Annotated in this window: 92 protein-coding genes and 9 pseudogenes (1 of these 101 running past the window's edge); 54 read left to right on the top strand and 47 right to left on the bottom strand. The window is 67.8% G+C overall.

Annotated features, from left to right (window positions below; all coding sequences use genetic code 11):
* Positions 1 to 1075 carry the 5' portion of an NACHT domain-containing protein gene (locus ABZ783_RS24935; RefSeq protein WP_357442089.1) on the bottom strand. It extends 1010 nt beyond the left edge of the window, so 1075 of the gene's 2085 nt are visible here — the first part of the coding sequence; it begins with the start codon at positions 1073 to 1075; its stop codon lies off the left edge, out of view.
* Between the two features lie 465 nt (positions 1076 to 1540).
* Here ABZ783_RS24935 and ABZ783_RS24930 point away from each other — a divergent pair.
* A pseudogene (locus tag ABZ783_RS24930) lies at positions 1541 to 1937 on the top strand (transcriptional regulator).
* A 34-nt stretch (positions 1938 to 1971) separates the two neighbouring features.
* Here ABZ783_RS24930 and ABZ783_RS24925 read toward each other — a convergent pair.
* The 3 genes and pseudogenes from ABZ783_RS24925 to ABZ783_RS24915 all read right to left on the bottom strand — a co-directional run.
* Positions 1972 to 2283, bottom strand: coding sequence for a hypothetical protein (locus tag ABZ783_RS24925; protein ID WP_357442128.1), 312 nt, complete (start codon positions 2281 to 2283; stop codon positions 1972 to 1974).
* Positions 2283 to 2666, bottom strand: a pseudogene (locus tag ABZ783_RS24920) (transposase); the annotation flags it as partial. The pseudogene ABZ783_RS24920 and the gene ABZ783_RS24925, both read right to left, overlap by 1 nt.
* Positions 2667 to 2680: 14 nt before the next feature.
* Positions 2681 to 2986: pseudogene (locus ABZ783_RS24915) on the bottom strand (IS110 family transposase); the annotation flags it as partial.
* Here ABZ783_RS24915 and ABZ783_RS24910 point away from each other — a divergent pair.
* Positions 2980 to 3222 carry a hypothetical protein gene (locus ABZ783_RS24910; protein WP_357442088.1) on the top strand — a complete coding sequence of 81 codons (243 nt, stop codon included), beginning with the start codon at positions 2980 to 2982 and terminating at the stop codon, positions 3220 to 3222. The pseudogene ABZ783_RS24915 and the gene ABZ783_RS24910 sit on opposite strands and share 7 nt — an antisense overlap.
* A gap of 173 nt (positions 3223 to 3395) precedes the next feature.
* On the opposite strand, the gene ABZ783_RS24905 is transcribed toward ABZ783_RS24910, so the two are convergent.
* From ABZ783_RS24905 to ABZ783_RS24880, 6 genes are all read right to left on the bottom strand, one after another.
* Positions 3396 to 4391, bottom strand: coding sequence for a tetratricopeptide repeat protein (locus tag ABZ783_RS24905; RefSeq protein WP_357442087.1), 996 nt, complete (start codon positions 4389 to 4391; stop codon positions 3396 to 3398).
* A gap of 195 nt (positions 4392 to 4586) precedes the next feature.
* A complete protein-coding gene (locus ABZ783_RS24900) occupies positions 4587 to 5222 on the bottom strand; it encodes a GNAT family N-acetyltransferase (RefSeq protein ID WP_357442086.1) in 636 nt (211 codons plus the stop codon).
* 70 nt (positions 5223 to 5292) lie between these two features.
* On the bottom strand, positions 5293 to 6552 hold the full coding sequence (locus tag ABZ783_RS24895; protein WP_357442085.1) for a histidine decarboxylase: 1260 nt from the start codon (positions 6550 to 6552) through the stop codon (positions 5293 to 5295).
* Entirely contained in the window at positions 6549 to 7205 is a 657-nt protein-coding gene (locus ABZ783_RS24890; RefSeq protein WP_357442084.1) for a hypothetical protein, read from the bottom strand. The genes ABZ783_RS24895 and ABZ783_RS24890 overlap by 4 nt, the downstream gene beginning before the upstream one ends.
* Before the next feature lie 398 nt (positions 7206 to 7603).
* The gene (locus tag ABZ783_RS24885) at positions 7604 to 9046 is read right to left on the bottom strand and encodes an amino acid permease (protein ID WP_357442127.1); all 1443 of its coding nucleotides are present in this window, start codon (positions 9044 to 9046) and stop codon (positions 7604 to 7606) included.
* 11 nt (positions 9047 to 9057) lie between these two features.
* A complete protein-coding gene (locus tag ABZ783_RS24880; RefSeq protein ID WP_357442083.1) occupies positions 9058 to 9339 on the bottom strand; it encodes a hypothetical protein in 282 nt (93 codons plus the stop codon).
* A gap of 524 nt (positions 9340 to 9863) precedes the next feature.
* On the opposite strand from ABZ783_RS24880, the gene ABZ783_RS24875 reads away from it, so the two are divergent.
* Complete coding sequence (locus ABZ783_RS24875; protein ID WP_357442082.1) at positions 9864 to 10478, top strand: hypothetical protein; 615 nt, start codon at positions 9864 to 9866, stop codon at positions 10476 to 10478.
* On the opposite strand, the gene ABZ783_RS24870 is transcribed toward ABZ783_RS24875, so the two are convergent.
* Positions 10468 to 10914, bottom strand: coding sequence for a hypothetical protein (locus tag ABZ783_RS24870; protein WP_357442081.1), 447 nt, complete (start codon positions 10912 to 10914; stop codon positions 10468 to 10470). The two genes, ABZ783_RS24875 and ABZ783_RS24870, sit on opposite strands and share 11 nt — an antisense overlap.
* A gap of 36 nt (positions 10915 to 10950) precedes the next feature.
* On the opposite strand from ABZ783_RS24870, the gene ABZ783_RS24865 reads away from it, so the two are divergent.
* The 5 genes and pseudogenes from ABZ783_RS24865 to ABZ783_RS24845 all read left to right on the top strand — a co-directional run.
* Entirely contained in the window at positions 10951 to 11538 is a 588-nt protein-coding gene (locus tag ABZ783_RS24865; RefSeq protein WP_357442080.1) for a metal-dependent phosphohydrolase, read from the top strand.
* Complete coding sequence (locus ABZ783_RS24860; RefSeq protein WP_357442079.1) at positions 11535 to 12509, top strand: aminoglycoside phosphotransferase; 975 nt, start codon at positions 11535 to 11537, stop codon at positions 12507 to 12509. Before ABZ783_RS24865 ends, ABZ783_RS24860 begins: the two co-directional genes overlap by 4 nt.
* 210 nt (positions 12510 to 12719) lie before the next feature.
* On the top strand, positions 12720 to 14153 hold the full coding sequence (locus tag ABZ783_RS24855) for a helix-turn-helix transcriptional regulator (protein WP_357442078.1): 1434 nt from the start codon (positions 12720 to 12722) through the stop codon (positions 14151 to 14153).
* The gene (locus ABZ783_RS24850; RefSeq protein ID WP_357442077.1) at positions 14150 to 15043 is read left to right on the top strand and encodes a ribokinase; all 894 of its coding nucleotides are present in this window, start codon (positions 14150 to 14152) and stop codon (positions 15041 to 15043) included. The genes ABZ783_RS24855 and ABZ783_RS24850 overlap by 4 nt, the downstream gene beginning before the upstream one ends.
* 214 nt (positions 15044 to 15257) lie before the next feature.
* A pseudogene (locus ABZ783_RS24845) lies at positions 15258 to 15404 on the top strand (IS256 family transposase); the annotation flags it as partial.
* Between the two features lie 49 nt (positions 15405 to 15453).
* Here the strand turns inward: ABZ783_RS24845 and ABZ783_RS24840 are convergent.
* Both ABZ783_RS24840 and ABZ783_RS24835 read right to left on the bottom strand, forming a co-directional pair.
* The gene (locus tag ABZ783_RS24840) at positions 15454 to 16122 is read right to left on the bottom strand and encodes a 2'-5' RNA ligase family protein (RefSeq protein ID WP_357442076.1); all 669 of its coding nucleotides are present in this window, start codon (positions 16120 to 16122) and stop codon (positions 15454 to 15456) included.
* Positions 16119 to 17468, bottom strand: coding sequence for a helix-turn-helix transcriptional regulator (locus ABZ783_RS24835; protein WP_357442075.1), 1350 nt, complete (start codon positions 17466 to 17468; stop codon positions 16119 to 16121). The genes ABZ783_RS24840 and ABZ783_RS24835 overlap by 4 nt, the downstream gene beginning before the upstream one ends.
* A gap of 795 nt (positions 17469 to 18263) precedes the next feature.
* On the opposite strand from ABZ783_RS24835, the gene ABZ783_RS24830 reads away from it, so the two are divergent.
* Together ABZ783_RS24830 and ABZ783_RS24825 are read left to right on the top strand one after the other, a co-directional pair.
* Positions 18264 to 20150, top strand: coding sequence for an ATP-binding cassette domain-containing protein (locus ABZ783_RS24830; RefSeq protein ID WP_357442126.1), 1887 nt, complete (start codon positions 18264 to 18266; stop codon positions 20148 to 20150).
* 12 nt (positions 20151 to 20162) lie between these two features.
* Positions 20163 to 20458 (top strand): annotated as a pseudogene (locus tag ABZ783_RS24825) (kinase); the annotation flags it as partial.
* 107 nt (positions 20459 to 20565) lie between these two features.
* On the opposite strand, the gene ABZ783_RS24820 reads toward ABZ783_RS24825, so the two are convergent.
* The 3 genes and pseudogenes from ABZ783_RS24820 to ABZ783_RS24810 all read right to left on the bottom strand — a co-directional run bounded on the left by ABZ783_RS24820 (position 20566) and on the right by ABZ783_RS24810 (position 21738).
* Complete coding sequence (locus ABZ783_RS24820; RefSeq protein WP_357442125.1) at positions 20566 to 20703, bottom strand: integrase core domain-containing protein; 138 nt, start codon at positions 20701 to 20703, stop codon at positions 20566 to 20568.
* A 133-nt stretch (positions 20704 to 20836) separates the two neighbouring features.
* Positions 20837 to 21430, bottom strand: a pseudogene (locus ABZ783_RS24815) (IS3 family transposase); the annotation flags it as partial.
* Positions 21427 to 21738, bottom strand: coding sequence for a transposase (locus ABZ783_RS24810; RefSeq protein ID WP_357442074.1), 312 nt, complete (start codon positions 21736 to 21738; stop codon positions 21427 to 21429). The gene ABZ783_RS24810 and the pseudogene ABZ783_RS24815, both read right to left, overlap by 4 nt.
* Positions 21739 to 23270: 1532 nt before the next feature.
* On the opposite strand from ABZ783_RS24810, the gene ABZ783_RS24805 reads away from it, so the two are divergent.
* Entirely contained in the window at positions 23271 to 23525 is a 255-nt protein-coding gene (locus ABZ783_RS24805) for a hypothetical protein (RefSeq protein ID WP_357442073.1), read from the top strand.
* A 1531-nt stretch (positions 23526 to 25056) separates the two neighbouring features.
* On the opposite strand, the gene ABZ783_RS24800 is transcribed toward ABZ783_RS24805, so the two are convergent.
* From ABZ783_RS24800 to ABZ783_RS24790, 3 genes and pseudogenes are all read right to left on the bottom strand, one after another.
* The gene (locus ABZ783_RS24800) at positions 25057 to 25920 is read right to left on the bottom strand and encodes a hypothetical protein (RefSeq protein WP_357442072.1); all 864 of its coding nucleotides are present in this window, start codon (positions 25918 to 25920) and stop codon (positions 25057 to 25059) included.
* Between the two features lie 55 nt (positions 25921 to 25975).
* A complete protein-coding gene (locus ABZ783_RS24795) occupies positions 25976 to 26908 on the bottom strand; it encodes a hypothetical protein (protein ID WP_357442071.1) in 933 nt (310 codons plus the stop codon).
* Between the two features lie 506 nt (positions 26909 to 27414).
* Positions 27415 to 28061 (bottom strand): annotated as a pseudogene (locus ABZ783_RS24790) (transposase); the annotation flags it as partial.
* Between ABZ783_RS24790 and ABZ783_RS24785 the strand changes: the two are divergent.
* Positions 28024 to 28173, top strand: a pseudogene (locus ABZ783_RS24785) (hypothetical protein); the annotation flags it as partial. The pseudogenes ABZ783_RS24790 and ABZ783_RS24785 sit on opposite strands and share 38 nt — an antisense overlap.
* Here ABZ783_RS24785 and ABZ783_RS24780 read toward each other — a convergent pair.
* Positions 28114 to 28314, bottom strand: coding sequence for a hypothetical protein (locus tag ABZ783_RS24780; RefSeq protein ID WP_357442130.1), 201 nt, complete (start codon positions 28312 to 28314; stop codon positions 28114 to 28116). The pseudogene ABZ783_RS24785 and the gene ABZ783_RS24780 overlap by 60 nt on opposite strands.
* Positions 28315 to 28452: 138 nt before the next feature.
* On the opposite strand from ABZ783_RS24780, the gene ABZ783_RS24775 reads away from it, so the two are divergent.
* Positions 28453 to 30447: a hypothetical protein gene (locus tag ABZ783_RS24775; protein WP_357442129.1), complete on the top strand. Its 1995-nt coding sequence runs from the start codon at positions 28453 to 28455 to the stop codon at positions 30445 to 30447.
* Between the two features lie 89 nt (positions 30448 to 30536).
* Here the strand turns inward: ABZ783_RS24775 and ABZ783_RS24770 are convergent, their stop codons facing one another.
* From ABZ783_RS24770 to ABZ783_RS24735, 8 genes are all read right to left on the bottom strand, one after another.
* A complete protein-coding gene (locus tag ABZ783_RS24770; protein ID WP_357442070.1) occupies positions 30537 to 31223 on the bottom strand; it encodes a hypothetical protein in 687 nt (228 codons plus the stop codon).
* A gap of 418 nt (positions 31224 to 31641) precedes the next feature.
* Positions 31642 to 32145: a hypothetical protein gene (locus tag ABZ783_RS24765; protein WP_357442069.1), complete on the bottom strand. Its 504-nt coding sequence runs from the start codon at positions 32143 to 32145 to the stop codon at positions 31642 to 31644.
* A gap of 77 nt (positions 32146 to 32222) precedes the next feature.
* Entirely contained in the window at positions 32223 to 32687 is a 465-nt protein-coding gene (locus ABZ783_RS24760) for a DUF4190 domain-containing protein (protein ID WP_357442068.1), read from the bottom strand.
* Positions 32684 to 33088, bottom strand: coding sequence for a hypothetical protein (locus ABZ783_RS24755; RefSeq protein ID WP_357442067.1), 405 nt, complete (start codon positions 33086 to 33088; stop codon positions 32684 to 32686). Before ABZ783_RS24755 ends, ABZ783_RS24760 begins: the two co-directional genes overlap by 4 nt.
* A complete protein-coding gene (locus ABZ783_RS24750) occupies positions 33085 to 35550 on the bottom strand; it encodes an AAA family ATPase (RefSeq protein ID WP_357442066.1) in 2466 nt (821 codons plus the stop codon). Before ABZ783_RS24750 ends, ABZ783_RS24755 begins: the two co-directional genes overlap by 4 nt.
* 116 nt (positions 35551 to 35666) lie before the next feature.
* The gene (locus tag ABZ783_RS24745; RefSeq protein ID WP_357442065.1) at positions 35667 to 36581 is read right to left on the bottom strand and encodes a hypothetical protein; all 915 of its coding nucleotides are present in this window, start codon (positions 36579 to 36581) and stop codon (positions 35667 to 35669) included.
* Positions 36582 to 36701: 120 nt separating this feature from the next.
* Positions 36702 to 38453, bottom strand: a complete 1752-nt coding sequence (locus tag ABZ783_RS24740) for a DUF6119 family protein (protein ID WP_357442064.1) — start codon at positions 38451 to 38453, stop codon at positions 36702 to 36704.
* 96 nt (positions 38454 to 38549) lie between these two features.
* A complete protein-coding gene (locus ABZ783_RS24735; protein ID WP_357442063.1) occupies positions 38550 to 39080 on the bottom strand; it encodes a DUF4352 domain-containing protein in 531 nt (176 codons plus the stop codon).
* Between the two features lie 99 nt (positions 39081 to 39179).
* On the opposite strand from ABZ783_RS24735, the gene ABZ783_RS24730 reads away from it, so the two are divergent.
* From ABZ783_RS24730 to ABZ783_RS24700, 7 genes are all read left to right on the top strand, one after another.
* Positions 39180 to 41132, top strand: a complete 1953-nt coding sequence (locus ABZ783_RS24730; RefSeq protein ID WP_357442062.1) for an N-6 DNA methylase — start codon at positions 39180 to 39182, stop codon at positions 41130 to 41132.
* 99 nt (positions 41133 to 41231) lie between these two features.
* Entirely contained in the window at positions 41232 to 42296 is a 1065-nt protein-coding gene (locus tag ABZ783_RS24725) for a serine/threonine-protein kinase (protein ID WP_357442061.1), read from the top strand.
* Positions 42297 to 42310: 14 nt separating this feature from the next.
* On the top strand, positions 42311 to 45115 hold the full coding sequence (locus ABZ783_RS24720) for a helicase-related protein (RefSeq protein ID WP_357442060.1): 2805 nt from the start codon (positions 42311 to 42313) through the stop codon (positions 45113 to 45115).
* Complete coding sequence (locus ABZ783_RS24715) at positions 45112 to 50022, top strand: class I SAM-dependent DNA methyltransferase (protein ID WP_357442059.1); 4911 nt, start codon at positions 45112 to 45114, stop codon at positions 50020 to 50022. The genes ABZ783_RS24720 and ABZ783_RS24715 overlap by 4 nt, the downstream gene beginning before the upstream one ends.
* Complete coding sequence (locus tag ABZ783_RS24710) at positions 50019 to 56447, top strand: DEAD/DEAH box helicase (RefSeq protein WP_357442058.1); 6429 nt, start codon at positions 50019 to 50021, stop codon at positions 56445 to 56447. Before ABZ783_RS24715 ends, ABZ783_RS24710 begins: the two co-directional genes overlap by 4 nt.
* Complete coding sequence (locus tag ABZ783_RS24705; RefSeq protein ID WP_357442057.1) at positions 56447 to 58615, top strand: UvrD-helicase domain-containing protein; 2169 nt, start codon at positions 56447 to 56449, stop codon at positions 58613 to 58615. Before ABZ783_RS24710 ends, ABZ783_RS24705 begins: the two co-directional genes overlap by 1 nt.
* Positions 58616 to 58660: 45 nt before the next feature.
* On the top strand, positions 58661 to 59926 hold the full coding sequence (locus ABZ783_RS24700; RefSeq protein ID WP_357442056.1) for a protein kinase: 1266 nt from the start codon (positions 58661 to 58663) through the stop codon (positions 59924 to 59926).
* A gap of 582 nt (positions 59927 to 60508) precedes the next feature.
* Here the strand turns inward: ABZ783_RS24700 and ABZ783_RS24695 are convergent.
* Together ABZ783_RS24695 and ABZ783_RS24690 are read right to left on the bottom strand one after the other, a co-directional pair.
* Entirely contained in the window at positions 60509 to 61237 is a 729-nt protein-coding gene (locus ABZ783_RS24695; protein ID WP_357442055.1) for a GIY-YIG nuclease family protein, read from the bottom strand.
* A 411-nt stretch (positions 61238 to 61648) separates the two neighbouring features.
* Positions 61649 to 63745, bottom strand: coding sequence for an N-6 DNA methylase (locus tag ABZ783_RS24690; RefSeq protein WP_357442054.1), 2097 nt, complete (start codon positions 63743 to 63745; stop codon positions 61649 to 61651).
* Between the two features lie 96 nt (positions 63746 to 63841).
* Here ABZ783_RS24690 and ABZ783_RS24685 point away from each other — a divergent pair, with 96 nt between their 5' ends.
* A complete protein-coding gene (locus ABZ783_RS24685; protein WP_357442053.1) occupies positions 63842 to 64015 on the top strand; it encodes a hypothetical protein in 174 nt (57 codons plus the stop codon).
* A 47-nt stretch (positions 64016 to 64062) separates the two neighbouring features.
* On the top strand, positions 64063 to 64767 hold the full coding sequence (locus ABZ783_RS24680; RefSeq protein WP_357442052.1) for a hypothetical protein: 705 nt from the start codon (positions 64063 to 64065) through the stop codon (positions 64765 to 64767).
* Here the strand turns inward: ABZ783_RS24680 and ABZ783_RS24675 are convergent.
* The 4 genes from ABZ783_RS24675 to ABZ783_RS24660 all read right to left on the bottom strand — a co-directional run bounded on the left by ABZ783_RS24675 (position 64709) and on the right by ABZ783_RS24660 (position 67994).
* A complete protein-coding gene (locus ABZ783_RS24675; protein ID WP_357442051.1) occupies positions 64709 to 66001 on the bottom strand; it encodes a serine/threonine-protein kinase in 1293 nt (430 codons plus the stop codon). The two genes, ABZ783_RS24680 and ABZ783_RS24675, sit on opposite strands and share 59 nt — an antisense overlap.
* Positions 66002 to 66198: 197 nt before the next feature.
* Positions 66199 to 66372 (bottom strand): hypothetical protein, encoded by a 174-nt coding sequence (locus tag ABZ783_RS24670; RefSeq protein ID WP_357442050.1) that lies wholly within the window; start codon positions 66370 to 66372, stop codon positions 66199 to 66201.
* A 31-nt stretch (positions 66373 to 66403) separates the two neighbouring features.
* A complete protein-coding gene (locus ABZ783_RS24665) occupies positions 66404 to 67054 on the bottom strand; it encodes an HAD family hydrolase (RefSeq protein ID WP_357442049.1) in 651 nt (216 codons plus the stop codon).
* A gap of 556 nt (positions 67055 to 67610) precedes the next feature.
* Complete coding sequence (locus tag ABZ783_RS24660; protein ID WP_357442048.1) at positions 67611 to 67994, bottom strand: hypothetical protein; 384 nt, start codon at positions 67992 to 67994, stop codon at positions 67611 to 67613.
* A gap of 265 nt (positions 67995 to 68259) precedes the next feature.
* On the opposite strand from ABZ783_RS24660, the gene ABZ783_RS24655 reads away from it, so the two are divergent.
* The 3 genes from ABZ783_RS24655 (at position 68260) to ABZ783_RS24645 (ending at position 73100) form a co-directional block, all read left to right on the top strand.
* Positions 68260 to 69642: an IS1380 family transposase gene (locus tag ABZ783_RS24655; RefSeq protein WP_357442047.1), complete on the top strand. Its 1383-nt coding sequence runs from the start codon at positions 68260 to 68262 to the stop codon at positions 69640 to 69642.
* Positions 69643 to 70035: 393 nt separating this feature from the next.
* Positions 70036 to 72417, top strand: coding sequence for a hypothetical protein (locus ABZ783_RS24650; protein ID WP_357442046.1), 2382 nt, complete (start codon positions 70036 to 70038; stop codon positions 72415 to 72417).
* Positions 72418 to 72440: 23 nt separating this feature from the next.
* Entirely contained in the window at positions 72441 to 73100 is a 660-nt protein-coding gene (locus ABZ783_RS24645; RefSeq protein WP_357442045.1) for a hypothetical protein, read from the top strand.
* 156 nt (positions 73101 to 73256) lie between these two features.
* Here the strand turns inward: ABZ783_RS24645 and ABZ783_RS24640 are convergent, their stop codons facing one another.
* The gene (locus ABZ783_RS24640) at positions 73257 to 73412 is read right to left on the bottom strand and encodes a DUF397 domain-containing protein (RefSeq protein ID WP_357442044.1); all 156 of its coding nucleotides are present in this window, start codon (positions 73410 to 73412) and stop codon (positions 73257 to 73259) included.
* A 224-nt stretch (positions 73413 to 73636) separates the two neighbouring features.
* On the opposite strand from ABZ783_RS24640, the gene ABZ783_RS24635 reads away from it, so the two are divergent.
* The 7 genes and pseudogenes from ABZ783_RS24635 to ABZ783_RS24605 all read left to right on the top strand — a co-directional run bounded on the left by ABZ783_RS24635 (position 73637) and on the right by ABZ783_RS24605 (position 84029).
* Positions 73637 to 74320: a hypothetical protein gene (locus ABZ783_RS24635; RefSeq protein WP_357442043.1), complete on the top strand. Its 684-nt coding sequence runs from the start codon at positions 73637 to 73639 to the stop codon at positions 74318 to 74320.
* 226 nt (positions 74321 to 74546) lie between these two features.
* Positions 74547 to 75815: a hypothetical protein gene (locus ABZ783_RS24630; protein ID WP_357442042.1), complete on the top strand. Its 1269-nt coding sequence runs from the start codon at positions 74547 to 74549 to the stop codon at positions 75813 to 75815.
* On the top strand, positions 75812 to 77821 hold the full coding sequence (locus ABZ783_RS24625) for a hypothetical protein (protein WP_357442041.1): 2010 nt from the start codon (positions 75812 to 75814) through the stop codon (positions 77819 to 77821). Before ABZ783_RS24630 ends, ABZ783_RS24625 begins: the two co-directional genes overlap by 4 nt.
* Positions 77818 to 81258: a helicase-related protein gene (locus tag ABZ783_RS24620; protein WP_357442040.1), complete on the top strand. Its 3441-nt coding sequence runs from the start codon at positions 77818 to 77820 to the stop codon at positions 81256 to 81258. Before ABZ783_RS24625 ends, ABZ783_RS24620 begins: the two co-directional genes overlap by 4 nt.
* Positions 81239 to 81622: a hypothetical protein gene (locus tag ABZ783_RS24615; protein ID WP_073836445.1), complete on the top strand. Its 384-nt coding sequence runs from the start codon at positions 81239 to 81241 to the stop codon at positions 81620 to 81622. Before ABZ783_RS24620 ends, ABZ783_RS24615 begins: the two co-directional genes overlap by 20 nt.
* 345 nt (positions 81623 to 81967) lie before the next feature.
* A pseudogene (locus ABZ783_RS24610) lies at positions 81968 to 82451 on the top strand (DUF2716 domain-containing protein).
* Between the two features lie 291 nt (positions 82452 to 82742).
* The gene (locus tag ABZ783_RS24605; RefSeq protein WP_357442039.1) at positions 82743 to 84029 is read left to right on the top strand and encodes a HEAT repeat domain-containing protein; all 1287 of its coding nucleotides are present in this window, start codon (positions 82743 to 82745) and stop codon (positions 84027 to 84029) included.
* A 35-nt stretch (positions 84030 to 84064) separates the two neighbouring features.
* Here the strand turns inward: ABZ783_RS24605 and ABZ783_RS24600 are convergent, their stop codons facing one another.
* Complete coding sequence (locus ABZ783_RS24600) at positions 84065 to 84421, bottom strand: hypothetical protein (RefSeq protein WP_357442038.1); 357 nt, start codon at positions 84419 to 84421, stop codon at positions 84065 to 84067.
* A 346-nt stretch (positions 84422 to 84767) separates the two neighbouring features.
* Here ABZ783_RS24600 and ABZ783_RS24595 point away from each other — a divergent pair, with 346 nt between their 5' ends.
* The 3 genes from ABZ783_RS24595 (at position 84768) to ABZ783_RS24585 (ending at position 87623) form a co-directional block, all read left to right on the top strand.
* A complete protein-coding gene (locus ABZ783_RS24595) occupies positions 84768 to 85931 on the top strand; it encodes a hypothetical protein (RefSeq protein WP_357442037.1) in 1164 nt (387 codons plus the stop codon).
* Between the two features lie 107 nt (positions 85932 to 86038).
* Positions 86039 to 86974, top strand: coding sequence for a hypothetical protein (locus ABZ783_RS24590; RefSeq protein WP_357442036.1), 936 nt, complete (start codon positions 86039 to 86041; stop codon positions 86972 to 86974).
* A gap of 262 nt (positions 86975 to 87236) precedes the next feature.
* Positions 87237 to 87623, top strand: coding sequence for a hypothetical protein (locus ABZ783_RS24585; protein ID WP_357442035.1), 387 nt, complete (start codon positions 87237 to 87239; stop codon positions 87621 to 87623).
* Between the two features lie 360 nt (positions 87624 to 87983).
* Here ABZ783_RS24585 and ABZ783_RS24580 read toward each other — a convergent pair whose 3' ends face one another.
* Positions 87984 to 89723, bottom strand: a complete 1740-nt coding sequence (locus tag ABZ783_RS24580) for an AAA family ATPase (protein WP_357442034.1) — start codon at positions 89721 to 89723, stop codon at positions 87984 to 87986.
* A gap of 634 nt (positions 89724 to 90357) precedes the next feature.
* Here ABZ783_RS24580 and ABZ783_RS24575 point away from each other — a divergent pair.
* Entirely contained in the window at positions 90358 to 90942 is a 585-nt protein-coding gene (locus tag ABZ783_RS24575) for an NYN domain-containing protein (protein WP_357442033.1), read from the top strand.
* A gap of 935 nt (positions 90943 to 91877) precedes the next feature.
* Positions 91878 to 92483 (top strand): hypothetical protein, encoded by a 606-nt coding sequence (locus ABZ783_RS24570; protein WP_357442032.1) that lies wholly within the window; start codon positions 91878 to 91880, stop codon positions 92481 to 92483.
* On the opposite strand, the gene ABZ783_RS24565 is transcribed toward ABZ783_RS24570, so the two are convergent.
* From ABZ783_RS24565 to ABZ783_RS24540, 6 genes are all read right to left on the bottom strand, one after another.
* A complete protein-coding gene (locus tag ABZ783_RS24565; protein ID WP_357442031.1) occupies positions 92425 to 93018 on the bottom strand; it encodes a hypothetical protein in 594 nt (197 codons plus the stop codon). The two genes, ABZ783_RS24570 and ABZ783_RS24565, sit on opposite strands and share 59 nt — an antisense overlap.
* Positions 93019 to 93073: 55 nt before the next feature.
* Positions 93074 to 93787, bottom strand: coding sequence for a DUF2625 family protein (locus ABZ783_RS24560; RefSeq protein WP_357442030.1), 714 nt, complete (start codon positions 93785 to 93787; stop codon positions 93074 to 93076).
* 451 nt (positions 93788 to 94238) lie between these two features.
* Positions 94239 to 95462: an MFS transporter gene (locus tag ABZ783_RS24555; RefSeq protein WP_357442124.1), complete on the bottom strand. Its 1224-nt coding sequence runs from the start codon at positions 95460 to 95462 to the stop codon at positions 94239 to 94241.
* A gap of 80 nt (positions 95463 to 95542) precedes the next feature.
* Positions 95543 to 96064: a GNAT family N-acetyltransferase gene (locus ABZ783_RS24550; RefSeq protein WP_357442029.1), complete on the bottom strand. Its 522-nt coding sequence runs from the start codon at positions 96062 to 96064 to the stop codon at positions 95543 to 95545.
* A gap of 859 nt (positions 96065 to 96923) precedes the next feature.
* Entirely contained in the window at positions 96924 to 97235 is a 312-nt protein-coding gene (locus ABZ783_RS24545; RefSeq protein ID WP_357442028.1) for an FAD-binding protein, read from the bottom strand.
* A 285-nt stretch (positions 97236 to 97520) separates the two neighbouring features.
* Entirely contained in the window at positions 97521 to 97997 is a 477-nt protein-coding gene (locus ABZ783_RS24540) for a hypothetical protein (RefSeq protein WP_357442027.1), read from the bottom strand.
* Between the two features lie 326 nt (positions 97998 to 98323).
* Between ABZ783_RS24540 and ABZ783_RS24535 the strand changes: the two genes are divergently transcribed.
* The 3 genes from ABZ783_RS24535 to ABZ783_RS24525 all read left to right on the top strand — a co-directional run bounded on the left by ABZ783_RS24535 (position 98324) and on the right by ABZ783_RS24525 (position 99783).
* On the top strand, positions 98324 to 98692 hold the full coding sequence (locus ABZ783_RS24535) for a transposase (protein ID WP_357442026.1): 369 nt from the start codon (positions 98324 to 98326) through the stop codon (positions 98690 to 98692).
* 128 nt (positions 98693 to 98820) lie between these two features.
* On the top strand, positions 98821 to 99441 hold the full coding sequence (locus tag ABZ783_RS24530) for a helix-turn-helix transcriptional regulator (protein ID WP_357442025.1): 621 nt from the start codon (positions 98821 to 98823) through the stop codon (positions 99439 to 99441).
* A gap of 87 nt (positions 99442 to 99528) precedes the next feature.
* Positions 99529 to 99783 (top strand): hypothetical protein, encoded by a 255-nt coding sequence (locus ABZ783_RS24525; RefSeq protein ID WP_357442024.1) that lies wholly within the window; start codon positions 99529 to 99531, stop codon positions 99781 to 99783.
* On the opposite strand, the gene ABZ783_RS24520 is transcribed toward ABZ783_RS24525, so the two are convergent.
* On the bottom strand, positions 99738 to 100241 hold the full coding sequence (locus ABZ783_RS24520) for a hypothetical protein (RefSeq protein ID WP_357442023.1): 504 nt from the start codon (positions 100239 to 100241) through the stop codon (positions 99738 to 99740). The two genes, ABZ783_RS24525 and ABZ783_RS24520, sit on opposite strands and share 46 nt — an antisense overlap.
* A gap of 397 nt (positions 100242 to 100638) precedes the next feature.
* Entirely contained in the window at positions 100639 to 101256 is a 618-nt protein-coding gene (locus ABZ783_RS24515) for a hypothetical protein (RefSeq protein WP_357442022.1), read from the bottom strand.
* 158 nt (positions 101257 to 101414) lie between these two features.
* On the opposite strand from ABZ783_RS24515, the gene ABZ783_RS24510 reads away from it, so the two are divergent.
* The 14 genes from ABZ783_RS24510 (at position 101415) to ABZ783_RS24445 (ending at position 112041) form a co-directional block, all read left to right on the top strand.
* Positions 101415 to 101729 carry a hypothetical protein gene (locus tag ABZ783_RS24510; protein ID WP_357442021.1) on the top strand — a complete coding sequence of 105 codons (315 nt, stop codon included), beginning with the start codon at positions 101415 to 101417 and terminating at the stop codon, positions 101727 to 101729.
* A 111-nt stretch (positions 101730 to 101840) separates the two neighbouring features.
* Positions 101841 to 102017, top strand: a complete 177-nt coding sequence (locus ABZ783_RS24505) for a hypothetical protein (RefSeq protein WP_357442020.1) — start codon at positions 101841 to 101843, stop codon at positions 102015 to 102017.
* Between the two features lie 335 nt (positions 102018 to 102352).
* Positions 102353 to 102658: an HAD family hydrolase gene (locus tag ABZ783_RS24500; protein ID WP_357442019.1), complete on the top strand. Its 306-nt coding sequence runs from the start codon at positions 102353 to 102355 to the stop codon at positions 102656 to 102658.
* Between the two features lie 131 nt (positions 102659 to 102789).
* Complete coding sequence (locus tag ABZ783_RS24495; protein WP_357442018.1) at positions 102790 to 103842, top strand: LacI family DNA-binding transcriptional regulator; 1053 nt, start codon at positions 102790 to 102792, stop codon at positions 103840 to 103842.
* On the top strand, positions 103839 to 104774 hold the full coding sequence (locus ABZ783_RS24490) for a carbohydrate kinase family protein (protein ID WP_357442017.1): 936 nt from the start codon (positions 103839 to 103841) through the stop codon (positions 104772 to 104774). The genes ABZ783_RS24495 and ABZ783_RS24490 overlap by 4 nt, the downstream gene beginning before the upstream one ends.
* Positions 104775 to 104827: 53 nt before the next feature.
* On the top strand, positions 104828 to 105478 hold the full coding sequence (locus ABZ783_RS24485; protein WP_357442016.1) for an ECF transporter S component: 651 nt from the start codon (positions 104828 to 104830) through the stop codon (positions 105476 to 105478).
* Positions 105475 to 106278 carry an energy-coupling factor transporter transmembrane component T gene (locus ABZ783_RS24480; RefSeq protein WP_357442015.1) on the top strand — a complete coding sequence of 268 codons (804 nt, stop codon included), beginning with the start codon at positions 105475 to 105477 and terminating at the stop codon, positions 106276 to 106278. Before ABZ783_RS24485 ends, ABZ783_RS24480 begins: the two co-directional genes overlap by 4 nt.
* 14 nt (positions 106279 to 106292) lie before the next feature.
* Entirely contained in the window at positions 106293 to 107132 is an 840-nt protein-coding gene (locus ABZ783_RS24475; protein ID WP_357442014.1) for an ABC transporter ATP-binding protein, read from the top strand.
* Positions 107122 to 107916, top strand: a complete 795-nt coding sequence (locus tag ABZ783_RS24470) for an ABC transporter ATP-binding protein (RefSeq protein WP_357442013.1) — start codon at positions 107122 to 107124, stop codon at positions 107914 to 107916. The genes ABZ783_RS24475 and ABZ783_RS24470 overlap by 11 nt, the downstream gene beginning before the upstream one ends.
* A gap of 48 nt (positions 107917 to 107964) precedes the next feature.
* Complete coding sequence (locus ABZ783_RS24465) at positions 107965 to 108699, top strand: BtpA/SgcQ family protein (RefSeq protein ID WP_357442012.1); 735 nt, start codon at positions 107965 to 107967, stop codon at positions 108697 to 108699.
* 39 nt (positions 108700 to 108738) lie between these two features.
* Positions 108739 to 109500 carry a glutamine amidotransferase gene (locus tag ABZ783_RS24460; protein WP_073836501.1) on the top strand — a complete coding sequence of 254 codons (762 nt, stop codon included), beginning with the start codon at positions 108739 to 108741 and terminating at the stop codon, positions 109498 to 109500.
* The gene (locus ABZ783_RS24455) at positions 109497 to 110168 is read left to right on the top strand and encodes a M24 family metallopeptidase (protein ID WP_357442011.1); all 672 of its coding nucleotides are present in this window, start codon (positions 109497 to 109499) and stop codon (positions 110166 to 110168) included. Before ABZ783_RS24460 ends, ABZ783_RS24455 begins: the two co-directional genes overlap by 4 nt.
* The gene (locus tag ABZ783_RS24450; RefSeq protein ID WP_357442010.1) at positions 110165 to 111109 is read left to right on the top strand and encodes a nucleoside hydrolase; all 945 of its coding nucleotides are present in this window, start codon (positions 110165 to 110167) and stop codon (positions 111107 to 111109) included. Before ABZ783_RS24455 ends, ABZ783_RS24450 begins: the two co-directional genes overlap by 4 nt.
* Before the next feature lie 26 nt (positions 111110 to 111135).
* Positions 111136 to 112041, top strand: a complete 906-nt coding sequence (locus ABZ783_RS24445; protein ID WP_357442009.1) for a ribokinase — start codon at positions 111136 to 111138, stop codon at positions 112039 to 112041.
* 808 nt (positions 112042 to 112849) lie between these two features.
* Here ABZ783_RS24445 and ABZ783_RS24440 read toward each other — a convergent pair.
* On the bottom strand, positions 112850 to 114001 hold the full coding sequence (locus ABZ783_RS24440; protein ID WP_357442008.1) for a ThuA domain-containing protein: 1152 nt from the start codon (positions 113999 to 114001) through the stop codon (positions 112850 to 112852).
* Positions 114002 to 114018: 17 nt separating this feature from the next.
* A partial coding sequence (locus ABZ783_RS24435) for a carbohydrate-binding protein (protein ID WP_357442007.1) occupies positions 114019 to 115343 on the bottom strand: 1325 nt, incomplete at its 5' end.

Genomic DNA, 115343 nt, shown 5'->3' with positions numbered 1-115343 from the left:
CACGTGGCGTCTGATCGTCCAGGGTGAACCATTTCTCAACGTACTGCCCGACTCTGCTCTCGTCAAAATCAAGTACCTGTGCGTGTGCGAATCGCCGGGAGTTGAAGGGAGCATCGTCGTATCCGACAGATCTGGCGGTCACGAGGACGGTCGCCATTGGATAAGCGCTGATGAAACCTTCAATAAGTCTGACGACTCGCCGGCGAAGGTCCGGCTCTATCAGCTCGTCAAGTCCATCGAGGATCACAACCGCTCGACCGACGCTGACGAGATACTCGACGGCGTCTGGCGGCGGGTTGATGTTATACGGATCGGCGGCGACATATTTCAAATAGTCGATGAGGGGTCGGCCACCAGAGCTGAATGCTGTCGTGTGATTTCTTAGTATGACCAGAAATGGAACTAGTTGAGTTTCGCCCCAGGCATTGCCGGCGGCAGTGTCGTAGGCAAGCTTGGTAGCCATTGTCGACTTTCCTGCGCCGGGGTTTCCAAGCACGACTAGCCGCCCCGTCGCACTAAGCATCTCGGGAAGAGATGAGGCGGCGATGGGCATGTCTTGTATCTCCAGCGGAGGATCCACGTATAGCTGGTCATAGGGAACCGTTTTGCGACTCCCGAGGTGGGGAAGCTGTAGCTCGCCATGTAGTGCTACTACCTGCTCTCGCAGCCTTTTCGCGAAGATGTGGAAGCCGTTGAGACTTTCTGCCCTGGAAAGGACTTCTCCCTTCCGAGCGGCCAAGGATGCAAGTTGGGCTATGCCGGCAGCCGATGCAGCGTCCACAAGGGGCTTCGACGAGCGGATGCGCTGGTCCGCGACGGCGGCCAATAGCGCGCCTTCGAGGACGTTCGCGATACCAGGCCGCTGATCCGCCTTGAGGGCGACAAAGTGCCGCAAACCTTCGATAATCTCCGCTCGTACAGCAGAACGGACTTCGTCTGGATCCTGATTCGGGAGAAGTTCCGCCAATGCTGCATGCAGGGCTACCTCCTCAAAGTCTGGGGATGAGAGGTAGCGGGAAAGCCCAGCAAGCTGATCACCGGTCAGCTCTTCGAGCAGCTGCGAAGAAAGCTTCACCGAGATCGTCGTCCTTGCCGAATCTCTCATTTCATCTGACCGCCGGGCGCTTAGTGCCCTTCTTGCGAGTGCGGTAAGTGCGCGCGTTAGCGCTCGGGTCGCGGCTAGCTCAAGACTGGAGGCCAACTTGTTTCCCACTTATCGTCGCGGCTGGACTAGACGTGTAGCCAGGTTCATGTTAGAGGGGCTTGGCAATTGCGCCGTCGATCGCGGACGGTTTGTGTCTGTATCCGAGGCATATGGATGTGATGTCGGTTATCGAGGATGCTCTGCAGATGAGGTCGGGCTCCGTATATCTGCAAGTAAGGAAATAGCAGGCTAAGTGCATCTAAATCGGCAACGCCGATTGCATACGTGCGCCTCGGTCGGCTCTAACTCTTCGACAAGCTTTTGGCGGGGCAGGCGGAGCCGGATGTTGGTGGGGGTGCGCCAGGGCGACCCCGTGAACAAGTTGGAGGTTGAGCGATGGCTCTGCGAGGCGGCACGCGGTCCGCCGTGCGGTTCGAGGACGTGTTCCCGGCGGGGTGCGCGTTGGTGCCCGAGTCCCTGGGCGAGGTCGAGGACTACGACGAGAAGACCGGCCGGCGTACCCCGGCCAAGGACAAGGTGACCGGCCAGCGGGTATGGCAGGTCCGGGTGATGGACCTCGACCCTGAGCTGGGGAAGCGGTCGCGAGAGACGACGGTGAAGATCTCTGCCGACTACCAGCCGGTGCCGCCCACGGGTGCGCCGTTCGAGGCGGTGGAGTTCGACGGGATGACGGTCACGCCGTACGTGAGCAACAACGGTCGGATGGCGTACTCGCTGCGCGCGACCGGGCTGCGCGCCCCCGGCGGGCGTGACCAAGAAGGCGGCGGCGTAGCCGCTTCGGGTGGGGGGTGTCCCTATGGGTTTGGTCAAGTCCCAGAGGGAGCCGACGTTAACCGGTGGGTGAGTTCGTCGAGGCAGGCGTTGAGGTCGGTGCCGGTGGACATTTCGTAGTGGGTGCTGGTGACGGTGCCGGCGGAGATGTGGGCGATGTCGAGTTCTGCTTCGCCGCTGGTCCAGACGGTCAGCTGGGCTTCCTGGTCGGTGGTGGTGCAGACGATCCAGGCCGCTGACTTGTCGCGGGTGGGTCCGCGATGCAGTTCCCATCGCACGCCCGCGCTGGTCCATTGGCTGGCGCGGGCGGTGACGGCATCGGCGAAGTCGTCGAGGTCCAGTTCCATCACGCTGGCGATGGTAGGGCGATCACGGGCCTGTGCTGGTAGGGGATCTTGTCGCGGAGCATGGCGAACAGGACGACGCAGCGACGGCGGGCCAGGCAGATCAGGGCGGCGTTGTGTTTCTTGCCTTGGGCGCGTTTGCGGTCGTAGTAGGCGCGGCTGACCGGGTCGGCCAGGGCGGCGAACGCGGCGAGGAAGAAGGCGCGTTTGAGCTGCTTGTTGCCGCCCTTGGGTGGGTGTTCGCCGCGGATCGAGCTGCCGGAGCGGCGGGTGACCGGGGCCAGGCCGGCGTAGGCGGCCAGGTGCCCTGGGGTGGGGAAGGCGGTGCCGTCGCCGACTTCGAGCAGGATCCGGGCTGCGGTCCTGACTCCGATGCCGGGCATCGAGACCTCCGATCTTGCTAAGAGTCAAGCGGCTGCGGCGCCGACGGGTGCGGATGGTCGGCCGAAGGCCTTGACGGGTCGTAGGTTTGGCCGGTTTGCAGGCAGTGGTGGAGTTGGCCGCGCATGCGGTTGAACAGGTGGCGTAGAGCGGCGGAGTGTCGGTCTCCGCGGGCGCGGCGACGGTCGTAGTGGTCCTTGCTTGGACCGGGCCTGGGGATGGCCGCGAAGGCCCAGAGGAAGCCGACGGTGTTGAGTCGGTCGTTCTTGACGGTTCGGCGTGTGATGGCGATGCTGCGGCCGGAGGCCCTCGTCACTGGTGCACCCGTGGCCGGCGCCGCTGCCCGCGTCTTGGGCTGGGCAGCTGGAACGGCCGGAGCCGCTGCGGTACGTGCAGGTGGAGCCGACGGTGGTGGTGGAGATCGACGCGGACGTGGCGTTCGAGCACGGCAGGTGGCGGCATCGGGTGCGGTACGCGCGGGTCCGGCCGGACCTGTCGGTCTACGACGTGCCGCTGCTCCTCGGCGAGGGCGAAGACCCGTTCGGGATTGCGATTGGCTGACGGACGATGCTGCCGGTTCGCGGGGTACCGCCTGCGGGGGAGGCTGGGTAGCGAGCGGCTACGCCGCTGATGGTCCGCGCCGCACACATCCGGTCGTCGTCGCAGTTGCCGGGCTGGGATTGCTCGCACGTGGGCTCACCGTGTGGATCCTTTGTCGAGGATGAGGCGACTGGTCAGGTGTCCTGGTGTTGGTGGCCTTTGGTGGCGCAGTCGCGCCAGATGCGGGACAGGTGTTGGACCATGCGGGCGGTGGCCGGGTGGTCAGGGTGGTCGCGCCGGTGGGTAGTGATGGCGTCGGCGAGGAGAGTGCGGGCGGCTTGGCAGTGGCCGAGGGCGTGAAGGACAAGGGCGGTGCTGGCGTGGGTGGCGAGGGTCCGGTGGGCGTGCGGGCCTTCGAGGCGGGTGAGCTGGTCGGCCAGTTCCCGGTAGAGGCGATAGGCGCGCTGGTGGTGTCCGGCCCGCCGGTGGGCAACGGCGTGGAGGTGGAGCGCGTGGAGGCTACGCGGGTGGGTGGGGCCGTGGAGTTGGACGCTGCTGTAGTGGGCGTAGGTGGCCCAGGCAACGGCGTCGGACGGATGGTCGAGCCGAAGTAGCAGTTCCGCCAGCAGCGCGGCGGCGTCGGTGTAGAGCGGGTGTGCGGGCGCGGTAGCGGGATCGATGCCGGTGAGGCTGTCGTGCAGGAGTTGTCGGGCGCGGAGTGGGTCGTCGAGGGCTAGGTGGCGGGCGGTGGCGACAGCCTGCGCGCGTTCGGTGTCGACGCTGGAGCTGGGTAGGGGTGCGGCGCGCCAGGTGAGCGTGATGTCGCCGGGGGTGGCGCCGATGGTGATGCGGGCGAGGACGCGGTGGGCGTGGATGGCGGCGAGGTGCGGGGGTGTCGGCGTGCCGCTCGGGGGGATGATCCTGGGCGCGTGCCGTAGGAGCGCCCGGCCGACCGTGTCGGCGATGGCCGCGGCGTCAAGGGGTCGGGGCCGGCAGCCCGTCTGGCACTGGTAGCCCTGTACGGAATCCTGCGGCTCGGTGTGCGCCATTGGTTGGTGGCAGAACGTGCAGAGCAGCTCTGCCGCTAGGTACGCCTCCCACGAGTCGGAGGCCGGCCTGCCTGGATGGGGTGCGGGTGGTGCGGTGGCTTTGGTGACCCACTTCTGAACCAGGCGCGGGTTGAGGTTCATCTGACGGGCGACGGTGGTGACGGCGCCGTATGCCCTGACTCGGCGGGCATCCGTGACGCGCTGGACGACGGCGTCGATGAGCTCTGGCGGGTATCTGCTGGGGAAGGCCATGAGATGCGGGGTCCGTTGGGATGGTCGGGGCTCAGCTGGCAGCGGATGTCACCGGTTGAATGTTCGGTGGCGAGGGTTGTGCGACTACGTGTGCAGGTCTTGCCAGCGGTTGTCGACAGGGTGGGTGTTGATCGGCATGGCGTTGCCGTGGTGGGCGTTGCGGCGCATGGGGTGCAGGGTCGGGCCGTCGGGCAGGGTGATTGGTGGTCGGGGTGTGTAGCCGTAGCGGGCGAGCAGGTGTTCTGCGCTGGCGGGTGTGGTGGTCCAGGCGGGTAGGTCGATGCGGTTGAGGCGGCTGCGGTGGTGGGTCAGCAGCGCGGTGCCGTGGCCGGCTTTCTGGGCGTCGGGGCGGACGGCGAGGAACGCGAGGTGGTAGTGCGGTTCGGTGGGTTGTTTCGTGGATAGCAGGCTGTCCAGCAGGTCGAACCGGTTGGTGTGTGGTCCGGCGGCGTCGCCGAGGCGGATGCGGTAGTTGGCCGGTGGTGGGATCGGCCTGTAGCGGTGGAAGCCGACGGTGGCGGCGGTGAAGTTGTCGGTGAGGTAGATGTCGCCGTAGAACATGGCGTGTTCCACCCAGATCGCGAGGACATCGACCAGCACCTGGTGTCGCTGTTGCGGGTTGGGTACGAGCCATGCGGCGAGTGGGCTGGGGTGCAGGGCGTCGGCGATCAGCGCGGCGACGCCGTCCTTGTCTGCCCAGCGGGCGGCGCGGATAGCCACATCAGCCTCCAGGGACGTGATTTTCAATGGTGGGTGGGGTCGGACAGCGGAACCGGCGCTCGTGGCCCGTCTAGGCGGGCCCGGCATCGACTCCCTGGTGGACGGCGTCGCGGGCGCGGTCGTGGCCGCAACCCGACAGGGGCGTTGCACGTGGGCGGGGGATCGGTGCGGGTGGCGCGGTGTTGGCGGCGGCGATGTCGGCGACGAAGGCGTTGATCTGGCCTTCGCTGATACCGGGCATGCAGATGACGTGGCTAATGTCGCCGTCGGTGGCGATCAGCCACTTTTCCCGCACGGTGGCGGGTGGTGTGTGGAGCACGACGGTGAGGGCGTGGGGGTGCCGCCACGCGGGCCAGCCGACGGCGGTGAGCTGGTCGACGGTGTAGACGGCGAGGTGTCGTGCCTCGCTTACGCGCCATCGGTGTCCCTCTCGGCCGTGGGTGGCGATGGCGTGCCACAGCAGTGTGGCGGCGAGGCCGCATCGGGATCCGGTGATGGTGGTGTCCCGCGTGGCGGTGTACGCGATGTGGCTGCCGCGCCTGCCGGCGCTGCCGCGGATGAGGACGACTCCGCATGGTGTCGGTGTGCCGAAGAACTTGTGGCCGGAGATGGCGATGCTGCTGATGCCGCTGGCGTTGTCGAGGCGGAGCCGGCCGTCGAGGGCGAGCGGGATGCCGGACAGTGCCGCGTCGACGTGCAGGTGCCAGTCGGTGGCGTGTTCGGCAACGGTGTCGCGGATGCGGCTGGTGTCGTCGACGGCTTCGGTCATGGTCGTGCCGGCCGTGGCCACCATGATCGCCGGCCGGTTACGGCGCCTTCTCACTTGGGCGGCAAGGTCTTCGTAGTTCATCTCGCCGTCGTCGTGTGCCTTGATTACGACGGCTGGTGCGCCGATGATGCCGAGGATTTTGGGGATGGAGTAGTGCGCGGCGGTCGAGTAGTAGACGATCGCCCTGGGGTGGCGGCGGTAGGCGGTGTGGAGGGCGGCGAGGTTGCCCTCGGTGCCGCCGGTGGTCACGTATCCCCAACGGTCATCCGCGGGCATGGCGAGGGCCTCGGCGACCCAGGCGATGACGGCCCGCTCCAGGATTTTGGTGTGGGCCGCCCCGCCCGGGTCGGTGGTCGGGTCGCCGACGTTGTTCCACAGCCGCTTGCCCATGCGGGCCATGACGTCGCTGTAGTCGAGGTCCACGGCGCCGGGAAACCCGATGCTCATCGGCGCCGCGTCCTCGGCCTGGTCCACGAGTTGCTCGAGCGCGGCGGTGACGTCGATCGGCACGTCGCTGAGGTTCGCGGCCTCGGCGAGGGTGACGGTAGGGCGGTCGGTCACGCCTGCTGCTCCCCGGTCAAGAGGGCTGCGAGGGTGTGGTGCAGCACCCCGAGTTGGCGCCACATTCCCCGGGTCGCGTCGTCGCCCTGCTCGGTGAGGTTCGCGTGCGGGTTGTAGTAGGAGATCCGGTCGGGGTCGAGGGTCTTGTTGCACCGGATCCCGTCGACGCCCAGGGGCGCGTGGGGGTCGCGTTCCGCGTGCAGGACTGTGCCGTCGGTCAGCAGGGCGTAGCACTGGCCCTTGAGGTCGAACACGGAGCGGCGGCGATGGTCGATCGGCTGGTCGCGCAGGGCCCGCGCGACCTGGTACCACCTGCCCTGGTCGGTGTCGAGCGTGGTGACGCCGACCCCCACGTAGACCGCGCTGTCGGGCAGGGTCATGTCGCCGCCGTTGACCATCGACCCGTCGGGCCCGAGAGGATTCCAACGGCGCCCGGCCGCAGTCGCGCGGGCGATGTTGTCCGCCGCGACCTCGGCCAGGTCAGCGAGAAGTCGAGGCAGATTGTTCGACTCCGGCGACGCCAGCCACAGCCGGTACGCCGTGAACAGCTGGTAGCCGTGAGGCTCGGCCGGCGCCGCCGCAGTGTAGAACAGCATCACCCCGTGCGGGCCAATCGCGTCACGCTGCCCGAACCGCTCGTCGGCCGCATGCATGTGACCCATGTTGAGTCGCTTGCTCCGGAAGACGATCTGCATACGCAGGTCGGCCCAGAAACGGGCATCCGATGCCACCCCGTCGTCGATGTGCCGCGGCGGATGCGACCGCGTGGGCGGTGAGGCGACCGGTGGTGCGATCCGGGCAGGCATCGGGTCAGGCGGTCGGAGGTAGTCGCCTGGCGCTCGGGGCGCACCGTAGCCGGGCAGTGGCACGTGCGTGGCGGCCCCCGGGTAGCCGGTCCCGTAGTGGGGCGGCGGGACGTGGATTGCGGGTCCGGGGGAGCCGGCAGGAGGACCGGCCGCTGTCTGTTCCGGTCGCCAGCCGGAGTCCAATGCATCGCCGTAGTGCCGGCTGCCCGGCAGCATCGCCGCGTGGGTTCTCATCGTCGCACCCTTCAGATCGAGACGTTGATGTCGTCAGGGATGGCGTGCGTCTTCGGCGTGCCACGGCCGATGCCGTAGTAGACCTCCGGGCGGGACTGCCGCAGGTGCCCTGCCCACACGGCGCCGACAATGGCAGCGGCGACAACGATCCCCGGCAGCAGATACGGGTACAGCGACCCGCGCGCGGCACCGAGCAGGGAGCCGACGTTGAAGACCATCGCGCCCAGCACCACCACCCCGCCAAGCAGGCCCAGCAACGGTGCGACCGTCCACGACCACACCCCAGGCCGGACGCCGCGCACACCAGCCGGAGCCATCACCGCAGCCCATGACGCGCCGAGCAGCAGGCACAGCAACCCCAACGCGCCCAGCGTCGACAGCCACGTGAACAGTGCGGCGACGGGATCGGCGCCGGTGACAGCGAACCCGCCCACCACCGCCACCGCGATGCTGGTCTGCACCAGCGACCCGCCACGCGGAGCGCTGACCCGCGCAGAACTGCTAGGCGCGAGACTGGACGGCAGGACTCCCTCGCGCGCCATGGCGAACACGTACCGGGCCACGACGTTGTGGAACGCCAGCATCGAGGTGACGATCGCGAAGATCAGCATCATCTCGCCCAGCAACGCCCACACACCGCCGACGCGTTCCAGAACCGAGAACGGCAACCCCGCCGCCCGGTCAGCGGCGACCGCGGCGACCTTGTCCGGCCCGACCGCCACCCCCATCGCCCACGCGGCAGCCGAGTAGACCACCGCGAGGGCAACCACGACGCCGATCGTGGCCCGGCTGATCGCCCGCCGGTCCACAACTTCCTCGGCGAAGGAGGCCGACGCGTCGATCCCCATCAACGCGGCCATACACAGCGCGAACGCACCACCGATACCGCTGACCGCCATACCCCCCGGGACAAAACCCTCCCAGGACAGGTCACCGGCAGCGGGCTGCGCCACCGCTCCCGCCACGAACACCGCCACGATGAGCAGCGAGGCGGCCAGCACGACGGCCAGCACCCGGGTCGACAACACGATCGCCCGCACACCGAGGACCCCGACGATGGTCAGGGCGATGCCCGCCCACACCCACCAGGTGCCGCCGACCTGCGCGGCCATCGTGGCACCGACCAGCCCGTACAGGCTGATCTGGATGGCGTTGTAGGCCACCAGAGCGACCACACCAGCGGCGACACCCCACGTACGACCCAAGCCGTGCGCGAGGATCGCGTAATAGGCCGCCGCATGCCCCACCTGACGCACCATCGCCGTGTAGCCGACCGCCAACAGGCCCACGACGCCACCGACCAGCAGGAACACCAGCGGCACGCCCGTCACCTGCGTGGCCGCGTAGGTGGCGGGGATACCGCCAGCGAGCACCACCATCGGCGCCGACGCCGCCGCCCCCAATACCCACAACCCGGTCGGCGTCAACGTCCGTCGGGCCAGAGCCACCTGCACATACGCCGACCTCACCGCCGCCCACCCCGCTCCGGAGAATCCGGGCACGACACACTCCGGCAGCCGTCCACCGGGTGCTGTCGCACATCGGCGGCGTTGGCGGGCACGATGTACACCGCGACCGGCCGCACGGGGCCGGGCTGCCAGAAACGCTCGTCGCGGTCGAGCCTCCGTTGGGCGGTGGCAGCATTGGGGGTGAACCCGAACAGGTCGTGCCGACCATCAGGCCACTCACGCCGGAGTGCGTAACCCCAAATGAACTCATCGGCCATCGCGCCTTCCGCGTCAGTCACGGCGGCACCAATACCCGCGGCGCCTGCCAATGCCGTCCACCATCGCCCCAAGCTGGGGGAGGGGGGCGGGGGTGAGGCACTAAGCCTGGTCAGGGACAGCATGAGGTTCTCCTCCAAGGGGAGCCAGCAGTAACTGCGGAAGACCGTCGGGCGTGGCGTCTCAGTGCGTTCTGGTCCGCCCGGCATGGAGCGACTAAAGACGAGAGCAAACGATGTCGGCCAGCCATTCGGCCGGTTCCGACATGCCGCCGACAATCCCGCCGGCCGGAGATTGCGGATTCGACGCGGTCCGATCACCATGTCCGTGCGGTTGGGCGACCACGGCTACGGTGACCAGTGCCGACCGGGCCAAACGCGAATGTCGGGGGATTGTCGGAGGTCGTTGCGACGCCTTATCGACATAGATAGCGACAGCATTTGATGTATGCGTCACCGCCGGGCTCGGGCCCACCGGTGAGGGGCAGCAGCCGTCGCAGGATGGTTGTTGCCTCCCGATGCTCACTGTCCCGCAGGAGGGAAGTGTCATGGCAAATCCATCCATGCCGGAAGTCGGAGAGGTCGGCCGTCGAGCCGCCGAGATCCTCGACCAGATGCGGCGGCACCCGGCCTTCGACCGGTTGCACGGCTCGTCGATGAAGTACTCCAGCTGCTGGGCGACGTTCACCGGGTATCCGGCGATCAGCCGCTGGTCGTTGGAGCGGGACGCGGGGCCGCTGCTGGTGGAGGCGCTGCGGGTGCTGGCGCTGAAGGCGGCGGTGTTCGAGCTGTCCGGCGGCGACGAGGAGGCTGCGGAGCTGCTGGTGCCGACGCCGGTGGACGAGATGGTCCACGCGGTGCTGGCACAGTTCACCCTGATGTCCCGGATGCAGACCGACCTGGGGGTGGCGTTCCCGCACGCGACGGAGTTGGAGGAGTTCACCTACACCCGCGGCTGCGTCACCGACGCCTACTACGCCGCCGCCGGCTGGGGTGAGCAGCCGCTGCGGTACTGGCTGGACTCCGCCGAGGTGACACGGCGGCTGAATCAGCTCAACGCCCACTACCAGGCGGCGGGTCTCGGGCGCGACGGCCGCAGCCACGACTTCGACTTCGACCAGCCAGGCCCGGTGCCCGCCGTGCCGGTTGGGGTCAGCGGTTAGCCAGCTCCACCGACAGCACCCGCCGCATGGCCGCCACCACCTGCTTCGGGTCGAACCGTTCACCGGCGAGCCGTTCGGCGCGGGCGACGGCAGCGAAGATCCCTTCCGGCGGCGCGTCCCGCAGGACAGCGACGAGCCAGCCTTCCAGATCCACCACGTCGGCAGGAAGTTGAAGGGCCGCCGGAGTCGGTGCCGGTCGCGGCGCCTCGACGGGGACCGGTTCACCGAGTGAGGCGTACCGGCCGGGTGGAAGCCCGACCCGGTAGGGGTGAACGCAGACGGCGACGCCGTCTGCGGTGACCCGCCAGCCGATGTCCGGGTGGTAGGCGAACTCGGGTCCGGGCCGGTCGACCACGTCGAACTGGCCCGGCCCGAGCTGCTGGGCAGGACACACGACGCACGTCTGCTCACACCACTGCGGTAGCGGCCCAGGCATGGCGCCGATGCTACGGCAATCAGGAGGTATCAGGGTATGACGGTCTTATCTCCACCCCGGCCCATCATCATCGACCACGCGCTGCGGGACGCCAGACGATGGTGCACCGGGCACACCATCGACGACCACCCCGCCCTGGCCCACGCGGTGAAGGTCGCGGTGACGATCGGCGAGCATCTCCCCGACACACCACCCACCCTGGTCGCGGCGGCGTTGCTGCACGACGTCCCGGACTTCGCCCCGGCGACCCCGGACATCTACGAGGTGCTCGCCGCCGGTTACGGGTCGGAGGTGCCGCGGATCATCGCCGCCCTGCAGGCCGAGCATCACGCGCTCGACGAGCCGGACCCGCCCGTGCGGGTCGACGACCTGCCGGTGTTGCTCGTGTCCACCGCGGACAAGATCGTCGCGCTCGGGTCGTTGTTACGTCGCGCCCGCGCCAGCGGCAACGTGTCCGACTTCTTTGCCCGACGGCCGGCGTTGCGCGCGTTGCTGCCGCACTTCCGGGCATTCCAGCAGGCCGCGCACTCTCGGGTGCCGGCCAGCATGTCGGCGCGCCTCGACGTCACGCTCACTCGGCTCGAACGGATCGACACCTGCATTCGAACCGGGAGCACGCGGTGAGCACACCCGGGCTCGACCAGTGCACCGTTGACCGGCTGCGACGTGACCTGCTCGCCGGCGCCGGGCACGTCCAGACCGGGCGGCAGGTCATCCAGGCGTGGGAGCTGTCCGCCGTCGAGCGGCTGTTCCTCGCAGACGGCAGCACCATCGTGTACAAGGCCGCCGTAGCACCCTTCACCGGGGAAGCCGCCGTGCTGCGAGCACTCGGCGAGCAACACGCGGACGTACCTGTGCTCCACGGCTATGCGATACGCCGTGGGACGCTGGGCATGCTGATGGACGACCTCGGCGACCCGCTGCGACCCCCGACCGCGGCCGAAGCCGCCGCCACCGCAGCCCAGGTCCACGCCCTCCCACCTCTGAGCATGCTGCCGACGTTCGACCAGGCAGCGTTGGCGCGCCTGCCAGAACAGGCACTCGACGCGCTCGCCGCTCTTCGACAGCAGGCACGTTTCCTCAACACCAACCTTGTCGAGGAACTGCTGCAGAAGCTGGCCAAGGTCGCGCGAAGAAGGGCGGACGGTGCCGAACGGCCGCCCTTCGGGCTGTGTCACGGCGAGTTCCACCTCACCTCACTGCACGTCAGCCGAACCGGATGCCACCTCGTCGACTGGGCAAAAGCCTTCACCGGCCCCGGGCTCCTCGACCTGGCCACCTGGTTCGGCACCCGCACCCCTGCCAAACCCGCCAGTCTCGCCCGACTCATCCATAACTACATCAGCGTCGGCGGCCAACCCGACGCGGCAACCGACCGAGGCGGCCTCCCCGCAGCACAGTGGGCGCTCGGCTGGCACCGGGTATGGGCCGCCTGGTGGTATCTGACCACCGCCGCAACCGGCCACCACCGGCCCGACACCGACGAACGCCACCACCAGATCGTCCTGCGCCAGCTGTTGGGAGCCACGCAGTTGCTCGCGGCGCTACCGGCCACCACCAGCTGGCGTTCAATGGAAGCGGGCAGGCCCTCGTGAAGCGCCTCATGGTTGTCGCTCGGAAACAAGTCCGTCCCAGCCACGAATTCTGAAACGCTTCCAAGCCGGAACGGTCCCCATCTATTGGAAACGCCGCGCAGGCGATCCCGCGCCCGCGACCGCAGGGTAGGGTGACTGCCACCACACGGCATCGATGAACTCCTCGACGGTGTTCGATGCGCTGCTGCGCACCGTAGAGGTGCTCAGACGGTGAGGGAGGCGGCGATGACAGGCCCTAACGATGTGGGCGAGGCATGGCGAGCTCTCGGAAAGCAACTTTCCGAGTTCCGTAAGGCTGCTGGGTACACGCAGCACTCCCTCGCGCCGAAGACCATTTCGGCCCGCAGCACGATCGCCAATGCCGAAACCGGGCGCCAGCGCCCGGACCGCACCTTCTGGGAACGCTGTGACGAGGTCCTGCAGACCGGCGGTATCCTCGCCACCAGCTACGACCGAGTCGTCGCCCTTCAGAGGAACTACCAGCGCAAGAGCGCCATTGCGTCCACGGCATCAGTCGCCTCCGCGCAGACCGACCCCACACTTCCCGCCTGCGATGTTCAGGCCGGCGCGGCGGATGAGATTGCCTCAGCGCACAGCACTGCGGCTGACGATACGACTATCGTGACGGTGATGATCGAGGGACGACCGCAGCGCGTTCAGCTCAGCCGTCGCGCACTCTTGCACGCGGTGTCTGGCAGCCTGATGGCACCGTTTGCCGGTGTGGACGTCGCGCTCTGGGCGGACACGGTCCGCGTCGATCCTGCCCTCGTCGAGCACTTCGCGGTGCTGCGGTCCGTTCTCGTCGAGTCCGACAACCGCGTCGGCGCCGCGGCGATCCTGCCGACGGCCCGGCAGCAACTCGGCCACATCGCTGGCTTCCGCAGAGCTGCCCGGGGTGGCCTGCACGACGCGTTCCTGCGCACCGAGGCGCGGTGGGCGGAGTTCGCCGGCTGGCTCAGCGACGACCTCGGCGACCGTGCCGCTGGTGACTGGTGGCTCGCGCAGGCCTTGACCATGGCGCAGGAAGCTGGCGACGCGGAGTTCACCGCCTACGTGTTCGCCCGCATGGCGCAACGCGCTGCCGAGGCCACCGACCGGGACCGTGTGCTCGGACTCGCCCGCGCGGCCGACCGCAGCGGCAGTGCCCAGGCGCCAGTCCGGGCCTTCGCCGCGCTGCAACGCGCGCACGGCCACGTCATCGCAGGCAACACCAGCGCCTTCCAGGCCGCGATCGACGACGCGCACCACCTCGTCGCGAGTGCCCCCGCAGACGACGGCGACCTCGGCTCCTTCTGCACCGTTCCGTACGTGTGGGCGCAGGAAGGCGACGGGTGGCGTCGCCTGGGGCAACCCCACGCCGCTATCACGTGCTTCGACCGAGCCCTCGACGCGTGGCCGGAATCCTACCGACGGGAGCGCGGCCTGTACCTCGCACGAACCGCAGCCGCATACGCCGCTGCTGGCGAACCTGAGCGCGCCGCCACCACCGGCCTGACCGCACTCGAGCTGGCCCACCTCACACAATCGGCGCGCACCAGTCGTGAGGTCGCCGCCGTCGGCTGCCACCTCACGAAAACATTCCCCGCAGAGCCGGGCGTGGCGGACCTACACGCCGCGCTGGCCGCTTCCCCACACACGACATGACCGACCAAAAAAGCCCCAGAGGCAGCGTTGACGTCGCCTTCGTCGGCCGGGCCAACATCGACCTGACCGCCCAAGTGCCACGTCGAGCAACCCCGGGACGTACCACCTTCGCCACGTCCCTGACGGCCAGTCCCGGCGGCAAAAGCCTCAACCAAACCATTGCCGCAGCCCGCCGCGGAGGACGATGCTGCCTGATCGCCAACGTCGGCGCTGACAGCTGGGGCCATCAGATCGCGGCAGCCCTAGCTGACGCCGGCGTCGACACCCGCCACCTCACGCTTCTGCCTGAGGCGACCACAGGGGCGGCCATCATCGAAGTCACGCCCGATGGGGAAAGTTACATCACCCTCGCTCTCTCACCCGCGACCGAACTCACCGCCGACGACATTCAGCACGCCTCCGACGCCATCGACGCACAAGCCTTTGTTGTTCAACTCGACCTGCCACCCGAGCCGGTCACCGCGCTGCTGCGCCGCCGGCCTGCACCGATCATCATCGGCAATCTCGTCCCCCACCCGGACCTCGACAAGGCCCTGCTGCGGCACCTCGACGTCCTGGTGGTCAACCAACACGAAGCCGCCGCCATCCTGCACACAACCAACGACGACCCGCTCACCGCAGCCGCCGAGTTGCGACAACTCGGGCCCCGCATCGTCGTCATCACCGCAGGCGCGCACGGCGCCGCCTACGCTGACTCGCGCGGCTCAGGCAGAGTACCGGCACCCCCCGTGCCGGTCGTCGACACCACGGGAGCCGGCGACGCATTCCTCGGATCCCTAGCCCTCGACCTGGCACGACGTGTCCCACTGTCCGACGCCATCACCACCGCCGTTCACGTCGGATCCGCAGCGGTACAACACGCCGGAGCCCAACGCAGCACTATTGGGTGAGCGCAGCGCGCCGAAAGCAATGCGGAGCGACGTTCGATCGGCAGACGGCTGGCGCGGATGGCAGTCGGCGTCGTCCGCAAAGCTCAAGGACCCACCAAGCCCGCGGGCTGCGGGAGCTCATCCTGCGGCTGAGGGCGCTCGACCGCGGAGGATCTGCTGCGCCCAGCAGGGCTGGGGAACAACGTCATCCAGCAGCGAGATAGCGTCACGTCGCTGCCCGTCCTCCTACGGGCAGCGCAGCGAGGAGCGAGTGAAGTCCCTTAACGGTTACCGCAGCGGGTGGGACACCCGCGACGGCACATCGATCTCGAAGCTGCGGTGCGGCTCTTACTTCCCGGACTGGCTGCTGACCCACCGCCGTGCACTGCCGCGCGGGGCTGCCGGCGCTCGCTTCGATATCTCGTCCAGGGTTAACTCCCGGTCAGTCGTACCGTGGCAACCGTTGCCCAGCGGTAGGTACGGCCTTCGCGTCGTAGCGCGATCAGCGGGACTTCATTGATCCTCGCCGTGGCGGGGGGCTGGTGGCGCAGTTCGGCGAGCCGGTCCCGGATTGGGCCGGTCGGTGCCGCTGAGCCGCTGTAGGCGATGGTGACGTGCGGCCGGAATCCCTGCGCGGCTTCCGGCACGGTCTTCCACACGGCACCGATAGCTTCTCTGATGCTCGCGCGGAGTCGTTCGACCTGGTCCCAAGGTTGGATCAGGAGGCCGATTCCTTCGGCGTCGGGATCGACAGGACCAAGGGACAGTTCCAGGGGTGGCAGGCTGGCACAGCGTTCACGGGCCTCCCCGACGATGGCGTCGAGGTCTTTGTCGCTGACCTCATCGGTGAACCCGAGGCCCTGCATGGTGAGGTGCAGGCCATCGAGTGCCACCAGGTCGAGCCCGGGCAGCGACAACTGGCTCTGCAGATAGGTGACGAGCTGATGGAGCTCAGGTTGATCTTCAAAGGTGAGGTGCCAGGTGTAGAACTGGCGGTCGGCTCGCCAGCCCGGGCGCCAGTACCAGTGCTCGGTGAGTTCAGGCAGCTCCTGGTAGGCGGTCCAGCGTTGGTCTAGGCTTGCCAGCTCCCGGCTACTCATGAGGGAGATGGTAGGGCCGGCGGCGTCCGAGCGCCGATCTGAGTGCGGTTGTAGAGCAGCTCCGCGACTTGCCGCAGTTGCGGCTGCTGGGCGAACGGCCGCGCGGTGGCGAGGAACTGACGCGCCCGCTGGTTGACCGACTCGTAGCGCTGGTCTGCGGTGAGGGTGAGGGCTTCCAGCGCCAGCGAGCTGGCCTGCTCGGGTTCGGGGTTGTCGCCGCGTAGATGCGCGGTGGCCAGGTCGAGGCGACTGAGGGCTTGCGGGCCGCGGAGAGCTGCCGCGTCGAACGCGTCAATGGCGGTGGTCAGGTGTGTGGTGACGTCCGTGCCGCAGCCGAGGGCCAGGTAAGCGGTTGCTGCGTTGGCTGCTGTCCTCGCCTGACAGTACGGGCCGAGGGCGAGGCTCGCGCTGACCTGGGAGCCGGACGGATAGTCGGATAACGCGGTGAACGCCTGGTCGACGGCCTTGTCCACGCCGTACCGGTCGCCGAGACGCGCGAGGGCCCGCGCCTTGCCGTTGATCGTGAGGCGGATGCTGTGCGGGCCAGTGCCAGCGCGGCACAGGCCGTCTTGGGCGTAGGCCAGCGCGTCGTGGAAGTCGCCGGCATAGAAGGCGATAAGGCTTTGCGTGGCGCGTGCCCAGGCCTGCACATCGCGCTGTTGCGCCGCGTCGGCGAGGTCGAACGCTTCGGCGGCGTAGGCGTGCGCGACGCGGAACGCGCCGAGATCCAGCGCAAGAGTGCCGAGGAGCCCGGACATGTGGGCCGCGACGCCGTAGAGCCGGACGCGATGCGGTGGGTGCTGACGGCCACCCATGAGCTGGTCGACGTAAGGCCGCAGCGGTCGCATGCGCGCCAATAGAACAGCCGGGGTGAGCCGCTCATTGTCGGTGACCGCCCGACCAACCTCGTCTTCGAGGTACGCCAGCCGGGCATCATCGTCGTTGCAGGACTTCAGCGCCAGCCGACGGGCACCGATGCTGCCCTCGTGCTCCCAAAGGGCCGATCCGTCGTCGGCGCCGGGGGCGTCGGGGCGGGTGTGGGTGGCGGCCACCGGCCAGGGAGCGGTCCCGTGGATCGCGGATCGGCGGCGCTGCTGCCGGGCACACTCGGCGATGCGGTCGTACTCCTCGGCGAGAACGCCCCCGGTCTGCAAGATGGTGTCGCAGCGCGTCCAGAACGCACGGTCGGGGTACTGGTGGCCGGTCTCGGTGTTCGCAACGGAGCTACGGCCATACTGCACGAGCCGCGCGAAGCCGTGCTGAGTGTGACCGGCGGCCTTGCGCAGCTGCGCGAGCTGGCGGCCGAGGTCACGCCGGGCGGCCTTCACCTCGTCATTGTCGGCCATCGCTGCTCCCCCCATCGTGCAGAAGCTGTGGTCACGATGCGCCTAGACCATAGCTGCCGCCTGTGAACGTCCCGGACCGTCAGGGCCCTGCATATCGGGGTGTCGACTGCGGGCGCAGCGGGCGCTGGCGGCGGCATACACGCAGGCCACCGCCGTTGTCGCCGCGTGCGAGCTGTCGAGATCAGCGGCGGCCGGGTCAGACCGTGACGGTGTCAAAGTTTTGTCGGAGTTGGTGCCGACGTCTGCCGACAATGTCGGCGCGCGGTGTCGAGGGCGTGTGGGACCCGAGGCTCGTAGGGTCCACTCATGCCTTCCGGATGCGCCGACTTCACCGCCGGCCTGCCCCGCAAGGGGATGGCCGCCAGACTGTTTCTCACCAATCCGCAATGCGGGTTCTGCTGGTCGAGCCGGTCATGGTGTGACCAGGTGGAGGACTGCACGGCTCCTGCCTCTGCTGCTGCCTTGTCGGCTACGCCGAAGCTCTGAACAGCTGCGCGAGCCGGGACATTGAGCCCGGGTGGCCCGATCCGGCTCAGCCCGCCGCCGACGTCTGTCGCTCGTCAGGCGCCGCCCGCCACATCCATTGCAATAACTGTCAGCGCCGAGGTGGACACTGCAAGCCACTGGTGTGGATTATCGGTCGCCAATCGCCGGCGACCCCGTGCACCACTGCACGTCCGCTAACCCCCGGGAGGTATCTCCATGGCAAAAACCACGACCACGACCGTGCGAGACACCGCCGCTGAACGACCAGGCTCATCGCCGGTGGAATCAGTGCTGCCGGAGTTGCGGGCGATGTGGTGGGAGACGGGAGTGCGGGCACGGGCACAGGCCGGCTTGTTCGCCGTGTTCGCCGAACTTCCCCGGCTGGTCTGGGCCGCACTACGGGTCAGCTGGCGTGCCGACCGGGTCCGCACGCTCGTGGTGGCGGCGACCACGGTCGGGGCGGGGATGATGGCAGGATTCGGACTCCTCGCCACGCAGCGGGTGCTGGTAGAGCTTTTCGCGGGGGGACCGACAGCAGACAAGGTGGTCGCCGCGCTGCCGGCACTGACGGCGCTGGCCGCCGCGACGGCGCTACGCGCTGGCATGGCCACCGCCACGGGATACGCCCAAAACGGCCTAAACCCGAAGGTAGACCGAGACGTGGAGCGGGGGCTATTCGAGGTCACCACCGCCGTGCGACTGGAGGCGTTCGACGCCGACGCGTTCGCCGACGACATGGAACGCGCCTCCCGCGGCGCAGACTCCACGACGTCCCTGGTGCAGTCGTCGATCAACCTCCTCGCCGGGCTGGCCGGGCTGCTCGCGGTAGCCGTCGCCGTCGTGGTGATCCACCCGCTGCTTCTGGCGGCGCTGCTGGTAGCCACAGTGCCGAACGCCTGGGCGTCACTGCGGGCCGGACACCTGCGCTACCAGACCTATGCGGCCGGCTCGGTCCGCCGGCGCCGGTTGTGGCTGCTGCACCGCCTGATGGCCGAACGGGACTCCGCACCCGAGCTGCGCTCCTACGGGCTACGCCGCTTTCTGCTGGACCAGTACGACCGGGTCATGGGCGTGGAGACCGGCATCCAGCTCGCCCTTGCCAGGCGGGTCACCACGACCACCACCGTGGGGTCGATGATCGCGGGCGTGGCCACCGCCGTGGTCTACGTGCTGCTTGGGCTGCTGCTGGTCGACGGGCAGATCCCGCTCGCCGCCGCCGCGACCTGTGTGGTGGCGGTGCAGTCAGCGCAGCGTTCGCTGGCCGTTGTCACGTTCCAGGTCGATCGCGTCTACACCGAAGGCCAGCACTTCCGCGACTACACCGGGTTCATGACCCGGGCCGTCGCCTACCTGCCCGACGAGACCACCCGGGCCGCGAGCGCGGCCCCGGACCGGCTACGCGAGCTGAGCGTCGAGGAGGTGAGCTTGTGCTACCCCGACCGAGACACCCCCGCCGTCGACGAGGTGACGCTGACGATCCAGGCGGGGCAGACCGTGGCGTTCGTCGGCGAGAACGGCTCCGGCAAGTCCACGCTCGCCGCGATGATCGCCACGCTCCGGACTCCCACTGCGGGAACTATTGACTGGAACGGCCGGCGCCTGTCGGACTGGGACGCCGACGCGCTGCGAGCCCGCATCGCGGTCGTCACCCAGGAATACCACAAGTGGCCCTTCACCGCCGCGACGAACATCGCCATCGGTAACATCGGCACCGAGCCCAGCCAGGCGCGCATTGAGGCCGCTGCCGAACGGGCAGTCGCCCACAACATGATCACCGAGCTGCCGCACGGGTACGAAACACTGCTCGACCGCACCTTCGCCAACGGCCAGGATCTGTCCGGCGGACAGTGGCAACGCATCACCGCCGCTCGCGGGTTCCTCCGCGACGCTGAACTGCTCATCATGGACGAGCCGTCGTCCGCGCTCGACCCGCGCGCCGAGGATGCCCTCTTCCAAGCCATCCGCGACCGGCAAGGTCGCGCCACCACCATCCTCATCACCCACCGGCTCGCCAACGTTCGCCACGCGGACCAGATCTACGTCCTGCATCACGGCCGGCTCGTCGAGGCCGGCAGCCACGACGAGCTAATGGCCGCCGGGGGCCGGTACGCGGAGCTTTTCACCCTCCAGGCCGCTGGCTATGACACCACCACAGCGACGTCTGAGACGCTGCCCCGTCAAGCGACGTCGGCCTAAAGGACAAGAATGATGACGATCACTACGGCCGGCACGAACGAGACGATCCTGATCTGTATCAGGGGCAACTCCGGTGCGGGCAAGAGCACCATCGCCCGACACCTACGGCGCGGCCACGGCCGAGGCTGCGCCCTCGTCGAGCAAGACCACCTACGCCGCATTCTGCTTCGCGAGCGCGACAAACCCGGCGGCCTAGCGTCGAGGTTGATTGAGCAGGACGGTTCTGCCTCGACCACGGCTACCACGTCTTGCTCGAAGGCATCCTGCACACCAGCCGCTACCGCGACATGCTCTCCCGGCTTCGCGATTGGACCGCCCCGAGTCTCGTGGAGTCCTCAGACTGTGACCAGGGCTTGCTGGTCGGGCTGGTTGTAAGCGTAGAACATCGATTCGTATTCGGCCGGCGGCAGGTAGTTCATGGCGGAGTGCAAGCGCCGGTGGGGTTGTACCAGTCGACCCATTCAGCCGTGGCCAGTTCTACCTGGGCGAGGCTGTGCCACGGCCGCCTCGGTTTGATCAGTTCGGTCTTGTACAGGCCGACGGTGGATTCCATCAGCGCGTTGAGCGGTGGGTGAGGCCTTCGGCGACCCACATGTCGAGGGCGTCGCCGACGGTGCCGATGGAGGCGTCGATGCCGGCGTCGACGAGGTGGGTGGTGAACCGGAACGACGTGTACTGCCCGTCGACCCGCGGTCCGAGTGGTGGATCAGCTGTCCGTCACGCACGTCGCGTGACCAGATCCCGTACTCGAGGGCGCCCAGGACGAGGTCGGTGTTGCACCGGTCGGAGGTCTTCCAGCCCACGATGCGGTTGGCGAACGCGTCGCGGACCGCGGCCAGCCACAACACGCCGTCACCGCAGGCGATGCGGGTCGCGTCGGCCACCCACAGCCGGTTCGGTGCGTCGGCGGTGAAGTTCCGGTTGACCAGGTCCGGCGCCGGTTCGGCCTTCGGGTTCTGCTTCGTGGACCCGCCGCGCCAACCTCGGCGCAGGAACGCGCCCTGCAGGTCGTGTTTGCGCATCAGCCGCTCGACCCGTTTACGGCCGACGCGGATGCCCCGGCGGGCGAGGGTGGCGTGCACACGCGGGCTGCCATACGTCTGCCCGGACCGGTCGTGGATGTCGACGATCTCCGACAGCAGCCCGCGGTCCTCTACCTTCCGCGGGCCGGGCGTGGTCTCGCGGGCGGCCCAGCCGTAGTAGGTCGACGGCGCGATGTTCAGGACCCGGAGGACGGGCTCGACCCCGAAGCGGTCGCGCAGCTCGCTCACGAGCGTCATGACCGTCGCCGGGTCGGGTCGAGTTCCGATGCGAAAAAAGCGGACGCGGCCTTGAGGATCTCGTTGGCTCTGCGCAGCTCAGCGACCTCTTTGCGGAGCCGGCGCAGTTCCTCGGCCTCGGCGGTGGTGGGCTGGTCGAAACGCTCACCGTGATCAGCCTGGTCCTGGCGGATCCAGTTGCGCAGCGCCTCAGGATGCACTCCGAGCTGCTCGGCCAGACGCTTGATCACCGGTTTGGGGTCGGACTCCCGATAGAGCCGCACGGCACGCTGGCGCAGCTCGTCCGGGTACTTACGAGGGGAAGGCACGAAAACCTCCTGGTCAGGGCCTATCAGACCATGATTTGAAAGTCTCCGAGCTACCGGGGGAACCTCAACCCGCTCCACGGGTGTGCGGACGAAGGCCGACGGGATGGCTGGGAGGCGCAGCAGGGGAGAGTCGGCGCTGGCCGCTCGGGACGAGGAAAGTCAAGCGCCGTCGGTGAGACTGCCAACGGATCTTGACGTCCATAGCGGATGGCAAGGTCGGACAGGGTTCTCTGGTCCAGATCGCACCCGGGACCCGCCCACTGCCGTGACGGCGACCCTTCTGCCCACCGTGCAGTCCGACATGCCACCGCCGAGGCGTCAGGAAGATGGCGTTGAGCAACACCGGGGCGACAAGGAAGAGTAGGTACCGCGCCGACCGTACGACTGTCCTCAGCGTCGCCATCGGCGGGTCAATTCCGAGAATAGACGGAAACGGCGGGTCTTCTTGTCGCCCTGCTGGCGGAATAGGGCTGATTCCCTGTCCTCGTCGTAAGTTCCAGAGATCGGAGGCTCGGAGTCCGTATCCAAAGTGGGGCTCCAACTATCACTCGCTCAAAGTGTTCTTGGAACCTGTGTCTCGTAGACCGGAGGTCCGCATCATAGAAGACCTCCATAAACCACTCGCCTACCTCGCTGACATGGCCGTACGTGAATCCGCGGCGCCAAGGTTCGGCGAGGGTTGCGCCATCACTCTCGGGTCCGTGTTGGCCTTGAAAGCCGCATACATTGATTGCCTCGATAGCAAGATCGAGCGGGCTTTCGCTGCCATCGGTGGCCTTGCAGCGGTTAAGGACGAATCTAGACACTTCTGGCGCACTTGAAGAGGACCACCCCATTGCTCTAGGCGTCGAATCCGCGACTACATCAGCCAGATTGGAGAAACTTCCGAACATGCATACGGCTACTCGCGTTCCGTCCGAACTTGTCGTGGTGGTAAATGCGGTGATCATCGATGCTGACGACCCCTCCATCTGGTCGACAAAGTCGGAAAGAACCAGCGTGCCTCGTCCGCACGCAAACTGGGCGGGAGGCGGCGTCACGAAGTCGGAGACAGCCAGGGATCCGATGGCGTGCTCCAACCTGATCGCTCTATCATGGCGGCTGGAGGGTCGCGGGCGAACTTCCCGTTCGATTTGCGGCAGAAATGGCCCCTGGGGACTCTTGATTACTGTCTTCCTGAGAGGGTCGAGGTCGATGTTATTGTCCTCGGCTACTGCACTCACCCGTCGTTCCGACCAATAGAGATACTTCCGTATACTCGCCAGTTCGCCCACGTCCAGCAGCATAGTAGGCGCGGTCAATGGCGGTGAGTTGGTCGGTCCGTCCGCTCGCCGCAGACTCAACGAGCCGGGGTAGTCATCTTTGTAAGCTCCTGACTATCCACCGTGATCTCGCCCTGATAAGGCCTTGCCTGAGTGCCCTGTTGATGGTTGCCGGGCGAGTAGGTATGCGCGAGCGCAACGAGGCGGTCTGGCATGGAACCATGCAGGGGTGCAATCGCGGAGGCTGTCGACCCCATAAGGCGACCTTCGATGTCAGCCATGCCACGCCGTGAGTGGCTGGTCGGCATGGGTGAAGCGTTGGACGATCACGCTTCCCGGTCGTTCCTGGCAGCGATCCAGTTGGGTGACGTCTGCAGCGGGACCGTGATGGAGGCGACCCGCTCTCATGGGCTGGTGGTGACCCTAGACGGTTTCCGCGCGCGCCCGCTGGGCGTGGTGGGGTCGTTGGACCTGTCCTGGCGGCAACATCCTGCCATGAAGATGGGTCAGCGAATTTACCGCTGAGGTGATCGCGGTTGACCTGGATGAGGGCTATGCCCGGCTGTCAATGGCTACCACGGAGAACCCGGAACTCTGGGCGTTCCTCAATGCTCGCTGCTGCAAGGTCCTGCCCGTCGATGAGTGGGTCCGGGTCCACCCGGGTGCGGGTCGACAAGCTTGCGCCGACCATCTCCTCCGCCGCAAAAGCCGGCGGCGCGCAGGTGGCGCGTCAGCGGGCTCCAGCCGGGTGGGGCGTTTCCGAGCCGCCATGGACACTCCGGCTGGACGAGGACACCGAGGCCGCGTTCGGTGAGGTAGGGCGCGGGGGCCGTCGGCGCGTTCGAGCTGGACCCGGGAGCACAGCACCCTGCGTCGATGGCCGCGTCGGCATGTACATCGGCAGTGACCGTCGTGGCCGCCAGGACCCTATCCATGCGCCGAGGAGCAGCGACATCGCCAAGGTCGCCCCCGCCAGCAGGTGGAGTCGGCCGATGTCTGGCATCCGCAGACCAGCCGTGGCGGATTAGTTGCATTTTCTATGCACGGTAGCTGCACTTGGAAAATGGGTTCCTGAGGCTGATCACATATCGGAACGCCTGCCCAGCTAACACTTTTTTCGCGGGCCTTACTCATACGTTCCTCTGTCTTATTCCGATTTTCGACGGCAACCTGGCGCTGATTGGCAGGCGGTACGATACTGCAGAAAGTTTGGGCGCGGCATATGCGAGAGCTATGAGCGGAGGTGCCGGCATAAGTAGGGCCATAGCGCCGGTGATATAGAGCCACGCTGGTGACGGATGCTGCCAGGCATCTACATGAGTACTGGCAACCCAGCCTGCATAGATAGCTCCGATCGCGGAGTAGGCAAGTGAGCCCGCAGCTCCGATGAAGACGGCGTCCGTAGTCGCTTTCGACATGTCCTCATTGGCACCATCATGTCGCTTCTTCCAGGCCCTGCGAGTCTTCCAAATTAGCACTATCAGGGAAATCGCTGGAGGGTACAAGGAGAGGATGTAAACAGCCCAACCAGGCGGCGTGGTGTACCAACTCCTCAAATAGCCATAAACCGTTACAGACAATAGGACGGTGGTAACTCCAATTATCCCGTACACCATGAGTGACACAATTGCGCCGAGCCTCTGTAGGGCAAGTCGTGTCACCGACTTGTTTAAAGTTCGATACGCAGCCTCACCCTTGTCGACAATGAGGTAGGAAGCGAGCAGCCAGGCGATTCCACTGATTAGTGCAACCGAGCCGAGGCCCAGCAAGCCGCTGGCGATGACACTTTCTGTCCAAGCCCTCTTGCAAGCCGTTGGCTCTGTATCTCCTGTGACAAGACCAAACAGATAGCTCGATAGGCCTAGCACCATGAAGGACGCGCAAAAGAGGCCGAGGGTCCGTATCGCCATGGATCCGCGACGCCGATCGCTCAAAAGGACGACTATCCCCGCGAACACAAACCCCGCGAGAACTGCGGAAAGTTGGGAGTTTGCGGCAGCCGACTCAACCGGACTCCAGTCAGCGGTCGGGCAAGATGTGGGATTCATATGGCTACCTACAGTTCAGCTCGCTCGCCCGGTGCGTCAGGTTCCTCCGGCTGCTCGCCAGATGTTTCTTCCGGTTGCGGCTCTTCCTGTCTAGTCTCTCCATACGAAAGCATGAGACCGAGCAATAGCAGAAGTATGAAGTAGCCGACGAGGTATGCATGAACCACAGTGGTCGATGGCAGGAACTCCGGCGACCTAGTGCTTATGTCCCCTGACAGAAGCGCTGCAAATACGCTGGCTGCCAAAACAGTAAGGGGGGCCGCCAACTGGAGCTGGCTTGAGTACGTTCGCCAAGGCACCCTTCGGGCTCTTGGTGCCAGCGAGACTGAGAGGATAGCCGGTAGGGCGATGGTTAAGGCAATGCCAAGCCCCGGCAATGAGACGTCGCAAGATCCGACCACTCGAGCGCGAGCGGAGGTAATGTCAGACGCTCCAGTAACGATGTAGTAGAAGGCAAGGGTAGGGACCGCGACCACCGTTACAAAACGTGCCGCCGCAAGTACTGCTCGATCCACGACCGTTCGCTGCATCAGCACTGTTACGCCCTGGAAGAGCATAATTACAGCCAAGCCAAAAACCACACCGTCGATGATCGCTGCGGTTGCGGCCCTCGGCCTTGCTTGGCCAGCGGTCTCACCTGCCAGAACCGAGTAGAGCAACGTTGTAATGACTAATGCGACGAACGCAGCGAAGAGGGCTAGGAGCTCGCCGCCTCCCCCTCGCATCGGCCGGCTCGGCAAGTAGCTACGGGCAGGTGTCAAGAGAAAGACCATTGCCGTGAAGGCAAAACCAGCCAAGACTCCGCTCATTTGCGAGTAAAAGCCCGAGATGACAGCAATATCTATCAGGGCTGGGCACTCAGCACTGGACATAACGACACCTCAAGGCGTTAATGGCACCGAGACACGTTCCGGACAAGCGCAAACCCTAACGAGGGGCTACGACCTTCGATCTAGGTTGCTTGAGATTGCGCAGTGTAGAGAGCGATGCGGTTGTGCGGCGCCTACCCAGACGCGGTTTGCGGCGCGGGTACCGCCTAGACCGCGGGGATGCGGTGTTGGCCGGCCGCATCCTGGATCTAGGCAGCGGAGTCGCCGCGGTGGCATCACGTATTGCCCATGCGGCACAAGTTGCGAATGCAGCAAGCAGGACAAATGCAGCGATGGCAATTACATAGAGCGTCACGCGGGCCGGCTTATAGGCTTCCGGCTGTGCGGCGACGAACGAAGCCAGAAAGGCTGCGGCTACGGCGATGAGTAGCCCGGCGTGGGTGGTCGCCGCCGTGGCTATCAAAGGCTTTTGGCGATGTTGATCATCGCGGTTCGTTTTGGTAGTCAAATAAGCTACCGACGACACCATAAGCAGAGCGACCACCAGAGCTATCCCAAGTTGGTAAGGCGACGGTTGCGCCGTTGCCTTCGTCTCAAGGACGGAGAGCGCATTCATCAGCCGCAAATGAACGATGGCGGGGCCGACTATCACAACGAGAACCCGGCCGAGGCGGATCATCTCGTTGAAGTCCCGCTCAGTAGCCATAAGAGTCAAGGCGAAGAAGAGTGTCAGAACAGATAGCCCGAAGGGTAGGCCGATGATAACTATGCCCGTATTCGCCCGCGCCGTTGCATCCCCCTCTCCAGTTAATAAGGCATAAAGGACGGAGATCAGCACGAGGGCGGCGAAAGCAGAGAAGAGCGTGACCGAGATTCGTCGGCCGAGGACGTCCGCACTGCTCGTATTCGTCCTACGTCGATCGCTGCCAAGATAGTTCGCTAGGCAGACGAACGCGAACCCTGCGAGGAGGCCGGCGACCTGCGCGTACGCTCCGGCAAGAGCTTCTGTCTGCATCTTCGATGGGTCCATTTGAAGATCCCCTCCACCACACGGCAAGATGTCCAACTCAAGCGGCGTAGTACCACCGTTCGCAAAACCGAGTGAGCAGCAGAAGCAAACCGAGACATCCGGGGAGTCTTGATCTTGGGAGTCATGACAATGAATCGAGGGGTGCCTTGTGCGTACGTTACCGTCGCTTCCTCGGGCAGGCTTCGTCCAGAGCGGACAGACGCCAGGGATGATCGGGCTGCATGAATGGACGGACGTCGACGCTGACTTGACGTAGCAGACGCCCCAGGGAAGCCGTTAATACCGGCACTCTGCCAAGAAGTGCAACAGGACGGCCACCGAGGGACGGCGATTGGCTGGGTCCTCGCGTCCCCGTTGCAGTGCCCGCCCTCGTCAGGGCCCTCGCGCCAGCCGTTTGACCGGGCCGGCAGCCCTGCTATCCCCACGGACTGCTAACTTGATCTTTAACCCGTGCGGCCTGGCCGGGGAGTGGTGGAGGCCTTCGGTTTCGTTCTCGCGCGTGGGCTGATGTGCACGTCGTGGCGTGGGGCGGGCTGTTTGTTGCGTCGACCTGGTGGTCGTCCGGGGCTTGGGTGGGAAGGTTTCGGTGCGCTGGCCAGGCATGCGGTCTTGGCGCGGAGGTGCCGGAACCCTCGCCGGACGCGGGCCGGTGAGAGGCGCTCGGGTGGTGTCGGTTTCTCCCAGGGACGGCGTAGGTCAGCTGTCAGGCCGCGGGCCAGGCGTAGCTGCGCGTAGACGGCCAGAATGGGCCAGGTCCATCGGTCGGCGGCTTGTGGGGTGCGGATCTTCGGGCAGGTCCAGCCGAGGTCTGTTTGAGCAGGCGGAAGGTGTGCTCGACGGCGAAGCGGCGCAGAAACGCCTGCCAGAGCCGGTCCACGTCGACGGCGTCGCGGCCGTTTCGGACCACCACAGCCATACCGGTTTCGGGATCGCGCCGCTGGGCAGGTGATTCACCTCGAGCCGGATCACGGTGCCTTCGCTGAGCGGCAGATCCCCCGTTTGGTCGATCCAGGCGTTCCGGTGCGTCAGCCGGGGGTGCAGCCGATTCCAGGCGGGCGATGGCAACACCGTAGAGGCGGGTGTCGGTCACCGTGGTCACGTCGGGCGTGCCCCAGATGGCGAGGTCGCCGAAGATGAACTCGCCGCCGTGGCGGCGGCATTCCCGTGTCCTCTGCCTCAGGCCGGACGGGCGTGCGCAGCCGTACTCACCGCCGCAGCGCGTCGAACTCGACGTCCTCAGCATCGAGCGACTCGTGCTGCGAGTCACCGACGCCGGCAACACCAACAACAGCGATCACGCCGACTGGGCCGACGCCAAGGTCATCCGCCTTCCGGGAAAGCTGAAGATCGCCGCGCGCGGGGAGCCAATCCGGTCCTTCCCGCCCGCGGTACTGCTGCGCGTCCAACGGTTTCGCCTGCTGACCTCTGAGGTCGCCGTACGACGGTCAATCCGCCACAGTCGGTTGCCAGGACCCCTCGCTGCGAAATCCGAGATGACCGACTGGCGGCTGATCTTGTCCTACCCGCGGGATAGGTTTCCCGCCGTGTTGGACGACCTCTCGGCGGTGGACTGGGCCACGCTCACACATGCGTACGGGCCCGCTGATGACGTGCCGGACCTGCTCCGTGGCCTGGCCGGTGGCAGCGACAAGGCGCTGTCCAGCCTCTACGGCAACATCTGGCATCAGGGCACGGTTTATGAGGCGACGGCGTACGCGGTGCCGTTCCTGATTCGCATCCTGGACGCGCCAGCCGCCGGCCCGGTCGGTGTTCTAGGCTTGCTCGCCTCGATCGCCGAGGGCTCCTCGTACATGAGCGTCCATCGGGAACTCCTGCCCCGATCCGAGCGCGACACCGCCGAGGTGCACGAGCAGATGGACGCCGAACTCGGCTGGGTCGCAGCCGCCGGTCGGGCGGTCGCCGACGGGACACCCGCCTACCTGCGGCTGCTCGCCACGCATCCCAAGGAGGACGTACGCGTTGCCGCCGCACACCTGATCGGTGTCCTTGGCCCGGCCGGAGCGGACGACGAAGGGGCCGCCGGGCTGCGCCGCGCCGCCGCCGGCGACCGGAACGACCTGGTCCGGGCGGCCGCCGTGCTGTCCTTTGCCGCCTTCGCCGGACCGGTGACGGAGTCGCTCACCGACCCGCTGCCCCTTCCGCGCCTGGCCGCCGCGATCGTCACCGCCCGCCGCGCCGTCGAGGACGGTGCCGAGACTCTGCCCGAGGCGATCACTCTGCTCATCGAGCGGGATGCGCCCGACTGCCTACGGCTGGCCGAGCGGCTGCCGATCGGCGTGGACAACGCCCTCGCCTGGGTGGCCGAGGCGATCGCGCCGCACTGGGCAACGCAGATCCGGCTGCTGGCCGCTTGGCTGCGCCACCCGGACGGTACGGTCCGTGAAGCCGCTGCCCACGCCGTCGCCGTGCCACTGCACGCCTGGCGGCCTGCCGCTGGCGCGCTGGTGCCGGCGCTGATCGCCGCCCAGCAGGATCCGGCCGAAGCGGTGCGCCTACGCACGCTGCGGCACCTGGCCGGCGCGGGCCGGGCCGCCACCGGCGCCTCCGAACTGTTGTGGGCCGCCGTCGAGCGGGGCCCCGTGGGCAGCGAAGACTCGGCGTGGGCGTCCGAGCGGACTCTGGGCGCTGCCGCGCTCACCGCACTTAGCCGGCTACGAGATCCGCGCGCCGACGCGTACCTCGCCGCCCGGCTCCGCGCGCGGCCGCTGCGCCTAGCCCAACTGGCGGACGCCCTCTCGGCGCTCGGCCCGTGGGCCGAAGCGTGCCGCGCAGTGATCGTCGACGCTGTCGAGGCGGCCGATGCCGGCTACGACCGCGCCCGGCTGATCCGGGTTGCCGGCAGAGTCGGCGCCGACCCGGCCGCGCTGGTGCCGGTGCTGCAGCGGCAGGCCGCGGAGCACCCCTACTCGGCGGCGATGCTTCTCGGCGACCTCGGGCCGGCCGCCGCCGCAGCACTGCCCGAACTGACCGCCCTGCGCGCGAGCGACGACGCCGACCGGCAGCGGATCGCCGCCCGGGCATTGTGGTGGATCAGCGGCGATCCGGACGACCTGCTGGGTGTGCTGCGTAACCAGATACGCGACCGCCACTCGCTGGAAATCCTGGCCGAGGTAGGACCACACGCCGTCGAGCTCGCCGATCTGCTCCCGCCGATGTTCGACAGCGACGACGAGTGGCGGGCGATCCACGCGGCCATCGCGTACTGGCATATCACCGGCGACGCCGACCCGGTCGTGCCGACGCTGGTGCGCTACACCGAGTGCTGCCCATGGGGAGTACTGGCGGTCCGAGCGCTGGCCGACATCGGACCGGCGGCGACCGCCGCGATTCCGGTGCTGCGGGCACACGCCGAGTCACCGTACCGGCAACTGCGGTGGCGTTGGGGCGCCGAGGATAGCCTTGTCGCCGAGGACGAGGGGTGGGCTGCGGTGTGCACATACGCCCTCGCCCGGATCCAGGGCGCGGAAACCGGTGACTGGCCGGACGTGCTGCTCCCCGAGCCGGCCCATCAGCCGTGAACGCCAGCGCGGCCACCCGCAGCACCGGATGGCCACACTCAAATGCAGTCACGCGAGTTCTCGGACGTTGGCGGGGTGCTGCGCGTCAGTCATGGCCACGACGTCGGGGGTGGGCCAAATGCGCGACGACCGGCCCGCACAGCCAGAGTGGCGAGGGCAGCGTTGGCGCCACCACCAATCACAGCGCCGATACCGAACGGTGCCACTCGACCGAGAACGATGATGCCCTGCTTGGTCCCGTACTTCGTGACGAAGTGTTTCCCCAAGATCTTATTGATCTGACGCAACGTCTCGGCAGGCACCTTGGCGACAACCTGGCGTCCCCAGTGTTGCCCCGTACGCTCCGCGACCTTGGCAATGGTGGCGGAGCCGGACCCGCCGAGCATGATTCCCATCACGATCGTTCGGCGGCGCTCGATCTCGTCGATGGGGACCCCGTGGACTTCGGCGATCGAGAGCGCGAAGAGGGCGCTCAGCTCAAGAGATGAGAGAACCTCGCCAGCAGACAGTGCCAGTGCCACGCCCGTGCCGACACCGGGCGCGGCTGCAGCTCCTCCAACTGCAGCACCCGTCCCGGCCAAGGCGCTGACGTACATCCGCTCCAGATTGCGGATCACCTCTGCTGGTGTCGCCTCTGGGTTCCGCTGGCGGGCCCGGGCGATATTCTTGCGCACCAGTGGGCTCTGGATGGCGATTGCCTTATCCAGGAGGTCGAGGACACGCTGCCCACGTACGGCTGCTTCCGGAACCGGTCCGTCGAGGGCACCTGTTGCCATGCCTTGAACTCCTTACGTCATCGCGTCCCAACTGAGTCTCCAATTCGACCAGCCGAGCGGACCTTGCGCCAGATCGTCGAACGGTGGACGCCGCACTGGCGAGTTGGTTGATTGAGACGCCTGCGGCGCGGGCGGTTCGAACAGCGCCCACCTGGGACGCAGTCGACCAGGCCGCTCTGTGGCGCGGGGCCACCGCCGGACCTGAATTATGTCCATAACGTACAGACGATCACGCGGCGGCCCCGCCACGTCTATCCGCTCCAGCAGCGGAGTCTCGAACGGCGGCTGCCGAACCAACGTTCTTTCGGCGATGTCGTGGTGGCTGATTCGGGCGCTGACCCGGCAATACCAGCGTGAGGCCCTCACCGACGCCGAGTTCGCCGCCGAACTGGCGAACTCCACCACACCGATTAGGTCACTACTGTGCCCCGGACGATCTTCGCCCGTCGTGATCATTCCGCTGGCGGGCTACGTCGAGTAGCTGGTCGAGGTCGGTTCGCGGCCGCCCGGTCGCCATCGCGAGCACCCCGAGCGGGTCGGCATGTCCGCGACCGGTCAGGTCCTCGAAGACCGTGAGCAGGTCGGACTCGAAGCCGCCCGCGGTCGTACCCCGCGCTTTGGCCAGTTTGGCGAGCCGGCCTTCGATATAGCGGCGCACCATCACCTGGGACGCCCCGACACTCGGCATTTCGTGGGCCTCGGCGACCATGTCGTCGACCTGCCGGCCCATCCGGTGCAGGACCGCCGACGTGACGCCCCATTGGCGGATCTCGGGTGCCGCGTCGTAGGCCAGGCGGATGATCACCTCGTCCGGTCCGCTGATTTCGTGCGACCCGCCGTCGTTGTACCAGCGGGCCGTGATGACGTAGCCCTCGTCCTCGCGGGACAGCTCAACGGCCCGGTCGCGGTTCTCCTGGGACATGCTTTCCTGTCTTTCCGGCGCCTCGTGGGCGCCTGTTCCCCGACCGCGGTGGCGGCCAACTACCTGCGTTGCCCGAGTCAGGGCGTGGGAGTGGCCGCGCTGAGGACGCTGCCGAAGAACACCATGACGGTGAAGATGATCATCGGGCCGACGAAGACGTAGCCCAGGACGAGACCGGCGACGGCCATGCCGTGCCCCGACCGCGTGCCGTCGCGCGTTTCCCGCATGGCGACGTGGCCGAGGATGACGGCCAGGACGCAGGGCAGCCCGAACAGACACCACCCGCCGAGCACGCCCAGGATCCCGAGCACTAGCGACGCCGCGGCCATGCCCGACGCCAGCGGCGGCTGCACGGCGACCGGCCGCACAACCGGCGGAAAGGCCGGGTACGGCACCGCCGAGACCGGCGGGTACGCGCCGCCCGGTGTAGACACCGGCGGGTACGGCCCGCGAACAGCGGACACCGGCGGATACGGCCCCGGCAGAGAGGGGATCGGCGGCTGCGGGCGGGTGGGGTCGACGCCTGGCTGCGGGTAGGTCATCGTTCGGGTTCCGTTCCTTTTTCGAGTTGGGTGAGCAGGGCGCTCACCTCGTTGTGCAGGCGACGCAGCTCGGCGGCCGTGGGCGCCAGCTCGTAGCAGTGGTGGTGGGCGGCGGCCGACAGGGCCGCCCAGGTGAACGCGACCTGACGGGCGACCTGGCCGCCCGGCCCGAGCCGGCCGCGCAGCATCAGCTGCTTCGCCCGGCCTTGCCGGCACGCGGCCACGGTCGGCTTGACCCGCCGCCAGTAGGCGTCGACGCCACCCTCAAGGGCGAGCCGGATCAGGCAGGCACACGCCCGCGGCCACCAGCCGGCGGTCACCGCGGCCGCGCCGAGCCCGCCGGAGCCGCGCAGCATCTGGTCGGCCGCCGCCAGGCAGCGCTGCGGCGTCGGCGCGGTCACGACTGGACCTCCCCGCGACCCGCGCGAGGCGGCGGCAGGACCTCCGTGAGGTGGCGGACGTCCGCGACCAGGCCGGGCAGGTCAAACAGGTACGCTCCGTGCACGCCCTCCTTGCAAGCCTTGTACGCGCCCACCGCCCGGGACCCGTGCCGCCGGCTCAGATACCCGAGCACGTCGGCGCCCCGGTCGGGGTCATCGAACAGCGCCAACGCGAGCGTCGTGGTCAACCGCCGCGACGCAGCCACGACGGCCGCCTCGATGTCGTCGTGTGGCACACCCCGGGCCACCCGCCGTCGCCACACGATCTGGTGGCAGGCCGCCTCGATCGCTGAGCGGCACAGCTCGGCCACCACCGGCCCGCGTACCTCGGAGGCGATCTCCTCGTTGCGGGCCAGGGCGTGTGCGTCGTCCAGGTAGCGGCGTACCGGGTTGGAACCGGGACGCAGGGTCACCACGGACCGTTCGGCGCGGGTCACCTCGATGATGCGGGACTGACCCAGGTCGAGCCGGCCGAGGGCGTCGGGCAGCCGGGTGTCGTGGGTGAACACGACAACCTGCCGCTGGTCGGCCAGCTCGGCGAGCACTCGCGCCAGCCCGTCCACCTTGGCCGGATCCATGCTCTGCACCGGGTCGTCGACCACGATGAACCGGAACGGGCTCTCCGGCGCGCAGCCGCGCGGCAGGAACGTCGCCAGGCCGAGGGCGTGCATTTCACCCTGGCTCATCACCCCGAGCGCGGTGCCGTTGTCGGCGCCGTCCACGCTGACCGGGATCACCACCCGCCGCCGGGTGTTCGTACCCTCCAGGGTCATCGCGCCCAGCTCGACGTTGCTCTCCTGCCGCAGCTGCGCCCAGATCCGCTGCGAGTGCTCCGCGAACGGCGCCACCCGCTGGTTACGCAGCTCCGCCCCGGTCGCCTTCAGCCACGCCCGTGCGGCCTTCACCCTGGCGAGGGCGGATTCCCGCTCCGGCAGCGCCCCGGCTGCCGCGATCCAGGAGCGCAACTCGCCCGCCGCGGCCTGCCAGCCGGTGTCGCGCTGGCGGAGCAGACCCTCCGCGTACGCCTGCGCGGCCTTCGCCGCCGCGAGCAGCGCCGGGTACCGGGCGGTCAGGTGGTCGGCGAGGTCCTCCGGCCCGCCCGGCGCCAACCGCAGCGCCGCCACGGCCGCCCGCAGCTCACCGACCGGGACTCCGGCGGCGTCGCCGTCGGGTACGTCGAGGTCGTCGATGAGGTAGTGCGCCCGCTGCAGCATGGCGGTCAGCCGCGCGGCGGCCGCCTGGGCGGCCAGGGTGCGGTCGCGCAGCTCCGACAGCGACGCGTTGGCGCTGGCCCGCCAGTCGCCGTCGAGGCGGCCGGTCGCGCAGACCGGGCACAGCCCGTCACCCCGGTCGTCGTGGTGCTCGATGGCCAGCCGGAGCAGCTCGGCGCTGCGCAGCGACGCCCGCGACCGGCCGCCGTCGTGCCAGCGCGCCTCGGCGGCCGCCTCCCACAGCTCCCCGGCGAGCCGGGTCACCTCGTCGGCATCGGGCAGCTGCATCGCCACCAGCCGCCGGCACAGCAGCACCGCCTCGTCCGCGGTGGCCTCATCCGGCTCGTCGAGGATCGCCGCCAGCGCCGCCAGGTCGGGGCGCGTCACGAGCAGTGCCGCCGCCCGGCGCGCCCGCTCGTCGGGTACCTCGGCCAGGGCGGCGGCGAGGGTGGCGCGCTGTGCGCGTACCTCCTTGATGGCGGCGTCAAGGGGGCGCGCGGCGGCCATCAGCCGGCGGTCGGCGTCGGTGATCGCCTCCAGGCCGAGGATCGCGGAGATCGCGTCGAAGAGCTGGCTCTGCGTGCCGGCGGTGAGCCGGCCCAGCTCGGCGGCGGTGAGGAACGGCCGGTACAGCTCCAGCGGTCGGGTCAACCCCAGCTCGGCGAGATCCTTGTGGCTGCCGTGCCCGCTGGTGACGCTCACCTCGGCTTCGCCCAGCTCAGCTTCGGACGGCCATTCGCGGACCACGCGGGTGGGCGTGGCGACCCCGTCGACTCGCAGGTCGACGGCGATTCGGCACGGGTCGCCGGCGTGCAGGTTCCGCCACCCGGTCCTCCACACGCTGTTGCGGTCGGCCCAGCGGGCGCTGTCGCCGGTCAGGGCCAGCTCCACCGCCTCGGCGAAGCTGGACTTGCCGGAGCCGTTGCGGCCCACCACCACGGTCAGCCCAGGGCCGGGCTCGATCGCCAGGGTGCGCTCCGGGCCGACGCCGCGGAAACCGGCGACGGTGACCGACGAGAGCCAGATCCGCTCCCGCGGCTCATCCGCCGCCGTGCGCTGCGGTGCGAGGGTGGTCGGCTCGCCGCCGAGCGCGGCGGCCAGATCGGCCTCGCCGCTGAGCGCGGCGAGGACCACCTCGGCGGTGTCATCGGGTACGTGGTCGGCGGCGAGCCGGTCGAAGATCAGCTCGACCAGGGGTTCGGTGCGGTTCATCAGGACCTCCGCTGATGCGGCTGGGGAGGGCGTACGGTGCCGACGGTTCCGGCCCGGGCCGGTCCGCTGGTGGTAGTGGTGGTGCGACGAGGCTGTGGAGCTGATGCCGTGCGGCGTCAGCGGGCGGGGCGCCACTCGCCGCAGTTCTCGGAATTGAAGGCGTAGTCGGAGGAGCGGATGGTGACCTGCACGCGGCGGGCGCCATTGGTGAAGTAGTTGTCGATGATGTTTCCGGAGCTGTTCTGCCGCTCCCAGTAGCAGCCCTGGACGTCGTGGGTGACGTAGGTGCCGGGCTTGATTTCCTTGCCGACCCGGTAGGTGCCGGATCCGAACAGCCGGCCCTGAGCCTCCAGGTCGGCGTCGGCCTGACCGCGCTGCACGGCCTGCCGCCACTTCTTTGCGTGCGGGTGCTTGGGGCAGAGGATCAGCGCCGCGTTGATCTCAGGGATCTGCTCGCTGCTGGCGGCGAAGCCGGCCTCGGCGTAGACGTCCTCCGGATCGACGGCGGCGCAGATCTCGTACAGCGTCGAGATGTCCTGGTCGTCGTACTTCGAGACTTTGTAGGCCTGCTTCTCAACTGCCGTGACGATGTTCAAGCTGCCGATGATGTCGCAGGAACTCGGCTTGGCCGCCCAGACCTCAGCGAAGTCGGGCCAGCCGTCCTTACCGCCATAGACGGTGAAGAACGAGCCGCGCGACAGGCTGGCGGTGCCGCACTGCAGGTTGACCGGCGCCTGCTGGGGGATGTTCTTCGGATCGTCTGGGTAGGTGTCGCTGCTGTCGGGGATGCCGTCGCCGTCCCGGTCAGAGGGCGGAGTCGGGCTCGGAGTCGGGGAGGCGGTGACCGGCGGTGTGGGGCTGGCCGGAGGGGCAGCAGTCTTTTCCTCGGGAGCGCCGCCGCACCCCGCCAGCGCGACTGCCATCATGAGGGTGCCGAGTAGCAGAGTGCTGATGCTCGGCAGGCCGGGGCGTGCCCAGCCATGCGGCGAACGTGCCAAGGCCGCTGCCATGTGCTGATGGGTGGTGCGCATGTCATCTCCAGGCATGAGGTCTCGCAGGTCGGCATGCGACGCCGACCCGCGACGAAACTTGGTTTCACGTCGGGGAGGTAGGGCGGAGTTGATGCTGTGAAGTTGCTGTCGCGGGCGGGATCAGGCCGACGGAATACAAGTCACCTCGACCTCGACACCTTCGTTTCGGAGCGCCTTCATTGCCCGATAGAGCGCGACCTGGGCGAAGGTGAAGAGCGAGTCGACGGTGACTGCCCTTCCGCTGGCGAGGGCAATGGCGTAGATGACCTTGCGAGGACGGAAGTCCAGGTCGATGGTGCGACCCTGTTGGCGGGCCATCTCGACCAGTGCGGCTCGAGCATCCGGCTCGTATCGCAGCGCGTCGACGGACACCTCGCCTTGGGCGAACAGGTGGCTCAGTGGGGAGCTGCCCTTGGCTCGTTTGACGTGGATCAGCTCTCCGTCCGGTCCGAGCAGGTCGCAGGCCTCGATGCCGCGATGGTGCTGCGCCGTCCGCAGCAGGCGCCGATCTAGCAGAGTCAGACCACAGACCGAGGCGGCGTGGGCGTTGTAGTCCGCCTCTTCTGGCAAGGCGGCGGTCCACGCCGGCAGGGCGATGCTGGCGGGCCTAATCAACATCTGCTCTATCTCGTGGCGGAGGAACTCACGGTGCTGGTCGCCGATCTCGTACCAGCCGCCCTCATGCAGCAGGAGCTGACTCGTACCGTGTGCCAGCTGGGCGGTGATCCAACGGGACGCCGCCGTCGAGCCGAGCTCCTCCTCTCCAGCCGTGTCGGTGTAGAGAGTGATCCGACCGTTGCACAACGAAGCCCACCGCTCGCCATCGGGCACGTCGCTGGTCTGCTTGACGATGTCGGCGAGGGTGAGCTCCGACAGGCGTGCCGCTCGGAGGCCGGACTTGGGTACCCGGAGCTTGTACGACTGGATCCGCTCGATCTCGCCGAGGACCCGGCCGGGAACGCCCAGACCGATCTCATCCGGGTCGGGCAACCCGAGCAGTCGATCCAGCTGCTGCTCCAGCTCCGCCAGACGGGGATCTCGGGCTGGCACAGGACGGATCTGGGTGATGAACTCCAAATCTTCGAACGGAGGCTCCTGCCGGCAGACGCGATCGATTTCCCGCAGGTCAGCCAGAAGATTGGCCGGATCGACACCGAGGTGGATGCGTAGGGAATCGCTGCCCTCCACCGGCGTGGCCTTGCGGGTGGAATGGCAAGCGGTGAGGTTCATGTTGAAGGTCCGTCCGCAGACCTGACCGACGATCTCGCCCCACTTGTCGATCCCGTACATCCGAATGTGCTGACCGCCCGGCACCATGTTGCGGTCGACTCGACCGGACGTGCCGAACACCCGCCGGCGCACCTGCTTGATTTCGTCCGGCGCCAGCGAACGCACCGCGAAGCCGATCCCGAAACCAGGGTTGGCAAGGTCGAGGTCGATCATGTGCCGGCCGACTGTGCCGTAGGCAAGCGCGTAGACCTGATCGTCCACCGCGACGAGAAGCGCCGCACCGCCGCTGCTGAACCCTAGGTCGATCGTCTCTCCGGTCAGCGAAGCCAGCACGTCGCACCAGTCGGCCCGCTCGCGCGGCACCGTGCCGTGCACCAGCAGGGCAGACACGCCTCCCACCAGGCGTTCCTCAATGGTGAAGTCGTGCTTTTGCAGGTAGCGGCGATCCAATGCGTCGTAGAGACCCGCCACCGTCGGCGGTACCCGCTCCAGCTGATAGAGCGAGGTCGGGTAGGTGCCGGACGGCGGATCGGGCAGGTCCAGGTCGAACAGCGTCGGCGGATTGTTCGGTGGCCGAGTAGCGCCTTTGCGAGCGGTACGGTGAGTCGATCCGGTCCTGGTGGGCTGGTTCGCACTGCGCATGGCGATCCCCTCGCGTAGAGATTCGTGCTGGCGGTGATGCGGTGTGGACTGGGCCGGGGGCGGGCCTCGCGAGTCCCGCCCCCGGCGAGGCGAGGGTCAGCTCAGCGCGACCGTGACGCCGCCGGAGAACGGCGAGTCGTGCAGCTCGAGCTTGGCGAGCTTGACGTTCTTCGGGATGTCGAAAACGACCACACCGGTGACCTGGTTGCCGGGGTTGATGTCGTTGAGGAACGTCTCGGCGTTCTTGTTGGCGTAGATCGCGGCGCCGCCATCGGCCGAGTACTCGGTGCCGTCCGCGGCGTACGCCTTCTGGCTGCTGCCGTCGAACATCTGCGACTCCTTGCCGATATTCTTCACGTTGATCGTGACCAGGCAGAACTGGCCCTGCGCCTTCGCGCCGACCAGGTCGGTGCCGATCTTGGCGACGCCGCACTTCGACGACTTGACGGTGAACTCGAACTTCCCGTCCCGGGCCGGCTGGCCGATTTTCGCGGTCTTCGGCTTGTCGTCGCCCTTGCCGGCGCCGGCGTCGGCCTTGCTGCCGGTGCCCTCGTCGGTGCTGCCGGCGCCGCAGCCCAGCGCGACGAGGCCGGTAGCGATCAGAGCGAGGGTCGTGGTCTTGCGCATCGTTTTCCTCCTGCTGTGAACGTTGCGGCGTCAATGAGAGCATTATCTGTGAACACTGTCAACGCACATGATGCTTGACAGGTGTGACACACTCCGAACGTGCAGGAGACCCCGACCATCACGGCGGCGGAGATCGCCCGGCTCGCCGGGGTCGGTCGCGCCGCGGTCAGCAACTGGCGCAAACGGCACGGCGACTTCCCCGCCCCGGTGGGCGGCACCCCGGCGAGCCCCGAGTTCGACCTCATCCAGGTCGAGCAGTGGCTCCGCGACCAGGGAAAACTGCCCGAACTTGCCACCGCCGACCGGCTCTGGCAGCGCCTCGCTGCCGCGAGCCAGTCACCGGCCGCCGGCCTGGCCGCCGTCGGCGCCCTGCTCCTGGCTCGGCAACGCGGCAAACGCCCCGACCGATCAGCAGGTCCGCAGCTCACGCCGCTGCTACCCGACATCGACGCGCTCGCCGACGAACTCGGACCGCAGGGCGCCTTCGACGCGCTGTGGCAACGGTTCTCCGCCCCCGGACCCGGCCGACTCTTCGCCACCCCCGACGACCTGGCCGACCTCATGGTCGGGCTCGCCGGTGTCGGCGGCGGCTCCGTCCTCGACCCGGCCGCCGGTTCCGGCGCCGTCCTCCGCGCTGCCGCCCGCGCCGGCTGCACCTCGGCGCACGGGCAGGAGATCGACGAGGACCTTGCCAGGCTCGCCGGATTGTGGCTGGCCCTGCGCGACGTTCAAGGGGAGCTGTCCACCGGCGACTCACTACGTGCGGACGCCTTCGCCGGACGCACCTTCGACGCCGTGGTCTGCAACCCGCCCTTCGGCGCCACCAACTGGGGCGACGAGGAGCTTGGTCACGACCCACGCTGGATCGTCGGCACCACTCCGCGCACCGAACCCGAACTGGCCTGGGCCCAGCACGCCCTCGCCCACCTGCGCGCCGGTGCCCACGCTGTCCTGTTGATGCCACCCACTGTCGCCAGCCGCCGCGCCGGCCGGCGCATCCGCGCGGAACTGCTCCGTCGCGGCGCCCTACGCGCCGTTATCGCACTCCCACCTGGCGTGGCCGCGCCGCACGGCGTACCCCTGCACCTGTGGGTCTTGCGACGGCCCGCGCCTGAGGCTCCGCCACCCGCGCGAACGTTGCTGATCGACGCCGCCGCAGGCGATGTCGCCACGAACTACCCGCGGATCCTCGGCACGTGGCGGTCCTTTGCCGCCGCACCGGACGCCGACGTCGAGGAAGCCGGCTTCGCCCGGGCCGTCCCGGTGATCGAGCTGCTCGACGAAGAGGTCGACCTCACCCCCGCACGCCGCCAGCCCGCCGTCGGGGGCGAGGCCACCGGAGAGCATCTGGTACGCACCCAAGAGCGCCTGGCCGCCATCGTCGGCGACCTGCCGGCGATGATGCCGCAGGTCACGCCGGCGCCCGCCGAGCAGTCGTCCTCGCCGATCCTGACCGTCGCCGAACTCGCCAAAGTCGGCGCGTTGCAGCTGATCGGCCCGCTGCGCCCGACAACAGGCCGGCACACTGAAGACGAGCCGGAGACAGCCGACGAAACCGCAGTGCTCACCGCCCGCGACGTCGTGGAAGGAGCCGCTCCTTCCATAGGCAGAGTTGCGGGTCAACCCGTCCGGCTCGCCGAGGGTGACGTGGTGGTGCCGATACATGCCAGTCGACTCACCGCCCGAGTCATAACCGACGAGAAAGCCCTCCTGGGCCCGAACCTGTACCTCCTGCGGCCCAACCCTGCCGCGCTGGATTCGTGGTTTCTCGCCGGCCAGCTGCGCACCTCGGCGAACGAGAAGCAGACGTCGAGCCTGTCCGGGACATTGCGCTTCGACATCCGCAGAGCACAGGTCCGCCGGCTACCGCTGGACGAGCAGCGGATACACGGGGAGACGTTCCGGCGGCTGGACGCCTTTGAGTCGGCAATCCGACAGGTGGCGGAGCTCGGGGCGGAACTCGCCCAGCTGTCAACGGATGGACTGGCGCGAGGCGACCTCACGCCGGGCGCCCGGCGTCGAGACCAGCGCAAACCGCCGGACGGGCACTAGCCGCATGATCGTCCAACGTTGTACGGTCATGCGTCCGCCAGGTGTGGGGCCGTTACGGCGGGCAGCAACTGCAGACGGGTGTCATCGTGAGGGGGCGGGATGACGCTGGGCACCATTGGTGGCTTCGAGTTGATCAAGCCACTCGGGTCGGGCGGTATGGGCGACGTGTTCTTCGCCGTCTCCCCGACCGCCGACCGGGTCGCACTCAAGGTGATCAAGCAGCACCTCATCTCGGCGCCGACCGTCCGCGAACGGTTCGCCGCCGAGGTGGAAAGCCTCAAGCTGGTCTTCGGCTCCCGGGTGGCCCGCTTCGAGGACGCCGACCCCTACGCCGACCCTGCCTGGCTCGCGGTGGAGTACGTGCCTGGTGCCACCCTGCGCCAGCACGTCGACGCCCGGGGAGTGATGTCGCTGCCGGTGGCGGCCATGGCCGGCGCGATGCTCGCCGACGGGCTGGCCCGGGTGCACCAGGCCGGCATACTGCACCGCGACCTCAAGCCGCAGAACATCATCCTCAGCCCGGACGGACCGAAGCTCATCGACTTCGGCCTGGCGATCCTGATCGGACGAGACGAATACCTCACCCAGACGGGAGAGATGGTCGGCACGCCTGCCTACATGGCTCCCGAGCAGGTGCGCGGTGAGCGGGAGCTGACCGCGGCGGTGGACATCTACGGCCTCGCGGCGACCCTAGTCTTCGCCCTCACCGGGCACGGCCTCTACCCGTCGACGAACTCCTGGAACCTGCTCCTGCGCATCAGCGAGCCGACCGACTTGCCGGACCTGTCGGACGTGCCGGGCGAACTGATCGGACTGCTCGGCGCGATGCTCGCCTACGACCCGAGTGCGCGGCCCGCCCTCGACGACGTCCGCGCCCGCCTGCTTGCGGTAGCCACCACGACCAGCGGCAAGAGCATCCTCGACCTGCGGCACGAAGTCGCCGAGCTCACCTACGACGGCGGCACCGAGCTGGGCGTTCCGCCGGCCCTGCAGGATCCGAAGCAGGATCCGGAATCCGCCACCGTCGTCGAGGACGAGACCGGCCCCGAGCCGGATACCGCCCCGACCAAGGCCGACCCGGAACGAGTCGCCGACCAGCGCGTCGACGTCAGCTGGCTGGTCGACAAGATCCGCCGCCAGTACGCCCGCCGCTCGACCCTGTAGGAAGGCTCCACCAGATGACCACCTCCCAGGACGCCACCTTCGCCCCGGGCTCCCGCATCGTCGTACGGGACGAGGAGTGGCTGGTCCGCAGCGTCAAGACCGGCACGGCGGACGGCACCATGATCAAGGCCGTCGGCGTCTCCGAGTTCGTGCAGGACGTCGAGGCGACCTTCTTCACCGCCCTCGACGAAGACATCACGTCGCTGGTCCCCCAGGAGACGGAACTGGTCCCCGACCACTCGTCGCGGTTCCGGCAGAGCAGGCTCTTCCTGGAAGCGGTGCTGCGGCGCACTCCGCTACCCCGTACCGAGCGCGGTCTGGCCCTGGCCGACCGGTTCCTGCTCGACCCGCTGACCTACCAGCAGCGACCGGTCGAACTGGCACTGTCCGGCCTGCGACCGCGGATCCTGCTCGCCGACGTGGTCGGCCTGGGCAAGACCCTGGAAATCGGGCTGATCCTCGCCGAGCTGATCCGCCGGGGCCGGGGCGAACGGATCCTGGTCGTCTCCCCGCAGCAGGTGCTCGAGCAGTTCCAGCGGGAGCTGTGGACCCGCTTCGCTATCCCCCTCGTTCGGCTCGACTCGACCGGCATCCAGCGCATCCAGCAGGAGATCCCCGCCGGGCGGAACCCGTTCACCTACTTCAAGCGGGCCATCATCTCCGTCGACACCCTCAAGGACGCCGGGCAGTTCGGCCACCACCTTGACGCCACCACCTGGGACGTCGTCGTCATCGACGAGTCGCACAACCTCATCAACAAAGGCACGCAGCGCAACGAGCTGGCCCGCCGGCTCGCCGCGAAGACCGACGCGCTGCTGCTGGCCAGCGCCACCCCGCACAACGGCGACAAGGAGTCCTTCGCACAGCTGATCTCGCTGCTCGACCCGGCGGCCATCGCGAACGAGAAGGACTACGACGCCAAGGACATCGCCCACCTCTACCTGCGCCGCACGAAGATCAGCCCCGAGGTACGCGACCAGATCGGCGACCGCTGGGCCGACCGCGGCCCGTCCCAGGCGGTGCACTGCCAGGCCAGCCCGCCCGAGGAGCAGATCTTCGACGAGCTGACCGACGTGTGGCTGGCCGGCAAGTGGAGCGACGAGGCGATCACCGGCCAGCACCGGCTCTTCCCCTACACCCTGCTGAAGTCCTTCCTCTCCTCCCACCGTGCCCTGCACGAGACGGTGACCAACCGGCGCAAGAAGGCCACCGGCGCCGAGCGGGCGGCGCTGGACCGGCTCGCGGAACTCACCTCCGCGATGACCGACCGCGACTCCAGCAAGCTGCAGAAACTGGTCGAGGAGCTCAAGAAGATCGGGGTCGGTAAGGGCAGCGAAGCCCGGGCGGTGGTCTTCTCCGAGCGAGTGCCGACCATCAAGTGGCTCGCCGAGGTCGTCCCCGGCATGCTCGGCCTCAAGCCGAACGCCGTACGGGTCCTGCACGGCGGCGTCGCCGACACCGACGAGCAGAAGATCCTGCAGGAGTTCGAGCTGGCCGGCAGCGAGGTGCGGCTGCTGTTCACCGGCGACGTCGCCTCCGAGGGCGTCAACCTGCACCAGCAGTGCCACCACCTGATCCACTACGACATCCCGTGGAGCCTGATCCGCATCGAGCAGCGCAACGGCCGCATCGACCGCTACGGGCAGAAGCACCAGCCCCAGTTCCGGGCGCTCGTCCTCACCTCCGACCGCGAGGACGCCAGGGATGACCGGACGGTCTCTGAGAAACTGCTGAAGCGCGAGGAGGTCGCCCACCGCAGCCTCGGCAGCGTCGAGGCCGCCACCGGCCTCTACGACGCCAAGGCCGAGGAGGATCGGCTGGTCCGCGACCTGCTCAACGGCAAGACCGTCGACGAGTCCTACGAGGCCGTCCACGCCGAGATCGATGTGATGGCCGACCTCTTCGGCGAGGTGGGCACCGCCCCGGTCGCCGCTGATGTCGCGCGGGCCCGGGTGCCGAAGCTGTTCGACTCCACCCGCGACTTCGTCGACGCAGCCCTGTACGAGATCTACGAGGACCGGCCCGAGGACCACATCGACCTGCGCCGCGAGGACGAACTGCTGACCTTCCTCGCCCCCGACGACCTGGTCCACCGGCTCACCGACCTGCCCCGCTCCTACCTGCGCGCCCACCGCGAGGGTGAGGACCTGCGGCTGAAGGTCACCTTCGACCGCACGCTCGCCCAACGCAAGCTCGACCAGGCCCGGCAGAGCAAGACACCGATGTGGCCGGAGATCGCCTTCCTCAGCGACGTCCACCCGATGGTCGACTGGCTGGTCGACAAGGTGCTCATCCGTCTCGGCCGCCAGCAGGCCCCGGTGCTCACCGCCGACGTGACCGTCCCGACCTATTTGATCCAGGGCGTCTACGCCAACCGCCTCGGCCAGCCGACCGTGGTGCAGTGGATGGCCGTCTCCGGCCTGCCCGCGTCGCCGGAGATCCGGCCCATGGCCGAGGCACTCCGCGAGGCCAACGTCGGCCCGTCGATGGTCAACCGTGCGGAAGCGATCGCGGTCGAACCGCTCAAGCAGGTGCTGCCGCAGGCCGTTGAGGTGGCCCGGGGATACCTGGAGGGCAAGCGCGACGAGTGGGCCGCGGCCAACGCCGAGCCGTTGGAGAAGTACCGCCAGCAGCTGACCCATTTCCAGCAGGCCAGCATCTTCGACGAGTTGCCCGCGCCGCACCGCGAAAAGCGCCGCCAGCGCGTGCAGACCACCGTCCAGGAGCAGCACGACCTGCTCGACCGCCTGGAAACCGCCGGCGACCCGCTGCTGCGGGTGCTCGCCGTCCTCGTCCCGTCCCCGGAGAGTGCAGCATGAGTTTCGAGTCGCTGACCAACCGCGGCGAATACCTCTCCGCCCACTACCTCGCCGAGATCCTGCCCACCACCCTCAAGGGCGGCCTGCTCAAGCAGTGGTCCGAGGACGAGAAGGGCGGGCGTGTCACGCCCCGCGCCGGACTTCGCGGCATGCGCCGGCCCTACTTCGACGCCAAGACCGAACTGGCTGACGACGAGTTCTTCGACCCGGAGCGGCTGCGCAAGCTGCACCAGGAACTGCTCGAGGCGCTCGGCTTCGAGCCGCAGCCGCAGACAATCACCGTCGAGCGCACCGGCCAGGAACACCAGATCACCGTCGCCCACGCCGACCTGACCACCGGGCACGGCATCGTCGCACTCGACTGCGGCTGGGCCGTCGACACCGAGGCCGCCCAGGACCCGGACGACGCCGGCCGCCTCCTCGACCCGATCACCCTGCCCGGCAACGAGACCATCACCACCGGCGCGAAGCTCGCCTCCTGGCTCTTCGCCGCCGAGAACCCGCCACGGTACGTGCTCATCCTCAGCGGCGGCGTCATCACCCTCGCCGACCGCAGCGCCTGGGGCGAAGGCCGCTACCTCGCCGTCAGCCTCGACACCGCCTACGCCCGCAACGACGACAAGGAGTACGACGTCGTCGCCGCGCTCTTCGGCGCCGACTCGCTGCGGCCGCCCGCCGAGGGTGGCACCGAACCCCTCGCCGACCTGGTGGCCGGCTCCCGCCAGCACGCCGTCGGCGTCTCCAGCGAACTCCGCGAGGGCCTGAAGGTCTCCGTCGAACTCATCGCCAACGAGGTCCTCGACCGCATCCGGCAGGACGGCTACCAGCCGCAACAGGTGATGGACCTCGACGAACTGGCCAAGGAACTCGGCCGGGAGTCGCTGCGCTACCTCTACCGGATTCTCTTCCTGCTGTACGCCGAGGCCCGCCCCGAGCTGGGCGTGCTGCCGGTCAACGACCGCGAGTACGTCGAGGGCTACAGCTTGGCCCGCATCGGCGACCTCGTCTCCCGCCGGCTCGCCCCCTCCGCCGAGGGCGGCTTCCACCTGTACGAGTCGCTCGACCTGCTCTTCCGCATGGTCAACGACGGCCACCGGCCACGCGGCGGCGCGGAAGTCGACGACAAAGCCAGCGAGGGCGAGGGCCTGCGCTTCGAGCCGATGAAGTCGGACCTCTTCCTGCCGGAGAAGATCAAGCTCATCGGTCGGCTCATTCCCAAGCCCGACAGCGACGATCCGGACGCCCCTGGCGCGCCGACCATCGACACCCGGCTGCGCAACAAGGTCCTCTACCAGGTGCTGCGCCGGCTGATGCTCACCAAGGGTGCCAAGAAACGCCGCGGCGGCTTCATCTCCTACGCCCAGCTCGGCATCAACCAGCTCGGCGCAGTCTACGAGGGCTTGATGTCGTACACCGGCTTCGTCGCCACCGAGCAGCTCTACGAGGTCGCCAAGAACGGCGACCCCAAGGACGGCTCGTGGATGATCCCTGCTTCCAAGGCCGACGAGTACGAGGACGGCGTCTTCGTCTACAAGGAGGACCCGTACACGGGCGTCCGCAGCCGGGTCAGCTACGCCCCCGGCGCGTTCGTCTACCGGCTCGCCGGCCGGGACCGGCAGACGAGCGCCTCCTACTACACCCCGCAGTCGCTCACCGAGGTCACCGTCCAGCTCGCCCTGAAATACCGCCTCGACCAGGACGGCACGGAGACGAAGGCACGCGAGTTGCTGGACTGGACGATCTGCGAGCCGGCGCTCGGCTCCGGCGCGTTCCTCAACGAGGCGATCAACCAGGTCGCCGCCGAATACCTGCGCCGCCGCCAGAAGGAACTCGACGTCACCCTCGACCCCGAGCAGTACCACCTGGAACTCCAGCGGGTCAAGGCGTACATCGCCCTGCACAACTGCTACGGCGTCGACCTCAACCGAACCGCCGTCGAGCTGGCCGAGGTCTCGCTCTGGCTCAACGTCATGCACGCCGGCCTCCAAGCGCCCTGGTTCGGCCTGCACCTCCAGCCCGGCAACTCACTCATCGGCTCCGGGCGCAAGCTCTACGACCCCAAGCAGCTCGCCGACAAGTCCTGGCTCACCACCGCCCCGACCGAGAAGCCGTTCCGGGACGGGCCGATCGACGAGGGCACCATCCACCACTTCCTACTCCCCGCCGACGGGTGGGGCGCGGTCGCGGGGGAGAAGGAGGCCCGCGAGCTGGCACCGGAGGAGACCGCCAAGCTCAAGGCATGGCGTACGGCAATGAAGCGCACACCATCCGCCAAAGGAAAGAACTCACAGGTCAAACGGTTGCAGGCGCTCGCCCGGCGGGTCGAGTTCCTGTGGGGCCTGGTGCAGCAGCGGCTCGCCATCTCCGAGCGGGAGATCCGCCGCGACATCAAGGTCTGGGGCGCTGCGGACCTAGCGCCGGTGCGCGATGCGGTGGCCCGGGAGAAGATCCTCGCCGACCTGGCCGCGCCCGGCACGCCGTACTGGCGGCTCAAGACGTTGATGGACGTATGGTGCGCGCTGTGGTTCTGGCCGCTCGACAAGGTCGGCCTCCTCGACGGCTCCGACCTCTCGTACCCTGCCGAGCCCGTCCAGGTCTCGCACGTGAAGGACGTGCCGGCGTACGAGGAATCGGTAGTATACGAGGCCCCGGACATCTTCGGGAACGTGCAGCCGCAGCAGATGAAGCTGCCGACCAAGGCGCCCGGCGGGACCCGGCGGATGACCGTGGCGGAGCAGCTTCGCCAGCAGGTGCCGCTCACCAACCTCGACGACTGGCTCACCTTCGCCGAAGCCCTCATCGGCCGGAGCGACGTGGACGAGAACACCGAGCGGTTCTACGGCCGGAAGCTCACGAGCCTGAGCGAGATGAGCGACTTCGAGCAGAAGCTCGACGGGGTCATCGGCGTCGACTCGCCCTGGATGTTGTCGGACCGCTTCCCCTGGCTCCTCGCCGCCCACCAGATCACCGACCAGCAGGCCTTCTTCCACTGGGAACTTACCTTTGCCCAAGCCTTCGCAAAGGGCGGCTTCGACATCCAAGTCGGCAACCCGCCATGGGTACGCCCCGATTGGAAGGAAGACGAAGTCCTCGCTGAGAGGGATCCTTGGCCCCAGGTGGTGATGGAGGGGCCCATTGAAACGCGGCGCCAACGGCGCGAGGTAGTACTTCAGGATCAGTCGGCACGCGCTTACCTCTTACGCGAACTGGCCGCGAATGCGGGACTGGTTGCCGGCATCGGCGGCGTGACAACCTATCCGCTTCTGGCCGGTACTCGGCCCGACCTCTACCGATCGTTTATGTGCCGAATTTGGAGGCACCTCGCGTTAAGTGGTACAGCCGGTCTGATCCATCCGGACACGCACTTCAGCGGCTCGCATGAGGGATCGCTTCGCGCCGCGACGTACCGCCATCTCCGCCTACATGCACATTTCCAAAACCAGCGTCTGCTTTTCCCGGACATCGACTGGAGCCGTCAGTACTCAATCAACATCTATGGGTGTCAGCGTGAAGCCTCATTCACGCACGTTAGTTGGCTATTCGACCCTGCGGTCCTGCTCGACTCGCTCCGGCATGACGGGTCTGGCCCGCCACCAGCGATCAAGTACGGCGGTACCTGGGACCTGCGTCCGCATGCGTCGCGAGTTCTGTCAGTAGACCTTGAGCGGTTGGCTACCTGGCGGCGTATGCGGCCCGATGCCGAGGAGGCTGTGGAGCATACGCCGTTGCTCTATCCGGTAACCGTCCATGAGGAGCGTGCGATCGCGGCGATCGCTGCATTCCCGTTGCGCCTAGGATCGCTTGGGCCCTGGACCAGTCAAGGCTATAACGAGTCCACTGCGGTAAGTGAAGGCCTGATCCGCCGTGCCTTCCATCGGCCCGACGGGTGGGAGGGCGTCATCCTGCGAGGGCCGCAGTTCTCTATTGCGACGCCATTCGCAAAGCAGCCACCCAACACGGGTAGATACGATCTTCCGAGCGATCTCGACGCGCTGACTGTCGACGCAGTGCCGACTACCGACTACATCCGGGCGTGTGCCTTAGAGCGCTTCCGGTCCGCGCAGGATCTCTGGAACGGTCGCAGGTGCACGGAGTTCTACCGGCTGGCGTGGCGGGCACGGATCCCCTACAACACAGAACGATCCCTGTTCGCCGCGCTCATTCCTCCAGGGCCAGCACACATCCACGCCATCCACTCGCTGGCAATGTCGCGCGATGCCGACACAGTGCTTGCTGCTGCGTTTTGGGCAGCGCTGCCTCTCGACTATTTCCTACGCATCACGGCTCGCGCCCATCTTGGGCAGGTGGAGGCAAGGGCTCTTCCAGCTGGTTCGGAAGGACACCCTCTAGCCGGCCCGGCGCTATTGCGCACGCTCCGGCTCAACTGTGTGACCAGCGCCTATGCGGACCTATGGGCGCGGGTGTTCGAGCCAGGATGGGTTCATGAGCAATGGGCCTGTGACTGGCCCGGACTTGATCCGGTTGGCGGTTCTGGGCTGACACCCGACTGGGCCGCAAGCACGCCGCTTCGCGGTGAGCGCGCCCGCCGTGCGGCCTTGGTCGAGTTGGATGCGTTGGTTTCCGTCTGGCTTGGCATCGACGCAGACCAGCTTGTCACCATCTACCTGAGCCGGTTCCCACAGTTAGTGGACTATGAGGAGTCCACCTGGTTCGACGCTCACGGACGGAAGATTGTCGGAGATCGCAACGCGTTCGGCCGTGGGCAAACCAAGGAGCACTACCAGCAGCTGATTGGGTACGTGGAAGACCCAGAGCGGAACGAAGTGCCTGACGGCTACACGGCACCGTTCTATAAGGCGGATCGGGCGAACGAGTATCGCCAGGCGCATGCGGTGTTCAGTCGGCGGCTTCAGGATGCGATCGACGCGGGCTGGCAGCCGTCATGAGACCGACCATCGCCGCCGACACCCTGCGCCGCACCCTCACGCAGTACCTGACCACCACCTTCGGCCTGACCGAGGAGGGCGTACGCCAGGGGTTGGAGGGCTTTCTCTCCCACCCGGAGCAGGGCATCTTCCGCGGTCCGTACCTACGTATCCGCACCCCCTTCCGCCCGGCGGAGGGCGACTGGCGGGCGAGCCTCGACTGGGCCCCGGCCGACTTCACCCCCTACCTGCACCAGGCGAAGGCGTTCGCCCGGCTGTCGACCAAGTGCAAGGCGGCCGAGCCCACACTGATCACCACCGGCACCGGCTCCGGCAAGACCGAGTCGTTCCTGATCCCCGTGCTCGACCACTGCCGCCGGCAGCGGCAGCATGGGAAGGCCAGCGTCAAGGCGATCCTGCTCTACCCGATGAACGCCCTCGCGACCGACCAGACGCAGCGCATCAACGAGCTGCTCGCCGACCCGGCGCTCAGCGGGGTCACCGCCGGTCTCTACATCGGCGACGTCGCGGCCATCGAGTACCCGCATGTGATGACCAAGCGATCGGAGATGCGCCGCACCCCGCCGGACATCCTGATCACGAACTACAAGATGCTGGACCTGCTGCTCCAGCGCGCCGACGACCTGCCGCTCTGGGAGGATGCCGAGCCGGCGTACGTGGTGCTGGACGAGTTTCACACCTACGACGGCGCGCAGGGCACCGACGTGGCGATGCTGCTGCGGCGGCTCGCCGCCGCGCTCGGCCTTGACGAGCCGGACCGCCCGCTCGGGCCGATCTGCCCGGTCGCCACGTCCGCCACCCTCGGCGAGGGCGGTGGCCGGGACGGCCGGACGGCCATCCGAGAGGTCGCCGAGCAGGTCTTCGGCGTCGCCTTCGACGCCGAATCGCTGGTCGGGGAGGACCGCTACGAGCCGGGCGAGTTCATGGCCCGCCAGGACTTCAGCCTCCCGCTGCCCAGCCCCGAGCAGCTCGCCGCCGTCGACGACCGCCACCCCGAGCGGATGATGGCCGAGGTCGCCGAACTGGTGCTCGGCGAACCCTGCCTCGACGACCCGGCGCGCCTCGGTGAGCTGCTGCGCCAGCACCCGCTGACCAAGGCGGTACTTGACTCGCTGCAGGCACGGCCGTGCACCCTTGACGAGATCATCGACGTGCTGCCCCGGAAGAACGCCACCGGCTGGGGCAGCGCCATGAAGACCCGCCCCGAGGTCACCGCGAAGGCCCTCGCCCGCTTCGTCGGTCTGCTCTCGATGGCGCAGAATCCGCAGGCGCCGGGTCGCCCGCTGCTCAACATCGAGACCCACCTGTGGGTACGCGCGGTCTCGCGGCTGTTGCGCGGCGCCTCCCACCAGCCCGCCTTCGGCTGGTACGGCGAACCGCCCCGCGAGCTCGACCCGTACGCGCCCGACGCCGACGTGGTGGTCGCCGACAACCGTTACCCCCGGCTACCGGCCATCTACTGCCGGCACTGCGGCCGCTCCGGCTGGATGGCGCTATCCCCGGAAAAGGACCCGCAGGAGCTGGAAACCGACCCGGACAAGATCTACCGGGCCAGCGTCGGCCGGGACAAGCGCCGGGTCCGCGCGCTGATCGCCGCAACCGAAGACGAGATCCGGCAGCGCCCCGGCGGCCTGTTGGTCCTGGAGTACGGCCGCCGGGTGCGCCCCTTCGACCCGCAACGGGACAGCGAGCCCAGCGACGACGCGATCGTCGTGCTCGGCGACCTGTCCGCCATCGACGCGGCAGAGAAGGACCGCTGCCCGTCCTGCGAGATGGACCACGGCATCCGCTTCCTCGGTGCCGGTCTGGCCACCCTCGCCTCGGTAGCGATCACCCAGCTCTTCACCGGCGGGGAGCTGGACGAGCGCGAGAAGAAGACGCTCCTCTTCAACGACTCGGTCCAGGACGCCGCGCACCGCGCCGGTTTCGTCGCCAACCGCTCCTACGCCTTCTCCCTGCGCTCCCTGCTGGCCGACCAGCTCTCGCCCGGAGAATCCGTAGGGCTCGACGATCTTGTGGCAAAGATGGTGGAGGCGGCCGCGCAGCCGGAAATCCTCTCCACCGTCGTCCCGCCCGACCTGCACGACCAGCCGGGGGTCGACAGCCTCCTCGCCGGTGAGCACACCGGCAGCCGGGAGACCTGGTCGCTGATCAGCGAGCGACTCGTCTTCGCCGCCGTGATGGAGACCGGGCTGCGCTCCCGCCAGGGCCGCACCCTGGAGTTGACCCGCAGCGTCGCCGTCGAGGTCGCCCTCGACGATCCCGCGAAGGCCGCCGCGATCTGCCGGGACGTCCACCTCACCGGCCCCGCGCAGCTCAGTGCCGCGCCCCCGGACGACGCCCGCTACCTCGCGTTCCTTCGCGGCCTGCTGGAGCGGCTGCGGACCCGCGGCGCGGTCTACCACGAGTGGCTGGCGCCGTACCTGAAGCGGGGTGGCACCCGGTGGCAGGTCTGGGGTGGCCGCCCAGCCGGTATGCCGGCGTTCCCGAAGGGTGTGTCGGCGCCGGCGTTCCTGCTCGCGACGTCGAAGTCCCGCTCCGAGTTCGACGCGATCGCGGCCCGTGGCAACTGGTACCAGGACTGGACCTCGCGGTGCCTCGGCATGGACCTTGGCGACACCGGCACCTATCTCGCCCGGCTGCTGCCGGCCCTGGCCGCCGCCGGCATCGTCGCCGCCGGCGAGGCCGAGGACGGCAACGCGGTGTACGGGCTGATGCCCGGCCACCTGCGGGTCACCCGGCTCGCCGACGCCGACGCCGTGCGCGCGGGAGTCGGCTGCGACACCTGCCACTGGCAGCAGACCGAACACCCCGACCGGGTCGGCGACTGGCTCGGCCAGCCGTGCCGCCAGTACCGCTGCCGCGGCCGGCTCCAGGCCGCCCACGACGACACCGCGCCGGACGACTACTACCGGCGGCTCTACCTGGAAAGCTCCGTCTTCCGGGTCGTCACCGGCGAGCACACCGGCATGCTCACCCGCGCCCAGCGGGAGACCGTGGAGAAGCAGTTCCGCGAGGGCCACCGGTACACCGACCCGAACGTCCTGTCCTGCACACCCACCCTGGAAATGGGCATCGACATCGGGGCGCTCTCCGCGGTCGTGCTGGCGTCCCTCCCGCACGGACCCGCCAACTACGTGCAGCGGGCCGGCCGGGCCGGCCGTAAGAGCGGCAACGCCCTCGTGCTCACCCTTGTCGGCCGTAGCGAGCGGGACCGCTACTACCTGACCGAGCCGCGGGACATGATCGCCGGGCAGATCGTGCCACCCGGCTGCTTCCTGTCCGCCGTGGAGATCCTGCGCCGGCAGTACCTGGCGCACCTGATCGACCTGGCCGCGCGCGGCCGGCTGCCCGGGGTGCTGCCGATGCCCCGGCGGGCGCACGTCCTCTTCGGGCCGAACGGTTGGCTCACCAACCTCGCCGAAGCCGGCCGCCGCGACGGCGGCCGGCTGGTGGAGGACTTCCTGGCGCTGTTCGGCGACAAGGTCCTCCGCGCCGCCGCCGACCAGCTTCGGGAGTTCGCGGTGGACGGCATCGTGCACCGGGTGAAGGAGGCCGACGAGAACTGGGAGGAACGGCTGGCCGATCTGCGGCGCCGCCTCCAGGAGATCGCCACCGCCCGCGGCACCCTGGTGCCCAGCGACCCGGACCACGCCCGCGAGATCAAGATGCTCAAGGCCGAAGAAGCCGCGGTCCGCCGCCGCCTGCGCGAGGTCAGCGCCGCCGCCGCCCACGGCACCATGGTCGAGTTCGGGCTGCTGCCGAACTACGCGCTCATCGACAGCCGCACCGACCTCGAAGCCACCCTGACCTGGGAGGAGCAGACCGACGGCGACCGCCGGTTCCACAGCGAACTGCGCGAGTACGCCCGCCCCGCCCGCCAGGCCCTCGTCGAGATCGCCCCCGGCAACAGCTACTACATCCGCGGCTACAAGCACGAGATCTCCGGCCTCGACGTCGGCCCGGCCGACCGGCCCGCGTACGAGCAGTGGCGGGTCTGCGCCCAGTGCGGGTACGTGCGCACCCACCTGGCCAAGGAGGACACCAGCGCCTGCCCGCGCTGCCAGGACCGGGGCATCGCCGACCACGGACGGCTGTTCCAGGTGCTCCAGCCGACCCGTGTCTACAGCCGCGACAAGCGCGACGACGCCCGGATCCGGGATGACAGCGACGACCGGGACCGCCGCTTCTACGCCACCACCGTCGCGGTCGACATCGACCCCGCCAAGGTCGGGTCGTCGTGGCGGCACGCGCACGACACCTTCGGCGTCGACTACAGCCGGCACGCCATGATCCGGCACTTCAACCTCGGCGCCCAGCGGTACGACCGGGCCGCCGAGCTCTTCGCCGGTGACGAGGTGCGGATCAACCGGTTCCACACCTGCACCTCCTGCGGTGGCACCACCGTGGACGGTCTGCCGGCGGCGAGCCAGCAGCTCGCTGCGCAGGCCTCCGGTGCGGCCGTCGTGCAGGGCGCGGAGCATCACCGGCCCTGGTGTCCGTACCGGCGCTCCCCGGCGGTGCCGGAGGCGCACGTGGACCTGATCCTGGCCCACGAGCTGGAGACCGAGGCGCTGCGCATCCTCATTCCAGCGGCGACCGCACTGGTGCAGGAGCGACTGCTGTCCTTCGCCGCCGCGATCAAGCTCGGCATAGCGGCCCAGTACGGCGGCGAGCCGGCCCATCTGCAGGCCGTGTCCGCCACCATGCCGGATGGGCAAAGCGACGGCACCCGCAACTTCGTGGTCGTCTACGACACCCAGCCGCAGGGCACCGGCTACCTTCACCGCCTGGCTAAGCCGGAGGAGTTCCGCGCGGTGCTGGAGCTGGCCCGGCAGCGCATCGCCGACTGCGACTGCCGGCACGAGGCGAAGCCGGTGTGCCACCGGTGTCTCCTGCGCTACGCCCGCAACGAGCACTTCGCGCTGATGAGCCGCGACGAGGCGCTGGGCATGCTCGACAAGCTTCTCGACACCTGGGACGTCCAGGAGGGCACCCGTACCGATGAAATTTCGCTGATCCATCAGGTGGAGAGCGAACTAGAGCTGCAGTTCCTGACCAAGCTGCTCACCCTCGGCGAGACGCCAGGCTCCGGGCTGCGCATCGACCGGCGCCGCGACCACGACGGCGCGCGCATCGCCGACCTGCGATTCATCCGCGACGGCGGGCAGAGCGTCACCCACTGGCAGATGAAGCTGCAGAACACGGTCAAGGGCACCCGACCCGACGTGCACTTCAAGCGACTCGACGCGCCCTCTCCTGAGGTGGCGGTCTATCTCGACGGGTTCAAGTATCACGCCACGCCCCAGTACAACCGGCTGGCCGACGACGCCGAGAAGCGGGCCCGGCTGCGCGCCCACGGCTACCTGGTCTTCGCCGCCACCTGGGACAACGTGAAGACTTGGGACAGCGCCGAAGGGCTAGGGGAGTGGATGCCGTACGGCGGGGTCTGCAAGCAGGCGGCCCGGGACAACTATCGGAAGTTCCTCCCGGGCGCCGACCCGGACGAACTCGAAGAGACCATCTGGACCAACCCGGTCGAGCAGCTGATGCGCTTCCTTGCCGACCCTGATCTCGTGCGATGGCAGCGTCGAGCGGAAGCGACCCTGGCCGGGATGCTCAAGCAGGCCCGCGACAACAGCCCCACCGACTCCGCCGGCGTCGGTGAGCGACTGCTCGCCTCGCTGCGCGGCGAATCGCTGCCCGCGCCTTCCCCGCAACGCCACATCATCGTCGGCCGTGCTCGGGACAACGCGGATTGCGCGGTGACGGTGGTTGTCGACGGCCGCAGCAAGCCGCTGCCGACATGGTCGGCGCTCACCGTCGTCGACGACCTGCCGGCCGCGGTGGCCGACGAGGGCCACAAGGAACGCTGGGCGGCCTGGCTCGCCTGGGGCAACGTCATCCAGTTCCTCAGCAACGGCGGTGGTGATGCCGGCCAGCTCGCGGTCTCCACGCTGGACGCCTTCGATCCCGCGTCGATGGCGGTCACCGAAGGCACCGGGCTGGTGCTGGCCCAGCGCGCACTGCCACTGGACGAGGAAACCGCCACCTGGCTCGGCGTCGCGCCCCAGTCGGTGCCGGCCGAGCCGGATCCGGTCGACGACGAGTCGCCCTGGCAGGAGGTCCTGCGGTACATGGACCGCGACGAGAACACGCTGGAGCTTCTCGTACAGCAGCTCGCGCGGCAGAACCTGCCCGCGCCGGTGGTGGGCTACGAGCTTGGCGATCAGGCGTGGCCGGCCGAGCTCGCCTGGCCCGATCGGCGGATCGCCATCGTGCTCACGGGCCCGGTCGACGACCCGGAGACGGAAGACCGGGATCGCGCGTACGCCGAGGCGGGCTGGCATGCGCGGACGGCGCGGGAGTGGTCGGTTGAGGAATTGGCAGCACAGCTCACGGGGACGAGTGGGGGACAGAGCTGATGAGCACCGGAGCCACCCTGCGGATGCTGGACCGCGCCGACAAAGAGGTCATGAAGCTCACCCGCGCCGACATCGGCGCGGTCTACGAGTTCATGCACAAGTTCCGGCACAACCCGGAGAACCCGGGACTCAAGCTGAAGTCGCTCAACGGCGACTCCCGGCTGATGTCCGCCCGGGTCAACCGGGACTACCGTGCGCTGCTGCTGCACATCGCCGACCGGGACTACCTGCTCGTCGACGTCAAGCACCGGGGCGAGGTGTACGACGACCTGTCCCGGTACGCGTACCGGATCAACCGGATCACGGGTGGCATCGAGGTCGTCGACCTGGCGCCGATCGGCGACAGCATCGTCGGCCGGGTCGTGCCGCCGGACACCGAGCCGAAGCCCGCTCAGAAGCCCCTCTTCGACGTGTACACCGACGCCCAGCTGCTGGACCTGGGCGTCTCCGAGCCGCTGCTGCCGCAGATCCGTGAACTCACCACCGAGGCCGAGCTGCTGGAACTGCTCGACCGGGCGCCGCAACTCACCACCGACGTCTTGTTCGCGCTCTTCGACGGCACCCCCTATGACGAGGTGCTCAAGCAGGTCACGGACCCGGTACGCGCCGACGAACCGGTCGACCCGGAGGACTTCGAAGCGGCGGTGGAACGCCCCGCCACACAGGTCACCTCGGACGACGAGGCGCTGCAGGCGATCATCGGTGAAGCCTTCGAGCGGTGGCAGATCTTCCTGCACCCCACTCAGCGCAAGCTGGTCGAGAAGAAGTACAACGGGCCTGCCCGGGTCGGCGGCGGTCCCGGCACCGGCAAGACGATCGTCGCGCTGCACCGGGTTGCGCACCTCGCCCGGCAGCTGCCGCCCGGTACGGACAAGCCCATCCTGCTCACCACCTTCAACCGCAACCTCGCCGCCGACCTGCGGACCCGGCTGCTGGCACTCGGCGGCCAGGAACTGGTGGCGCGCGTCGACATCGTCAACATCGACCGGCTGGCCAGCCGCGTCGTGACCGAGGCGAAGGCGGGCGGGAGCCGGCGGGTCGTCGACGACAACCGGGTCCCCGAGCTGTGGAGCGAGTTCCTCCTCGAGACCGGCGAGTCCGGCTGGGATGCGGAGTTCCTCGCCGCCGAGTGGACCCAGGTGATCCTCGGCCAGGTCCTCAACTCTCGGACTGAGTACTTCAAGGCGCGTCGCCCCAACCGAGGCCGCAGCCTGACCCGCGCCGAGCGGGACCAGATCTGGCAGCTGACCGAGCGTTTCACCACGTGGCTCGAAGGCCGCGGTGTCTGGACCTGGCGCCAGGTTGCCCAGCGAGCGGCACGCCTGGAGATGGACCGCGCAGCCGCGTCCAGCGAATCGTCCGGCGGTTTCCACCGCCCCCGCTACCGCCACATCGTGGTCGACGAGGCCCAGGACCTCAGCGCCGCCCACTGGAAGATGCTGCGCGCCATGGTTGCTCCAGGCCCGGACGACATGTTCCTCACCGGCGACACCCACCAGCGCATCTACGACAACCACGTGACGCTGAGCAGCCTCGGCATCAACATCCGCGGTCGCTCGTCCCGCCTCACCCTCAGCTACCGCACCACCCGTCAGATCCTGGCCGACGCACTGCAGATCATGACCGGAGAGGTGTACGACGACCTGGACGGTGGCGAGGAGGACCTGGCGGGTTACCGCTCGCTGCTGCGGGGTGCCCGGCCGGCGTTCCGAGGCGCGGGGACCTGGGCGCAGGAACGGGATCTGATCGCCGAGCAGCTGCGGGCCTGGGGTAACCCGACCAACGGCTCGGTGGCCATCTGCCTGCCGACGAGGGAACTGGCGGCAGACGTGCTCAGCCGGTTGGAAGCCGACGAACTGCCGGCCGTGGAGATAGGGCCGGACGGCCCGAAGCAGCCGGACGGCATCCACGTCGGCACCATGCACCGGTTCAAGGGCCTTGAGTACCAGCGCATGATCATCGCCGGCGTCAGTGACGGGCTGGTGCCACGGCAGATGATCAGCCGGTACCGGGACACCGACCCCAAGCGCTACCAGCGCGAGCGCCAGCGGGACCGGTCCCTGCTCTTCGTGGCCGCCACCCGGCCCCGCGACGAGCTGGCGGTGTTCTGGCACGGCACGCCCAGCCCTTTCCTGACCGCTCGCCTCGTGCAGCGGCAGCTGACGTAACTGCCGGCCGCGGCAGGGGCCGGCACGCGAAAAGGGGAGGCAGAGGTGCAGGCGCGGGACCGCATCGCCGACCGGTATGAGCTGACATACCCGATCGGGCGTGGCGGGATGGGCCAGGTCTGGGCCGGCTACGACGAGCGGCTCGACCGGCCGGTGGCCGTCAAGTTCCTCCGGCAGATGGAAGTGCCGGAGGACGAGCGGGACGTCGCGGTCAAGCGCTTCCGGCGGGAGGCGCGTGTCACGGCACGTCTCGACCACACCGGTGTGCCGGTCATCCACGACCTCGGAGAACACGGCGAAGACCTTTACATCGTCATGCAACTCGTACGGGGCATCGAGCTCGCCGACCTCATCGCCGAACGGGAGCAGCTCAGCGTCGGCGAGTCCACCTCGATAGCCAGCCAGGTCTGCTCCGTGCTCGCCGCTGCCCACGATGCTTCCCTGGTGCACCGCGACCTCAAGCCCCAGAACCTCATGATCACTCCCACGGGAGGAGTCAAGGTCCTGGACTTCGGTGTCGCAGCCCTGCTCGGTCCCGCCGAGGCATCCCGTCTGACCGCTACCGGCCACACGCTGGGCACCCCGGCATACATCGCGCCGGAACAAGCCGCCGGAAACCCGACGGGACCTGCGGCCGACCTGTACGCGCTCGGCTGCATCCTCTTCGAGACGCTCACCGGACGCCCACCCTACGAGGCCAAGAACGCCCCGGACATGCTCCGCCGGCACATCCAGGCACCGATCCCCGTCATCACCGAATACCGGCACGACGTTCCCGACGACCTGGCACACCTGCTCTACTGCCTGCTCGCCAAGAAGCCGACCGACCGCCCCGGATCAGCAGCGGACGTCGAACAACTGCTCGCCCCCTTCCATCCGGAAACAGATCAGGCCTCAACGAAAAGAGGACGCCGGACATCGCCGGAAAGGACTGACGGGTCAAACGAGCGGGTAGGCCCGGAAGAGGCTGCTGAGCCGCAACAGCTGGAAGAACTGCTCGAGCGGGGGCGAGAGTTGACCGAGGCGGAACGCTTCGCGCAGGCTGCAGAGGTCCTGCAGCAGGCGCTGCGTTCGGCGCCAGCAGGCCACCCTGAGTCGCAGGTCATCGCTGTCCGGATGGACCTCGCCAACGTCCGCATGCTCGCCGGGGACTATCGGAACGCCCGGCGCGACTTCGACGCACTCGCACAAGACCTCGGGGGACCGGGCGGCGACCTCGATCTCGCGCAACGATGCCGGCAGCAGGCCCTCGCGTGCGACGCTGAACTGGCTTTCTCGCCGCTGCCGGCACCTGCCGATCTGGCCGGTTGACGCGGCCACCGTCACGAGTGGCGGTCCGGCTTGTCCTCAGGCCGTCAGCACGTCTCGCGGCTTGCCGTGGCCCAGGTCGCCGAATGAGCAGGACCTCCTCGCGCGCCTGGCGCGCGTTTCGAGTTGAAGCCGGCCCGGGATCCTCGTGCGGCCTTTGTCGATCTGCTCAGCTACCCCCAGCCCTTTCTTGCCAAGCTGACCGCCCTGGCCAGGTCGATCTCTTCCCTGGCACATGGATCAGGTTCCGAGCACGGCCCACGAGCGAGGGGTGCGCCGACCATCGCCAGAGGTGCCGGTGTGCTTTCCGGCCGGGAGGTGCCATTGGCTGACCGCAGGCAGCCACAGCATCGACCCGCCGGCCTACACAGCCCGAACAGGCTCTCAAGAGGGGCGTTGAGCCGCGAGTCCATCCTTGACCCTGGCAGGGCCGTCCGCTCTCTGCTTCCAGCGTCTGGGTCGCGTCGAGGGCGGTAGCGGCAGCCATGCCTCCAGACGTCCGAGCGAAGTGCCAAGGGCGCCAAGTTCTGGCCGCAGGAGGTGCAGGTTTGACATTGCCACACTCGCATCTCATGCGCCGGCGAGTTACCAGTGAGGTGTGCCGGTCGAGGCTGAGGCCAGGTGCTGCTCAATGAGCGCCCGAGCCGTGCGGAGGTCCAGCTGGAAAAACTCACGATCGGGCCGGACGCGATAGTCGGCGAGCAGCGCATGCAGGGCACCCTCCACCGCGCGGGCGCCGCGTACCGCCCACAGGGCGCGTACACCGAAGGGAATCATGACGCCGGTAGCGCGGTTGATCTCCTTAACGCGCTCCTCCACGGAGCGGTCCGTAAATCCAATCTTGAGCACCGTCGGCTGCTCACGGGTGGACAAGATGTAGATGTAACCCGTCCCTGGCCGTTCGGGCGTACGCTCCGCAGGGAATGCGGCTAGGTGCTGACGCCCGCCTGCCCCCGCAAAGTCATCGAGGGCCGCCTTGAGGGCAGCGGCATCCTGCTTCTTCGTCGCGGTCCGCACGCTGGCCAGCGCGCCCGCTGCCCGGCGGCTGTGCGCGAAGTCCGGACGACCCAGCTGCTGCCACACAGTGAACCAGTCCCATTGATCCTGCCGGTAGCACCTCGAGTACAGCCCTTTGACGACCGCCACCTGGTCGAGCGCGGCTGTCGCGCGCTCCAATTCGACTGCGTCGAGGAGAGCCAGCACGGTGGCTGCGGCACTCTTTCGTTCCTGGTGAGCGGCCGGCTTGACGGGAGCCATCCCGAAGCCCCACTTCTGCCAGACCCGAAGCTCATCCTTCACCGGTCGAGTTGTCACGCCCATCTCCCCGCTGACCTGCAACGACCCCTCCGAGTGGACCTACGCTTGCTCAAGATCGCAGCCCACACGAAGGGGTGAGCATGCCACACGAGGACAGCTCGGCGCTCGAATGCGCCCAGGTGTGGCCTCTCAGCGGCATAGCAAAGTACCTCGACTCTGCGTCCAAGATCAACCCGCACGGGCGGGGGCCGGCAGGATGACTCCCGCCTGATCTCCTGTCATAGGAGCGCGTCCGAGAGCCGGGTACCTGTCACTTGAGGAATTTATTTGGCTGTGGCGCCTCTCAAGTCGATGCGGGCGGGCGGCTCTGCCTGCCGATGACTGCTGATGGGACGGCTCGTCTCGTTGCGGCCGGCGGCGTTGTGCTGTTGGGGGGTCAAGAACAACGCTGCGTCAGCCATTTCCTGGTCAGGGCGAGATGCCGAGAACGCCGACCGTGAGACCGTCGGCGATTTCGCGGGCCAAGGCGGCCCCGGCCGCGGCGGCTTGGTCGAGCTTGGAGCGAAATGTGGCAAGTTGGCGGAAGGCTTGCCCGTATGTTCGCTGCTGGTCGAGCGGCAGCACGGGAATGGTGAGCCGTCTGACGTCGATGCGAAGAGTGCCGCTTCCGGTGCTGGAGGCGCGACCAGCGACGCGCAGGTTCTCTGTGCGGGAGATGACGCCAGCGACGAACCACGGGTCGAAGCGGGTCGTGTCGACGCGCATCAGCTGCACGCCCGGGCCCAGTTCTGCTCCGATCTGCTCCGGGGTTGCTACATGGGCGATGATCTCACGGGCGACGGTCGGGATGAGGATGTCACCGGCCTGCACACGCGGTCCCGGGTGGTCGTCTTCAGCCTGATCGGTAGAACCCGTTGCCGACGGTCCGGGCAGGATGTTGGAGGCAGTCAGCACTGCGTTGTCGGAGGCGGCGCTGATTGATCGGGTGCGTGAGGTTGCGCGTTGCACGGAAATGCTGCCGGATCGAATCAGGTCGGCAATGTCGGCTTGTGGTGCTGCGTGTAGTGCTACGGTCCGCGCCTGCTGTACGGGTGGGAGCCCGCGCCGTACCTCATTGAGGAGTTGGTCGAAGTCGCTGATCTTGGCGAGGATCTGCGCCGGGGTGGCGGCGAGCTCGTTGGCCTGCGGTAGGTAGCGTTGCGGTGTCAGGTCGACCTGATCATCGAGCACATCGATGGCCGGTACGGTGCGGTGGACGCCGGGCTCCTCGGCGATGTCATTCGACAGGTAGGCACGCCACGCTGTTCCCACGATGTCGGAGAGGCGGCGGGTCTTCGAGGCGGTTGTGGTGTCGACGACCAGTAGACCTCCTGCGGGTGGCTGCCGCGGGTTGGGCTGGGCGAGGACCCAGACGTGCAGGCCGATGCCGGCCGGTGGCATGAGGCCGGCGGGCAGGGCGATGACGGCGCGCAGCGCTCCGCGGCGTACCAGTTCGGCGCGGACGCGGCGGCCGGCCGGACGCAGCGCGGCGGCTGGGGGCATGAGTACGACGGCGGTGCCGTCGGGGGAGAGGTGGGCCAGGGCGTGCTGCACCCAGGCGAGTTCGGGTTCGGTGCGCGGGGGCAGGCCGTAGGTCCAGCGTGGGTCGTAGGCGAGGCGGTCGTGGCCCCAGTCGTGGATGCCGAACGGGAAGTTGGCCACGACGACGTCGGCCCGCAGGTCGGGCAGGGCGTCGGCGAGCAGGCTGTCGCCGACGTGTACGACGGGCGGCTCTGCGGCGTGCCCGGCGCGTCGGGCACGCAGGTGCACGAACCATAGGCGCAGCAGGGTGATCAGCGCGTACTGCGGCTTGATCTCCTGCGCGTAGCAGCGCGTCATTGTGGCGTTTCGAAGTGCCAAATCGGCGGCCATGCGCAGGATCGATCCGGTGCCACTGGTGAAGTCGAACGTGCGGGCCCCAGAGCCGGCGAGCGTCAGCATCACTTCGGCGACGCTGTCCGGTGTGCTGGCGAGGCCGGACAGTGAATTGGCCGACGTCACATACTGGTTGTGCAGGTACTCGAAGGCGAGCTCCGGGTCCTGCTCGGAGGCAAGTTGGTCGACCGTGTGCAGCAGGGTGGTGAGCTGCTGCGTCCATTGTTTCGGCAGCAGGTCGTCGACGAGTTCGGCCAGGTCGGGGTCGAGGGCGGCCAGGCTGGTGACGAGCTGTTTCGGGGCGGGCAGGGCTTCGCCGGCGGGCTCGTTCTGCTGGGAGCGGACGAGTAGGTAGGCGCCGGAGATGCTGAGGGCATCGGTTATTTGTGCTGCGGGCTGGTAGCTCTCGATGTGTCGCCAGGCCCACTGCTCGGTGCTGGCTCGGTGCAGTCGACCGTGCTGGCGGAGCCACTGCTCTACTTCGCGTGCGTCGAAGGATGGGCTGGTCGGGGTGCCGCCCACTGGTGACGGGAAGTCGGCGTAACGGCGGCGCCAGTTGCTGACCGCGGCCCGGCCGACGTTGGCCAGGCGCGCAATGCCGCTGGCGGTCAGGGTCGCGTCACCGATGACCATGTTCGGCTCTGTTGTCACACGTGAACGCTACCATGTCGCCGGCTCTTGTTTACAGGGTTCACAAGGGCTACATTGCTCCTGGTTCCGATACACAAGCCACCTTTGGGGGTCTCCATGCCTCGTCGTGGACGTAGCACCACTGTCGGCAAATTCGCCAAGTTCTATCAGGACCGTCGGGTCTCCGAGATTCGCGTGCTCGGCGAGCTGCTGCGCCGCGAGCAGCAGGCTGCGTCCGGCGACGGCGCAGAGGTGACCGACGCGCGGGAAGGCGCCGTCGCCGCCCACTGACCCGGATTCATTTCATCCCAACGATCGAAGGAGGACCATGAACACCCTTGCTCGCGTCTGCGCTGCCCACCGCCTCGACCTCATCCTTCTCGCCGGTCGCCTACCTGCTCACCGGGGCGCGGCAGTACGGCTCGGAAAACAGTTCGGCCATGCCTCCCGAGGCGTATGCGCGTGTGCGCCTTGACCCCGTGGTCGGTGCGGCCATCGCCGACGCCTACATGGCCGCACCGACCTCGGACGAGCGGGCCCACACCGCGTACGCCGCGTTCTGTCGGGAGACCGTGCGGCAGTACCACTTCCTGGTGGGCCGGGTCGAGTTCGGCGGCCTTGGCGTGACGGTGCGGATCGTCGACGAAGACCCGTACCTCGATGTGGAGTCCATGGTCGAGGATGTGCGAGTACGCCGGTTGAAGGTGTGGGCCAGCGCCGCGACCGGCAACCCGCACCCGTACCTCAGTGACGGCGAGAACGACATGTTCCGCGCCGTGCACGACGCGTTCGGTCACGCGGCCAGCGGCCGGGGCTTCGACCGACACGGCGAGGAGGCGGCCTGGTTGAAGCACAGCGCGATGTACTCGTCGCTGGCCCGGCGGGCGCTGGCGACCGAGACACGCGGTCAGAACTGCGCGCAAATCTTCCACTACGGCGGTGGCCGGTTCGCGGAGCAGAAGGCTGTGCTGTTGCCCCGGTCGTTCAGCGATCCGCGTCTGGTGCAGATCGGTGGGACGGGGATGAAGACGAGAGCTGCTTGATGATCCGCTCAATCTCCTGCCGCAGCTCCATCACCGTGGCGTGTTCGGGTCCGACCAGTCGGACACGGTCCTCTAGCAGCACGTTGAGTTGACGCAACGCCCGCTCGTGCTCGCCGAGTGGTACGTGGGCGCGGGCGGCGCGCAGCCGGAAGTCGAACACCAGCCGGTGGTCCTCGCCGTGCCGCTGCGCGAGTTCACTGGCGAGCCGCCGCCACTCTCGCGCGGCGGCTCGGAACTCGCCAGCGACGTGCAACTGCTCGGCCTGCTTCGCGGCCTGCTCGACATCCAGCTCGGCGTTCCCCGTTGCCGGCGCCACGCTGTGCGGGGTCGGCTGCGGCACCCGCCCGATGATCGCGGCGTATGCCCGCACGGGGCTCATGCCGTCGGCGACCACGCCGGGGAGGGGAGGAAGGTCCTGGGCAAGTGGCACCAGTACGTCGTACACCTCGGCAGCGTTCGCGGGCCGATCCTGCGGGCGGCTCGCCAAGAGCGCGTGGACGAGATCATCGAGCTCGGTAGGGACGTCGTCGCGCAACTCGGCGGGGCGCGGTGGGGGGTCGGCCAGCTGGTGCCGCACCGTGGTCATCGTGGTCACGCCGTCAAACGGTGCACGGCCGGTGAGCAGGTCGAACAGCGTGGCGCCCAGGCCGTACAGGTCGGTGAGGTGGTCGGTGGGCCCGCCGAGGATCTGCTCCGGTGCCATGTAGCCCACGGTGCCCAAACTCTGTCCGCTCAGAGTGATCCGCGAGTAGCGGTCATCGTCGCGCATCACGGCCAGGCCGAAGTCGAGCACCTTGACCGCGCCGCTTCTCTCCAGCATGACGTTGCTCGGCTTGATGTCTCTGTGCACCAGACCGATCTGCTGCGCGGCGAGCAGGACGCTGCTGACCTGTGCTCCAATAGCGGCTACCCAGGCGATCGGAAGCCTTCCCTGCTCGGCCACCAGATCCGAGAGCGTGATCCCGTCGACTTTCTGCAGGACCACATAGGGCAGGCCGTTATGCTCGCCCAGGTCGTAGACGGCGGGGACCCCGGGATGATCGAGCCGGGCGGTCAGGAGCGCCTCGCGTCGGAACCGACGCACCAGATCATCGCTCAGGGCACTGACGACCTTCACGATCACACCGCGGTCGAGCAAGGTGTCGTGAGCCGTCCAGACCTCACCCATTCCCTTGTGCGCCAACGGGAGCCGGCTCACGTTGTACCGGTTCTTGAGGCTCGCGCCCGCCACCACGATTGCCAGCATAACCGCCAATGACCGGCCAGGCGCGGACGGCTCGGGTGCCAAGTTGCCTAGTGAATGTCCGCAACAAGATGACGCTTGCAAGCGGCGTTCACAACATGGTTCACTGTGGTCGGTCCGGGATGCCAAGCTGCCACCGGGCGGCCGTACGTGCCGCGCGGTCGCCACCGCTCACCCCTGTCCAAGGCTCACGACAGTGCCAGCACATGGCACCTCGGTCTACCCAAGGCACCGGCGACGGGGGGAACGGTATGGCTGAGCTGGCCATCGACCGCGGATTTCTGCCCGCGTACGCCAGGCTGGACCGCCGAGTGCAGCGCGCCGTCGACGCCGCGATCGGCAAGTTCGCCGAACACGCCCATGCTGCGTTGATGCTGTGGTCGTCGCGCGTGGTCAGGCTGCGTCCAGCAGAGCCGGGAGTTTGCGCATGTCGTCGAAGACCACCGTGTCCGGGCCCTCCAGCCGGCGCGCGGGGGTCAATCCGCCCGCATAGCCGAAGCAGCGCATCCCGGCGGCGCGGGCCGCTTGGACTCCGTACTGGCTGTCCTCGACCACGACGCACGCCGCGGGAGAGACACCCATCATCGCCGCCGCGTGTAGGAACAGGTCGGGGGCGGGCTTGCCGTGGGCGACCTCGGTGGCGCTAAAGATGCGGCCCTCAAAGCGGGGGTACAGGCCGGTGCGACCCAGGGTGTGGCGCATCTTCTCGTGCGTACCGCTGGAAGCCACGCACGTTGGCAGGGTGATCTCATCGAGCGCCTCGTGGATCCCGTCAACGGGGGTCAGTCCGGCGTCCACCGCTTGGCGGTGTGCTAGGTCGAACCGGTCGGCCCAGGTGGCAGCCACGCCCTGCCCGAGGCGAGCCGCGATCTGTTCACCGATGGACGTGCTGGACCGGCCGATGAAGCGCTCGATGATCTCTGCCTCGGTCAGCGGCCAGCCCAGTTCCGCGCCAAGCGCGATGTTGACACGGACCGCGATGCGCTCGCTGTCGACCAGCACCCCGTCGCAGTCGAAGATGACAAGCCCGATCGGATTGATCATCCGGACAGGCTAGTTGAGTGGGTAGGGCGAACCTGGCGGCACCCACGTCCCCGGAGGCGCCGGATCGCCGTCACCGCCGAGGTGGCGGCGAACTCGGACAGGTCGACCACGTTGCGAGGCAGCACCGCCGGCCGGTGCACGACCGGGGACGAGAAGGACGCTTCTGCCGCATTCCGCGCGTCCCGCTGCCTGATCGACTGCCATGAGGGGCGAGGGCGTCCGGACATGCCGTTGCGACACGATGTCGCACTTTGCGAGTGGACTCGCAGTTAGCCTGGGTGATTCACCGCGATCGCCAGGATGCGCTGTTCGTCGACGTGTAGATGAGCGGAAATGCCTGCCCTGCAAGGGAAACCTGTGATTGCGACATCTACAGGTTCTCTTCGGGGGAGGCACTTCCGAGGTGCAGCTTACGGCGTGGTCGAGGGATCTGCGGGTCACCGCGGGCGGGTCGGGTGTGGTGTCGCACGCCGGTCTGGCGCTGTTGCGGTTGCTGGCTGATCGGGCCGGGTTGACCGTCGCGTTGTCAGCGGGGCTGGCCCGGACCGCCGTTCGGTCAGTACGGGAGTTCGACGCCGCGCCGCTGGGCGAGTTCCCGGTGCGCGGTGATGATCGCGTCGAGCCACCTGGCGAACACGTCGTCGGCCCGCAAGACGCGCGTCAGGCTCGCCTCGAAGAGTTCCCGATCGGCGTGGTAGGCCTCCGCCACGTCCGGCTGCGTGGCGAGCGTCTCCTCGATCAGGTCTTCGTCGACCAGCTCGCAGCCCGTGTTGACGATGAGCTTCACCTCGTCACCGAGGCTGAGATCCCACCGTAAACCGTCGCTCGTACCAAGGTAGAGAACCTCGCTGAGCGCCTCGCGGCTCAGCGCCTCCTCACCGAGGTCGGGATGAACGATGGGTAGCAGCACCTGAGGGGCGCGGTCGAGCACCGCGGCCACCGGCGCTTCGCGGGCGAGTTGGTCGCCGCGCCAGGAGATCTGACGACCGTCCGGCGACGCACGAGACGGCCGAACGCCGGGCACCGCGTATGCGGGAAGTTGCGAACTGGAACTTATGTGGCCGGTCTCCCTAGGGTGGGTGACTCACGGTGATCGCCGAGATGTGCCCTTCGTCGGCGTGTAGATGAGCGGAAGTGCCTGCCTTGCAAGGGAAACTTGTGATTGCGACATCTACAGGTTTCTCTCTGGGGGAGGCACTTCCGAGGTGCAGCTTACGGAGTGGTCGAGGGATCTGCGGGTCACCGCGGGTGGTTCGGGTGTGGTGTCGCACGTCGGTGCGGCGCTGTTGCGGTTGCTGGCTGCTCGGGCCGGGTTGACCGCAGGGTTGACGGCGGGGTTGGTCCGGGCCGGCTGGTGGCCGGTGCATGATCGGGGTCGGGTGCTGGTGGACCTTGCCGTGATGATCGCTGACGGTGGGGACGCGATCGCGGATATCGACGTGCTGCGCCATCAGCAGGAGGTGTTCGGGCCGGTGGCTTCGGACACCACGGTGTGGCGGACCCTGGACGAGGTCGGTGTGGTGCAGCTGCGGCGCATCGCCAACGCCAGGGCGAAGGTGCGGGCCCGGATGTGGCAGCTGTTCGGCGGCCCACCGGCGGCACGAGCGGCCGGTCGGGACATCGGCGCCGGGATCGTCGTGCTGGATGTGGACTCCACGATCGTGATCGCGCACAGCGACAAGGAAGGCGCCGCGGCCACCTACAAGCACAGCTACGGCTTCCATCCGATCCTGGTGACCTGCGACAACACCGCCGAACTGCTGGCCATCAAGCTACGGCCAGGCAACGCCGGGGCCAACACCGCCGCCGATCACCTCGACGTGCTCGCCCAAGCAATCGCGCAGGTCCCCACACCGCACCGGCGGCACCTGCTCATCCGCGGTGACTCCGCCGCAGCCACCCACGCCGTGCTCGACTGGCTCACGCAGCAGGACAGCAAACGCGGCCGGCGAGTGGAGTACTCCCTCGGTTGGTCGATCGGCGAGACCGAACGCGCCGCCATCACCGCCCTACCCGCCTCGGCGTGGTCGCCGGCGATCAACGCCGACGGCAGTGTGCGTGACGGCGCCGCCGTCGCCGAACTGACCGGCCTGCTGCCCCTGCCAGGCTGGCCGGCCGGGATGCGGGTCATCGTCCGGCGGGAACGCCCCCACCCCGGCGCCCAACTCACCCTGTTCGAGCACCGGGACGGCTGGCGCTACACCGCCTTCGCCACCAACACCCCGACAGGAGCCTTGCAGTGGTTGGAGGCCCGCCACCGGCCCCACACCCGGATCGAGGACCGGATCCGCTGCGCCAAGGACACCGGCCTGCGCCGGCTACCCTCCCGCGAGTTCGCCATCAACGCCGCCTGGTGCACCGCCGCAGCGATCGCCGTCGACCTCATCGCCTGGCTGCAGCTCATCGGCCTCGACGGCGACCTGGCCAAGGCCGAACCGAAACGGCTGCGCTACCGGATCCTGCACACCGCCGCCCGCCTCGTGCACGGCCAACGCCGCCGCTGGCTACGCATCCCCGCCACCTGGCCCTGGGCCGAACAGATCACCACCGCGTTCACCCGGATCACGGCCATCCCCGCCCCCGGCTGACCAGCACAACCCGCCGCCCCGACAACCCGGAGGACCCAGGAGACCACGCCCGCCGCCGCGACAGACGGCCCACCACCACGCCCGGAACCAGGCCACATCGACAGACAACGATCAGACGTGCCGGGCCGAAGGAGCCGGCGTCAGGCGCGAATCATCGAGACTAATGTCTGGTCCGATTTGCGGCTAGTTGCGACCGACGTTTCCCGGCCTGATGAGATGCCACGTGCGGCATGCACAGGCATCTCTGGAGCAGAGGCAAGGGTCTGGCGTGGCCGGCGGCTTAGCCACTTCGCACTGCACGCCGACGATAGGACCCTCTACATTGCCCGGACGGTCGACGTCGCATCGGTTCACAGGTGCATTGGGTGTGCTGCCTGGAAACAGTAGGATTGGGTGACGCGGCTTCGCCGGAAGACCTATCGCCGGAGCGTCATGGTGCGAGTCGAAGCATCGGCTTTTCAGCTGCTCAAGGTCAACGACGTCGAGCTGACCGTCGAAGGCCAAATTCCCAGTGGTAGACGACACCAGGCACTGCTATTGGTCAGGTCACCTGCCGGGAAGCAGTTGCTTGCGCGTTGCCTACGAACGTCCGACGAGCACGATATCGGCTGGGCGCAGGTGGCGGCCTCAAGTGTCTATCATGAACTCAATGCCCTCAGAGCGGTAGACAGACCCGAATTGCCTCGGGTTTACGAGGAGTGGAGTGGCCCGGCGAGGCTCTCAAACGAGGCGCGGAGCGTTGACGTGCTGGTGGTCGTACGCGACTTCATCGAAGGTCAATCGGTGGACGAGCGATTGCGCAACCTCCACACCCCGAATTTGGATCAAGTCAGGCTCGTCGTCCCCTGGCTCGAAAGTGTGCTGCGGGCGCTGATCGCTCTGCACGCCAAAAACGTGGGACACTTCGACCTGCGGGCCGCCAACGTCATCCATCCTGACGAGCAGGGTAAGCCAGTTGTCGTCATCGACCTCAACTCAAGTCAGGTCCTCAGCGTCAACGAGGCGTCACGCCACACCATCCTGCAAGTCGATCAGCGATTGGCGCCTGAGGCCTGGTACAGGGCTCGCGCCGATCGAGCAGGCCGGATCGATCTCGCCAAGCTGAGTGTGGAAGAGCCACTGGCGTGGCTGGACTGGTATCAGTTCGGCTTGCTCACCCGGGAGATGACGAGTGCGGCGACAAACCTCGACGCAACGCATCGCCGATATCTGGACGAAGTGGCTGATTACCTCACGAGCTACCCCGGGTGTATGGAGATCAAAGCCAAGGAGATTCGGCGCCTACTTGAACGAGCGAAGCCTGAATTTTTGCACCCGTACGGGGTTCCCGAACTCGTTCGGAACGCACGCAACATCGACGTCGAGGTCTTTCCCGACGGGCAAGTGTTCACCAAGGTGGGCGTCCTCGGGGAGATCGTCAAACATCCGGCCTTTACCAGACTATTCGAAGTAAAGCAACTCACGCTCCTCCGGTACGTCTTCGTCGGTGCGGAGCATAGCCGTGCGATGCACATGATGCATTGCGCCAGCCTCACGGCTGATCTCCTGAAACATCTCTTCTCCGAGCCTCGGTTTTTGCGAACCTTCGACAGCAAGGACATCCGTTTCGCCATCGTGGCTGCCCTGCTGCACGACATCAATCACTTCCCGTTCCTGCACACCTTCCAGGAGTCTGCCAAGTCGATCTTCACGAACCGAGCGCTCTTCGATGAAGTCATGGAGTCGGACTTCAGCCATTTCACGGGCGAGCAGCACATACCACTCCGCGAACTCTTGATCGGCGCAGCTATAGATCCGGAGGCGCTCTGGAGGGTCATCTTCGGGGAGCGATACCAGCTAAGGCAATACGGCCCCATTGAGCAGTTCGTCAACTCGATGATCGACTCAGGCGTCGATGTCGATAAGTTGTCCTATCTCTACCTTGACGCGTTGTGCACCGGGGTGCCTGTCGGCCAGGCCATCGACTACTCCCGGCTTATGCGGTCGGCGATCATGGTTCCCGATCTTCTCAACATGGAGTCCCTTGCCTTCGACATCGGAGCGTTGCCAGCGGTCGAGTCCGTGATCCATGCCCGCCTGGCTAACTTTCGCGCGATCTACTGGCACCAAAGGAATCGCGCTCTCATGGCGATGTTTCTTCACGTCGCCGACAACATCGACTATACCAGATTGGATGAAACAACACTGCGCCGCGAGGTTCTGGTGTCATCCGAAGCGGACGTCGTCCGCAGGATGAATGAGTTGTATGAGGAGCACACCGGGCGGCGCTCGCCGATGGCCATGTTCATTCCGCTACGAGGCGCCGGCCTGTTCGAGCAGCTCTATCAGGTTCCGGTAACCGACGACCGAGAGGAGGGGTTCGTCTTCCGCCGCCTGAGCGCCATGTCGCGCGCCGAGCGTAGCGACCGGAGCGGGGAAGCGGAGCTGCGCCGAGCCCTCGCAGACGAACTCATGTCGCGGTACCCGCGGCTCGGAGAGGTCGACATTGCCGAGATTCTTATCGATATCCCGGCGCGTCCCATGGACGGGCAACTCGTCGCGTTCTTGCGCGACGGCCGGGGCGAGCCGAAGGAGATAGACAAGATATCGAGCACGGCCGAGGCGGCGGTCAAGGACTTCCAGAAGCTCGCCAAGAGCATCCGAGTCTTCGTGTCGCCGCGGGTCGCGTCGACGATCGGCATCCGGGGTGGTGAGCCCGAACTCCGGTGGATAGGGGGCCTGCTGTACGAGATCTTGTCCGGTCTGCCGAACGGTTCGAACGGTAGGCTGTCGTAGCGGCCTGCTTCGAGGGAGGCGCGATGGTCTCAGCGAAAACCACGACGGAAGTTTTCCTCGTGATGTGGTTTTCGTTAGTCGGATTGCCTGGACTCAACGAGTTGTGGAGCGCGATGAGGGGCCATCTGCCAGATTGGCTCAATACTCCGTTCGTCGCCGCTGTGATCGCCGGCCTAGTGACGCAGTGGGCGTTTTCGATCCTTGCAGCCAGCCAGAGCCGTAGGTTGAACGCAGAAACCGGCGTCGCGCTTGATCAGGTCGAGCAACTGGTCCGCGCCGCCCAACGCCAGCTCGCCGAGATATCGGCCAACACCCTGACCTTCAAAGCCACCCTCATGGAGTTGAATCAACAGGCCCTTAGCGCATCAGCCCCTGACACCTTGTCAGAACTCCGAGAGCCCGTGCCGTCGAGCGCGCCTGCGCCTCACGGTGCCGACGGTGGTGACAGGTCGGCCGAGCCGCGGCTCGACGGCGACCTCCGTCAGGTCGTTGACGAACTGGTCGACGAAGCCGGAGGAACCTTGGTGTTGCGGACGGCATACGAACGGCTGCGCCCGACGTCCTTGCAGAACCTGCTCTACGCCATCTACTGGCTTCGCGATGTCGGGCGGATAGCTTGGGACGATGCGGTGATCGGATGGGAGACCGAACTGCGTCGGGTGCCCGACGCTGGGAACAGATAAGTACCACGCTGACGCGAGATGCCACCGCGGCCCGGCGTGGGATGGCTGCGTGGTCAGCATTTGTGTTGCCTTCACGCCGAAGAGCCGCGCCGGTCCGACCAGCCCGCTCGGCACCGCCGGGCAGTTCCCCTCGATCATCTGAACCGCTGTTGGCCGTCACACCGTCCGTGCGAGAACACCATCCGTAGCTGCGGCGGTGAATGCTGACCAGGCTGCCGGCGCAAAGGTGAGTACGGGACCAGCCTGCTCCTTGGAGTCACGTACGGCGACAATGCCGGGAAGGTTGATGGCGACCTCGATGCATCGCCCCATGCAGCGGGCAACTCGGGGACGAGTGCGGCCGCTGTTCCCGCAGCCTCATCCGATTTGAGGTAGGCCGGCGCGGACTGCCCACAATCGGCTTGGGCTGCCTGAACTGCGACAGCACGAAAAGCGGCCAGGGCCGCGATCGGGCCGCCGACGAGCGGCAGCTGATCTGGGGACGCCCCTGAGATCGACGCGACAACCCAGCACAGGGAAAGGAGTATCTGACCGGCATGGCTCACCTCACCATCGCGGAGCGCATCATCCAGGAACTGCTGCGCACCAGGCTTCCCCTCGACGACGACGAACTCGCACGGCGCCTCGACGTACAGCCACGGCAAACGATCAACCAAGCCTGCCGCAGACTGGAACAAAGCCGCCGGCTCCGCCGCTACATAGGCACCCACGGCAAGATCGTCAACGAGCTTCTGGGCGGCACGCTCCCCGCGGCTGCCATGGTGGCGCAGGAGGTCCTGCCCGAGCCGGCCGCTGGGGACAGCGCGGCGCAACGGCGGGCCGAAGGCGTCATGCTCGGCCTGTTGGGTGAACGGCTGGGCAAGACGCTGAGGCCACGCAGATTCGCCCTCCCCGACGGAGCCAGGGTCGAAGTCGACGGCGCCGATGAGGAACTCACCCTGCTCGTCGAGGCCTGGGCACATCAAGGCCCGCCGAAGTCCGCCCAGAAGCACAAGATCCTCGCCGACGCGATGCGTCTTCTCTTCGTCGCCTCGATGCTGCCAGTCCCGCCACGCTTGGTGTTGTGCCTGTCCGACGAGGAGGCCGCCCGGCACTTCACCATCGCCCGTTCCTGGGCGGCCACCGCACTGCGCACCTTCGACATCCATGTCGAGGTGGTCGAGCTGCCAGCCGAACTGCGGAACGAGATCCTATCCGCCCAGCAGCGCCAGTACCGCTGACGCCAAGGCTGGATCCACACTCCCATCGCAGGATGGAAGGTGCTGCAGGTGGGCACCAGTGAGAGGTATGTGAGTCCTCGAGCCCGACATACCGCCATCGCGCCAACCAAGCTGTCCATGAGGAGAAGACGCCTTGCACCAGGCGCCGAGGTGACGACGTGAAACGGTCAGCATCTATGACGATACGGTCGATGCCTGACGTGACCGAGTTGGCCAGGATCGAGCCGTGGCTGTCTTCCTGACCGAATTGGACCCCCGCGCACGCATCAAGGGATCACGAGACGGGCTCGGTGCCCAACCGGTGTGGTCGGCCATGGGCCGCCCACTGATCGGCAACCTGACGACGGTCACCACCGACCTCGCCGCGTTCACCACCCTGCTGGTCGGCCTGCGGCTCACCGAAATCGGCCCCGCCGAGGATGACGCGCAGCGGCAAGCGGCGTTCCTGGTCTGGGAGCAGATGGCCGGTTACGTCCGGCACGTCGTCTACGACGACCGCGGATTCTTCGGACGCCAGCGCATCGCCGCCCGCGCCGCGTCGGCCGGAAGCAACGGCGGAAAGGTACGACTGTCGGCTGACCCCGCGTATCAGATCCTGAGCAACCAGAAGACCGACGGCCTACTGGGCAACTACACCGCACCAGCGAGGGCATCGGGACTCCTCGCTCCCGGCTCCCCGGCCCGCCTCACGCCCCAAGCCGCGGCGTTCGTCGACGCCACCTACCTACCCCGCCTCGCCGCAGCCTGGGGCCGCGACGCCCAGCAGCTCACCCGGGCGCTCACCCAGGCCTCCTACGGCTTCGACCTGCGCGAAAACAGCAAACGCGCCGCCGTGGCGGCGGTGCTGGACCCAACCTTGTCGGCGAAGGAGCGGGACTTCTACCGCCGCCACCTGATCGAAGGTGGCCCACTGGACCCGACGAAGGGTCGGCAGGCCCGCTTGGCGATGCTTGTGGCGGCCCGACCGCGGCCGTCCGACGGGCCGCTGGGGATCTACGTCGCGCAGCTCGCCGAGGACGCCGAGCTTCAAGGCTGGGCGGACGTGGGCGAGCGGCTGCGCCGCATCGTCATGTGCGAGTCCGTTCTGGCACCCGCGACGGTGCTGTTCAGCTACCTCCTCGGTCGCGACGACGCCCACGTCGACACGGTGATCGAGGACCTGCACGCGGTCTGGGGCGACCGGCTGGAATCGGTGCACCCGCAGGCGGCGGCGGTGCTGTCCGATCGACAGTGGCGCGACATCGCCGACGCGCTGGTCCAGGGTGATTGGCGGCGGCTGATCCATGTCCTGGCGCAACGCAACGCCACGGTGATGCGCGAACGTGGGGGAGGGCTCGCCTGGTTGGAGGTGACCGACGGCGACCGGCTGCGAGTGCGTTTCCGTGACGAGCCCACCGGCCTGCCGGCCGCGGACGAGATCCGGGACCTGTGGTGGTACCCGTACTTCCTGCCGTCCCTCATCCGCCTGGTCGCCGCGAACGAGGAGAGCGCATGAACGACCGGATCCCGAAGGCTGTGCTCACCGAGGCGCTGCGGGAGCAGATCCGTGGACGGCGGGTCCTCGCCGCGGTGTTCTGCACCTTCCGCTTCGAGCCTGGCTTCTTCGAGCAGGAAATCCTTCCCGCGCTGTTCGACCTGCCGCTGCACCAGGCGCCCCAGATTCGGCGGCTGCAACTCGAGGATGCCCTGCGACCCCTTGCCGGGCAGGTGGCCGTCTACTACGACCGTAAAGCGCTCGTTGTCGGCGACGGCACCGCCTGCCTGGACGTCCGTCGCATCCCTGTGCAGCTGACCCGCGGCTACTTTCATCCCAAGAACGCGTTCATCCTCGTCGAAGACGACGACACGGGGGAGCGGGCCCTGGTGGCGCTGACCGCGTCGGCGAACCTCACCCAGGCGGGCTGGTGGGAGAACGTCGAATGCTTCCACCTTGACGAAATCCCCGAGGGCGGGCGGTCTCGCACCGCGGCCGACATGCGACGGTTCCTGCGCCGGTTGCGCACCTTGGCCAAGCACCTCGGCCCGCACCACGCGTTGGAGCAGGTGGACGCGTTCCTGTCCGCAGTGCAGCCGATCACCCAACGCTCGTCCAACCAGGTCCTGCATCCGCACTTCATCGTCACCGGCAGCCGCGGCGCGGCGTCACTTGTCGACCAGCTCGACCACATCGCGGGGAAGTGGCTTCGCGGGGCAAGCCTGGAGATCATCTCCCCGTACCTGGACGAGGCGGACGTTTCGGCTCCGCTAGCCGCGCTGCTCGATCGGTTCCAGCCGCGACGCTGGCGCATCCTCCTGCCAGAGGAACGCGGCCTGGCGCGCTGCCGCGAAGCCCTCTACCAGTGGGTGCAGGCCCAAGGCGGCCAGTGGGGCCGGCTGCCCGCCTCCCACACGGCCCGCCGCGGCAAGCAAGCCAGCGGCGCGGCCGTCGCACCCCGCACCGTTCACGCGAAGGTGTACCGCTTCTTCACCAACGAATACGAGATCAGCTTCGTCGGCTCCTTCAACCTGACCGGCCCCGCCCACCAGGCCGGCGGCAACCTAGAATCCGGAGTCCTCGTCGAGGTACCCGCACCGCGCCGACCCCGCTTCTGGCTCGAACCGGTCGACGAGACCCCGACCTTCGCGCCGACCCCCGCCGCCGAGGACGACGACACCGACCTCGACGTCATACCGCTGCTCGTCCGCTACGACTGGACCAGCGAAAAGGCCGACGTGTTGTGGGACGCCACCACCGTCAGCCCACCACTGGACGTGCACCAGGCGGGACCCTTGTTCGCCATCCCACCGCTGCAGCCGGCCACGTGGACCGAGCTTCCCGCCGGCGACACGCGGAAGCTGGCCGAGCGGTTGCGCTCGTCGAGCTTCCTCACGGTGATCGACGGTGACCGTCGCGGAGCTGTGCTCGTCCACGAGACCGGCATGGCGCACCGGCCGTCCCTGCTGCTCGAACTCACCCCCGCCGAGATCCTGCGCTACTGGTCGATGCTCAACCCCGACCAACGCGCCGCCTACATAGCCGCCTGCGGCGGGCAGGATCCGAGGCTCACCGGCGAAGAGCCTGTCCACGCCCAGGCCGCCACGCCCGTCGACACCATCTTCGACCGGTTCGCCGGCATGTCCCACGCCTTCGCCAGCCTCGCACGCACCGTCCGGGAGGCGCTGACCGACGGCCGCACGGAACACGCCCGCTTCCTCATCTTCGGGGCCAAGTACGACTCCCTCCCCGTCCTGCTCCAGCAGGTGCTCGACGACACCGACGGGGACCTCGTGGACCGCTATCTCACCGTGCTGTGCGCCCACCAGATCGCCGACCGCATCCGCCGGGACTGGCCGCAGTTCTGGGCATCCGACCCGATCGGAGCGGCGCGACTGGAGACCGCACTCGCAGCCCGCACGCCGCTGCGGGAGCAGATCGCCGCCCGCAACGACGACGACATGATCCACTTCCTCGACTGGTACGAGGCCCGGTTCCTCGACGAGCCTGCGGAGGTCCCGGCATGAGACTCACCACGGACACCGCCAACCGGCTTTTGGACTTCGACCGGCTCATCGGCAACGAGCAACGCGCCACCGACCAACTCGAAGGGGCGGTCGCTGTACACAACATCCTGCACCAGCACTCCATCGCCTACCTCGCCGACGAAGTGGGCATGGGCAAGACGTACGTCGCGCTCGGTGTCGTCGCCCTGCTGCGCCACTTCAACCCCAACCTGCGGCTACTCGTCATCGCGCCCAGGGAAAACATCCAACGCAAGTGGCAACGGGAACAGGGCGTCTTCACCGCGAACAACGTCCGCCTCGACGACCTTCGCGTCCGCATGCCCGGAGGTCTACCCGCACGGCCACTCGTGCACTGCGACAGCCTGATCGAACTGCTGGAGGAGACAGCGGTCGCCCCGGACCGGGACTTCTTTGTCCGCATGCCCAGCTTCAGCCTCCCCCTCCGCCAGGACCCCATCCAACGCCGGAGCTTCCGCGACCGGCTCCGGCGGCAAATTCCGTGGCTGCCCGACGAACTGGTCGACCTGCGCTCCAACACCGACGTCATCAAGGACCGATTCGCCCAAGCGATCAACGCAGCCATTCCCCACTTCGACCTCGTGATCGTCGACGAAGCCCACAACCTCAAACACGGCTGGGGACCCCACGCCTCCGCCCGCAACCGAGTCCTCGCCACGGTCCTCGGCCGCGAGCGCGACGACGTCCACCCGCATCTGCAGCACGCCTACGGCGAACGCGCCGGCAAGATCCTGCTGCTGTCCGCCACCCCCGTCGACGATGACTACCGACAACTGTGGAACCAGCTCGACCTGTTCGGCCGGGGCGAACCCTTCACCGCCCTAAGCGACACCAACACCAGCGAAGACCAAAAACGGGAGGTCACGGGGCAGTTTCTTATCCGCCGAGTGACATCCCTGAAGGTCGCCGGCCAGCAGCTGACCAAGAACCTCTACCGGCGGGAGTGGCGCCAAGGCGGCCTCACCGTGCACGACGAGCCGATCCGGATCACCGACGATCGTCAACGGCTCACCGTCGCCCTCGTGCAGAAGAAGGTCAGCGACCTTCTCGGACACGAACGGTTCGGCGCTCGCTTCCAAGTCGGCATGCTCGCCTCGTTCGAGTCCTTCCTGCAGACCAGCGCAGCCAGCCAACAGCAACCCGACGACGCCAGCGACGACGACCAGGCGGCGAACTTCGACGGCGCCGACCAGACCGCCGACCTCGCCGAGCGACAGGGCGCAGACGTGCCGATACTCGACGAGCTCGCTCGCGACCACGTCCGGCGGTTCGGCCGTGAGCTCCCGCATCCGAAAATGGACGCCCTCGTCAACGCGCTCGCCTCGTCCTGGCGCGACGGCCACAAGGGCCTCGTCTTCGTCCGCCGCGTCGCCTCGGTCGCCGAACTGAAGCGGAAACTCGACGACGAATACAACGACTGGCTCATCACCCGACTACGCGAGCGCATCCATCCCCGGCACCATGCCGCACTCGACGCCAAGCTCGCCGAGTATCGCGACCACCGCTCCCGACGCGCCACGGCCGAAAACCACCAGAACAACCACGACGAAGACTCCGGCGGAGACGACACCTTCTTCGCCTGGTTCTTCCGCGGCCGCGGACCCGACGGCATCATCAGCGGTGCCCGTATCCAGGAGCGCTTCCGCAACCTCGGCAGCCCACTCGGCATCTTCTTCGACGACAACCACCTGATGGCACTCCTCGACGCCGCCCCCGGGGAGGTCATGCAGCGTCTCGCAGCCGCGCTCGGCGAAGACCGAGACAAGGCCGACCGGCTGCTCCGCCAGTACTCCCGCCACTACCTGTCGGAGGCGAGACAGCCCACCAGGGGAGCCCGGTTCGACGCCGCACAGGGCGCAGCGCTGGAACTGCTCGCCAACACCCCCGGCCCACTCCAGGCCCACGCCGAGGTCGCCTGGCGCGAGCTGTACCGCCCCCGAAAGCAGCAGCGACCGGCGGCAGCCGAAGCCGAACCAGACCTACTCGAAATCCGCACCTTCTTCACCGAGCTCCGCCGCCGTGACCAGCTCCGCGCCGACCTCTGGCCGAAACCCGCCAGCGACGATCTCACCGCAGCCTTCCGAGAACAACACCAACGCGCCCAACTACTGTCCGCCGCATCCCGGCTCGGGCACGCCTTCCTCGACCTCTACGCCACCGTCACCGACCACCTGCAATCACTCAACCCGTCCGAGGGCATCGAGCCAGGCAGTGAACTCGTCACCGCCTGGCTCGACGAACTCGAACGCCAAGCGAACACCACCGCCCGCGGCTGGTCGGCGTACGACGAACTCACCAACCTCGCCGAGCACCACGACCTGATCCTCGACACGACCCTGCCCGAACTACGGCGCGCCGACCTGCGGGAAACGCCGACCCACGTCGGTCGGCTCCTCACCGCGCAGCAACCGGTAGCCGGCATGGCCGGCCGGGTCAACCGCCGCCACGTCCAACAGTTCCGCCTGCCCGGCTACCCTCTCGTGCTCATCTGCACCGACCTGCTGCAGGAAGGCGAGGACCTGCACACCTTCTGCTCCCGCGTCTACCACTACGGCCTGGCATGGACCCCGTCCGCCATCGAACAGCGAATCGGACGAGTCGACCGCATGCGCTCGCAGACGGAACGACGCCTCACCAAGCCGCTCGACTCCGTCGGCGCCGAGGATCTGCTTCAGGTGCACTACCCCCACCTGGCCGACACCATCGAACGCCTCCAAGTGCGACGCGTGCTCCACCGCGTCAACGACTTCCTCCGCCTGATGCACGAAGGCCTCACCATGCCACCTTCCGGCGACGGCCACCTCGACATCGCCCGGGAAGCACTGGCCGACGAGGGCATCCCCCCAGTGCACGCCGAACCGCTCACCACCTCCTTCCCCGTCCGTGACCAACACCTCGCCGGACGTAACCGCCCCCTCGCCGTCGACGAGTCACTCGTTCGAAAGCACCTCGACCGATTTGCCGCGCTGTCCCACGGCGACCTCGACGGCATCACGGTCAACTGGGAACCGCACCAACCGAGTCCGGACACACGGCTCGGCACCGCCGTCCTGGCCACCGGTCGCCAGCAGCCCTTCAGCCTCCACTTGGAACATGACGCCGACCACATCATCGTGCGATGCGTCAGCCCCATCGGTCGCGTCGACCGCGACGAGCAATGGCAGGATCTCGAAATCTGGAGCAGCGGTAACGAGGCACGACTCGGCGCGGTCCGGACCCGTGGCGGCAGTTATGACCTCACCCTCGAGGAGGACGTGCTGCTCACCGACCGCCGACACGACCGCGCCCGCGTCAGCGCTCTGTTACGTCGGGTAACCGCCCTTGCCGACGACGCGGAACGGCAACACCTGCCCGACCGCGACCGGCCAATGACGGACTTCAGGACGGAGTTGGAGCAGGATGTTCGGTACTCGCGCTGAGTGGCGCGCCCTCTGCGACGCCGACGACATGCACGTCAAGCGACACGACATCGCCGTGCGATTCGCCAACGACCGCTCGCACACCGTGCGGGTGCAGGATCTTACAGATGCCTACCTCGTGACGGCTGTGGTCACCCACCCTGAGGCCCTCGCGCAGGTATCCGAACTTGCGCGCAAGGCCTGGCTCAGGAACCGGCACAGCAGCCTCGTCGGATTCCGCGTCGATGAGGACGGCTACTTGCTCGCCCAAGCCTGGACCCCGAAAGACGGACTCACCGCGAACGCCTTCCAAGCCGTCGTCCGAGCCGTGGCGCGTGAGGCGGACCGATACGAATTCCAACTGACCGGCACCGACGATTACTGATCGCTGCCGGTCGCGAGGGGTGGCCAAAGATGCGCTGCGTCGCTGGCAGTCCGACCGCGCCCGCACCCGAGGACAAGAGCGGTGACCCAGCGGTACGTCACTCGCCTGTACGAGGTGTTCCCGCACTGGTCACCGTCGCAGCGGCCCAGGCGATTGGAGATGTTGGCGGCCCCGGTCACCCTGCCAGCCCTCGCGATTCGACCCTGATACACACGTAGTGGTGACCGACTTCGCCAGCAGGGTTCGACCGTGTCGTTTTGGCGTGCGGTCGGATACGGATCAACATGTCGCCACCAGCAGCGATATCACGCTGTGGCACCGCAGCTGACTGAGTGAGGTGCGGCGATGGCGATGAAGGCGTACCGCGAGCTGACCGGCGACGAAAAGGCGGTCCGGGACCGCTTCGACGCGGTGTTCGACTTCCGTCCCAGCATGCACCGGTATCCGGCCTTCACCGAACCGACCCCGTCGGTCACCTGGAGCCTGAACGGCCTTGAGGATGATCCCGGATACGCACGCCTGGATCGCCTGGTCGAGGCCATTCACGCCGGGTTCACGGCGCTGGCGGGCGTGGGTTCGATCCTGTGCCTGGACTGGCAGCACCCGAGCTACCGGGTCTGGCCCAGCCTCGTCGGGCCAGAGACATCGACTCGCCTGGCCAGCCTGGCTGGCCGTTATCGCCGTACCCGACGGCGACTACTACATCTACCTCGCGGAGAACTTCCGGTTCGGCACCTTCGGTCATCCGTGGAGCTGTCGCTGTGCGTGTTCGGCGGCGACCTGCTGGACCTGGTCGAAGCCTATCTACACGACGTCCTCGGCAAGGTGATGAGACGCGACGGCCGGAAGGTGACGGTGTGAGCGAGGGCCTGTTCGATGGCGGCACAGGGTCAAGGGCCACGTTAGGATCGGTTCGCATCGATCATGACACAAGCCCATGCCCAACCCTTTAGGTCAAGCCCGATTTCGAGGTCTTGGGCTCTGAGGCGATTCGATCCCAGCAGGCTCGTGCTGGGTTGTGTTTGACCAGGGACTCGACTGGTTGTCGCTCGTGGTCGAGAGCGCCAGTGGGCCAGGTCTCTCGCCGCGCTGAAGTCGATGTCCTAGGACGGTTTAGAGGGTGTGCATCAGCGCAGGCGGTGACGGCTTCGACCTCAGTGTTCAGCGCCGCCTCGGGGAGCGTGCGCTGGGATCGACGGCGGCGTGTGGCATGGTGACGCGGATGATGGACAGTGGTGGAGCGTTGGAGGCCGTGGTCCGGCATGCCACGGAGCTTGAGGACGACTACGACGACATCGCGCCGACCCTCACAGCTTTGGCGGCGTGCGGGGACAGCACCTTGGTGCCCCGGTTACATGAGGCGCTCGACCGGTTCCTCGACGAGCAGAACTTCTACGGCCGGGACCTAATCGCCGGCATTCTGGCCGGCGTCCAGGGCGTGGCTGCGCTCCCGGCGCTGCTGCGCGCATCGGCCCGCGATCTCGGTGACGATCAGGACAGCTTGACTGGTGAGATCATCGACCTTTTGCACACGAACAGGGCAGCGGCGCGTCGCACGGTGCTGGACCTGGCCACTGGTGGCACCCCCGAACTACGCCGGGCAGGACTGTGGGCGCTCGGATTCGTGGTCGAAGCGCAGGATGTCGAACTGCTGGCCGCAGCCGCGGCCGACGCCGACCCGCGGGTCAGGTCCGTGGCGATCGGCTCGATTCCCAACCCTGCTGGCGATGACCGAGCATTCCAGGTGCTCGTCGTGGCGCTGCGTGACCTCGACGATCAGGTACGCATCACGGCTGTCAGCAGGCTCGGCTACACCGGCCGGGCCGACGCGGTTGCGCCCCTCGCCGCCCTCGCCGCGGACCCCGTGCCGCGGGTGCGGTCCATGGTCGCGTACGCACTCGGCCAGCTCCGCAAGGTCGAGGCAACCGCGGCGTTGCTGCGGCTGCGACAGGACCCCGATCGGCACGTCCGCGAGAACGCCCTCGAAGCCCTTGGCTCAGTCGGCGGAGCGGCGGCGGTCGACGCGTTGTTGCTGATCGCCGGCGATGAGGATCCGCTGCTGCGAGCCCAGGCCGCTCGGGCGCTCGGCAGGGCGGTGGACTCGGATCCGCGCATACCGCAGCAGCTCACGGCGCTGGCCCAAGACGACGAGCCGGCGGTGCGCGCCGCCACCATAAGCGGACTTATCAGCACCGAGAGCGCGCTCTCGCGCTGGGCGTCGCTCGTGGTCGGGTTGGCGAACGACCCGGACCCGGTGGTCCGCCAGCGCGTCGCCGTTGCGGCACGCCGCCTCGCGCCCGACGCCGCCCCCGACATCCTCCGCCAGTACGCCAGCGACCCTGACCCGACCGTGCGCCGGATCGCCGACACGGAACTTGCTCGACTGACCGATACCGCCGCACGCTGAGCCGCAGTGACGATGGAGCCGGCGCTGACTGGGTTTCACCGCGGATCGCAGTCTGCGCCGACCCCCGGCTCGACCCGCACATCAGCGCACACGCGGCAGCGGAGGACCAGGTGCCCGCCGCAGCGGCACGGCCACCAGCCCCGCACCGCAGTCGTCGCCGAGCCGCCTGCGTAGCCGTGCCCGTTGTGGCACTCGTCCGGCTCGTCGCCGACCAGCTCGCAGACCCGTCGGTAGGGGAAGGCGACCACGTGCGGGTCGGCGCGGGCGGCCTGGACCAGGTGCCGCAGCTCGGCGGGGGAGTCCACGGCGTGCTCGACGACGGTCACGCCGGCGGGCGAGTTGTCGGCCCGGTCCCAACGGATCGTGATGTGCCAGCGCGTTCGCCACTCCACGCTCGTAGGCTAGTCGAACATATGTTCTAAGGCGTGTGAGGCCGGCAGATGGGGGCCCGCATTGCCCAACCAATACGCATGGAGTTTGGTCTGAGACGAGTTGTCGGTTTGCTCAGGCGTGGAAGCGGGCGATGACGGGGGCGTGGTCGGGGACGGTGGCGGGGCGTCGGGTGTCGGTGGATTCGGTGATCGAGCCGATGTCGTCGACGAGGCTGTCGACGCTGGCGACTCCGGGTGCGAGGGGCTGCTACGACGGGGAGCACAGCCGGTCGCAGGAATGCCGGTCGATACGGCTGATGGTTCTCGATCAGCCGGCTGGTCGGTCCGTGATGCTACTTTGCCGGCCGTGAATGACTACCTGCGCGCCGTCGACTGGGAATCGCTGCAAGGTCCCTACGGACCGGCCTCGGATGTGCCGAGGCTGTTGCAGACGCTTCGATCTCACGACCCGGCGGCGCGGGGCGAGGCGGAAGAGCAGCTCGAAGACCATCTCCAGCACCAAGGCTTGGTGGCGGAGCCGGCGGCCGCCGCAGCGCCGTACCTGATCGATCTGCTTGCCGACCAGGAGGCACCGGATCGGCTGGTGGCCTACCGCCTCCTGCGGACGATCCTCGATTGTGTCGAGCTGTACGAGGCGCCGAGGCCGGCGTCCGACGTGCCGAGTCTCAGCGAACTCGCATCGCTGCGCTCGGACTGGTGGTTGTCCAGGTCACCGGAGTGGCGCAGGCATGGCGGATATCGACGCCCGGTCACCGATCCCTGCCATGCCGCAGCGTATGAGGCAGTGCGGGCCGGTGTCCCCACGTACCTGCAGGTTCTGCAGGATCCCGACCCGGACCTTCGTCTCGGGATGGCGTATCTGCTCGCCGCCTTCTCCCAGGAGTGGGCAACCATGTCACCCGTTCTGGCCCAACGGCTCTCAGTAGAGACGGACCCGGCCGTGGCCGCGGAGATGTGCATCGCGGCCGGACTCGCCGGCCAGCCCTCCGACGGCGCCATCGTGGATGCGGTACGCCAGTGGCGTGGCAACTCCGACCGGCTTCTTCACCGAGCGGCGCTGGTCGGACTGGTGCGGCTCCTTCCGGCACCCGATACGGCGCTTCTGGCCGAGCTGACCGACTGCCTGGTGGAGCCGGTTCAGGATTGGGATTCACAGGCCGGTGCGATGGCCAATGTCACCGCCTCGGCCCTCGGCGGTCTCACCGTGAACTCGGTGCCACAGCTCGCTGGTCTGCTGATGGAGCGGATGCGGGTCCCAGACCCGCATCGGTCTGACTTCCTGGCGCTGCGGCTACTGCTTGGCCTGGCTTTTCCCGACGGTCCACTTCCGGAGGGCACCGCATTCGACGATCTCTCACTTTTGCAGCAGGAGGTGGTCCGCGTCGTCATTCGTGCCCGCCTGCTGGCGCAGGGCCCGATGATGCCGCGAGCCATCGGAGAGTGCAATCTCCCCTATACAGAGGAAGCTCTCGCGACGTGGTGTGCCGGGCAGCCTCATAGCGCGAGCTGACCGTAGCGAACGACTGCGGCATCACCCGTCGAGGAGCCACCAGTTCAGCCAAGGTGGGGGATCAACGGGGGCGGCCGCAGGGCATCGGTTGGCCTAGGCTGCGGCGGGTGGGTTACTGGGGCACCGTGGTGATGGCGCGGCCGCAGGGGTTGCTGGTCGACCAGGACGGCATCAGTGGGTTCGGTTACCGACATTCCTGGCTGCGGGAGTTGGGCGACGGGTGGCAACTGGTGGAGACCAGCGGGTGGAAGGATCCGCCGGACCTGCTCGGCCCGTGCGGGGTGGTGGTGGCATCGACAGGGCATCCGGTCTTCGCCGCGTTCGTCAGCGATGGTGACTGTGCGGTGATGTGCGCGGCGACGCCGGGCGCGGTGGGGCCGCTGACTCACCTGTGGGACGTCGGAGGGCCCTGCGGGGTGTACCGGCATCAACCGAAGGGCATGCCGGAGCCGGTCGGCCGCGGGGCCGAAGAGGTGGTCGCGGAGCTGACTGGATGGTCTGCTGGGGCTGGTCTGCGGGCGGACATCTCGGCGCTGCGCGCCGTGCTCGCCCATGACCAGAGCACGGCCTGGAAGCCGGCGGACGATTTGTTGTTTGACCTGGTGAAGGCGTTGGGGGTGGCCCGGATCGGTCGGACGCTGCCGTGGGCGTTCCCGATAACCTGTCGGCCGTTCACCCTGATCACCGACTTCATGGGCCTGGCGGCCCGGGCGCGGTCGCGGGCGGTGTATCGGCAGGCCGAGGAGGAGGACGGGGAGGTGCCCGAGCCGGCGCAGCCGTGGGAGACGGCCGCGATCGCGCTCGAGGAGGAACTGTGGGCGTCGTTGTACCGCACCGGGCTGGACGTAGCGACGTTGGCGTGCCGGGTCGTCGAGGTGCGGCTCGCGTACGACGCCGCCAACGAGGACCGCGCGGGTCGGGCGGCGGCCGACCCGGATCGGATGTTCGAGTCGCTCTTCGCCGGGCTGGTGGGCGGCACCCTGCAACCAGATGACCCCGACGACTCGGGCCGCCGGTGGGCCGACGAGCGGGCTCCCGGGTGATGGGCCCGACGGGCGGCTGGCGGTGAGTTGGGTCCCCATCCGCGCCGTCGGGTCTCCGGTGCACGTTCAGGATCAGTTGACCTCGGGGCTCCGCCCCGAGCCCTCTGCTCAGAGATCAGCCGCGGATCACCCTGCGGGGCACCCGACCGCTATCAGCCTCCCCGTCCAGGGAGGCTGGACGGTCTACGGCTGCCCGACGAGGAGATCCGCTGGCCATGGCAGTGCAGCCAGCGAGTCGAGGGGCGTGCATTACTGTCGCCGCATGGCCGAGTTTCGAGCCCGGATTGGGGTGCACTACAGCCACCTCGAGATCGCCGACGATCAATCCTGGGGTCGGACCGATTGGGCTAACGTCTTCTTCGGCAGGCGCCCGACCGGCCTCATCGCCACCTCCCCAGGCGAAGTCTTCCTCGTCGCGGGTCGCCATACCGGCACCGTTGGGTTCACGGTCAGGGTCAACGACGACGATCCAGGGGCTGATCTTGACGGGTTTGAAGACGTGGTAGAGGTGCCGTTCGAGACGTCCAGGGCCGAATTGAAGCTCATTCAACGGGCCGGAGAAAAGTCCCACGCACTGCCGCGACTTCCCGCCGGGCCCGGCTCGTACCGGATGCGCTACCACTGCCGGGATGGACGAAGCTGGAAATAGAAGTTCGGATTATTTCGACGTTGTTGACGAGTACCTGCTGCAGATCTGGCCGTCACCCGCCGCGCCGCCTGCCACGCTCAAGGTGACGAGCCGAGAAGGGCACACCCGGATTTTCGAAACCTGACTGGCGCGCCCTTCCAATCCGAGCCTTGCCGAGCAATGGCTGGTCTATGACGTGCGCTTCCCAAGCTGACAGTGAGGGTTCGATTCCCGTCACCCGCTCCACGCGAAAGGCCCTGGTCAGGACGACGGTCCCGGCCAGGGCGAAGCATGCAGGCTGCGCCCCACAACGGAGCGGGATGAAGGGCAGGGCTGGCCGACCCGCTAGGCTAGCCTGTGCGCGCCGAGCAGCGCGCCCTGTCAGTTGGACAAGGTCTCAATCTGCTCAAGCACGTGCGCCATCTCTGGATCGATCTCCTCTCTTCGCAATCCGCGCGCAAGCGCGTCGAATGAGACGGCCTTCTTGCCCAGCGCCTGCAGTCCAGCATTCACGGCCGAAAGAATCTTCTTCGGGGGAGCCGCCGAGCGCCGGTAACTCTCATTCGACCAGTTCAAGTCGAACTGATTTCTTGCGTCCTCCATGATTGTAGCCCGGTGTATACCAAGCTTGGTCTCGATCTCCACCCGCTCTGCGGTGATTTGCCCGAACACGTGGCTTGCTTCAGCTGACACTGCTTTCTCAATGAGTTCCTCGACCGTGCTCAGTGGCACCTTGGCGAGGCGAGCTATCGCTTCTGGCACAAGAAGGTAACTCTCGATCTCCTTCTTTTTCCAAGTATGTACCCCTATGCCATCGCTTGTCAGTGACCGCTCGATCTCCTTGACCTGCTCGGGCAGTCGGTAGTCCCTGTCTAGGATCACGTACCCCTTGATGGCCTCGTTAAGGAACTCCTTCGCAATCCAGCCAAAGTGCTGCGCACGCTCCCAATGAGAGAACCCGTTAATCGGTACGACTGCGAGAGAGGTGTCCCTCTCCAAGTTCTTGTAACCGAGGGTTCGTGATAGGCTTCGCAGCCACTTTGCGTCCTGACCTTCGACGAATAAGACGCACTTTGCTCGCAGTGCCTTTGCCAAGGCAAGGTTGAATGCGGAGCCGATCGAGCTACTCATCGCGAACAGTTGCTCATCCTGCGGGTTACGTATGGCGCGCCGCCGGCTCTTTTCAACCCAGACAATTGAGGACGCGTCTACCTCGGTCAGAACCTCTGCTGAGTGCGTAGCAAATATGAACTGCTGATCAAGTGAGCACAGTAAACGAACGAGTCGTCGCTGAATATCTGGGTGAAGGAAGACTTCCGGTTCGTCTAGCAAGACAGATTTAAACCCGCGCCCCCGATAGAGTTGGAACAGGAGCTGGGTCCAAATCTGGAAGCCGTCGCCAGCCCAGACCACCTCCTTCTCGCGGCTGCTACCAGGCTCCCTATAGAACAGGTCGACACCGGGCGTGCTAGCGACCCCGAAAGACACAGTCGGCTTCAGAAGTTCGTAACCGCCCAGCCAAGGTTCGGCAAAGCTGATGAAGTCGGGCCAATCGCCACTCTCATATAGGAGACGGGCGTGGTTGCGGAACTGCCGGCTTGCCAAACGGGTGTCGAGGTTCTTGCGGGCGTATTCATTGCTGAGTACACCCTCCTCATGCTCGAGCGGTGTGAGCGTGGGCACGGCATAGATGTCGTGAAACTCAGACTTGACGCTGGTCGGGTTTCTCGGGTTATTGCCGACCTTGTTTCGAAGGTAGAAGTAGGGCTCCTGGTCTTCGTCCGACTCTGGCGGCCAAACAGCTGTTAGTGATACGCCACTGTCCCATCGCAGGACCAGGCTTGCTTCCAGGTCGCGGAACTCATGATGCACGCTCTCGCGCAGGACCTCGAATTCTTTCGTCGGGATGGGGTACGCCTGTAGCCAGCTTCCTTCATGGTGTACAGGCCTCGAAGGTGCCACACGATACGCGGAACGCAGGCAAGCCCGAGCAAGCCGCAGTGCCGTAAGGATCGTGCTCTTGCCCGCACTGTTAGGGCCCACTAGGACATTCTCCTTCCGGAAGTTGACCCGGAAGCTGGAGAACGCCCTGAAGTTTCTTAGATGCAGCTCCTTGAGCATGCTTGATCATCATTCCTTGAGGGGCCGACGCTGGTCCATCAGTTTGCCACGACGCAGGCTGTTGTGTCGCGCCCGATTGACTGCCGATTCTGCCGCCCCGGGTAGCACACAGCGCCGCCGAAGGCGCGATTGACAGTTCACCAGGCGCCGAGAGCGGATGAGTCTCGCCGGTTCCCGGGGCGACACCGGACCGCGCCCGCACAGGGCTGCGTTCGCTGACACGAGGTCCGGCTCGGGCGCCGCCTCCGATCTGCTGCCGAATTGACCCGTGTACAGATCAAGGCGCCGCGCAAGCGCGGCGCTGGCGCGGTAATCCCGCCCGGCGACACGCCGCCCCGACTGCCTGCCGCGCCGGGGCGGTGAGCCGCCGACGGCGGTGGGCCGTCCGCGCCTATGTAGCGAACGATGGCTTGACTCGGGGCAGGGCCGTGACGATCGCGATGACGGTTGGCGGCCGCAGGGGTAATGGCGATCGGCTGCCGCGGCGGCTCCGCCGCCTTGCCAGTGACTTGAGGGCTGAGCGGATCCGAACGTCGACCGCCGGGCACGCAGATGTCAGACCGTCACGCAGTGATCGAGTCGCAATCGCGACACTCCCAAAGCCCGTTCCGGGCATCGGGCGTACCGTGCCGCCGTGGCATCCAAGACCCCTCCCCAGCCCGTCCTCTTCGTCTACGTCGACAACTCGAACGTCTGGATCGAGGGCCAGCGCATCCAAGCTGTCCGCCAAGGTCTCGCTACAGACCCAGCCGATGCTCAGCGCCGTCAAGTAGCCACCCAGTGGCACTACGACTTCGGGCGTCTATACGAGCTCGCCTGTCCTTCTACCGCTCACATCGGGCGGTCGATCTTGTTTGGCTCGCGACCGCCCGCCGACGACTCACTGTGGAACATCGCAAAGCGGGAGGGGTTCCAGGTAATCACGTACGACCGGAACGCCGCCAACAAGGAAAAGCAGGTCGACATCAGCCTGAGCACCACCATGCTGGAGGACTCGTACGAGTATATGAAGGCGAGTCGACAGGACATCGCGGTGCTTGTTGGAGGCGACGGCGACTTCGTCCCCACGGTCAAGTCGTTGAAGCGCCGAGGGCTCGGTGTACGGGTCGTCTTCTGGTCGCACGCGGTCAGCCGGGAGTTGCGCGAGTCGGCAGACGAGTTCGTGGTACTTGATCCACACTTCGAGGCGCTCACCCGAGCCGAAGCGCCGCAGGCTTGAGTTCTGACTCGGAGGCCGCTCCGGCGTGCCATTAGCGTGCCATCAGCCCAGGACAGCAGGGGCCAGCCGAGGCCACGAGAGACCACCGCGACCAGCGGCCAGGCTAGTAGCCGAGGAGACCCTGCCCATCGCATAGCCCCTGCCAGCCGCCATTGAGACTCGTCCGGTAGGGCGCTCTACCTTGTCCCCGTCGGGGAGGCTGACGACCTACGACTGCCCGGCGAGGTGAGCCGCTCAGCTTCCCAGACCTGCCGCGCAGCTCGGTCTGATCACGCCGAAGGGCGAGCGAAGTGTCGCCGACATGCTCGGTGTCGACGCCGTGTCTCCGTACTGAACACGGCAAACAACCCGAGGCCTATGATCATCGCGCCGACGTCAGCGCTCCGGCCTGGCGCCAATCCTCCCTTCGCATGGGAACCGGCTTGGCGATCGTCGTTGCCAGGGGCACACCGGTCACCGAAATGATCAGAGAGAACCGACAGGCGTGACCCGGCATCATCAGCGGGGGCGAGGGCGTTCACTGCTGGGCTCATCGGGCACCGTCCGTCGGCGGCGAGCTGCCGGTGGTTGCCGAGCCACTGCCGGTCGTCAGTGAGCGCGGCTTCCGCATCCGCCTTAGCGTGGTCCCGCATCCCCTGAAGGTAATCCCTTAACACGGACCCACGCCGACGCCCTGGCCACGAGGTTGCGCTTCCTGTAGGTTGCCCGCTCGAAGGTTGGGGTCGCGCCCGCCGGCGCTGCGCCTTGGTGGCGCGGCGGGTCGACTGCCGTAGCTGCGACAACCGCTTCGCCCCGCTTGCCGGCGATGATCTGCGCGGTCGTGAGCGCGAGACCGTCAACGGCAAATCATTGCTGGTCGATAACCGGCGGTTCGGTTCGACGGCCACTATACGGTTTGGGTTGACGAGTCGCATGTTCGAAGAAGGGCGGGCATCGTGGGCGATACAAGTTTCTGGTACGCAGAACATGACACGTTCACTACTTCACCCTATACCATCACTGCTGCGAGCGATGGCTTCGTGTTTAGCGGCATTAAGAACTACCAAGGAGGAGATCTGCTCAAACTCAACTTCGGCTTTAAGATCAGATACGAACTGCAGGCGGACCGCGTGCCGCCCTCGCCGATCGGCAAGTGGCGTTCCTCCCCGCACGTGAACATCTCCGGCAGCCTTATCGGATCGTCGCAGGACTCCCCTGGCTGGGGCGACGATTGGTGCAAGTGCTGGATGAATCGGCGGCAGACAGCCTATCAGCTCGTCTTCGCGCCGCCTGGCGCCGACCCCCGACGCAAAATCGACGAGCGGGTCGAGTCACAGAATATCTTCTTCTCCGAGGACGCACCGTTCACCAGCGAATGGCACGGACCCGGTTTCCAACCCATGCCCGAACTGATCCTGGCGCACCCATTACCGGCGCAGAGCATTTGGGTGGAGCTGGAACTGCGCTTCGACATTCAGCTAGAGGGCTACGCCAACCTCTGGATCAGGCCCGAACAACGGTTCGTGGTAAGCGCCGATCAGTGGCCGGCCCTGCCGCTGTGAACCGAGTTAGAGCGTGTCTCAGGTGGTGAGCTTGAGGTAGCTGACCGAACCGCAGCGTGTTGAGCACGTAGTCAACGCCGCCATCGTCTTCGAAGTTGCCCATGATGGCGTGCAGCCGACGGTGCCCGAGAAGTGGCAGCGAGAACACTGGCCAACTGCGTGGGTCGAGGAGGGTGTCGACGATCTGCTCCAGGTCGGCTGGGTCGACGTTGAAGGCGTCCGGCGCCGACGCGGATCCGCCGACGGTGGAGAGGAAAGCGGGCCAAAACAGCGCGTGCGACATCATGCTGGACCCGTCGACCAGCGGCGATCGCAGGAACGGCGGTTCGTACCGGTCCAGGTATCCGGGGATGATCACGTCGTCATCATGGCAGTGCGGCCGCCGCCCGTGGACCAGCCGCCGTTGGCTGTTGATGTCGGCAAGGCCGATCAAGGCTACGTGCCCGCAGGGAAGCCTCTTCTGCCGCCGACTGGGCGTGGTCTTCAGTAGTTGATCGCTGCCGCCGAACGTCCGGACGCGTCCGATGGGGTCCATCGTTGCTGAGGCTGCATCGATGGGGATCAGGCTGGAGGTGCTGACGCAGGCCGCGTCAGACGACGCGGATGTGCAACGCCGTGGTGTCCGGTTCCGCGGCGAACCGCGCAGCGAATTCGTCCTGCAACGAGAACAGCTCGGCGATTGGCGCCGGCCGCCGGGTGGTACCAGCGAGGTTCTGGTGCGCTTCGCGCGACCACAGGAACGGGTAGACCGTCATGCCGTGCGACAAGGGCAACCGGCGTGTCTCCTCTTGCCAGCCCGGCCAGCGTAGGCACTCGTAGAACTGGCCGGTACCACCCTCGGCGATCCACGACAGCCAGGCGCCGTGACCAGCGCCGAGGGACTCCCACTCCAACGTGTCCGGCCCGAAGTAGCACACCTCGCCGGGCTCGCCGGGGCGGCCGATGGCCGCCGGATCGGGGCCGTTGACCTCGAACCGTCCGCCGAGCACGTCGTAGCCGACCATCAGCGCCCCGGGCACCTGCTCATCGCCCGGCAGGCCGTTGACCTCCGCGAGCGAGGGCAGACCGTGCTCACCACCGCCGCCGAGCACACGCAGCCAGCCGTCGTCGACCAGCAGACCACCGGTGTGCAATGCCAACGCACCCAGCCGCGACCGCGTGGAGACCTGCAGGCGGTACAGGCTGTCCCGCCCGGCGGCTGCAGAGACCGGCAAGATGGTGATCTGCGGATTCGACAGCAGTTCCATCTCGAGCGCTGGCCACGCCGGATCGGAATTAGCCGTCAGCTCCTCTACGGTGCGCATCCGACCATCATGCCCCGGCCGCTGCACGCTGGCGATATGCATCCAGCTGACCCCGGTCGAGCAGCCTGACTGCCATCAGGTGGAGTTGGTGGTTCGTGGGGGCATGAGGGGATGGCCTCATCTGGCCGCCGTGCGCGGGGACGCAGGTCGATCCCGACCCCGTGCGGATCTTGACGCAGTCGAGAGGTACTGCCTCGAGGGGGTGTCCGATCATTGGGCTGAGAGGCGCTGCACAAAGCGCCGTTGGCCACCGATCGCTTCCGGCCCTCGGGAACGACGTGGCCCAAGGCATCGTCTCCTGTTGTCACCGCCATGACACGACCTCCCCACGCCCGCTGGCGGGAGCAGCTCGGCCATTGCTCATCTGGCTGCCCACCGCCCGGCCGACGCCGTGAGGCCGGGCGGTGGGCGGCGTTGGCGGAGCGGGGCCTACTGGCGATTGCTCAGTGGGTCATTGGCGCACGTCGGCGGTGGGGGTGATGGTGGCTTCGGCGGCGGCGATGGCGGTGTCGGACCGCCGGTGCCGCAACTCAGTTGGCAGCACCGCCAGCGCGATCAGCGCGCCGAGCAGGCCCGTCGCGGCGAAGCCCCAGGCTGGTGCGGAGGCATCGATCACCGCCCCGGCCAGTGGGGCGCCGAGCGCCAGCCCCACCACCATCGCCGAGCCGTGCATGCCCATGGCCTCACCCCGTACGCTCGCTGGCACCAGCCGGCTCACCGCGTCGGCGGTGGCGGCTACGGTCGGCGCGGTGAGCGCCCCAGACGGCAGCAGCACCAGGGCCAGTAGCCACCACTCGCCGCTGCCCAGACCGATCGGAATGGTGACCAGACCGAGTACCAGGGTAAGGGTCAGCGACGGCACCGGGCGGGACAGCGCACCGTAGGTGAAGCCGCCGACCAACGAGTACGAGGCCCAGAGCGTCAGTACCACACCGGTCCAGTTGACCTGGCCGGCGTCACGTAGCACCGCCACCACCGTCACATCGGTGCCGGCGATTACCAGCGTGCTGGCCGCGCCGCCGGCGAGCAGCCCGATCAGCCGTGGGGTCAGCCACTGCCGGCGGGGCAGCGGCTGCGCCGGCGTCGTCTCCTCGTCCCGGGCTCGGGTCGGTGGGTTGAGTACCAGCAGGGTGAGTCCGGCCAGCACGATGCCGCCGCCGACGGCGTACATGGTCAGGGTGGGCGAGACGCTGGTGGCCAGGGCTACCGCCACCGCCGGCCCGATCATGAAGCTGAGTTCGACCGACATTGAGTCCAGCGCGTACGCCTGACGGCGCTGGATCGGCGGGACCAAGGCGGCGATCGACTGCCGGACCACGGAGAAGACCGGGAGGGTGAGCAGCCCGCCGACGAACGCGGCACCGAGCAGCACCGGGTACGGCAGGGCCGGCGCCGTCCCCCAGAACAGCGCCGAGACCGCCGTGGTCAGCAGCAGCATCGGCCGCAGGCCACGCCGGTCGACCAGCCGGCCGAGCAGCGGTGTGCCGAGCGCCGAACCGACCGTCATCGCGGCCCCGACCAGCCCGGCGGCGAAGTAACCGCGGCCCAGATCGAGTACGTGCAGCGTCATCACCACCGCGGTGGCCGCCACCGGCACCCGGGCCAGGATCGCGACCAGCAGCAGGGGCCGCAACCCCGGCAGCGCGAGCACGTCCCGGTACGGCTTCAAATCCAACACGTCCGCGCCTCCCGGGCCACCCTGGCCTAGTTCCTAGATTCGGCTCCAGCGGGTTGCCGTGCGCAACGCGTGACCCATCACCGATCTAGGACGATCCAGTAGCGCCTCACTGGACCGTGCTCGGTGTCGCGGATGCCCTCGAGGACGCCGCCGTTGCGTTCGATCGTCCGGGCCGACGCGATGTTGTCGGCCAGACAAGGGATGAGGACGCGATTCAGGCCCAAGACGACGCGAGCCTCCTTGAGCATCTCGCCGAGTGCCCAACTCGCCAGTCCTCGGCGGCGCGCGGACGGCCGGACGCCGTAGCCGATCTGGCCGATCTCGTCGTCGAACTTATGCCGGAGAGCGATTCCCCCGAGAACGTGGCCGTTCTCGACGATCCACCGGGGTGAGCCGTGCTTTTCGTCCGGGCACGGGTCGCCGGCCGGATGGGTCAGTCGGACCCGCTCGTGCACCCAAGCGGCGAAGCCTTCGGGCGAGTCCACGTCGTCGTCGGCCCCCAGGCCGAAGCCGTCCTCGTGGAGGCCAGGGCCCCAGTCGTCGCGGCATTCCAGAAACGCGGCGTGCAGGCGGATGGTCGGCAGAATCAACTCGGGCATGCGGTCACGGTATTGAAAGCCGGACCGCTGAACGAGCCGCTTCTTACCAACATCGATCACCCCCAGAAGCCGATTCAGCTCCGCAACAGCCCACGCGCTTCGCGAGCTACCAGGGGGCGCCATGAGGCCCTACATCGCAATATCAGCCAGGTCAAAGACGCAACCCCGACGAGGAGCGCCAGGAACGCAGCAAGCCCCTCGCGCGCCGACTGTGTGATCTGCGTCATATTCGAACCGGCCCACATCCATCAACGAATCGTCCGACCGGCCGCCACCCGTGTCGTGTCGAGGGAACAGGCGGTGTGGAAGCAAGACATCCGATGGTCGGTAGTCGTCAAGCCGGGTTGGGCCGGGCAAGCGAATCGAGCCGATTCTTGAACCGGCTGGCAGCTCGGCGTTGACGCATGCCAGCGTTCCGCCTGTCTGCTTCGAGGGAACAGGCGGTGGTCCCCGGAAGATATGGCCAGTGGGGTGGGAGGCCTCTCGCCGAAACAGGCCGTCGCGCTCGCCCGGGCACTCGGGCGATGGGGTGAAGACGTCGCTCGCATTGAACCGCTCGCTGGCGGAGTCGCCAACGACGTGTGGAGCGTGCGCGTCAACGGGCACCTCGCGGTCGGTCGTCTCGGCACGAGGAGCGACGCTGATCTTGCGTGGGAGACGGAGCTTCTCCTGCACCTCGACCGTGAAGGTCTGACCGTGCCGGTCCCGATCCCGACTACGGACGGCCGGCTGTTCGCCGACGGTCTGGTGGTGATGACCTCAGGCCATGGCCGATCCGGATGGCGGCGGGCGTTTAGAACTGCGGAAGGAAGAGGACGTCGACCGCTGGCCCGATGGTCGAGGTCAAGAACGAGATGGCTCAGGAGTCATCCTGCCGCCGGGCTGCCTCCAGTCCCGCTAGGTAACCAAACACCAGCCCCAGCGAGATCGTCCCTCCGGCACCCCCGTAGAACGCCTTCGTTGGTGCGCCTCCTGCGTTGCCGGCGGCGTACAGGCCCGGGATGACCTTGCCATCGATGTCCAGCGCGTGCCCGTGTGCGTCAGTCTTCGGGCCGCCCACCGTGCCGAGCGCGCTGGCCCCAACCTTGAGCGCGTAGTACGGCGAGGTGTTGATGGGTCCTAGGACGCTTGACCTCGGGCTCTTCAGGAGAGGTCGGACGATCTTCGCCAACGGCCCGACCAGAGCGGTTCCTAGACGGCTCCACTCCACAACCGGAGGCCTTCGTCATCACGCAGATTCAGGCCGTGTCGTCACACGACCTCAACCAACCGCCCTGGGTAGCCTACCTAGACCAACTTCGATGAAATGCCATCGTCGGGCTCGTCACCGGCTACCACTGTCCCGGATGAACTTCACGGTTCCAAGCGACAGAGTCGATGCGGCGCGACGAGGGAAGGCAGTGCTTCTGGAGCGGCGGGCGGCGGCCTGCATTGCCGCGGCTGGCCGGCCGTTACCTCAGATGTAGTTGTTCAGGTCGCACCGGTGCCACGGGTTCCAGCTGTAGCCGTAGCCGTAGTCGGTGCTGCACCAGAGATTGCCGCCCGCCCACACGGCGACTGTGCGGTAGTGAGGCTCTCTGGCCATTGCGCCGTCGACCTCGTCGGCAAGGCCGTTGTTGGGCATGACCACCCATCCGCTGCTCGCCCAGGAGTGCCAGATCGTCCGGTTGGGCGCGATGCCGAAGTACTCGATGCGGCCTTGGCCAAACCAGTTGATCTCCATGATCCTGGTCTTGCACCTGAACGTTCCCTTGTGCCCCCACCGGTCGGTGAAGCTCCAGGTCGTCGTGCAGGTCAGCGGCGGGTGGTGCGTTACCAGGGTTGTATCACCCGCCGCTGCGGAGGCGCTGCTCGGCGCCACAGCGCTGACGGCACCGAGGATGGCGGTGGACATGAGCACAGTCGCCAGGGTTGTGGCCAGGGTGCGTTTCATACCTTCTCCTAGCGGTGGGGGTCGATTGCGGACCAGCCTCGCGACCGAGCCTGGGCGTACGCCAGCGGATTGCGAGTAAATGCAACCAGCTTGCCTCGACGCGGACCAGCCGATACGGGCTAGGGTTTCGCGGGTGGCTACCGGACCAATCGAGATTGATAATGGAAATAGCGGCTGATCGACCCATCAATGGAGAGACGCCAGATGGCGACCGAAATCGCCTCGGGGCAGGAAATCGATCGTGGAGCCGGTGAGCGCGGCCGCGGATGAGCAGTTGATCGCGATGCTGGTCGATCGGGCTCGTGGTGACGGGCTGAAGCTGACCGGTGGGCGGGCTGCTGCAGCAGCTGGCCAAGCGGGTCCTTGAGTCGGTCTTCGACGGTGAGATCACCGACCTCGTCGGCTACGACAAGCACGACCCCTGCCGGTCGGGCAGCGGGAACATCCGTAACGGCAGCCGGATCAAGACGGTGCTCACCGACGTCGGGCCGGTGCAGGTCCGCGTTCGGCGCGACGCTGCGGGCATGTTCGAGCCGCCGACCGTGCGGAGACGGCAGCCGCCGTCATCGCTATGGTCGATCCACACGCGACGGGACCGGTTGCGGGGAACCCACTCGTGGCCGCGCTCGGCAACCGGCGGCTTGCGCCGCTGTGCCAGGCTGCCCTCGAAGCGATCCGGAGGGGTGCGACGGTGAGTGAGTCGAGTCCGATGGGTGCCCGAAGGTGGTCCGAGCAGGACGAACCCGCAGCCCGGGCACGGGCATTGCAGGCGTCGGTGTATGCCCGGATTACCAGCGTGGACCCGGCGTCGACCGGCGAACCGGTGCGTCTGTTCGCTGTGGGACTGCCGGCGATCCTCGAACGGCTCAAGCTGCTGGAACGAGCCACCTCGTCGGTGGTGTACAACCTTGCCCCGGGATGCCCGTTCGACCCGCATCGGCGAGAACGGGAACCAAACCTGCGTACCCGGGCGCGCGGCCTCCAAGGCCACATGATCACCGCCCCGCTGCAGCACCTGTCGCTGGTGGCGGCCGTCCATCCCGACACCTGGGTGGCCCCGAAGGTACACGGGGTCGGCATCGTCGTTGACGAACGCATCGGATTGTTCCCCGGTCCACCCACCCCGGACGGGCAACCGACCGCCTGGCTCTGCCGCGACTCGGATCTCGTCATGGCGTTTTGCCAGCTCTGGTGGGAGACGCAGCAGCAGGCCGTGCCGATCCGCGAGGCCCCTGGGGTCCTCCCGCTCACCGAGCGTCAGCTGCAGGTGGCCGCCCTGCTCAGCCGGGGCGCCAAGGATGCCACCATCGCCCGTCGACTCCGTGTCTCAACCCGGACGGTGACCAGCGACATCGGGCGGCTGTTGGACGCCTTCGGGGTCGCGACCCGGTGGGAGGGCGGCTTGGTGATGGGAAGAGCCTGCCCACCCGCGCTGGCCGGCTGACCCGGCCGACGGCTTGTCCGTTTCATCCGGCAGGGCATACCTGCCGGACGAAACGTCCCCCAGCTCCGCCCAAGGGCGGAGTCGATCATGCTGGCCGCGCTGCGGGCCCGGGCCGACGAGATGCTCATCGTGTCCGGCCGGCGGCACGCAGCCATCGACCCGCCCCTACACCAACACGAGGTGCTCAAGCGGATGCAGAAGCAGACGATCGCGACCCGCTGCCCGACGGCTCGCCCGAACCGTCCGGGCCGCGGCGGGCGGCACCCGCCCCGGCTGGACGGGCGCCGCCGGCCTGCTCAGCAGCGCACCCAGCTCTTCCAGCTGTACCCGTCGCCGGCATAGTCGGTGCTGCACCAGTAGCCGCTGCCGGAGACGTACACCGAGACCCGCCGCGTACCGTCGGAGTACTTCCACGCCCAGTTCATGGCATCGGCGCGGCCGTTGTTGGGCATGACGACGTAACTGCGGCTGCTGGCCCAGGAGTGCCAGATGGTCCGGTCGGGGGCGATGCCGAAGTACTCGTACCCGCCGGTGCCGGTCCAGTCGACCTGCATCACCTTGGTGCCGCACTTGAAGGTGCCCGTGTGGTTCCAGTTGTCACCGAACACCCAGTCGGTCGTGCACGCGGTACCCGGCCGCAGCCCGAAAAGCTGGACATCGATCGGGACGGTCGTCGCTGTGGTCTGCGCGGCGGTGTCCGTCGTGGTCGGCTGGGCTGCGGCGGGGCCGGCGTTGGCCAGCAGCGCGCCGGCGAGGGTCAGGATCGCTGCGGGCATGCGGGCCAGGCTGCGAAATTTCATGGTCCTCCTCAGAGCGGTGGTCGCCGGCCGGGGGACGAGCCGGGTTGCCCGGCGTCGACGCGGTCACGGCCGGCCTCTTCAGGCTGGCAAGCGTCCGTGAACCACTGAGCGGAGGGAAAGCTGACTGCGGAAAGTGGCAGCCGGCTTGACAAGCTTCTTTGCGGGCTGACGGCTGCGGTTCGGGGCGGCGTAGCCGTAGGGCGACGGCCAGCAGGACGCCGGTGACGCCGTCGACCTGGATGAACTGGTACCCGGTGTGGGCGAACGCTGGCGGTCGACACGGGACGCGTGCATCTTTCAGAGCCGAGCGGCGAATTCGCGTGACAGCTGGTCACCCAGGACATGACGGGTGCACCGCGAGGCGCGCCCCACAGTGCACCCGATCCGTCTGGATGTGTCAGCAGCCTTGGTAGCCGACGTTGCGAACCGTCACCTCACGGCCGCAGAAGACGGGACGCACGGCATAGCGGGTGCCGCTGACGATCTTGTGGACCGCGACATGGAGGTGGCACGAGCTCGTCCCGGTATTGCTGCTGTACCCGACGACGTTCGTCGGGCCGACGACGGCCCCCACGCCGTACTTCAGGTTCTTCATGTGCAGCAACTTGAGTTCGTAGACCTGCGTGCCGATCGTCTTGCGCAGGTACATCCCCCCGGTGCCGGAGGAGATGGCGTAGACCTTCATGTTGTCCCAGATCGGGTAAATGGGCTGCCCGCAGGAGCTCAGCCCCCCGGTCGGGGTCATGTCCAGGGCGTAGTTGTCCGAGAGGTGGTCGCCGTTGTAGTAGTCGACGTGGGTCGGCGGGGTGTTGTATCCGTAGCCGGTGAGAGCCCACGACTGGGTGTAGAGCCACGGCGACGCCCCGGACGGCGCGAGTTCGTTGAGCGTGTGCGCCTGGGCCGGGCTCGCGCCGAAGACCCAGAGGAGACTCGCGACGAGCATCATCGCGAATGCCGCGCTCCTGCCTTTGTGCCATCTCTTCCCGGCGGTCGGGTTACTGCTGGCACCGTTCATGTTTCCTCCTATGTCCTGCCCCGAGAGGGTGACCTCACTCCGCGGCCACCGCATCGAAAGCTAGCGATTCCCATGGGTGCGCGCCGATGCGCCTTGCGCATTTCGGCAGATCACTTGACAGCGTGGGCACCCGGCACACCCCGCTCAGACCATCGATCATGAGCAACGGCCGGCGCGGTGAGGAATTTCTATCGGCGGCCACCCTGCCCGTGGCGGAACCACCCGAGACCTGGAGCATTCCGGCTCTGCGCGCGGACTTCGCCGATGACGCCACCTGCGAACGCACCAAGGCGAAGATGGCGGAGACGTTCACTGGTCGACCCTGGTATCTGGGCGCCGTGCTGGTCTCCGGGTTCGGCACGGCGGCGATGCTGCTGGTGGCCGTCCCTGCCGGCTGCTGTCAGTCTGTCGGTGCAAGGCCCGGTTGCCGCCGAGTCACTGCTGCTGATGCTTGCTCTTCGAGGGCCAAATAGGAGTGAGGCAGCCGCTACGACCACCTCTGGAGACGCATCGGCGAACGCCTGCCGTGGGTCGCCGCGCAGGGCATCTCCACCCACTGGCTACGCCACACCACCCTCACCTGGGTGGAACGCCACTTCGGCTGCGGTGTGGCCCGCGCCTACGCCGGCCACGCCGACCGCCGCGGGCCCGCCACCACCACCTACATCAGAGCTGGCATGCATTCTGTCGCCGCCGCGCTGGCCGCCATGACGGGCCAGCCCCACCCGCTCGCCGCCCTCACGCGCACATCTCACCTGTAGGCGATGGTCTTTCGCGGGCACGACGGGATGTTCAGGTGGTCCCCAGGCGCTACAAGGCACCATCCGATCCGGGACTGGCGCACTTCGGTCTGGGCACCCTGCGGCTGATCGGGGAGGAACCGGGCGCTAGCGATCTTTGGTCGCTAGGTTCTTCACACTTGTGTCAAGTTTTCACGCGGCGCGTGGAAGGCGGGCGCGGGTTGCGTAGTCGTTGACGTGGCGGGTGATGGTGGTCAGCGCACGCGACTCCGACTCACCGCGATCATGTGGTTGAGGGAATCTTGCGATCCGCACCGCTCAACTCCAACTAAATTGCCCTTCCATCCGGACGCGGGGTGGGCGCGGCTACGCCGCCGCACTTCCTCTCCGTCGACGGCTACACCTGGGAGCACTGGCTCGAGATCCACGCCGCGGGCGGGACGAAGGCGCTCGCCGCGCGGCGGCTGGCGGACGAGCTCGGCACGGGGCGGATGATCGCCTTCGGCGACAACGTGAACGACGTGCCGCTGTTCGGCGTGGCCGACGAATTGTGCGCGGTGGCGAACGCCGTGCCGGAGCTGCGGGCCCTCGCCACGCGCACCATCCGTTCGAACGACGAGGACGGCGTCGCGCGCTGGCTCGAAGAATGCGTCCGCGGCTGAACCGCAACGGGGGCTGACGAAACCCTTGCGCTCGGCCGGAGGTCCGGCCCATACTCCTCGCCAAAGCGGTTTGCCAAAGCGCTTTGCAAGATCTGCAGTGCGCGCCCGAGCGAGCCGCCAGGTACGGCGCGGTGCCCGCAGCAGCATCGCGCCCCGACGACGAGGAAGCCGCACGGATGGTCTCGATCTCCGATGTCGCCCGGCACGCGGGCGTGAGCCCGACGACCGTCTCGCACACCCTCAGCGGCAAGCGCAAGGTGAGCGAGACGGTGCGCGAGAAGGTGCGCAGGGCGATGGCCGAGCTCGACTACGTCCCGACCCGCGCCGCGCAGAGCCTCGCGCTCGGAAAGACGAGCGTCCTCGCCGTCGTCGTCCCCGACATCGCGATCGAGTACTTCGCTGAGCTGGCGAAGGGGATCGAGTCCGTCGCAATGGAACGCGGATACAACATGCTCCTCGCGACGACCGGATTCGACTCCGGGAGGGAGAGCCGATACCTGGAGATGATCGCCTCCCGCGCGGTCGACGGGATCATCTACGCCTCGGGCGCCGTGCTGGGCGCGAAGGCCCGTGCGGCCCTCAACGGGCATCTCCCCGTGATCCTCGTCGACGAGGAGATCGAGGGGATCGTCGACCTGCCGGCAATCGTCTCCGACAACGAGGCGGGCGGCCGAATCGTCGCCGAGCATCTGCTATCCCTCGGCCACCGCAGCGTGCTCGAGATCCAAGGAGCGCATGCACCGGTGACGAGCGTCCTGCGCAGCACGGGGTTCGCCAGCGCGTGGGAGCCGGCCGGCGGCCGGGTGTTCACGACGTCCGGCGACTACTCCGTCGAGAGCGGCCCCCCCGCGGTCGACGGATTCGCTGATGCCTTCGCCGCCGGCGAGATCACGGCGGTGTTCGCCCACAACGACCTCATGGCGCTCGGCGCGATCGAAGGCCTACGCGCGCAGGGGTTCGGCGTGCCGAGGGACGTCTCGGTGGTCGGGTTCGACGACGTGTCGATCAGCCGGCATAGTTCTCCGCCGCTCACGACCGTCCGCCAGGACACGCACGAACTCGGCACCCTGGCCGCCCGCACCCTGCTGCACGCACTCGAGACGGGCGAGCAACTCGTGCCCGGCCGCATCGCCATCCCGGTCGAGCTCATCGTCCGCGCCTCGACCGGGGAGGTCCGCCGATGACCCGCCATTCCGTGTTCCTCGGCGACGTCGCCCAGGACGAGTACTACGTCACGCCGCACTTCCCGCAGGCGAACGACAAGGTCATCGTGCAGGCGCTGGAACCCGAGTTCGGGGGAAGCATCGCGAACGCCGCGTCGATCTACGCCCACTACGGCATGCCGACGTCGTTCATCGGCCAACTCAACTCCGGCGCCCTCACGCAGAAGCTCCTCGCGCAGCTGCGCGAGCACGGACTCGACACCCGGTTCGTGATCTTCGACGAGACTGTTCCCGACTCGCACTGCATCGTCCTCATCTCGGGCGAGCAGCACATCGTGATCATCCCGACGCTTGGCATCACGCGCACCGAAATCACCCCCGAGACGTTCGAGCACCTCGCCGAGGCCGAGTTCATCGTGACGACCCTCACCGACGCCAAGCCGCTCCGGATGGGGGAGCTCGGCGCGCACGAGGTGCTCGAGGCGCTCCGCGCCCGCGGAGCGAAGATCGCCGTCGACCTCGACGTCTACAACGAGGAGAACCACGGCACGGGACTCATCGAGCACTGCGACATCGTCTTCATGAACGCCATGGGCGAGGCCCGCTTCGCCGCCACCGGCGGCTCAATCCCGGAGCTCCTCGTCGGAGGTGCGACGGCCGTCGTCGTCACGAAGGACAGCGAGGGCTGCGAGCTGCACACCCGCGACGGCGTGGTCGCGGTGCCGGGCCTTCCCGTCGACGTCGTCGACGTCACGGGTGCCGGCGACACGTTCACCAGCTCCTTCCTCTACGCACTCTCGATCGGCCGCGACCCCGTCGCCGCAGCCGAGTTCGCCAACGCCGCCGCCGCCCTCGCCGTCGGGAAGATCGGCGCGCGCGCCGGCATGACCACGCGCGAGGACGTCGACGACTTCCTCCGATCGTTCGCACCGACCACGTCGACGACGATGTGACTCACCCCGTTGAGGCTGAATTCGGCGCACACAAACAAGAAAGGACGCCGACGATGGCTTCCAGTCGATTCGCAACATTCATGCGCGGTTACGGCCGCCTGACGATCTTCATGATCCCGATCGGTATCGCGATCAACTTCGTCGGCGGGCAGATCGCACTGCTCCTCAAGCTGCCGGTCTATCTCGACAGCATCGGAACGATCCTCGTGGGAGCGACCTGCGGCGGCCTTCCGGGCGCGCTCGTGGGCCTCATCTCGAACGGGATCAACTCGATCACCTCCCCGCCGACGTTCGCGTTCGCGATCCTCAACGTCGCGTTCGGTCTGCTGGCGGGCTATTTCGGCCGGATCGGCGTGTTCCGCACGTGGTGGAAGACGCTGCTGTCCGTGCTCCCGTTCGCCTTCATCGGCGGCTTCTGCGGCGCCCTCATCACGATCTGGGTGTTCGACGGGCTCGCCGTCGGCGGCGGCGCGATCGTCGTCGGCGCGCTCACGGCGATGGGCATGGACCTGAACACGGCGAACTTCGCCGCCCAGTTGCCGATGGACGTCCTCGACAAGGTGCCGACAGTGCTGATCGTGTACGCGATCATCAAGGGCATCCCGAAGCGGCTCCTCGTCAAGCTGCCGCTCGGCCAGGTGTACCTCGGCCAGCCGAATCCGCGCGCGAAGAAGCCGGTCGCCACGACCGCCACTCAGTCATGACGAACACCGCGGTGACCGCCGTCGCTGACCGCTACCGGCAGCCGATGACACTGGGGAACGCCGTCCTCGACATCCACCCCATCGCGATGGTCGCCGGCATCACGGCGCTGATCGTGGTGGGTCTGGCGAGCGCGGGGTGGATCGTGCCGCTGGCGGTCAGCGTGCTCTTCGTCGGAATCGCGTACCTCGCTGGGCGCGGTCCGTCCTACCTCGTCACGATCCTGAAACTCTGGATCGCGGTCGGGCTCATCCTGTTCGCCCTGCGCGCCCTGCTCGTGAAGGGCGAGACGGTCCTCGTCCCGCTCGGGCCGATCGCCATCACGCGCGAGGGCATCGAAAACGGTCTGCGCTTCACCACCGCGGTGATGGTGATCTGCGGCGGCGTGACGCTATTCTTCGCCATCGTATCGATGCGCCGGCTGATGCTGGCCCTCGAGCGGATCGGCGTGAGCCCACGCGTCAGCTACGTCATCCTGGCGTCATTCCAGGCGATCACCGACCTCGGCGCCACCGCCCGAGTCGTGCTCGACGCGCAGAAGGCACGGGGGATCGAGGCCGAGGGGAACGTGTTCGTGCGCGCACGCGCGTTCTTCCCGGTGCTCGCCCCGGTGTTCCTGACGGCGATGACGGCGACCGAGGAGCGGGCGATCGCGCTCGACGCTCGCGCCTTCAACAACCCGGGCAGGCACACCAGCCTCCTCAACCTCAAGCCCTTTACCGCCGTCGACACCGTGCTCGTCGTGCTCTCGCTCGTCGTGGCCGCGGCCGCCGTCACCGGAGGGATCCTCGGATGGTTCTAGCCTCACTGACTGGAGTGGGCTTCACCTACGCCTACGCGGAGCAACCCGCGCTCGTCGGCATCGACCTGCAGCTCGAGGAGGGCCGGCTGCACGGCGTGGTCGGGCTCAACTCGAGCGGCAAGACGACGCTGTGCAGCCTGATCCGCGGCGTCATCCCGCACTTCCACCACGGCGATCTCACCGGCGAGGTGGTCATCCTCGGCAGGCCGCTGCTCGACTGGGACCCGGCCGAGCTGTCGCGGACTATCGGCTGCGTCTTCGATAACCCGTTCACGCAGATCAGCGGCATCCGCGAGACCGTGTTCGAGGAGATCGCGATCGGGCTCGAGAACCTCGGTGTGCCCCGCGACGAGATGATCGAGCGCGTCGAGAGCGTGGTCGAGCAGCTCGGCATCGAGGCGATCGTGGAGAAGAACCCAAACGAGCTCTCCGGCGGACAGCGGCAGAAGGTCGCGTTCGCGTCGATCATCGCCATGGACGCACCGGTCGTCGTGATCGACGAGCCGACGTCCCAGCTCGACCCCGAGGCATCCGAGGCCGTGTTCGAGATCATCGAGGGACTCAAGCACAGGGGCAAGTCCATCGTGCTCGCGGAGCACAAGATCGACCTGCTCGCGCAGTACGCCGACACCATCACCGTGATGAACGAGGGCACCGTCGTGATGCACGGGCCGACGAGGGATGTCGTCGGATCGGACGAGTTCGGCGCGTACGGCGTCGTCCCCCCAGAGGTGACCGAGCTCGGCCGCAGGCTCGCCGCCGCCGGGAAACCGCTCGACCGGCTGCCGATTAAGCGGGCCGAAGCGTTCAACGAAATCTCCGTACGGATCGGGAGGAGCACGCATGCCCATTGAACTGAACGGGGTGGGCTTCACCTACCCCGACGGCTCGCGCGCGATCGGCGGCGTCGACCTCCGCGTCGACGACGGTGAGCGGCTGGCGATCGTCGGGCAGAACGGGGCGGGCAAGACAACCACGGTCAAGCTCATGAACCGTCTGCTCTTGCCGACCGAGGGCGAGGTGCTCCTCGACGGGGCGTCGACCGCGAAGCGCACCACCGCGCAGGTGGCCCGCGACGTCGGGTACGTGTTCCAGAACCCGGACGACCAGCTGTTCGCCGCCGACGTCCGCTCCGAGATCGAGTACCTACCCAAGTACCTCAAGTGGCCCGACGAGAAGCGCGAGGAGCGCTGTGCCCGCGCGATCGAGCTGACCGGCATCGGCGACCACCTCGACACCAACCCGAAGGACCTGCCGAGCGCGATCCGCAAGTTCGTCGCGATCGCCGCCATCCTCGTGTCGGAGTGCCGGTACGTGATCCTCGACGAGCCCACGGCGGGCCTCGACTCCCGGGGGCTCGCACTCCTGCACGGCATGCTCGACCGGCTCGGCGACGAGGGCGTCGCCGTCATCACGATCACGCACGACATGCGCTTCGTGATCGACGCGTTCAGGCGCGTCGTCGCGATGGCCGACGGTGCGGTGATCGCGGACGGCGACCGCAGGGACGTCTTCCTCGACGACGACATCCTCCGGCGCTCCCGCATCCGCCGGCCGGATGCCGCGCAGCTGGCACGCGACCTCAATCTGAGCCGCCGCGCCCTCACCGTCGACGACGTCGTCGAGCTCGTCCCCTGACCCGAACCCCGAATCCGAACCCCGAATCCGAATCCGGAGAAGACTCCCATGAGCAGGCCCTTCCGCACCGTCTTCCCCACGGGCACTCCCATTTTCGCGATGCTCCATCTGAAGGGCGAGGACGCGGTCGACCGCCTCCGCCGCGCCAAGCAGGAGATCGACGACCTATGGGGAAACGGCGTCGACGCGATCATCGTTGAGAACTACTTCGGCGAGGTCGAGGACGTCATCGCGGTGCTCGACCACCTGGCGGCGGAGCGCCCCGAGGTCGTCATCGGGCTGAACGTCCTCAACGACGACGCGCAGGCCTTCGAGCTCGCGCGCAGGTACCCGATCGCCTTCCTGCAGCTGGACTCGGTCGCCGGCCACCTCTCGCCAGAGGAAGACGCCGGGTTCGCCGAGCGGCTCACCGAGATGCGCGCCGGGGTAGAGGCATCCGTCTTCGGCGGTGTCCGCTTCAAGTACCAGCCGTACCGCTCCGGCCGGACCCTCGAGGAGGACCTCGCGCTCGCCGTCGGGCGGTGCGACGCGATCGTGGTCACCGGCGACGGGACGGGACTCATCACGCCGCTCGACAAGATCGCGGAGTTCCGGCGCATCGTCGGCCCCGGCTTCCCCTTGATCGTCGGCGCGGGCGTCACACCCGACAACGCCGCGGAGCAGCTCGCCCAGGCCGACGGCGTCGTCGTGGGCAGTGCCCTGAAGGACACGCTTGCCGACACCGGCGACGTCGCCCCCGAGAACGTCGCCCGCTTCGTCGCCGCGGTCCGCGCGACGCACTGACCCTCGCCCCTCGCCCCTCGCCGAACGAACGGAGATTCCGTGGCACGAGTACTACTGGCCGGAGAGTCGTGGTCCACGACCTCGATCCACACGAAGGGGTTCGACTCGTTCTTCACGTCGACCTACGAGGAGGGCGGCGGCGCCTTTATCGCGGCCCTCGAGCGCGGCGGCCACGAGGTCGACTTCATGCCCAACCACGTCGCGTCGGCGCAATTCCCGGCGACGACCGCCGAGTTCGACCGGTACGACGTGATCGTACTGAGCGACATCGGTGCGAACACGATCCTGCTGCCCACGGACGTGTTCACCCGCGGCCAAGCGGTACCCGACCGCCTGGCCGCACTCGCCCACTGGGTGCACGGCGGCGGCGCGCTGCTGATGGTGGGCGGGTACCTGAGCTTCCAGGGCATCGAGGCCAAGGCGAACTATCGCGGCACCGCACTCGCCGCCGTCCTCCCAGTCCACATGGAGGTCGGCGACGACCGCGAGGAGACGCCGCACGGCGTGCGTCCCCGCGTCGTCCAGCGGCACGCCGCCGTCGCGCACGTCCCGCAGGAGCTGCCCGCCATCCTCGGCTACCAGCGGCTCCGGATGCGTCCCGCCGCCGAGACGCTCATCGCCGTCGACGGACGCCCACTCCTGGTCGTCGGTCGCCACGGTGAAGGGCGGGTCGCCGCGTTCGCGAGCGACATGGGGCCGCACTGGCTGCCGCCGGAGTTCCTCGCGTGGGAGGGCTTCGACGCCCTCTGGCAGGACATGGTCGGCTGGCTCGCGGGCGAAGAAGAAGGAGAGAAGGAATGACAGACCACGAGATCACCGACGAGCCGCCTGCCGGCCTCGTCGCCGCGCAGCGCATCGCCATCAAGGTCGCCGAGGCCGGCACCGAGGCCGCCGTCGCGGGACAGACCGAGCGAGAGTTGCACCGCATCATCGACCAGATGGTGCTGGACGCCGGCGCGGTCGGCACGTGGACGCCAACGACGGTCGGCTTCGGGATCGGGACGCTCAGCTGCTTCCCCACGGACGTGCCCACCGACCGCGCCCTGTGGAACCTCGACCTCGGCATGATCGACGTCCACCCCGTCACCGTCGACGGATGGTGGGGCGACTGCACGCGCTCTTTCCAGCGGGGAGACAACCACGCCCAGCGCGAGGCGCTCGCCACGATCGAGCGCATCCACGCGACGGTCCTCGCGGCCGCGAAGCCGGGGATGCGGGCGTGCGACTGGTTCGGCGTCTTCAGCGACGAGCTCGCGAAGACCCCGTACGTGCTGCTCGATCGCCTGAGCAACATCGGCCACTCGCTCACCGCGAACTCGTCGTACGACGACGGGTACATCGACGCCTCCAACGAGACCGTAATGCGCGGGGCATGGGCGGTGGAGCCCTTCATCGGCAACCACCTCTACGGGGTCAAGCGCGAGGACGTCGTGTGGTTCGGCCCGACGAAGGCGACGGTGATCCGATGAACGCCCGCCCCATCGTCATCGACACCGACCCGGGCATCGACGACGCGCTGGCGATCATGCTGGCCGCCGCAAGTCCCGAAGTCGACCTACGCGGGCTCGTCGCCGTGGCGGGCAACGTCGGACTCCCATACACGTCGGGCAACGCGGCCGCCCTCGCCGACCTGCTGCGGCTCGACATCCCGGTCGGCAAGGGCGCGTCGGGGCCACTGTGGCGGCGCGACATCGACTTCACGCCCGACGTGCACGGCGAGGACGGCTTCGCCGGCCACAGACTGCCCGTCTCGACGCGGACCTTCGAACCCGGAGTCCCCCTACTCGCGCGTCTCATCGAGGAGAGCACCGACCCCATCACGATCGTCCCGATCGGGCCGCTCACGAACATCGCGATGCTCGTCAACGAGTACCCCGAGACGGCGCGCAAGGTGGAGCGGTTCGTCATCATGGGCGGGGGAGCGTTCGACGTACTCGGCAACGTCACGCCCGTCGCGGAGTTCAACATCTGGTTCGACCCGGACGCCGCGGCACGCGTCTTCGCGTTCGGCGTCCCGATCACGATGGTGGGGCTGAACGCGACGCACCAGGCCACGGTGGCGCGGAAGCACCTGCCGCGGCTGTTCGCCTCGGGTGGCCCGGTCGCCGAGATCGTCGGGCACCTGCTCGCCGGCTACCACAACGTCGGCGTCGACATGGAGGCCGCGATGCCGCAGCACGACTCGCTCGCGGTCGCCGGGGTGATCGACCCCGACGTGTTCACGACGGTGCCGGCGTTCGTCGACGTCGAGAACGTCGGACGCCTCACGTCCGGGATGACGCTCGTCGACCGCGCCTGCGAGAGCGGCGAGCCGAACTGCGACGTCGCGGTGAAGGTCGACGTCGAGCGGTTCCGCGACCTGCTGGATTCGCGGCTGTCGGCGCTCGACGCGTCGCTGCGCCAGGATTGACCGGACCGGCGGTCGGAGGGATAGGCATGGCAGAGGTCGTGGTCGTGGGGAGCACCAACGCGGATCTGGTCGTCGAGGTGCCGCGGCGCCCCAGCGGCGGCGAGACGCTACTCGGCTCCAACCTCGCCCTGCACCCCGGCGGCAAGGGCGCGAACCAGGCGGCGGCGTCGGCTCGGGCCGGCGCCGCCACGCGGCTCGTCGGATGCCTCGGCGACGACGACCACGGCGCGTTCCTCCGCCGGGGACTGCAGGACGCCGGCGTCGACGTCGAGCACGTCCACACCGTCGAGCGGCCGACGGGCACGGCGATCATCCTCGTCACACCGGACGGCGAAAACTCGATCGTCGTCTCGCCCGGTGCGAACAGCGCGGTTGACGTCGAACTCGTGGAGCGGCCCGACGCGGGCTGGACCGAGGCGTCCGTGGTGGTGCTGAGCATGGAGATCCCCGCCGCGACGGTCGACCACGTTGCGACGGCGGCGGCGGCGCGCGGCATCCGCGTCGTGCTCAACGCCGCCCCGGCACGGGAGCTGCCGGCCGACACGCTGCGCGCGTGCGACCCGCTCATCGTCAACGAGCACGAGGCGCGGATCGTGCTCGGCCGCGACGCCTCGGGGTTCGAGGAACTCGCCCGCGGACTGCTCGACGCCGGTGCACGGTCCGTCGTCATCACGCTCGGCGTGGACGGAGCGCTCGTCGCCGATCCGGACGGGCTCCACCGTGAGGCGGGTCGTGTCGTGGAGGTCGTCGACACTACCGGGGCCGGAGACGCGTTCGTCGGCGCCGTGGCGTGCGAGCTGTCGCACGGAGCCCCGCTGCGGGACGCGGTGCGGTTTGCCGTCGCGATGTCGGCGATCACGGTCGGCGCGCGTGGCGCGCAGTCGTCCTACCCCGACCGGCCGGTCGTCGAGAGCCTGCTCGCAGGGAGCTGAGCCGGCTCACGTCGAAAAACGGGAGGATCGCACACCGGTCCCTTCCCGGCGGCCGCGGCCTGCTTCTCGCACGCCGGTTCAGGCGTTCTTCGCGCCTTCATCGCGCGCTGGCCGAACGGGCAAGGCCCATGTCACCCGACTCACCCGTGACGCGGCGCGAGTCGCCTGGCGCTACGCTCCTCGGCCGGAGCTGCGGACCACCGTGGCGGAGCACGCTGATCTTGTCGCATTGGCGGCTCGAGCGGCGGTGGCGCTCGGAGAGGAGACCAGCCAACTGCTCGCCGGCTGACTGGCGAGCAGCCGCCCCGGCGAGTGAGGTCCCTTCACGAGCGAGAGTCCACAGCGATCTCCAAGTGCCCCGCCTCGTGCGCCTGGTGGTTCAGGTGTTGAGGCCGGCCCACTGTGCGATCGGTGCCTTCGGCTCTATCCTTGCGCGGTGCCGTACGCCGACCTCAGCTTCGATGTCGATCACCGTCGGGCCCAGCGCGCCCGCGGCAGAGCCGCACTCACCACTCGATGATCAAGAAGTTTGTGACCAGCACGGATGAGGTTTTCGGCACCTGCAACGGCGAGCCCGCCCCCAAAATGCAGGGGCACCCGGGCCGAGTCGACGCAGCGGGGGCCACAATTGAGGCATTGATGATCAACTCGTTTCGTGGCGCCGGATGAGTTTGCAGCTGCAGGCCAGGCCACTGGCCGAGAGAGCGCAGAGGCGGCACCACCATTCATCGGTGGTGCCGCCTCTGCGGGCGATCTCCTCCACGCCGCTCTCGTCAGTGCGGGTTCGATTACGCCGCCGACGGTTGAATCACGTCCCGTACACCTGGAACGTGAACAGCGAGTAGCCGGCCTTCCTGCTGCCGCGGGCCGTGCCGTAGATGCGTACGTACCTGGTCGAGGCGTTCAGGCCGGTGTTGTCGTCCTCACCGCCGTTGCCGTTGGTGATGGTCCGGATCGTGGTCCAGGTGTTCCCGTCGGCCGATGTCTGGATCTGGTAGTTCTTGCCGTACGTGGTTCCCCACACCAGCAGGACCCGGTTGATGGTGTACGTGCCGCCGAGGTCGACCCGGATCCACTGCGGGTCGGACGACGCGCTCGTCCACTGCGTCGTGGGGGAGGCGTCCACGGCGTTCGAGGCGGGGAAAGAGGCGTTCTGCACGCTGGACGCCGTGGCGGGGTGGTTTAGCGCCAGGTCCGGCGGGGGAGCGCTGACCGTGCAGTCACCGGTGCCCTGTGCGGCGTAGCGGATGCCGCCGAGCAGGTGCGTGCGGTAGTTGGCTTCGCCGTAGCTGCCGATGGTGTGGCCCATGCCGGTGTAGAACGACCGGCCGCCGTCGTAGGCCCGGCACCACGAGATGGGATGGTCGCTGCCCATGGTGCCGCCGCTGTAGGTGGACTCGTCGAGGGTGGCGAGGACGTGCACCTGCGGGCGGGGGTTGGTGCGGTAGTTGTACCACTCGTCGGTGCGGTTCCAGGCGACCGGCAGGCCAACCGTCGCCGGGTGGGTGGTGTCGGCGATCCGGACAGTCGCGGGCTGGATCGCCGGGTGGCTGGCGAAGTACGCTCCGACGAGGCCGCCGTACCAGGCCCAGTCGTACTCCGTGTCGGCCGCCGCGTGCACGCCGACGTAGCCGCCGCCGGCGCGGATGTAGTTCTCGAACGCGGTCTGCTGTGTCGCGTTGAGCACGTCGCCGGTGGTGGACAGCCAGATGACCGCCCTGAACCGGGCCAGGTTCGCCGTGTTGAACTGGGTGGCGTCCTCCGTGGCCTCGACGGCGAAGTTGTTCGCCGTGCCCAGGTCGCGGATCGTCTGGATGCCGGTGGGGATGGAGTCGTGGCGGAATCCGGCGGTCTTGCTGAAGACGAGCACGGTGAAGTCCGGCGCGGCATGGGCCGGCACGGCGTTGAAGCCGAGCGCGGCGACCACGATGGCGAGGCAGAGAGCGAGTCTACGCGTCATGATCGGTGGTCTCCCTTCTAACCAGTGACGAACGTGTAGCTGTCCAGGTCGAACAGCGCGCGCTTGCCGTTGCCAGCGAACGTGACGTACAGCGAGGTGGTGCCTGCCGGTGCGCCGCTGATGGTGCCGCTCACCGTGACGTACGTGTCCCAGGACCCGGTCTGGGTGACCGTCGCCGAGCCGATGATCGTGCCGGTGGGTGAGCCGGTGCGGAACTGCAGCGTGCCGCCCGCACCGGCGGAGGAGACCCGGGCGGTGAACGAGGTGGCGTTGTTGAGCTTGTACGGGTCGAACTGGATCCAGTCGCCGTTGTTGATGTCGCCGACGGTCATGCCGCCCTCGGCCGTGGTCTTGGCGAACTTGTTGACGCCCGAGGAGGTCTTGTAGTGCTCGGCCTGCCGGTGCTTCGGCGCCAGGATGTTCTGTGCGTGGGTGGTGAGGCCGCCCTTGTCGGTGTAGGACGCGTCGAAGATCGGGAAGATGTTCGCCGCGTCGTCGTGCTCGCCGTCCGCCGGGATGGTGATCGTGCCGGAGCAGCCGGTCTGCGAGGTGATCTGGTGGGCGTGCTGGTCGTGCCCGATCAGGTAGGCCATGGTCACCTTGGTGCAGTCGATCGTGCCGTCCTCCGGGTCGGTGACCGTGACGCTCCACGGGACGCTGTCGCCGAAGGCGGCCAGTTGCCCGGCGGTGGGGCTGTTGACGGTGACCGTCGGGGCGGTGTTGCCGACGCTGATTGGCACGCTGGCCGTGGCGGTGGCGCCCTGCGGGTCGCGCACCGTGAGGGTGGCCGTGTAGTTGCCGTTGGTGGTGTACGTGTGCGATGGGTTGGCGGCGGTGGAGGTGCCGCCGTCGCCGAACGCCCACGAGTAGGTCAGTGCCCCGCCCTCGGGGTCCGACGAGCCGGCCGAGGAGAAGGTCACGGCCAGCGGTGCCGCGCCGGAGGTGCGGTTCGCGCTCGCCACGGCGGTCGGTGCGCGGTTACCGCCGGTGCCGACGTGGTCGTAGCGGTAGAGCGCCGAGTTGGCGTCGCCGTTGAAGTATCCGGTGCCGTAGTCCAGGACGTACAGCGACCCGTCGGGGCCGAAGGCCATGTCCATGACCTGCTTGCCGTTCCACGGGAAGTTGTCGATGGTGCCCGGCGAGCCGTCCGCGTTGACCACGATCGGCTTGATCCAGCCGCGGCCGAACTCGCCGGCGAAGTACTGCCCGTCCAGGCTGGCGGGGAACTTCGTGGTCGACGGGTTGGCGGCGTCGTACCGGTAGACCGGGCCGCCCATCGGCGACTCGGAGCCGCCGCCGAAGGCCGGTGGGGAGCCGGCGTCGCCGGCGTAGCGGATCCAGG

This window comes from Micromonospora sp. NPDC047738, assembly GCF_040642675.1.
Taxonomy (GTDB): domain Bacteria; phylum Actinomycetota; class Actinomycetes; order Mycobacteriales; family Micromonosporaceae; genus Micromonospora.
The sequence above is the reverse complement of the archived record's forward strand: the minus strand, read 5'-3'. Positions and strand labels throughout refer to the sequence as shown.

Bases quoted from the DNA above. Each gene is read 5' to 3' on its own strand.
- ABZ783_RS24850 (WP_357442077.1), top strand. From the start codon at position 14,150: ATGACCGACCAAAAAAGCCCCAGAGGCAGCGTTGACGTCGCCTTCGTC.
- ABZ783_RS24770 (WP_357442070.1), bottom strand. From the start codon at position 31,223: ATGGCAACAGGTGCCCTCGACGGACCGGTTCCGGAAGCAGCCGTACGT.
- ABZ783_RS24520 (WP_357442023.1), bottom strand. From the start codon at position 100,241: ATGAAATTTCGCAGCCTGGCCCGCATGCCCGCAGCGATCCTGACCCTC.
- ABZ783_RS24805 (WP_357442073.1), top strand. From the start codon at position 23,271: ATGTCAGCCATGCCACGCCGTGAGTGGCTGGTCGGCATGGGTGAAGCG.
- ABZ783_RS24480 (WP_357442015.1), top strand. From the start codon at position 105,475: ATGACGAACACCGCGGTGACCGCCGTCGCTGACCGCTACCGGCAGCCG.
- ABZ783_RS24905 (WP_357442087.1), bottom strand. From the start codon at position 4,391: ATGAACCTCAACCCGCGCCTGGTTCAGAAGTGGGTCACCAAAGCCACC.
- ABZ783_RS24455 (WP_357442011.1), top strand. From the start codon at position 109,497: ATGACAGACCACGAGATCACCGACGAGCCGCCTGCCGGCCTCGTCGCC.
- ABZ783_RS24550 (WP_357442029.1), bottom strand. From the start codon at position 96,064: ATGCCCGAGTTGATTCTGCCGACCATCCGCCTGCACGCCGCGTTTCTG.
- ABZ783_RS24685 (WP_357442053.1), top strand. From the start codon at position 63,842: ATGCCTCGTCGTGGACGTAGCACCACTGTCGGCAAATTCGCCAAGTTC.
- ABZ783_RS24870 (WP_357442081.1), bottom strand. From the start codon at position 10,914: ATGCCTGGGCCGCTACCGCAGTGGTGTGAGCAGACGTGCGTCGTGTGT.
- ABZ783_RS24485 (WP_357442016.1), top strand. From the start codon at position 104,828: ATGGCTTCCAGTCGATTCGCAACATTCATGCGCGGTTACGGCCGCCTG.
- ABZ783_RS24745 (WP_357442065.1), bottom strand. From the start codon at position 36,581: ATGCGCACCACCCATCAGCACATGGCAGCGGCCTTGGCACGTTCGCCG.
- ABZ783_RS24615 (WP_073836445.1), top strand. From the start codon at position 81,239: ATGTTCGGTACTCGCGCTGAGTGGCGCGCCCTCTGCGACGCCGACGAC.
- ABZ783_RS24890 (WP_357442084.1), bottom strand. From the start codon at position 7,205: ATGCATGCGGCCGACGAGCGGTTCGGGCAGCGTGACGCGATTGGCCCG.
- ABZ783_RS24645 (WP_357442045.1), top strand. From the start codon at position 72,441: ATGGTCTCAGCGAAAACCACGACGGAAGTTTTCCTCGTGATGTGGTTT.
- ABZ783_RS24440 (WP_357442008.1), bottom strand. From the start codon at position 114,001: ATGACGCGTAGACTCGCTCTCTGCCTCGCCATCGTGGTCGCCGCGCTC.
- ABZ783_RS24665 (WP_357442049.1), bottom strand. From the start codon at position 67,054: ATGATCAATCCGATCGGGCTTGTCATCTTCGACTGCGACGGGGTGCTG.
- ABZ783_RS24625 (WP_357442041.1), top strand. From the start codon at position 75,812: ATGAACGACCGGATCCCGAAGGCTGTGCTCACCGAGGCGCTGCGGGAG.
- ABZ783_RS24565 (WP_357442031.1), bottom strand. From the start codon at position 93,018: ATGGACCCCATCGGACGCGTCCGGACGTTCGGCGGCAGCGATCAACTA.
- ABZ783_RS24710 (WP_357442058.1), top strand. From the start codon at position 50,019: ATGAGACCGACCATCGCCGCCGACACCCTGCGCCGCACCCTCACGCAG.
- ABZ783_RS24525 (WP_357442024.1), top strand. From the start codon at position 99,529: ATGCTGGCCGCGCTGCGGGCCCGGGCCGACGAGATGCTCATCGTGTCC.
- ABZ783_RS24560 (WP_357442030.1), bottom strand. From the start codon at position 93,787: ATGCGCACCGTAGAGGAGCTGACGGCTAATTCCGATCCGGCGTGGCCA.
- ABZ783_RS24760 (WP_357442068.1), bottom strand. From the start codon at position 32,687: ATGACCTACCCGCAGCCAGGCGTCGACCCCACCCGCCCGCAGCCGCCG.
- ABZ783_RS24875 (WP_357442082.1), top strand. From the start codon at position 9,864: ATGGCAAATCCATCCATGCCGGAAGTCGGAGAGGTCGGCCGTCGAGCC.
- ABZ783_RS24445 (WP_357442009.1), top strand. From the start codon at position 111,136: ATGGCAGAGGTCGTGGTCGTGGGGAGCACCAACGCGGATCTGGTCGTC.
- ABZ783_RS24450 (WP_357442010.1), top strand. From the start codon at position 110,165: ATGAACGCCCGCCCCATCGTCATCGACACCGACCCGGGCATCGACGAC.
- ABZ783_RS24490 (WP_357442017.1), top strand. From the start codon at position 103,839: ATGACCCGCCATTCCGTGTTCCTCGGCGACGTCGCCCAGGACGAGTAC.
- ABZ783_RS24740 (WP_357442064.1), bottom strand. From the start codon at position 38,453: ATGCGCAGTGCGAACCAGCCCACCAGGACCGGATCGACTCACCGTACC.
- ABZ783_RS24835 (WP_357442075.1), bottom strand. From the start codon at position 17,468: ATGGCCGACAATGACGAGGTGAAGGCCGCCCGGCGTGACCTCGGCCGC.
- ABZ783_RS24765 (WP_357442069.1), bottom strand. From the start codon at position 32,145: ATGTCCCAGGAGAACCGCGACCGGGCCGTTGAGCTGTCCCGCGAGGAC.
- ABZ783_RS24795 (WP_357442071.1), bottom strand. From the start codon at position 26,908: ATGGACCCATCGAAGATGCAGACAGAAGCTCTTGCCGGAGCGTACGCG.
- ABZ783_RS24720 (WP_357442060.1), top strand. From the start codon at position 42,311: ATGACCACCTCCCAGGACGCCACCTTCGCCCCGGGCTCCCGCATCGTC.
- ABZ783_RS24585 (WP_357442035.1), top strand. From the start codon at position 87,237: ATGGCCGAGTTTCGAGCCCGGATTGGGGTGCACTACAGCCACCTCGAG.
- ABZ783_RS24670 (WP_357442050.1), bottom strand. From the start codon at position 66,372: ATGGGCGTGTTCGGCGAACTTGCCGATCGCGGCGTCGACGGCGCGCTG.
- ABZ783_RS24735 (WP_357442063.1), bottom strand. From the start codon at position 39,080: ATGCGCAAGACCACGACCCTCGCTCTGATCGCTACCGGCCTCGTCGCG.
- ABZ783_RS24725 (WP_357442061.1), top strand. From the start codon at position 41,232: ATGACGCTGGGCACCATTGGTGGCTTCGAGTTGATCAAGCCACTCGGG.
- ABZ783_RS24510 (WP_357442021.1), top strand. From the start codon at position 101,415: ATGAGCAACGGCCGGCGCGGTGAGGAATTTCTATCGGCGGCCACCCTG.
- ABZ783_RS24715 (WP_357442059.1), top strand. From the start codon at position 45,112: ATGAGTTTCGAGTCGCTGACCAACCGCGGCGAATACCTCTCCGCCCAC.
- ABZ783_RS24800 (WP_357442072.1), bottom strand. From the start codon at position 25,920: ATGTCCAGTGCTGAGTGCCCAGCCCTGATAGATATTGCTGTCATCTCG.
- ABZ783_RS24640 (WP_357442044.1), bottom strand. From the start codon at position 73,412: ATGGGGCGATGCATCGAGGTCGCCATCAACCTTCCCGGCATTGTCGCC.
- ABZ783_RS24635 (WP_357442043.1), top strand. From the start codon at position 73,637: ATGGCTCACCTCACCATCGCGGAGCGCATCATCCAGGAACTGCTGCGC.
- ABZ783_RS24840 (WP_357442076.1), bottom strand. From the start codon at position 16,122: ATGAGTAGCCGGGAGCTGGCAAGCCTAGACCAACGCTGGACCGCCTAC.
- ABZ783_RS24830 (WP_357442126.1), top strand. From the start codon at position 18,264: ATGTGGTGGGAGACGGGAGTGCGGGCACGGGCACAGGCCGGCTTGTTC.
- ABZ783_RS24580 (WP_357442034.1), bottom strand. From the start codon at position 89,723: ATGCTCAAGGAGCTGCATCTAAGAAACTTCAGGGCGTTCTCCAGCTTC.
- ABZ783_RS24515 (WP_357442022.1), bottom strand. From the start codon at position 101,256: ATGAACGGTGCCAGCAGTAACCCGACCGCCGGGAAGAGATGGCACAAA.
- ABZ783_RS24750 (WP_357442066.1), bottom strand. From the start codon at position 35,550: ATGAACCGCACCGAACCCCTGGTCGAGCTGATCTTCGACCGGCTCGCC.
- ABZ783_RS24540 (WP_357442027.1), bottom strand. From the start codon at position 97,997: ATGAAACGCACCCTGGCCACAACCCTGGCGACTGTGCTCATGTCCACC.
- ABZ783_RS24620 (WP_357442040.1), top strand. From the start codon at position 77,818: ATGAGACTCACCACGGACACCGCCAACCGGCTTTTGGACTTCGACCGG.
- ABZ783_RS24820 (WP_357442125.1), bottom strand. From the start codon at position 20,703: ATGGAATCCACCGTCGGCCTGTACAAGACCGAACTGATCAAACCGAGG.
- ABZ783_RS24925 (WP_357442128.1), bottom strand. From the start codon at position 2,283: ATGGAACTGGACCTCGACGACTTCGCCGATGCCGTCACCGCCCGCGCC.
- ABZ783_RS24470 (WP_357442013.1), top strand. From the start codon at position 107,122: ATGCCCATTGAACTGAACGGGGTGGGCTTCACCTACCCCGACGGCTCG.
- ABZ783_RS24865 (WP_357442080.1), top strand. From the start codon at position 10,951: ATGACGGTCTTATCTCCACCCCGGCCCATCATCATCGACCACGCGCTG.
- ABZ783_RS24705 (WP_357442057.1), top strand. From the start codon at position 56,447: ATGAGCACCGGAGCCACCCTGCGGATGCTGGACCGCGCCGACAAAGAG.
- ABZ783_RS24465 (WP_357442012.1), top strand. From the start codon at position 107,965: ATGAGCAGGCCCTTCCGCACCGTCTTCCCCACGGGCACTCCCATTTTC.